106 protein-coding genes (2 of these 106 cut by a window edge) are annotated in these 115343 nt (G+C 56.4%); 59 read left to right on the top strand and 47 right to left on the bottom strand.

Features of this window, described 5'->3' with window-relative positions; all coding sequences use genetic code 11:
- Positions 1-276, bottom strand: the 5' portion of a protein-coding gene (locus tag HMJ29_RS02755) for a YDG/SRA domain-containing protein (RefSeq protein ID WP_171590051.1). The gene continues 177 nt to the left of window position 1, outside the view; 276 of the gene's 453 nt are visible here — the first part of the coding sequence; it begins with the start codon at positions 274-276; the stop codon falls past the left edge of the window.
- Between the two features lie 387 nt (positions 277-663).
- On the opposite strand from HMJ29_RS02755, the gene kaiC reads away from it, so the two are divergent.
- From kaiC to HMJ29_RS02735, 4 genes are all read left to right on the top strand, one after another.
- Complete coding sequence (gene kaiC / locus HMJ29_RS02750; protein ID WP_171590050.1) at positions 664-2346, top strand: circadian clock protein KaiC; 1683 nt, start codon at positions 664-666, stop codon at positions 2344-2346.
- A gap of 69 nt (positions 2347-2415) precedes the next feature.
- On the top strand, positions 2416-2739 hold the full coding sequence (locus tag HMJ29_RS02745; RefSeq protein WP_253805664.1) for a circadian clock KaiB family protein: 324 nt from the start codon (positions 2416-2418) through the stop codon (positions 2737-2739).
- Positions 2729-3067, top strand: coding sequence for a circadian clock KaiB family protein (locus HMJ29_RS02740; protein ID WP_171590049.1), 339 nt, complete (start codon positions 2729-2731; stop codon positions 3065-3067). Before HMJ29_RS02745 ends, HMJ29_RS02740 begins: the two co-directional genes overlap by 11 nt.
- A 2-nt stretch (positions 3068-3069) precedes the next feature.
- Positions 3070-4788 (top strand): ATP-binding protein, encoded by a 1719-nt coding sequence (locus tag HMJ29_RS02735; protein WP_171590048.1) that lies wholly within the window; start codon positions 3070-3072, stop codon positions 4786-4788.
- A 68-nt stretch (positions 4789-4856) separates the two neighbouring features.
- Here HMJ29_RS02735 and HMJ29_RS02730 read toward each other — a convergent pair whose 3' ends face one another.
- Positions 4857-6089 (bottom strand): M16 family metallopeptidase, encoded by a 1233-nt coding sequence (locus HMJ29_RS02730; RefSeq protein WP_171590047.1) that lies wholly within the window; start codon positions 6087-6089, stop codon positions 4857-4859.
- A gap of 137 nt (positions 6090-6226) precedes the next feature.
- The gene (locus HMJ29_RS02725; protein WP_171590046.1) at positions 6227-7255 is read right to left on the bottom strand and encodes a glycosyltransferase family 9 protein; all 1029 of its coding nucleotides are present in this window, start codon (positions 7253-7255) and stop codon (positions 6227-6229) included.
- 154 nt (positions 7256-7409) lie between these two features.
- On the opposite strand from HMJ29_RS02725, the gene HMJ29_RS02720 reads away from it, so the two are divergent.
- Positions 7410-8705 carry an aminopeptidase P N-terminal domain-containing protein gene (locus HMJ29_RS02720; protein ID WP_171590045.1) on the top strand — a complete coding sequence of 432 codons (1296 nt, stop codon included), beginning with the start codon at positions 7410-7412 and terminating at the stop codon, positions 8703-8705.
- Between the two features lie 586 nt (positions 8706-9291).
- The gene (locus HMJ29_RS20585; RefSeq protein WP_171590044.1) at positions 9292-10758 is read left to right on the top strand and encodes an OmpA family protein; all 1467 of its coding nucleotides are present in this window, start codon (positions 9292-9294) and stop codon (positions 10756-10758) included.
- Positions 10759-11264: 506 nt separating this feature from the next.
- Here the strand turns inward: HMJ29_RS20585 and HMJ29_RS02710 are convergent.
- The 4 genes from HMJ29_RS02710 to HMJ29_RS02695 all read right to left on the bottom strand — a co-directional run bounded on the left by HMJ29_RS02710 (position 11265) and on the right by HMJ29_RS02695 (position 14620).
- Positions 11265-11825: a DUF4252 domain-containing protein gene (locus HMJ29_RS02710; RefSeq protein WP_171590043.1), complete on the bottom strand. Its 561-nt coding sequence runs from the start codon at positions 11823-11825 to the stop codon at positions 11265-11267.
- A 67-nt stretch (positions 11826-11892) separates the two neighbouring features.
- Entirely contained in the window at positions 11893-13473 is a 1581-nt protein-coding gene (locus HMJ29_RS02705; RefSeq protein ID WP_171590042.1) for a hypothetical protein, read from the bottom strand.
- 183 nt (positions 13474-13656) lie between these two features.
- Positions 13657-14064 (bottom strand): EVE domain-containing protein, encoded by a 408-nt coding sequence (locus HMJ29_RS02700; protein ID WP_171590041.1) that lies wholly within the window; start codon positions 14062-14064, stop codon positions 13657-13659.
- A 160-nt stretch (positions 14065-14224) separates the two neighbouring features.
- The gene (locus HMJ29_RS02695; RefSeq protein WP_171590040.1) at positions 14225-14620 is read right to left on the bottom strand and encodes a hypothetical protein; all 396 of its coding nucleotides are present in this window, start codon (positions 14618-14620) and stop codon (positions 14225-14227) included.
- Between the two features lie 124 nt (positions 14621-14744).
- Here HMJ29_RS02695 and HMJ29_RS02690 point away from each other — a divergent pair, with 124 nt between their 5' ends.
- The 4 genes from HMJ29_RS02690 to HMJ29_RS02675 all read left to right on the top strand — a co-directional run bounded on the left by HMJ29_RS02690 (position 14745) and on the right by HMJ29_RS02675 (position 18630).
- A complete protein-coding gene (locus HMJ29_RS02690) occupies positions 14745-16583 on the top strand; it encodes a DNA polymerase/3'-5' exonuclease PolX (protein WP_244678726.1) in 1839 nt (612 codons plus the stop codon).
- Positions 16584-16694: 111 nt separating this feature from the next.
- On the top strand, positions 16695-17759 hold the full coding sequence (locus HMJ29_RS02685; protein ID WP_171590039.1) for a glycosyltransferase family 9 protein: 1065 nt from the start codon (positions 16695-16697) through the stop codon (positions 17757-17759).
- A gap of 130 nt (positions 17760-17889) precedes the next feature.
- Positions 17890-18336, top strand: coding sequence for an OsmC family protein (locus HMJ29_RS02680; protein ID WP_171590038.1), 447 nt, complete (start codon positions 17890-17892; stop codon positions 18334-18336).
- Between the two features lie 27 nt (positions 18337-18363).
- A complete protein-coding gene (locus HMJ29_RS02675) occupies positions 18364-18630 on the top strand; it encodes a UBP-type zinc finger domain-containing protein (RefSeq protein WP_171590037.1) in 267 nt (88 codons plus the stop codon).
- A 150-nt stretch (positions 18631-18780) separates the two neighbouring features.
- Here the strand turns inward: HMJ29_RS02675 and serS are convergent, their stop codons facing one another.
- Positions 18781-20055, bottom strand: a complete 1275-nt coding sequence (gene serS, locus HMJ29_RS02670) for a serine--tRNA ligase (protein WP_171590036.1) — start codon at positions 20053-20055, stop codon at positions 18781-18783.
- A gap of 694 nt (positions 20056-20749) precedes the next feature.
- On the opposite strand from serS, the gene rho reads away from it, so the two are divergent.
- On the top strand, positions 20750-22969 hold the full coding sequence (gene rho, locus HMJ29_RS02665; protein WP_171590035.1) for a transcription termination factor Rho: 2220 nt from the start codon (positions 20750-20752) through the stop codon (positions 22967-22969).
- Between the two features lie 90 nt (positions 22970-23059).
- Here rho and HMJ29_RS02660 read toward each other — a convergent pair whose 3' ends face one another.
- A complete protein-coding gene (locus tag HMJ29_RS02660; RefSeq protein WP_171590034.1) occupies positions 23060-25357 on the bottom strand; it encodes a T9SS type A sorting domain-containing protein in 2298 nt (765 codons plus the stop codon).
- 997 nt (positions 25358-26354) lie between these two features.
- Between HMJ29_RS02660 and HMJ29_RS02655 the strand changes: the two genes are divergently transcribed.
- On the top strand, positions 26355-27014 hold the full coding sequence (locus tag HMJ29_RS02655; protein ID WP_171590033.1) for a DsbA family protein: 660 nt from the start codon (positions 26355-26357) through the stop codon (positions 27012-27014).
- Positions 27015-27056: 42 nt separating this feature from the next.
- Here the strand turns inward: HMJ29_RS02655 and HMJ29_RS02650 are convergent, their stop codons facing one another.
- From HMJ29_RS02650 to HMJ29_RS02635, 4 genes are all read right to left on the bottom strand, one after another.
- Positions 27057-27677, bottom strand: coding sequence for a hypothetical protein (locus HMJ29_RS02650; RefSeq protein ID WP_171590032.1), 621 nt, complete (start codon positions 27675-27677; stop codon positions 27057-27059).
- Positions 27678-27773: 96 nt separating this feature from the next.
- Entirely contained in the window at positions 27774-28655 is an 882-nt protein-coding gene (locus tag HMJ29_RS02645) for a UbiA family prenyltransferase (RefSeq protein ID WP_171590031.1), read from the bottom strand.
- Positions 28656-28724: 69 nt separating this feature from the next.
- The gene (locus tag HMJ29_RS02640; RefSeq protein ID WP_171590030.1) at positions 28725-29519 is read right to left on the bottom strand and encodes a class I SAM-dependent methyltransferase; all 795 of its coding nucleotides are present in this window, start codon (positions 29517-29519) and stop codon (positions 28725-28727) included.
- Positions 29520-29564: 45 nt separating this feature from the next.
- Entirely contained in the window at positions 29565-29771 is a 207-nt protein-coding gene (locus HMJ29_RS02635; RefSeq protein ID WP_171590029.1) for a hypothetical protein, read from the bottom strand.
- Positions 29772-30056: 285 nt separating this feature from the next.
- Between HMJ29_RS02635 and HMJ29_RS02630 the strand changes: the two genes are divergently transcribed.
- From HMJ29_RS02630 to HMJ29_RS02600, 7 genes are all read left to right on the top strand, one after another.
- Positions 30057-30719 (top strand): hypothetical protein, encoded by a 663-nt coding sequence (locus HMJ29_RS02630; protein ID WP_244678724.1) that lies wholly within the window; start codon positions 30057-30059, stop codon positions 30717-30719.
- A gap of 67 nt (positions 30720-30786) precedes the next feature.
- Positions 30787-31086 carry a winged helix-turn-helix domain-containing protein gene (locus HMJ29_RS02625; RefSeq protein WP_171590028.1) on the top strand — a complete coding sequence of 100 codons (300 nt, stop codon included), beginning with the start codon at positions 30787-30789 and terminating at the stop codon, positions 31084-31086.
- A 53-nt stretch (positions 31087-31139) separates the two neighbouring features.
- Positions 31140-32783, top strand: coding sequence for a DUF4153 domain-containing protein (locus HMJ29_RS02620; RefSeq protein WP_171590027.1), 1644 nt, complete (start codon positions 31140-31142; stop codon positions 32781-32783).
- Positions 32784-32837: 54 nt separating this feature from the next.
- Positions 32838-33083, top strand: a complete 246-nt coding sequence (locus tag HMJ29_RS02615) for a hypothetical protein (RefSeq protein WP_171590026.1) — start codon at positions 32838-32840, stop codon at positions 33081-33083.
- On the top strand, positions 33080-33460 hold the full coding sequence (locus tag HMJ29_RS02610; RefSeq protein WP_171590025.1) for a hypothetical protein: 381 nt from the start codon (positions 33080-33082) through the stop codon (positions 33458-33460). Before HMJ29_RS02615 ends, HMJ29_RS02610 begins: the two co-directional genes overlap by 4 nt.
- Before the next feature lie 460 nt (positions 33461-33920).
- Complete coding sequence (locus HMJ29_RS02605; RefSeq protein ID WP_171590024.1) at positions 33921-34307, top strand: hypothetical protein; 387 nt, start codon at positions 33921-33923, stop codon at positions 34305-34307.
- Between the two features lie 349 nt (positions 34308-34656).
- Complete coding sequence (locus HMJ29_RS02600) at positions 34657-36894, top strand: transglycosylase domain-containing protein (RefSeq protein WP_244678722.1); 2238 nt, start codon at positions 34657-34659, stop codon at positions 36892-36894.
- 78 nt (positions 36895-36972) lie between these two features.
- On the opposite strand, the gene HMJ29_RS02595 is transcribed toward HMJ29_RS02600, so the two are convergent.
- The 3 genes from HMJ29_RS02595 to HMJ29_RS02585 form a co-directional block, all read right to left on the bottom strand.
- A complete protein-coding gene (locus tag HMJ29_RS02595; RefSeq protein ID WP_171590023.1) occupies positions 36973-37884 on the bottom strand; it encodes a TIGR01777 family oxidoreductase in 912 nt (303 codons plus the stop codon).
- Between the two features lie 140 nt (positions 37885-38024).
- Entirely contained in the window at positions 38025-38705 is a 681-nt protein-coding gene (gene folE / locus HMJ29_RS02590; protein WP_171590022.1) for a GTP cyclohydrolase I FolE, read from the bottom strand.
- Positions 38698-39105, bottom strand: coding sequence for a 6-pyruvoyl trahydropterin synthase family protein (locus HMJ29_RS02585; protein WP_171590021.1), 408 nt, complete (start codon positions 39103-39105; stop codon positions 38698-38700). The genes folE and HMJ29_RS02585 overlap by 8 nt, the downstream gene beginning before the upstream one ends.
- Positions 39106-39389: 284 nt before the next feature.
- On the opposite strand from HMJ29_RS02585, the gene HMJ29_RS02580 reads away from it, so the two are divergent.
- Positions 39390-40100, top strand: coding sequence for a DNA repair ATPase (locus HMJ29_RS02580; RefSeq protein WP_171590020.1), 711 nt, complete (start codon positions 39390-39392; stop codon positions 40098-40100).
- A gap of 96 nt (positions 40101-40196) precedes the next feature.
- Here the strand turns inward: HMJ29_RS02580 and HMJ29_RS02575 are convergent, their stop codons facing one another.
- Together HMJ29_RS02575 and HMJ29_RS02570 are read right to left on the bottom strand one after the other, a co-directional pair.
- Complete coding sequence (locus HMJ29_RS02575; protein WP_171590019.1) at positions 40197-40805, bottom strand: inorganic diphosphatase; 609 nt, start codon at positions 40803-40805, stop codon at positions 40197-40199.
- Positions 40806-40922: 117 nt separating this feature from the next.
- A complete protein-coding gene (locus tag HMJ29_RS02570) occupies positions 40923-43916 on the bottom strand; it encodes a M1 family metallopeptidase (protein WP_171590018.1) in 2994 nt (997 codons plus the stop codon).
- Positions 43917-44063: 147 nt separating this feature from the next.
- Here HMJ29_RS02570 and HMJ29_RS02565 point away from each other — a divergent pair, with 147 nt between their 5' ends.
- Positions 44064-44483, top strand: coding sequence for a hypothetical protein (locus HMJ29_RS02565; RefSeq protein WP_171590017.1), 420 nt, complete (start codon positions 44064-44066; stop codon positions 44481-44483).
- 173 nt (positions 44484-44656) lie between these two features.
- Here the strand turns inward: HMJ29_RS02565 and rplS are convergent, their stop codons facing one another.
- The 8 genes from rplS to HMJ29_RS02525 all read right to left on the bottom strand — a co-directional run bounded on the left by rplS (position 44657) and on the right by HMJ29_RS02525 (position 53185).
- On the bottom strand, positions 44657-45037 hold the full coding sequence (rplS, locus tag HMJ29_RS02560; RefSeq protein ID WP_171590016.1) for a 50S ribosomal protein L19: 381 nt from the start codon (positions 45035-45037) through the stop codon (positions 44657-44659).
- 180 nt (positions 45038-45217) lie between these two features.
- Positions 45218-45895, bottom strand: a complete 678-nt coding sequence (gene trmD / locus HMJ29_RS02555) for a tRNA (guanosine(37)-N1)-methyltransferase TrmD (protein ID WP_171590015.1) — start codon at positions 45893-45895, stop codon at positions 45218-45220.
- Positions 45896-45907: 12 nt separating this feature from the next.
- On the bottom strand, positions 45908-46483 hold the full coding sequence (gene rimM, locus HMJ29_RS02550; protein ID WP_171590014.1) for a ribosome maturation factor RimM: 576 nt from the start codon (positions 46481-46483) through the stop codon (positions 45908-45910).
- A 116-nt stretch (positions 46484-46599) separates the two neighbouring features.
- The gene (locus HMJ29_RS02545) at positions 46600-47148 is read right to left on the bottom strand and encodes a 30S ribosomal protein S16 (protein WP_171590013.1); all 549 of its coding nucleotides are present in this window, start codon (positions 47146-47148) and stop codon (positions 46600-46602) included.
- A 261-nt stretch (positions 47149-47409) separates the two neighbouring features.
- Complete coding sequence (locus HMJ29_RS02540) at positions 47410-48183, bottom strand: acyl-CoA desaturase (RefSeq protein ID WP_171590012.1); 774 nt, start codon at positions 48181-48183, stop codon at positions 47410-47412.
- A gap of 309 nt (positions 48184-48492) precedes the next feature.
- Positions 48493-49200, bottom strand: a complete 708-nt coding sequence (locus HMJ29_RS02535) for an RluA family pseudouridine synthase (RefSeq protein WP_171590011.1) — start codon at positions 49198-49200, stop codon at positions 48493-48495.
- Between the two features lie 99 nt (positions 49201-49299).
- The gene (gene panB / locus HMJ29_RS02530) at positions 49300-50115 is read right to left on the bottom strand and encodes a 3-methyl-2-oxobutanoate hydroxymethyltransferase (protein ID WP_171590010.1); all 816 of its coding nucleotides are present in this window, start codon (positions 50113-50115) and stop codon (positions 49300-49302) included.
- Positions 50116-50407: 292 nt separating this feature from the next.
- A complete protein-coding gene (locus tag HMJ29_RS02525; RefSeq protein WP_171590009.1) occupies positions 50408-53185 on the bottom strand; it encodes a putative LPS assembly protein LptD in 2778 nt (925 codons plus the stop codon).
- 156 nt (positions 53186-53341) lie between these two features.
- Between HMJ29_RS02525 and HMJ29_RS02520 the strand changes: the two genes are divergently transcribed.
- The 11 genes from HMJ29_RS02520 to HMJ29_RS02470 all read left to right on the top strand — a co-directional run bounded on the left by HMJ29_RS02520 (position 53342) and on the right by HMJ29_RS02470 (position 64104).
- The gene (locus HMJ29_RS02520) at positions 53342-54148 is read left to right on the top strand and encodes an N-acetylmuramoyl-L-alanine amidase family protein (RefSeq protein ID WP_410779994.1); all 807 of its coding nucleotides are present in this window, start codon (positions 53342-53344) and stop codon (positions 54146-54148) included.
- A 66-nt stretch (positions 54149-54214) separates the two neighbouring features.
- Positions 54215-55219: an MlaD family protein gene (locus tag HMJ29_RS02515; protein WP_171590008.1), complete on the top strand. Its 1005-nt coding sequence runs from the start codon at positions 54215-54217 to the stop codon at positions 55217-55219.
- A gap of 222 nt (positions 55220-55441) precedes the next feature.
- Positions 55442-57070 carry an acyl-CoA carboxylase subunit beta gene (locus HMJ29_RS02510; protein WP_171590007.1) on the top strand — a complete coding sequence of 543 codons (1629 nt, stop codon included), beginning with the start codon at positions 55442-55444 and terminating at the stop codon, positions 57068-57070.
- Positions 57071-57090: 20 nt separating this feature from the next.
- Complete coding sequence (locus HMJ29_RS02505; protein ID WP_171590006.1) at positions 57091-57411, top strand: hypothetical protein; 321 nt, start codon at positions 57091-57093, stop codon at positions 57409-57411.
- A complete protein-coding gene (locus tag HMJ29_RS02500) occupies positions 57408-57977 on the top strand; it encodes an ATPase (RefSeq protein ID WP_171590005.1) in 570 nt (189 codons plus the stop codon). Before HMJ29_RS02505 ends, HMJ29_RS02500 begins: the two co-directional genes overlap by 4 nt.
- The gene (locus tag HMJ29_RS02495) at positions 57974-58156 is read left to right on the top strand and encodes a hypothetical protein (RefSeq protein ID WP_171590004.1); all 183 of its coding nucleotides are present in this window, start codon (positions 57974-57976) and stop codon (positions 58154-58156) included. The genes HMJ29_RS02500 and HMJ29_RS02495 overlap by 4 nt, the downstream gene beginning before the upstream one ends.
- A 147-nt stretch (positions 58157-58303) precedes the next feature.
- On the top strand, positions 58304-59611 hold the full coding sequence (locus tag HMJ29_RS02490) for a hypothetical protein (RefSeq protein WP_171590003.1): 1308 nt from the start codon (positions 58304-58306) through the stop codon (positions 59609-59611).
- Between the two features lie 333 nt (positions 59612-59944).
- A complete protein-coding gene (locus HMJ29_RS02485; RefSeq protein WP_171590002.1) occupies positions 59945-60412 on the top strand; it encodes a hypothetical protein in 468 nt (155 codons plus the stop codon).
- 74 nt (positions 60413-60486) lie between these two features.
- Complete coding sequence (locus HMJ29_RS02480; RefSeq protein WP_171590001.1) at positions 60487-61056, top strand: DUF1572 domain-containing protein; 570 nt, start codon at positions 60487-60489, stop codon at positions 61054-61056.
- Positions 61057-61285: 229 nt separating this feature from the next.
- The gene (poxB, locus tag HMJ29_RS02475; protein ID WP_171590000.1) at positions 61286-63013 is read left to right on the top strand and encodes a ubiquinone-dependent pyruvate dehydrogenase; all 1728 of its coding nucleotides are present in this window, start codon (positions 61286-61288) and stop codon (positions 63011-63013) included.
- 221 nt (positions 63014-63234) lie between these two features.
- The gene (locus tag HMJ29_RS02470) at positions 63235-64104 is read left to right on the top strand and encodes a transglutaminase-like domain-containing protein (protein WP_171593231.1); all 870 of its coding nucleotides are present in this window, start codon (positions 63235-63237) and stop codon (positions 64102-64104) included.
- 94 nt (positions 64105-64198) lie between these two features.
- On the opposite strand, the gene HMJ29_RS02465 is transcribed toward HMJ29_RS02470, so the two are convergent.
- Entirely contained in the window at positions 64199-64810 is a 612-nt protein-coding gene (locus tag HMJ29_RS02465) for a redoxin domain-containing protein (RefSeq protein ID WP_171589999.1), read from the bottom strand.
- A 91-nt stretch (positions 64811-64901) separates the two neighbouring features.
- The gene (locus HMJ29_RS02460) at positions 64902-65561 is read right to left on the bottom strand and encodes a 4'-phosphopantetheinyl transferase superfamily protein (protein ID WP_171589998.1); all 660 of its coding nucleotides are present in this window, start codon (positions 65559-65561) and stop codon (positions 64902-64904) included.
- Between the two features lie 138 nt (positions 65562-65699).
- Here HMJ29_RS02460 and HMJ29_RS02455 point away from each other — a divergent pair, with 138 nt between their 5' ends.
- The 10 genes from HMJ29_RS02455 to HMJ29_RS02410 all read left to right on the top strand — a co-directional run bounded on the left by HMJ29_RS02455 (position 65700) and on the right by HMJ29_RS02410 (position 78485).
- Positions 65700-66626 carry a WD40 repeat domain-containing protein gene (locus tag HMJ29_RS02455; protein WP_253805663.1) on the top strand — a complete coding sequence of 309 codons (927 nt, stop codon included), beginning with the start codon at positions 65700-65702 and terminating at the stop codon, positions 66624-66626.
- Between the two features lie 120 nt (positions 66627-66746).
- A complete protein-coding gene (locus HMJ29_RS02450) occupies positions 66747-67784 on the top strand; it encodes a DivIVA domain-containing protein (RefSeq protein ID WP_171589997.1) in 1038 nt (345 codons plus the stop codon).
- A gap of 147 nt (positions 67785-67931) precedes the next feature.
- Positions 67932-68291, top strand: coding sequence for a dihydroneopterin aldolase (folB, locus tag HMJ29_RS02445; protein WP_171589996.1), 360 nt, complete (start codon positions 67932-67934; stop codon positions 68289-68291).
- A 532-nt stretch (positions 68292-68823) separates the two neighbouring features.
- Positions 68824-69360 (top strand): RNA polymerase sigma factor, encoded by a 537-nt coding sequence (locus HMJ29_RS02440; RefSeq protein WP_171589995.1) that lies wholly within the window; start codon positions 68824-68826, stop codon positions 69358-69360.
- 18 nt (positions 69361-69378) lie between these two features.
- Entirely contained in the window at positions 69379-70242 is an 864-nt protein-coding gene (locus HMJ29_RS02435; protein WP_171589994.1) for a HEAT repeat domain-containing protein, read from the top strand.
- 92 nt (positions 70243-70334) lie between these two features.
- The gene (locus tag HMJ29_RS02430; RefSeq protein ID WP_171589993.1) at positions 70335-71114 is read left to right on the top strand and encodes a DUF4097 family beta strand repeat-containing protein; all 780 of its coding nucleotides are present in this window, start codon (positions 70335-70337) and stop codon (positions 71112-71114) included.
- Positions 71115-71162: 48 nt separating this feature from the next.
- On the top strand, positions 71163-71882 hold the full coding sequence (locus HMJ29_RS02425) for a DUF4097 family beta strand repeat-containing protein (protein WP_171589992.1): 720 nt from the start codon (positions 71163-71165) through the stop codon (positions 71880-71882).
- 467 nt (positions 71883-72349) lie between these two features.
- The gene (locus HMJ29_RS02420) at positions 72350-72769 is read left to right on the top strand and encodes a BlaI/MecI/CopY family transcriptional regulator (RefSeq protein ID WP_171589991.1); all 420 of its coding nucleotides are present in this window, start codon (positions 72350-72352) and stop codon (positions 72767-72769) included.
- Positions 72766-75651: a M56 family metallopeptidase gene (locus HMJ29_RS02415; RefSeq protein WP_171589990.1), complete on the top strand. Its 2886-nt coding sequence runs from the start codon at positions 72766-72768 to the stop codon at positions 75649-75651. The genes HMJ29_RS02420 and HMJ29_RS02415 overlap by 4 nt, the downstream gene beginning before the upstream one ends.
- A gap of 245 nt (positions 75652-75896) precedes the next feature.
- Entirely contained in the window at positions 75897-78485 is a 2589-nt protein-coding gene (locus HMJ29_RS02410) for a DUF5916 domain-containing protein (protein ID WP_171589989.1), read from the top strand.
- 45 nt (positions 78486-78530) lie between these two features.
- Here the strand turns inward: HMJ29_RS02410 and meaB are convergent, their stop codons facing one another.
- Positions 78531-79508, bottom strand: a complete 978-nt coding sequence (meaB, locus tag HMJ29_RS02405; RefSeq protein WP_171589988.1) for a methylmalonyl Co-A mutase-associated GTPase MeaB — start codon at positions 79506-79508, stop codon at positions 78531-78533.
- 140 nt (positions 79509-79648) lie between these two features.
- On the opposite strand from meaB, the gene HMJ29_RS02400 reads away from it, so the two are divergent.
- Positions 79649-81049, top strand: coding sequence for a DUF5723 family protein (locus tag HMJ29_RS02400; protein ID WP_171589987.1), 1401 nt, complete (start codon positions 79649-79651; stop codon positions 81047-81049).
- 258 nt (positions 81050-81307) lie between these two features.
- Here HMJ29_RS02400 and HMJ29_RS02395 read toward each other — a convergent pair whose 3' ends face one another.
- The 3 genes from HMJ29_RS02395 to HMJ29_RS02385 all read right to left on the bottom strand — a co-directional run bounded on the left by HMJ29_RS02395 (position 81308) and on the right by HMJ29_RS02385 (position 83945).
- The gene (locus HMJ29_RS02395) at positions 81308-82399 is read right to left on the bottom strand and encodes a YncE family protein (RefSeq protein WP_171589986.1); all 1092 of its coding nucleotides are present in this window, start codon (positions 82397-82399) and stop codon (positions 81308-81310) included.
- 189 nt (positions 82400-82588) lie between these two features.
- Entirely contained in the window at positions 82589-83143 is a 555-nt protein-coding gene (locus HMJ29_RS02390; protein WP_171589985.1) for an NUDIX hydrolase, read from the bottom strand.
- A gap of 58 nt (positions 83144-83201) precedes the next feature.
- Entirely contained in the window at positions 83202-83945 is a 744-nt protein-coding gene (locus HMJ29_RS02385; RefSeq protein WP_171589984.1) for a L,D-transpeptidase family protein, read from the bottom strand.
- 342 nt (positions 83946-84287) lie between these two features.
- Here HMJ29_RS02385 and HMJ29_RS02380 point away from each other — a divergent pair, with 342 nt between their 5' ends.
- From HMJ29_RS02380 to HMJ29_RS02360, 5 genes are all read left to right on the top strand, one after another.
- Positions 84288-85280 (top strand): alpha/beta hydrolase, encoded by a 993-nt coding sequence (locus tag HMJ29_RS02380; RefSeq protein WP_171589983.1) that lies wholly within the window; start codon positions 84288-84290, stop codon positions 85278-85280.
- A gap of 35 nt (positions 85281-85315) precedes the next feature.
- The gene (locus tag HMJ29_RS02375; RefSeq protein WP_171589982.1) at positions 85316-85756 is read left to right on the top strand and encodes a DUF4174 domain-containing protein; all 441 of its coding nucleotides are present in this window, start codon (positions 85316-85318) and stop codon (positions 85754-85756) included.
- A 73-nt stretch (positions 85757-85829) separates the two neighbouring features.
- Positions 85830-86999: an NAD(P)/FAD-dependent oxidoreductase gene (locus HMJ29_RS02370; protein ID WP_171589981.1), complete on the top strand. Its 1170-nt coding sequence runs from the start codon at positions 85830-85832 to the stop codon at positions 86997-86999.
- 163 nt (positions 87000-87162) lie between these two features.
- Positions 87163-87447 carry a hypothetical protein gene (locus HMJ29_RS02365; protein ID WP_171589980.1) on the top strand — a complete coding sequence of 95 codons (285 nt, stop codon included), beginning with the start codon at positions 87163-87165 and terminating at the stop codon, positions 87445-87447.
- A gap of 135 nt (positions 87448-87582) precedes the next feature.
- Positions 87583-88554 (top strand): YitT family protein, encoded by a 972-nt coding sequence (locus tag HMJ29_RS02360; RefSeq protein WP_171589979.1) that lies wholly within the window; start codon positions 87583-87585, stop codon positions 88552-88554.
- Between the two features lie 98 nt (positions 88555-88652).
- On the opposite strand, the gene HMJ29_RS02355 is transcribed toward HMJ29_RS02360, so the two are convergent.
- The gene (locus HMJ29_RS02355) at positions 88653-89444 is read right to left on the bottom strand and encodes an SDR family NAD(P)-dependent oxidoreductase (protein ID WP_171589978.1); all 792 of its coding nucleotides are present in this window, start codon (positions 89442-89444) and stop codon (positions 88653-88655) included.
- A 173-nt stretch (positions 89445-89617) separates the two neighbouring features.
- On the bottom strand, positions 89618-90466 hold the full coding sequence (locus HMJ29_RS02350; RefSeq protein WP_171589977.1) for a DUF2490 domain-containing protein: 849 nt from the start codon (positions 90464-90466) through the stop codon (positions 89618-89620).
- 391 nt (positions 90467-90857) lie between these two features.
- On the opposite strand from HMJ29_RS02350, the gene HMJ29_RS02345 reads away from it, so the two are divergent.
- From HMJ29_RS02345 to HMJ29_RS02335, 3 genes are all read left to right on the top strand, one after another.
- A complete protein-coding gene (locus tag HMJ29_RS02345) occupies positions 90858-93233 on the top strand; it encodes a SulP family inorganic anion transporter (protein ID WP_171589976.1) in 2376 nt (791 codons plus the stop codon).
- A 292-nt stretch (positions 93234-93525) separates the two neighbouring features.
- Positions 93526-94029 (top strand): ankyrin repeat domain-containing protein, encoded by a 504-nt coding sequence (locus tag HMJ29_RS02340; RefSeq protein WP_171589975.1) that lies wholly within the window; start codon positions 93526-93528, stop codon positions 94027-94029.
- An 89-nt stretch (positions 94030-94118) separates the two neighbouring features.
- Positions 94119-94529, top strand: a complete 411-nt coding sequence (locus HMJ29_RS02335) for a DoxX family protein (RefSeq protein WP_171589974.1) — start codon at positions 94119-94121, stop codon at positions 94527-94529.
- A gap of 61 nt (positions 94530-94590) precedes the next feature.
- On the opposite strand, the gene HMJ29_RS02330 is transcribed toward HMJ29_RS02335, so the two are convergent.
- The gene (locus HMJ29_RS02330; protein WP_171589973.1) at positions 94591-95298 is read right to left on the bottom strand and encodes a hypothetical protein; all 708 of its coding nucleotides are present in this window, start codon (positions 95296-95298) and stop codon (positions 94591-94593) included.
- A 219-nt stretch (positions 95299-95517) separates the two neighbouring features.
- On the opposite strand from HMJ29_RS02330, the gene HMJ29_RS02325 reads away from it, so the two are divergent.
- Positions 95518-96561 carry an SDR family oxidoreductase gene (locus tag HMJ29_RS02325; RefSeq protein WP_171589972.1) on the top strand — a complete coding sequence of 348 codons (1044 nt, stop codon included), beginning with the start codon at positions 95518-95520 and terminating at the stop codon, positions 96559-96561.
- A 109-nt stretch (positions 96562-96670) separates the two neighbouring features.
- Here the strand turns inward: HMJ29_RS02325 and HMJ29_RS02320 are convergent, their stop codons facing one another.
- The 3 genes from HMJ29_RS02320 to HMJ29_RS02310 all read right to left on the bottom strand — a co-directional run bounded on the left by HMJ29_RS02320 (position 96671) and on the right by HMJ29_RS02310 (position 98563).
- The gene (locus HMJ29_RS02320; protein ID WP_171589971.1) at positions 96671-96970 is read right to left on the bottom strand and encodes a hypothetical protein; all 300 of its coding nucleotides are present in this window, start codon (positions 96968-96970) and stop codon (positions 96671-96673) included.
- Between the two features lie 186 nt (positions 96971-97156).
- Positions 97157-97549 carry a YybH family protein gene (locus tag HMJ29_RS02315; RefSeq protein ID WP_171589970.1) on the bottom strand — a complete coding sequence of 131 codons (393 nt, stop codon included), beginning with the start codon at positions 97547-97549 and terminating at the stop codon, positions 97157-97159.
- A gap of 279 nt (positions 97550-97828) precedes the next feature.
- Positions 97829-98563, bottom strand: coding sequence for a metal-dependent hydrolase (locus tag HMJ29_RS02310; protein WP_171589969.1), 735 nt, complete (start codon positions 98561-98563; stop codon positions 97829-97831).
- 387 nt (positions 98564-98950) lie between these two features.
- Between HMJ29_RS02310 and HMJ29_RS02305 the strand changes: the two genes are divergently transcribed.
- Both HMJ29_RS02305 and HMJ29_RS02300 read left to right on the top strand, forming a co-directional pair.
- Positions 98951-99112, top strand: a complete 162-nt coding sequence (locus tag HMJ29_RS02305) for a hypothetical protein (RefSeq protein ID WP_171589968.1) — start codon at positions 98951-98953, stop codon at positions 99110-99112.
- A 71-nt stretch (positions 99113-99183) separates the two neighbouring features.
- Positions 99184-100776 carry an ABC-F family ATP-binding cassette domain-containing protein gene (locus HMJ29_RS02300; RefSeq protein ID WP_171589967.1) on the top strand — a complete coding sequence of 531 codons (1593 nt, stop codon included), beginning with the start codon at positions 99184-99186 and terminating at the stop codon, positions 100774-100776.
- Between the two features lie 75 nt (positions 100777-100851).
- Here HMJ29_RS02300 and HMJ29_RS02295 read toward each other — a convergent pair whose 3' ends face one another.
- A complete protein-coding gene (locus HMJ29_RS02295) occupies positions 100852-101190 on the bottom strand; it encodes a winged helix-turn-helix transcriptional regulator (RefSeq protein ID WP_171589966.1) in 339 nt (112 codons plus the stop codon).
- A gap of 146 nt (positions 101191-101336) precedes the next feature.
- Between HMJ29_RS02295 and HMJ29_RS02290 the strand changes: the two genes are divergently transcribed.
- Positions 101337-102104: an MBL fold metallo-hydrolase gene (locus HMJ29_RS02290; RefSeq protein WP_171589965.1), complete on the top strand. Its 768-nt coding sequence runs from the start codon at positions 101337-101339 to the stop codon at positions 102102-102104.
- A gap of 184 nt (positions 102105-102288) precedes the next feature.
- On the opposite strand, the gene HMJ29_RS02285 is transcribed toward HMJ29_RS02290, so the two are convergent.
- From HMJ29_RS02285 to HMJ29_RS02260, 6 genes are all read right to left on the bottom strand, one after another.
- Positions 102289-103731, bottom strand: a complete 1443-nt coding sequence (locus tag HMJ29_RS02285) for a Gfo/Idh/MocA family protein (RefSeq protein WP_171589964.1) — start codon at positions 103729-103731, stop codon at positions 102289-102291.
- A gap of 264 nt (positions 103732-103995) precedes the next feature.
- Positions 103996-104436, bottom strand: a complete 441-nt coding sequence (locus HMJ29_RS02280; protein WP_171589963.1) for a hypothetical protein — start codon at positions 104434-104436, stop codon at positions 103996-103998.
- A gap of 36 nt (positions 104437-104472) precedes the next feature.
- The gene (locus tag HMJ29_RS02275; RefSeq protein WP_171589962.1) at positions 104473-104934 is read right to left on the bottom strand and encodes a DUF6414 family protein; all 462 of its coding nucleotides are present in this window, start codon (positions 104932-104934) and stop codon (positions 104473-104475) included.
- A 22-nt stretch (positions 104935-104956) separates the two neighbouring features.
- Complete coding sequence (locus HMJ29_RS02270) at positions 104957-105442, bottom strand: DUF6414 family protein (protein WP_171589961.1); 486 nt, start codon at positions 105440-105442, stop codon at positions 104957-104959.
- Positions 105443-106035: 593 nt separating this feature from the next.
- Positions 106036-108156 (bottom strand): methylmalonyl-CoA mutase, encoded by a 2121-nt coding sequence (scpA, locus tag HMJ29_RS02265; protein WP_171589960.1) that lies wholly within the window; start codon positions 108154-108156, stop codon positions 106036-106038.
- A gap of 161 nt (positions 108157-108317) precedes the next feature.
- Positions 108318-110096: a methylmalonyl-CoA mutase family protein gene (locus HMJ29_RS02260; protein ID WP_171589959.1), complete on the bottom strand. Its 1779-nt coding sequence runs from the start codon at positions 110094-110096 to the stop codon at positions 108318-108320.
- A gap of 380 nt (positions 110097-110476) precedes the next feature.
- Between HMJ29_RS02260 and HMJ29_RS02255 the strand changes: the two genes are divergently transcribed.
- The 3 genes from HMJ29_RS02255 to dnaA all read left to right on the top strand — a co-directional run bounded on the left by HMJ29_RS02255 (position 110477) and on the right by dnaA (position 113883).
- On the top strand, positions 110477-111232 hold the full coding sequence (locus HMJ29_RS02255; RefSeq protein ID WP_171589958.1) for a 5'-nucleotidase C-terminal domain-containing protein: 756 nt from the start codon (positions 110477-110479) through the stop codon (positions 111230-111232).
- A gap of 88 nt (positions 111233-111320) precedes the next feature.
- Complete coding sequence (locus HMJ29_RS02250; RefSeq protein ID WP_171589957.1) at positions 111321-112247, top strand: bifunctional metallophosphatase/5'-nucleotidase; 927 nt, start codon at positions 111321-111323, stop codon at positions 112245-112247.
- A 142-nt stretch (positions 112248-112389) separates the two neighbouring features.
- Positions 112390-113883, top strand: coding sequence for a chromosomal replication initiator protein DnaA (gene dnaA, locus HMJ29_RS02245; protein ID WP_171589956.1), 1494 nt, complete (start codon positions 112390-112392; stop codon positions 113881-113883).
- Between the two features lie 153 nt (positions 113884-114036).
- On the opposite strand, the gene HMJ29_RS02240 is transcribed toward dnaA, so the two are convergent.
- Together HMJ29_RS02240 and HMJ29_RS02235 are read right to left on the bottom strand one after the other, a co-directional pair.
- Complete coding sequence (locus tag HMJ29_RS02240) at positions 114037-114525, bottom strand: hypothetical protein (protein ID WP_171589955.1); 489 nt, start codon at positions 114523-114525, stop codon at positions 114037-114039.
- Between the two features lie 134 nt (positions 114526-114659).
- Complete coding sequence (locus tag HMJ29_RS02235) at positions 114660-115088, bottom strand: OsmC family peroxiredoxin (RefSeq protein WP_171589954.1); 429 nt, start codon at positions 115086-115088, stop codon at positions 114660-114662.
- A gap of 175 nt (positions 115089-115263) precedes the next feature.
- On the opposite strand from HMJ29_RS02235, the gene HMJ29_RS02230 reads away from it, so the two are divergent.
- Positions 115264-115343, top strand: the beginning of a protein-coding gene (locus HMJ29_RS02230) for a GH3 auxin-responsive promoter family protein (protein WP_171589953.1). 1423 nt of this gene lie beyond the right edge of the window; the window shows 80 of its 1503 coding nt (coding positions 1-80); its start codon is at positions 115264-115266; its stop codon lies beyond the right edge, outside the window.

The raw sequence follows: 115343 nt of genomic DNA, 5'->3' as shown, positions 1-115343 counted from the left end.
AAGTGCTTGGTTTTTAGGGTTTAGCTCTTGGTCACTGACCTGATGACCGGTTTTAGGGTCGCGGCCGCCGTGGCCAGCATATGTCAGCTCGTTTTCCGCAAACACATCATCTTCATACTGGTCGGCCAGCACTATAGAGTCGGCCCCTTCTGCGGCGGTGCCACTAATACCGGCCCGGGTTGGCCGGTGCACGCCGGCTTGGCTTAGTGCCAAGCGGTTAGGAAATGTATCGCCGGGCTGGTAGTAGCTAATGTGACCGAAAATGCGAAGCGACATAATAACATGTGTGGGGAAAAGCTGCCAACTGGCCTACACAAAATGTAGGCCGTCAGCCAGGGGTAAAACCAAGCCGGTGGTGCACCAGACCAGTATCCAGGGCCGCCCTCAGACTGGCGAGCAAAACAATACAAACGAAAAAGGGTACTTTTAGCTTTTAAGCATGCGCACACTCTAGCGCAACGCACTCCAGGCAAGCGGAAAATCAGCCGCTTGCCCATTGCAATGCCTTGCTATCCAGGTTGTTTGGCTGTGGCCTTCCAGCCGGTTGGAGCCTGCCATACTCTGGCTTCTTCTACCCGTTAGTTTTTGCTCAAAACGGGCTGCGGTCCATTTTATTCACTGCCGGGAGCCCCGCTTACCTAGTGGTGCTCAAAATTTCTATTCATGCTACATCATAACGCCCCTGCTCCCGTCAGCCTGCCGCAACTGCCTAAAGCGCCTACCGGAATAGATGGGCTCGATGAGATTACGGAAGGAGGCCTCCCTAAAGGGCGCCCAACGCTGGTGTGCGGCAGCGCAGGCTGTGGCAAAACACTCATGGGAGTGGAGTTTCTGGTGCGCGGCATTCTGGAGTACGATGAGCCGGGAGTGCTTATGGCCTTCGAGGAAACTGCCGAGGAGCTTACGGCCAACGTTACCTCATTGGGGTTTGACCTGAATGGTCTGCAGGCCGCCGGCAAGCTCCGCATCGACCACGTGCACATTGACCGCTCCGAGATTGAGGAAACGGGCGAGTATGATCTGGAAGGCCTGTTTATCCGGCTTGGCTACGCCATTGACTCCATCGGGGCCAAGCGGGTGGTGCTGGATACCATCGAGTCGTTGTTTTCGGGCTTTCCCAATCAGGCCGTGCTGCGTTCTGAAATTCGGCGCCTGTTCCGCTGGCTCAAAGACAAGGGTGTAACCACCGTTATTACGGCGGAGCGGGGAGAAGGCTCCTTAACCCGGCAGGGCTTGGAAGAATACGTTTCTGACTGCGTGATTCTGCTGGATAACCGCGTCATCGACCAGATTACTACCCGTCGCCTGCGCATTGTGAAGTACCGCGGCAGCACCCACGGCACCAATGAGTACCCCTACCTGATTACCACGGAAGGCATTTCAGTGCTGCCCGTAACTTCTCTGCTGCTTAATCATGAAGTCTCGAATGAGCTAGTGTCAACGGGCGTGCCCGCGCTGGATGAGATGTTTGGGCTAAAGGGTTTTTACAAAGGCAGTAGCATATTGGTAACCGGTACAGCCGGCACAGCCAAAACCACACTGGCGGCGGGCTTCGCCAACGAAGTTTGCCGAACGGGGGGCACCTGCTTGTTCTTTGCCTTTGAGGAGTCGCCGCAGCAGCTGGTGCGCAACATGAACTCGGTGGGTATTGAGCTCACGCCCTGGCTTGAGAATGGCCAGCTGCTGATTGAAGCCTCGCGGCCCACCCTCAATGGCTTAGAAAAACATTTGGTGAGCATTCACAAGCAAGTGAGCATTCACAAGCCTGATGCGGTAATCATTGATCCTATCAGCAATCTGATTACGGTAGGCAATATTGCGGAGGTGCGCAGCATGCTTACTCGTCTCATCGATTTTCTGAAGGTGAATAATATCACGGCGCTATTTACCTCCCTGCTTAGCGGCAGCAGCCAGCGCCAGGAGATGACGGAAGAAGGCGTTTCATCGCTGGTTGATACCTGGATCAGTGTGCGCGACTTGGAGGGCATTGGGGAGCGAAACCGTGGTATCAGTATTCTGAAGGCGCGCGGAATGGCGCACTCCAACCAAGTGCGGGAGTTTATCGTTACCAGTAACGGTATCCAACTCCTGGATGTGGTAATCGGGCCGGAAGGTATCGTGACCGGGGCTAGCCGCCTCACCCAGCAACTGCAACAACAGGCCCAGGCGCGGGCCGTGCGCCAGGAGCAGGAGCGCAAAGATCGGGAACTGGCCCGCAAGCGCCTCGTGCTGGAAGCTACCATTGCTAATCTGCGCACTGAGTTTGAATCAGTGGAAGAGGAGCTACGGCAAATCAGTCACGAAGAACAAACCCGACAGTTGAAAAACAGCATTGGCAAGCCCTAACTGGCCGGTGCTGCTGAAGGTGAGCAAACTACTCCTTCGGCCGATCAATAGGCTACTTTTTATTACGGCATGAAGACTGACGTTGCCACCACGGCACCTACAATGGAAGAAGAAACATGGGAACTGCGCCTATACGTAGCGGGCCAGACCACCAAGTCGGTGACGGCGCTGGCCAACCTGAAAAAGTACTGCGAAGAATACCTGAAAGGGCGGTACCAACTAGAGGTAATTGACCTGCTCCAGCACCCGCAGCTGGCGGCCGGCGACCAGATACTGGCCATTCCTACGCTGGTGCGGAAAGTGCCCGTGCCCATCCGGAAGATTATTGGCGACTTATCTAATCAGGAGCGGGTGCTGGTAGGACTGGATATCCGGGTGGTTGATGGTAAATAATCCCCTGGGAACTGCGCCCGAAAGCGAGGATAACCCTCCGGCCGAGTATGTGCTGCATCTGTATATTACAGGGGCAACACCTAACTCTACCCGGGCGGTGCGCAACATTAAAGCGCTTTGTGAGCGGCACCTGCAGGGGCGCTACGAGTTGCTAATTATTGATATGTATCAACAGCCTGACTTGGCCAAGCGTGAGCAAATTATTGCCGCGCCTACACTGGTGAAAAAGTTGCCTTTACCGTTGCGCCGACTCATCGGCGACCTATCGGAGGAGAAAAAGGTATTAGCCGCACTGGGGTTGCCTGACGTGCCTCTGAGCAATAGCTAGTCATGAAGGAGATACCTGCTGATACGTACGCTGAACTGCTTCGGAAAAATGAAGAGTTGCGCTGGCAGCTGGAAGAAGCTGAAGAGCTGATTTTGGCTATCCGGACGGGCGCTGTAGATGCACTGGCGGTACACGGTGCCGACGGACCACAAATATTCACCTTGCATGGCGCCGACCAGGGCTACCGTACCCTGATTGAGCAAATGAATGAGGGAGCCCTGCTACTCAGTCAGGATGCCACCGTGCTATATTGTAATGCCTGTCTGGCCGGCTGGCTGCAGTATGCCCTGGAAGAAGTTATGGGCAGCTCCGTCGCGGCCTTTATTCCGTTGGCATTCCATGGCTACTGGCGTGAGCTGCTGGCGCAGGGCTGGGCGGGCAAAAGCCGAGGTGAGATGCCCCTGCAAACCCGGGACCTATCTCTGCGGCCTTTCTCCGTGTCAATGAACCGACTGTTGTTCAATGATACTCCTGTACTGGCAGTGATTATAACCGACCTCTCGGCCCAGCAAAAGATACAGGACATTCAGGCGCTGGTGACAGAGCAGAATGCCGTTATCAACCGCAAAAATGAGGAGTTAGAGTGGCAAACGGCGGCCCGGCAAGCCGTAGAGCAGGCCGCGGCCGAAGCTCGCCGCATGCTGGAAGGCATCCCACAGATTGCCTGGACCGCCAGCGCAGAAGGCAAAAACACATACCTCAACCGGCGCTGGTTTGACTATGTGGGCCAATATGAACCCCGAGATTGGCCAGATCCGTTGCTACAGAGCATTCATCCAGAAGATGTAGAGGCCGCCACAACCAGCTGGCTGAAGTCGTTGGCTACGGCAGATGCGCTGGAAGTAGAATGCCGTCTGCGCAACCAGCACGGAGAGTACCGTTGGATGCTGGGTAGGGCACTGCCCTCCCGTAACAGTCAGGGCGAAATTATCCAGTGGATTGGCACCTACACCGACATTCACGAGCAGAAGCTGGCAATGGAGCGTGTAGATCAGGCCCAGCGGGAGCTGCAGGAATACAACGCCCAACTAACCCGCGTCAATGTTGATCTGGATAATTTTATTTACACGGCTTCACACGATCTGAAGGCCCCTATCAACAATATTGAGGGGCTATTGTACGCGCTGCTTTCGGAGTTGCCCTCTGGCAGCACCAATATGCAGCAGGTGCAGCCCATCCTGGATATGATGCAAGACTCCGTGGACCGTTTTAAGCGTACCATTGAGCACCTCACAGAAGTCACAAAGCTGCAGAAGGAGAACGATCAGCCGGCCACGCTGGTGGCACTAGGGCAGGTAATAAAAGATGTTTGCCTTGACCTGGCCCCACTTTTTCAGGAGGCTGAAGCGGTGCTGGAAATTGACGTGGAAGAATGCTCTACCATTTCGTTCGCCGAGAAGAACCTGCGCTCCGTGGTGTACAATCTGCTCAGTAATGCGCTCAAATACCATGCTCCTAACCGAAAAGGCCGGGTAAGTATCCGTTGCCACGAAGCAGGAGACTACGTGCTGCTGCAAGTACAAGACAACGGCCTGGGCCTAGATGTCACGAAGAGTCATCGGCTTTTCAATATGTTTCAGCGCTTTCATGACCACGTGGAAGGCAGCGGCATAGGTCTTTACATGGTCAAGAAAATACTGGAAAACGCTGGGGGCCGTATTGAGGTAGAAAGTGAGCTGGGAGTTGGCTCCACCTTTAGCGCCTATTTCCGGCGGCGCTAATACAAAACGGGGGAGCCATTGCCAAGCAATAGCTCCCCCGCTCCGGAGTACTAAGCGGAATGCCAGGCCTATTCAGGCACGTATTGCAGAATGCTGAGCTGGTCTTCGCACAGCACCTCGTTGGCCAGTTCCAGCAGTTCAGAGGCCGTAATCTGCCGCACCCGGTCAAAAATTTCGTTGATGGACTCTACGCGGCCCAGATCGAGGGTGCTCTTGCCCAAGAGTTGCATGAGGCCGCCATTGCTTTCCTCGGCCATGGCCAGCTGCCCCATGAGCTGCTCCTTGGAGGTGTGCAGCTGAGCCGTGCCCAATGACTGCTCCCGCAGGCGCTTGAGTTCCTTTTGCACCAGAGAAATAGTGCGGTTTACCTGCTTCTTCTCCGTACCAAAGTAAATCCCGAACAAGCCGGTATCGGTGTAGGGTGAGTAGCTGGAGTCAATAGTATACACGAGGCCGTACTTTTCGCGCACGGCCAGATTAAGGCGGGAGTTCATGCCGGGGCCACCAAGCAGGTTGTTCAGCAGAAAGAACGGGATGCGGCGCTCGTCCTCTAGTGAGTAGGCTAGCCCACCAATTAGGCAATGAGCCTGAGAAATGGGCTTGCGCTCTACCCGCTCTACGCGGTTATAGGCCCCAAACGGCAGACGGGGGCGGGCGCCCAGCCGGGCGGGCAGTGGCGCCAGGTATTTATTGGCCAGGCGCTTCACTTCCGAAAACGGCAGGTTGCTCACGGTGCTGAACACCAGCCGGTCGGTGCGCACGTTTTCGCCGAGAAACCTGAAAAAGTCCTCCTGCTGGAAGCTGCTCACGCTTTCGCGCGTGCCCAGAATGTTGTGGCCTAGCGAGTGGTTACCGAATACCACAGCGTCGAAGTCATCGATGATGGCATCCTCGGGGGCATCTTGGTACATAGACATCTCCTCCAGAATTACGCCGCGCTCCTTCTCAATCTCCTTTTCGGGGAACACGGAGTGAAACGTAAGGTCGGTGAGGAGCTCCATGGCCCGCTCAAAATGGGTGCTGAGCAGCGAGGCGTAGAAGCAGATTTTTTCTTTGGTAGTATACGCATTCAGCTCGCCACCCACCGTTTCGAGGCGGTTGAGAATGTGAAAGCTCTTGCGCTTCTCAGTGCCCTTGAATGCCATGTGCTCCCAGAAGTGAGCCAAGCCTTGCTGGGCTGGTTTCTCATCGCGGGAGCCAATGTCAAGCAAAAAGCCGCAGTGCGCGACTTTGGTGTGTGGAACAGTTTTATGCAGAACCCGGATGCCGTTGGGCAACTCGTACAGGTCGTAATCAGACATTAGGTAGGGTCTTGGAAACTTTGGGTCTTAGGGACTTGGGCTTTTCACTAGGCGTCCCGGCCCAGTATAACCGTATAGCCCCGAGAGTGGTTGCAAAAGTACAGGAACGGTAACGGAGTAAAGTGGCCTAGGCCACTTTACTCCGTTGGTGCCTCCCTTTCGGCTAGCACGGCCAGCAGCTGTTGCGTGTGTATGCCGTGGGCGCAGCGGAAGTGGCCTAGCGGGCATTGGCGGTAGCCATGCAGGCCGCAGGGCTGGCAAGCCAGTTCCTCCGGAATCATCACAATTCTGGAGAACGGGCTCAGCGGGCCAAAGCCAAATGCCGGCACCGTAGAGCAATACACCGCACATACCGGCGCACCCACCGCTGAGCAGAGGTGCATGGGCGCTGAGTCGTTGACGTAGTTAAGCGTGGCCCCGCGCATAAGCGCCGCCGAGGCCAGCAACGACAGCTTACCCGCCAAATTAACGGTGTTGGGTCGGCCACTGGCTTGCAGCAGGCTCTCGCAGGCTTCTACATCAGGCGGGCCACCGAGTAAGTAGACGGTGTAGGAAGAGGGCAGGGCTGCCAGCAGCTTCAACCACTGCTCCTCCGGGAACTGCTTGGTAAACCATACCGAAGTGGGCGCAATGCACAGGTACTGGCCTACGGCGGCGAAGGGCGCGGCGGCCGCTTCATCCTGAGCGGTAGGGAAGAGGTGGGGGGCAATAGCTGGCCCATCATACGCTGGGTTGAGCAGATGCAGATTGCGGGTTACCTCGTGTACGCCATCACCAATAACGTGCGGCGCCGTGCGGGTAAAGCCCCGGGCAAAGGGGTTTTTATCAAATCCAACGCGCTCTGGCGCACCCGAAAAGGCCGTCAGGAGGCCGGTGCTGGCAAAGCGTTGCAGCGTTACTACGCGGCCGTAGCCCGTGCGCCGTATCTGCTGCAGCAGGTGCCAGAGGCCCCGGTACTTCTCCTTTTTCTTGTCCCAGATTAGTACGTGACGCACGTAGGGGTGGCCCTTTAGCAAACCTTCATTGCCTTTGCGCACTAGAAAGTCAACGGGCGTATTGGGCTCGGTACGGTGCAGGTACTCCAGCAGCGCCGTGGCCAGAATCACATCACCAATAAAGGCGGTTTGAATGAGCAGGATGGCGGAGCGGTTGGCAGAGTCAGGCATAGGGCAAGGGCAACTAGCAAAGGTACCGCACTAGCCGCCGTTTGCCAACAGCAGAAGATAGGCCAAGCCACTGCGCCAAAGCCGCGCGGAACTGCCTAACTTGCCCCGGCCGCTTCGGCGGTTTCCGTTTGTGCCACCTTACCCGCTTCCGCCCATGCGCTACGGCTCTATTTCGCCTGATCTGTTTATTGAGAACCGCCGCCGCTTCACCCAGCAGCTGCCGCCGGCTTCCCTGGCCATCTTCCACTCCAACGACATCATGCCGACGAATGCCGACGGCACAATGCCCTTCCGCCAAAACAACGACCTGTTCTACCTCTCCGGCGTAGATCAGGAGGAGAGCATTCTGGTAATTTTTCCTGATGCCGTGCTGCCCCAGTACCGCGAAATCCTGTTCCTGAAGGAAACCAGTGAGCATATATTGATCTGGGAAGGCTACAAGCTCACTAAGGAGCAGGCCCGCGAGCAAACCGGCGTGCGCACCATCATGTGGCTCGATTCGTTTAAGTCGGTGCTGCCAGCTCTGATGAATGAGGCCGAAAACGTATTCCTCAACGCTAATGAGCACATTCGCTCAGTGGTTGAGGTAGAAACCCGCGACGCCCGCTTTATCAAGTGGATCAGAGAGGCCTACCCGCTGCACACCTACCGCCGCGCCGCGCCCATTATGCACCACCTGCGCGCCATCAAGAGCGATGAGGAAATCCGGCTGATGCGCCGCGCCGCCGACATCACCGAGAAAGCCTTTCGCCGCTTGCTGGGCTTTGTGAAGCCCGGCGTGATGGAATATGAGATTGAGGCCGAACTCTACCACGAGTTTCTGCGCAATGCTTCCCGCGGCCCTGCCTACGGCAGCATCATTGCCAGCGGTGCCAATGCCTGCATTCTGCACTACGTCAGCAACGACCGTGAGTGCCAGGATGGTGATGTGCTGCTGATGGACTTTGGAGCTGAGTACGCCAACTATGCCGCCGACCTTTCGCGTTCTATTCCCGTGAATGGCACGTTTACCAAGCGCCAGCGCGATGTGTATGAGGCTGTTTTACGGGTGATGAAGTTTGCCACCTCGCAGCTTGTAGCGGGCAACAGCATTGAGGCCTACCACGCCGCGGTGGGTCGCTCCATGGAGCAAGAGCTTATTAAGCTGGATTTGCTCAACGAACAGGATGTAAAAAACCAGGATCCTGCGGCTCCGCTCTACAAGAAGTACTTTATGCACGGCACCAGCCACTATCTGGGCCTCGATGTGCATGATGTGGGCGCTAAGTACCGCGTGTTTGAGCCCGGCATGGTATACACCTGCGAACCGGGTATCTACATTCGGGAAGAAGGCCTGGGAATCCGGCTGGAGAACGACATCCTCATCACGCCTACCGGCAATGATGACCTGATGAAAAATATACCACTCGAAGCTGATGATATTGAGCGCCTGATGCGAGAGACGCGGTAGCAGCTTCTCGCCCATTAAAAAAAGAGGGTGGCCTAGTAATTGGGCCACCCTCTTTTTTTGGTTGCCGCCTCCGGTTTTACCAGCCATTAACAACCAAGCTAAGCTGAAGCGTACAGGTGTCAACTAGTAATTAAATAATCCAGAAATGGAACTTACTTAGAAATGAACCGCGGAGTGAGAGCAAAATCTGGTGCCTCTGGCTGTATTACAATTGCTCTTGAAGTAATAACACTGCTATACCTGAAAAATGGCCTTAGATCTATATGTTGACTTACTCATATGCCAAGTAAACAGGAAGGTTGATGTGGTTTTTTAACTTTTTTTAGCTTAGTCATTTAAATCAGCTTAGTGAGTATAATACAATTTATGAGGCAAGCTAATAAAGGGTGTAAATAATGTATATAGTGAATATAAAGGGCTTTTGCAGTTGGACTTAGGCTAGCTTGAGACGCTGCCTGAATGGTTTTCCGGAGCTCTGGATACAACTTTATTCGTTGGAGAAAGTATAGGCAGCTTAGCTGGGGTCGTGCTGTTCACCGGGCACTGGATTCTGGCTGTACTATTTTCTTCACCTAATTTCGCCCATATGAGACACCTTTTAGCAACCACAACGGCCCTGGGTCTGTCGCTTCTGGCGGCTGCCCCGAGGGCGCAGGCGCAGTCGTCAGACCGCAAAACGGCCATCAGCCTTACCGGTAATGCTTTCCAGTACAAAGGCAGCTTCGGCTCCGATTATTGGAAGTGGAAAAGCAACGAATACGGTCCCGGCATCTCCATTAACCGCTACCTCACCGATGGTCTTGACCTGATGTTGAGCGGTAACTATGTTGAGTTTGCCAAAACTGCTCCTGCGGGCAACCCATACTTCGGCAGCAACTTTGCCACCAACGTAGTAAACGTAAACCTAGGCCTGAAACTGAAGCTCTTCAAAGAGGAGTCGTTCGTGCGGCCTTACCTGCTGGCTGCCCCTGGCTTTACCTACACTAGCCGCGAGGGCACCATCAACCGTAACACCCAGGCCATCCGTACCGACGAAGATAAGACGTACTTCGATCTGTTCGGAGCCGCTGGTCTGAACTTCCGCCTCGGTGATGCTGTGAGCCTGTTTGTGCAAACTGGCCAGCATTTCCCGCTGGGCGCCAACATTGATGGTGAGCCTAACCGCGACGACAACAAGATTGATGACCGTTTCCTGCAGCACACGGTAGGCCTCACCTTTGCCCTCGGCAAAGCCAAAGACACTGATGGTGACGGCGTCTCTGACCGCAAAGACAAATGCCCCGACACGCCCGCTGGCGTAGCCGTGGATGAAACCGGTTGCCCCCTCGACGGCGACAAGGATGGTGTTCCAGATTACCAGGATCAGTGCCCCACCGAAGCTGGTACGGCTGCTATGCAAGGCTGCCCCGACCGCGACAACGATGGTGTAGCTGACAAAGACGACCAATGCCCTGACCAGGCTGGTACCGCTGCTCTGCGCGGCTGCCCAGATGCTGATGGCGACGGTGTAGCTGACAAAGACGACAAGTGCCCCGACACGCCTGCTGGCACGCAAGTAGATGCTAGCGGCTGCCCCTTGGTAGTTGACGCTGATGGTGATGGTGTTCCAGACAACGTTGATAAGTGCCCCGATACTCCTCGTGGTGCCCGCGTAGACGCCAATGGTTGCCCCATGGAAATTGATCCGGCTATCAAGAAGCTCGAGCAACCCATCCGCTTCGAGACCAACAGCACCGTGATCAAGCGCACTTCGTACCCAGCTCTGAACAAAATGATTCAGGCGCTGAAAGACCACCCAGAGTACAGCATCCGGGTAGTAGGCCACGCCGACTCACGCGGTACCGATGAGTACAACCAGGGTCTGTCGGAGCGCCGGGCTGGCTCGGTGAAGCGCTACTTCACTGGCAAGCAGGTTGACCCCGCTCGCATTGTAACTGAAGGTCGTGGTGAGTCGGAGCCAGCTGCTCCAAACACTTCGGCTAAGAACATGGCGCAGAACCGTCGGGTTGAATTCCACTTTGAGTTCTTCATCCCGAATGCTCCCCAGCCCTAACCGGCAGGAGTAGCAGGTAAGTAAAAAGCGGCGTACCGAAAGGTGCGCCGCTTTTTTCATTGTGTGGTTTCAAGTAGATGTTTGTAAGTAACTCGTATTTCTAGGCCACTTGGCTGCGGCCCAAAACTGCCAGTATATGCCTGTGGCTAATTTCCTGTTGAGCTATCAGCCTAAACACTGCTCGAGCAGGAACCTGCGCTACTGAAGACGGGCTGCGCTTAGCTATGCAGTATTGGCTCTTGTTAGTTAGGCCAGTAGCGGTAGTTGACTTAGCGTACACGCAGCCATGTGCCAAACGCCAGTGTTAGGGATTGTGGCTCCTTGCGGAGTGGATTTCTCCGTACTAACTTCTCTCTGTGGTCACTATCCACATACCCTAGGCCAGTACTGGTGTGCCTTCTGCTACATCTTGGCAGGCATAAGCCAGGCTACCGCAAAATATGCGCAACTAAAAAAGGCTGCCCCACTGGTGGGGCAGCCTTTTTTAATGTGGCAATAAGTATAAACTACCGTGCTATTTCTCCGGCCACGCTAGGGAGGAATTTCTTGATTCGGTTGAACTGTTCCTGGGTAAAGTTGCCTCCCACTGAAAGCAGCATAAACGAGTCGGGGGCGCCCTGCACGTTGCCGGTAGCCACAAACTCGGTTATCCGGTCACCTTGCTGGCGAGTGGCGTAGCGCAGCACAGTGGTGCGGTCAGTAGTATCCAAGGGGAGTGGGGTGTAGCGCTCATTAGCCAGCAGGCCATCTACTTCTTTAATTAGGCCTTGTGCTACCAGGTTGCGGGCACTGTTGGTGGTGGGCGCAAACGTGAGCACCTTAGCGCTCCTGATAGAGCTTAGGGCCTGCGTGAGCTCATTGTCGCCGCCTAGCTTCCCCAGCCGGCCTAAAATCAGGCGGGTAGTAAGCCCCGCCGACCAGTCGGTGGTTTTGAAGCCCGGGCGGTTTTCATACTTGCTGAAGAATTGGGCTACAGTACGGGCTGGCTGGCCCGGCCCACCGGCCCGGCACCCTGCTAGCAGGAGCAAGGCCAGAACCGTAAGGAAGGAGAGGGTACGAAGTTTCATCGGCTGCAAAGGAATAAGATGTGCCCCTGACATACGCAGTTGCGGGCGTCCTGTTCTGAGCTGATGCCTAATCAAATGCTATGCTGTTCACAAAAAACACGTTTCTGGTGGTAAACCCCGAAGACCGGATGCGCTGATAGCCGTAGGCCAGGAACTTGCTGCCGTGCCACGCCACCAGCTCTGAGTTGGAGGTATCCAGCGCTTTTTCTGGTTTAGCCTCCGCGCTGGTGCGCAGAATTGTTTCTAAGTCATTGGATGAGGCCGTTGCCTGATCTATAATCTTGTAGCGCAGCTTGTCTTCGTAGAGGTAGCTAAGCACCAAGCGCTTGCCATCAGGCATAGGACGCACCTGCACAGTTTCGGCCAGTTCGCCGGTTTCCACATCCTTCAACAGGAAAGAATTGTCCCACAGTAAGTTGCCATGCCGGTCAAAGGCGCAGACCAGGGCGTGGGTAAACCGGTAGCCATCTATATTGCGGTTGCTACGGTTATAACGGTCGTAGTTGGTGGGCCCATAGAGCGGATTATACATGGGCATGTAGGCCGCAGCATTGTAATAGGTACCGTAGCCGTACTGGTAGCGCGGGTAGTATACCTCCGCCACCAGCACATAGCCGCCCTGAAACGGAATCATGTCGTGCATGAGCAGGCGGTAGCGCAGCCGCTGCTGGCGGGAGCTAGCCCGCAGCCGCTGGCTCCGCTGGCGCAAGCGCTCCACTCGCGCCGGGTTCATAAAGTCAAAGAAATGCTTGAAGTTGAGGAAATCATAGAAGCGCAGGGAGCGGCGCTGACCGGTTTCCGTTATACCCGCCGTTAAATCGGCGGCAAATAATCCCTGCGAATAGCGGGAGTCGCGGAGCGTATACGTGCCTGCTAGCAGGCGCGCAGCGCTGTCGCCGGGGCTGAGTTGAGCCGAGATAAGGCCTCGCTCGCTTTCAGCCTGCACAAACTCAGAGCGCAGCAGCTGCCCCTGATCAGAGAGCTGCTTTACCTGCAAGCGCGACTTAAACCCGTTAGACTCACTTAAAATAAACTCGGCTCGCTTGGTAACGGAGTCAGCCAGGAACGTGAGGGTGGCCGGGAGCGGCTCATACACGGAGGGCAGAAACTTGAACTGCGCGGTATGCAAATCCAGGAGCAGAATAGTCAGGTGCTGCTCTAGGCCTACTGTTACAAAGAGGTTGCCGCCCAGGGCTTTCATGTTGTGCACGTACCGGGTCAGCTTTGTGTCAAACTCGCCTTTGCCCAACTCCCCGGTGCGGGTATCATAAGCGGCCACCCAGAGCTTGCCCGGCGTGGAGGAAGTAAACAGCGCATACACATCGGAACCCTCCGCACAAATCTGGCTGAACTGGTATTCGCGCGGTACCTCCAGTTCTTGCTTGCGCCCTGGCTGCAGCAGATGGTTGTACTGCTGCAAGAAGAACTCTGACTTGGAAGACAGGGGTATATCCTTCTCCACCAATAGCACCAGGCTGCTGTCTTCGGGAATTGGCTGCAGGTGCACATCACTGTTATAGGCTTCCAGCGGAAGCTCTAAGCGCACGGGCTGCTGTGGCGTAATGGGAGCGGCGGGAGTTTGGGCACGAGCCGGCCCCAGCAAGCAGCTCAGCAGCAGCAGCAAAAGGGCTGAATACGCGTGTTTCATAGGAAAGAATATACGTAAACCAAGCGGAGCCAGGACTACTAGTAAGATACGATGAACTAGTGGCATTGTCACGGTAGCTGCCGGATACTTGATGGCTAACCAACACATATTCCATACGGGGAGTGCATAAAAAAGCGGCTGCCTTATGGGGCAGCCGCTAAAAAAGTGTTTATCAGCGTTTGCTTAGGCACTCAGCTCTAAGATAACATCAAATTCTTCGGCCCGCAGAGGCATTACAGACAGGCGTGACTGGCGTAAGAGGCCTATCTGGCTCAGGCGCTGATCTTGTTTGATTTGCGCCAGCGAAACGGGTTGGGCCAAAGGCTCTTGCGGCTTCAGGTGCACGGCTACCCAGCCACTGCCTGCCTCAGCGGTGGCATCGGGGGCAGCGGCGGCAGCCACTGCTGCCACACCCACTACTTCCTTGTCGCTGACGCTGTGGTAGTACAGGACTAGGTCGCCGGGTTGCATCTGCTGCAGGAAATTACGTGCCTGGTAGTTACGCACGCCGGTCCAGTCGGTGCCGCCGTCGCGGTTAAAATCGGCCCAGGAGTAGGCCGCAGGTTCAGATTTTACAAGCCAATAGTTCATGGCCTGCAAGCTACAAAAGATGGCGCGTGACTCCTCCACCGTATCTACTGCTCACGTCCGTCTCGGAGGCTGCAGTAAAGCGTACTGAGCGCACTACACAGTACGGCGCAAAAAAGGCCTCCTTATTAAGAGGCCTTGAAGGGGATAAGTGCTGCACCCGTTACAGGTCTTTGCGGCGTACTTTCAGCACATCGTTCTCCAACGATACCACCTCCAGCAGATAATCAGGGTCTTTTTTGTCGTCGAGCGAAATCCGGAGGGTATGGTCATTTTCCGCTGTCCAGCGGCCTTTACGGCCTTCTATGCCATCAGTGGGAGCAATATCAAACTGGGTAAACAGACCATTGTGGTCGAAGGAAAAGCCCGTGCGGCCCCGGGAGGGAGGAAAGGCGTAAGTATTGGGCCGGTATACGCGCACATCGCCCTGGTCTTCCTCGTGGGCATGCAGCCAAGTACGTTCAAGTTGTTGCAGTTTCATGGCCGCGGTGGCGTCGGGTTTGCAGGTGGCGGCCAGCAGGAGCACGCTCAGGCAGGCTAACAATGTGAACAGACGCATAAGAAATGGGGGTTAAGCAGATGGCAAGTACTGACTGCGGTGTACACTGCAGATAACGGTAAAAAAGCCAATTGCGTTAAACAAGGAAGGCGCCACCAAATATCGGGGCAGCTTAGCCGCAAACATGAGCAGCTCAGCCGAGCCGCCAATCTACGACTTTGCCCCGTACATTTGCCCCGCCCTCATCTTTCCGCCCTCTTATCCTTTTGCCGTGGACAACCGCGCCCTTATCCGTGCCTTCCGTCTGGCTGCTCAGCTCCTGGAGCTGCACGACGAAAATCCGTTTAAAATCCGGGCCTACGAAGGCACCGCCAGTGCCCTGGAGGCCTTGGGCTTTCCGGTATCTGATGTAGAGCGCACTGGCCTGCCCGACCGCACTGGGCTAAGCAAAACTGCCGCCGCCCGCGTAGCCGAAATGCTTGATACCGGTACGTTTGAAGAGCTCACGCGCCTGCTAAGCATTACGCCCCCCGGCGTGGTAGAGCTACTGCAGGTAAAAGGCATTGGCCCCAAGAAAATACGGGCGCTGTGGAAGGAGCTGGGCGTGGAAAGCCCCGAGCAACTGCGTGAGGCCGCTGAGAATGACGAGGTCAGTAAACTGAAAGGTTTTGGGAAGAAAACCCAGGAGACCATTCTGGCGGCGCTGGAGTTTTCCAGCCAGAGCCAGGGCAAACTGCTATATCCGCAGGCCGAAGAATTGGCCGAAGATTTGGCCAACCACCTGCGGGAAGCTCTCCAAACGGAGCAGGTAAGTATAGGAGGCGAAGTACGCCGCCGCCTGGAAATTGTGGAAACTGTTACGCTGGTGGCTGCTACCACCCAACCCACCCACGCCCATGAGCTGCTTGATAAGCTGCAGGGCATCACACCCGACCCGTACCGCAGCGGGCCCTATGCCTGGCGCGGCACGGCAACTCCTTCCGGAGTGAAAGTAGAGGTGCTGCTGGTAGCGCCCCCTGACTTTACCAATCAGCTCTTTTTGCACTCAGCCGCCGAGGCGCACCTATCAGAGGGGTTAGCTGAGGTGCCGCCCGGCCGGCCCGCCACGCTCCGCCAGCTGCTGAAGAAGGAGCGGTTTGAGCAGGAAACGGATATTTACCAAAAGGCTGGCCTACAATACGTAGAGCCCGAGCTGCGCGAAGGGTTAGGCGAGTTAGCCCTGGCCCAGGCTCAAAAGCTACCTCGCTTACTAGAGAATGAGGATTTGCGGGGCTCTGTGCACAACCATAGCACCTACTCTGATGGCAGCCACAGCCTGCGCGAAATGGCCACCTTCCTGCGCGACCAGGGCTACGAGTATCTGGGCATCTGCGACCATTCACAGGCGGCCCACTACGCCAACGGCCTCACGCCGGAGCGGGTGCGCCAGCAGCAGCGCGAGGTAGATGAGCTAAACCAGGAGCTGGCGCCCTTCCGGATCTTTAAAGGCATTGAGTCTGATATTCTCAGCGACGGCTCCCTGGACTACACACCCACCGTGCTGGATACCTTTGATTTTGTGGTGGCCTCCGTGCACAGCAACCTGCGCATGGATGAGCGCAAGGCCACTACCCGGGTGCTGCGGGCCATTGAAAACCCGTATACCACCATGCTAGGCCACCCTACCGGCCGGCTACTCCTGCGGCGCGAGGGCTACCCCCTCGACCATAAGGCCGTGATTGATGCCTGCGCCCAGCACAACGTCATCATCGAAATCAACGCTAACCCCTGGCGCCTTGACCTGGACTGGCGCTGGGTGCACTATGCCCTAGACAAAGGAGTAATGCTCAGCATCAACCCCGATGCTCACCACACCAACGGCTACGCCGATATGCGCTACGGGGTGTTTATGGGCCGCAAAGGCGGTTTAACCAAGGAAATGACGTTCAACGCTAAATCGGTGGCGGAAGCGGCGGAGTACTTTGCCCAGCGCAAAGCCGCCATCAAGCCCCCGCTAGAGTTCAAAGACTCGTTGTTCGGGTAAGCGGTTGACTGCTGGCTGTTGGTTGCTGCTTGAGCCTTGAGTTGTTCCTAAAGAACATCATGGCTCAAGCAGCAACCAACAGCCAGCAGTCAACGAGCAGCAAATCAGCATATGAAAATACTTGTTCTGCGCTTTTCTTCCATTGGTGATATCGTCCTGACGACGCCGGTACTCCGTGGCCTAAAGCAGCAGGTGCCGGGCGCAGAGGTGCACGTGGCCACCAAACCGGCCTACCGCGGGCTTATTGAGCCCAACCCGTACGTGGCGAAGGGCCACTACCTCACGGGTGGCCTACAGGAGTTGGTGGCGGAGCTAAAGGCTGAGAAGTTTGATGTTGTAATAGACCTGCATAACAACCTGCGCACCTCGCTCATTAAACTGCAGCTGGGCGTGAAGTCATCGAGTTTTGATAAGCTGAATCTGCGAAAGTGGCTTTTGGTGAACTGGAAGGTTGACACAATGCCCCGCCTGCATATTGTAGACCGGTATTTGGCCGCCGCCGCCCCCCTGGGCGTGAAAAGCGACGGGCAAGGCCTAGATTACTTCATCCCAGCCGAGGACGAAGTAGACCCCGCAATCTTGCCGCCGGGCTTTCAAAAGGGATATGTGGCTTTTGCTATTGGGGCACAGCACGCCACCAAACGCTTACCCGTAGAGCGGATAATTGAATTATGCGGGCTTTTGCGCCAGCCAGTGGTATTATTGGGTGGGCCCGAGGATGAAAGCACCGGCCACGTTATTGAGCTGGCGTTTGACAATGAGGTGGCCATTTCGCCGCCGACCCCAGGCCGCATTCCTGAAAGCCCGTATTATTTCCCTTCGTTGGGCGGCGGAGAAGCACCGGCTCGAACGATAATCTACAATGCTTGCGGTAAATTCACCCTGAATCAGTCAGCCTCATTGGTGCGGCAGGCTAGCTTTGTGGTAAGCCACGATACTGGCCTCATGCATATTGCCGCGGCTTTCCGCAAGGAAATCTATAGTGTGTGGGGAAACACCGTACCAGAGTTTGGCATGTACCCGTACCGCACCGAGTTTCGGGTGCTGGAGGTAAAAGGGCTGAGCTGCCGGCCGTGCTCCAAGATTGGGTACGAGAAATGCCCCCAAGGTCATTTCCGCTGCATGCGCGATATTAAGTTTGATCTGGACCTGCCTCCGGCGCACGATGGCCGCTAGGCCAGGTTTTGCGTACAGCTCAACAGTAAACCAGGTGGGTAGCGAAAAGCGCGCAAAACTGCTACCTTATGAGTGTATACGGCCAATTAGCCGGAACTGTAATCTTGCCCCAGTGGCCTAGAAAGTAGCTATGCTTGAGAAAACCGAGAAGAAAGTAGTAGTACGCGTAGGGGCTGAGGCGCTGCTAGCTGATGTACAGGCCGGAGTGCATACTTTTTTCATAGATGAGCCAGTGGCCGTAGGTGGCCTAGACCGCGGCCCCACGCCCTATGATATGTTGCTCTCCGCCTTGGGGTCGTGCACGGCCATTACGCTGCGTCTCTACGCCAACCAGAAAAAATGGCCTCTGGAAGCCATTGAGGTACATCTCAGCCACGAGCGGGTGCACCGCCAAGACTGTGATAAGTGCGAGTCGCCGGGCGAAACCCTGGAGGAAGTACACAAGGAGCTGCGCCTGCTAGGGCCACTTACCCCCGAGCAATTGCAGCGCCTGCATCTTATTGCCGACAAATGCCCCGTACAGAAGGCTCTTACCAGTGGCTCCTTCCGGGTACTTACCACAGTAGTAAACTCTTAATAGCTGTTTTCAAAGCAACCTACGCATATGGCTATTTGCTCTCACTTGCAATCTGTTGAAACCTTATTGCCAGCTCCCGCCGAGCACGTCTGCCCCGAGTGCGTAGCCCAGGGCGATACGTGGGTGCATCTGCGCGTTTGCCAAACTTGCGGGCACGTTGGCTGCTGCAACTCCTCTAAGAATAAGCACGCAACGCGCCATTTCAAGGCTACTGAGCACCCCGTAGTGACATCGGCCGAGCCCGGTGAGCAGTGGGCCTGGTGCTATATAGATGAGCAAATGGCCGAATATTAGCAGTAGGCCACTCTTACGTATGAACCGGCTTGGGTTTATGCTGTAAGTGCAGCAAGAGTGAAAGTGTATATTTACGCCTATACAACAAAGGCCTCCGTACTAGGTACGGAGGCCTTCGTTTAGCTCTGAGACTGGCCTAGGCCAGTCTGGTTATGCTATTTTATCAAATCCGCAGTAAGCGTGTAGCGCTTTCGGCAGGTGAATACCCTCTGGGGTTTGGTTGTTTTCTAGCAGCGCCGCTACAATACGCGGTAGAGCCAGCGCGGAACCGTTAAGTGTGTGCAGGAGTTGCGTTTTGCCGTTCTCGGCGCGGTAGCGCAGCTTCAGGCGATTAGCCTGGTAAGTTTCAAAGTTAGAGCACGACGATACCTCCAGCCAGCGACCCTGCGCGGCGCTCCATACTTCCAGGTCGTAAGTGAGGGCTGAAGTGAAGCCCATGTCGCCGCCGCAGAGGCGCAGCACGCGGTAGGGGAGCTCTAGCTTCTGCAACAAGCCCTCAATGTGGCCTAGCATTTCTTCCAGCTGCGTGTAGCTCTGATCGGGGTGAGTAATCTGCACAATCTCCACCTTATCAAACTGGTGCAGGCGGTTGAGGCCGCGCACATCGGCGCCCCAGCTGCCGGCCTCGCGGCGGAAGCACGGCGTATAACCCGCATTGCGGATGGGCAAACGCTCCGTACCTATAATCTCGTCGCGGTAGAGGTTGGTGATAGGCACCTCCGCCGTCGGAATCAGATACAGGTTGTCCTGAGCATCGTGGTACATCTGGCCCTCTTTGTCGGGGAGCTGGCCCGTGCCATACCCGGAAGCCTCATTCACCAGGATAGGAGGCTGCACCTCGTCGTATCCGGCGTTGCGGGCCTCATCGAGGAAAAAGTTGATAAGGGCCCGCTGCAGGCGGGCACCCTGCTTTTTATACACGGGGAAGCCAGCGCCAGTAATCTTGTTGCCCAGCTCAAAGTCGATGATATCATACTTTTTGATGAGCTCCCAGTGGGGGAGAGCATCGGCAGCAAGCTGAGGCTGCTGGCCTACCTCGCGCACCACCTCATTATCCTGGGCGCTCCTGCCTTCGGGTACACTGCTGTGCGGCAGGTTGGGCAGCTTGTAGAGCGTTTGTTGCAGGGCAAACTCCACTTGGGTCAGCTCATCGGCATGCGCTTTGGTTTGCAGCTTGAGCTCCGCCGTACGCTGCTTCAGGGTTTCTGCCCCTGCTTTGTCGCCGGATTTCATCAGGCCACCAATTTGGCGAGCTAGGTCGTTGGCCTCGGCTTGGGCCGAATCGTGCTCCGTTTGTAGTTGGCGGCGGCGCTGGTCTAGCTCCAGAATAGCCTGTACATCGGCCTCAGCGGTTTTATAATGCTTCTTGGCCAGGCCGGCCAGCACCGCATCAGTGTGCTCTTTCAGTACGGAAACTTGCAGCATAATGGCAGAAAACGCGATTTTAGATAAGGCAAAAGTAGGAAGATGATTCGCAGCTGCTGCACAATTTGTAGATTAACCCACTCGTAGGCCACCTAGGCCAGGTATGTACTCGCAGGAAAACAGCTGGTTGCATCATCCTACATCAGAAAGCCGACGGTTAATCAAGTCAGAAAATAAATGTCAGGGTCCTGTCTAAAGCACTATAAAGAAATTTAAAAACCTGAAATGCCACCTGTGCCTAGGGTTTATACAGAAAAGGTGAGATGAACTTTGTTTGAAAATCAAGGTGTTAGCCTAATAATTACTTGAGTTAAGCAGAGCAAGCCAATTGTGTAAATAGGTGAATGCAGAACCCTGTTGCTACTTGGTTTTAATCCGGTTCACCAGGATTCGTCCAATTACAAAGCTGATAGGAATTTAGGGAGTAAAATTCCCGTATCCGATTTGGCAGTTCATCCGTATTAAGCTAACATTGCGTTAGCAAGCCGGCAGCTGATACCGGACCCGCAGTTAGTATATTCTCTCGCGTACGGTCCGGTTTTGCTTTAGCGCCACCCCGCTACTACCCCTCCGTATTCGTTCCCGAATCCTGTTGAATGCGCACCGCTCTGCGGTTGCCCTTGTGTCCGGAATGGCCTGTGCTGCCTCCCATTTGGCTTTGTGCCCCGCCTGATTTTTTCGCCCAGCTTCTTATATGTACACTATCGAAGAGTTGAAGGACCGTCTGCTGTCCGAGTTAAAGGAAATTGCAGAAGAGCTAAGTGTCGGCAACTTCAAAAAACTCAGCAAGCAGGATCTTATCTATAAGATTCTTGATCAACAAGCTATTACGCCGCCGGATAAGCTCCCCAAAAAAGTAAAGCCAGCGGCTAGTAAGGCCAAGGTGAACAGCCCGGCTGAGACTCCTGCCGAGGAAGTAGCGGTTGCTGAAGCCGCGCCAGCCCCTCGTCCGGCCCGGACAGCACGTCCGGCTCGCCCCGCCGCTAAAGCGGCTGCTCCGGCTCCTGAGTCAGTAAGCTCAGAGCCTGCGGCCCCAGTAGAAGCACCCGCCGTAGAAGCTCCGGTTGCGGCAGCTCCCGCTCCTGTAGTAGCAGCAGAGCCAAGCGAAACGCCCGAATCTACAGTAGCTGTTGAAGCGCCTGCCACTGAGGCCACTGAGACTGCGCCGGATGGTACTGAGCGGCCTATCAAAATTTATCAGCGCCCAGAGCGTCGGCAGCGGACTGATCGTAATGGTCGGCCCATGCAGCCTGCTGCCAATGGCGCTGCCATAACAGCCGAGTACGCTCAGCCTGAAGCATTGGTAGCGGATGCTCCAGCCGCTCCGGCGCCTGCCGAGCAAGAGGCGCCAACTGCCCCAGTTGCTCCTGCTGTGCCTCAAAGCTTGCCCCGTGAGCTGCGGCCCATAGATCCAACGGCTCCGGCACCGCTACGTGATGGTCGGGATCAGCGCTTCAATCGGGATGGTCGGGAGCCTCGTGATTTCCGCGAAAACCGTCAGGAGGGTGGTCAGGGTGGTCGGGAGCCCCGTCAGGATGGCCGCGCCGATCAGCCCCGGGAGTTCCGTAACGATGCCCCTCGTGCCCTGCGCGACGGTACGCCTCGTCCTGATGGACGGGAAGGCCGTGAGCAGCGTCGCGAGGAGCGGTACGCCGCTCGCGAGCAACAGCGTCAGCAGCGGTTAGCGGAGCGTTTGGAGCAGCGCCAAGGTCAGGGAGAACCCCGCCAAGGCCTAGAGCAGCGTCAGAACGGCGAAGCCCGCCAGAACTCAGAGCAGCGCCCGGCCCGTCAGGAGTTTGATATTGTAATTCCTGGTGATGGCACTCTGGAAATGATGCCTGATGGTGGGTATGGTTTCCTGCGTAGTCCCTTTTACAATTACCTGGCTTCTCCCGACGATATTTATGTATCGCCGCAGCAGGTAAAGCAGTTTGGCTTAAAGGCCGGTGACACGGTAAAATGCACTATCCGGCCGCCGCGCGAAGGGGAAAAGTACTTTGCTTTGGTAGGAGTGGAGGGCATTAATGGTCGCTCGGTTGATGAAGCCCGCGACCGTATTCCTTTCAACAACCTCACGCCGCTGTTTGCTGAAGAGCGCCTGAAGCTTACTACTAAGTCGGCGCAGTACAGCACGCGTATTCTGGACCTGTTTGCCCCAATTGGTAAGGGGCAGCGGGGCCTGATTGTAGCCCAGCCTAAAACGGGTAAAACGGTGCTGCTTCAGGAAATAGCAAATGCTATTTCAGAGAACCACCCCGAGGTGTACCTGATGATTCTGCTCATCGACGAACGCCCGGAAGAAGTGACGGACATGGCTCGTTCGGTAAAGGCTGAAGTTCTCAGCTCAACCTTCGACGAAACCGCTGACCGCCACGTGAAGATTGCCACTATTGCCATGGAGAAGGCCAAGCGCCTCGTGGAGTGTGGTCACGATGTGGTTATCCTGCTCGACTCGATTACACGTCTAGCGCGGGCTTACAACACGGTGCAGCCGGCTTCCGGCAAGATCCTCTCGGGTGGTGTAGATGCCAACGCGCTGCATAAGCCTAAGCGTTTCTTTGGTGCGGCTCGTAACGTAGAAGATGGCGGCTCCCTGACCATCATTGCTACCGCTCTGATTGAGACGGGCTCTAAGATGGACGAGGTAATCTTTGAGGAATTCAAAGGCACCGGTAACATGGAATTGCAGCTCGACCGTAAACTGGCCAACAAGCGCATTTTCCCAGCTATTGATGTACCCGCATCCGGTACCCGCCGCGAAGACCTGCTCATGAGCAAAGACGAGCTTAACCGCATTTGGGTGTTGCGCAAGTTCATGTCGGACATGACGGCCTCCGAAGCAATGGAGTTCCTGAAGGACCGCATGAAAGGCACCCGTGATAACGAGGAGTTCCTGATGGCCATGAACGGCTAAGCAAGTATCTGAACTGAATACCTCTAGGTCACAAAAAAGCCCGCTCTATTACAGAGCGGGCTTTTTTGTGACCTAGAGGTAAAACCAGAATTATTGCTTTACGAAGCGCTGTACGTTATGCTTGTCAGAAGAAATAAGTTCTAGGAAATACACGCCCATTGGTACATGCTGGATGTCAACGGTAGAGCCGCCAACCGCTTGTCCTGTGGCTACGTTCTGGCCCGTAGCATTGTAGATACGGTATTTAACCATGCCACTCACCGCCGGTAACGTAACCTGGCTGTTAGTGGGGTTAGGGTAGAATGATGCTTCAATCTTATCAGTACCAGCAACAGCCACCACAGATGAGTACGACTCCGTTCCGTCAGTATCTACCTGACGTAGGCGGTAGTAAGCAGTAGCTGCCAGTGGGCTACGGTCGGTGAAGCTATACGCAGCGCCCATACTAGTAGTACCGTTGCCTTGTACCTTGCCAATAGAGGTAAATACTTTGCTATCGGAGCTACGCTGAACCTCGAAGTAAGCATTGTTTTTCTCTGTTGCAGTAGCCCACTTTACGTACACATTTTGTGACTGACGTGAGGCCGTGAAGCTAGCGAGAGTAACAGGCAGAGGGTTATTGCCCTGGGCATAGCTGAGTGTGCTGGCTAACACAAAATCTCCCAGGGTGCTGAAAGGTTGAGTTGAAACAACAGATCCCGTTGCGTAGGGAGTAGCTGGTGCAGTAAAAGTCGTATTTCCTTCTACACTTACCCAAGCAGCCCCGTTGCCTTGAGCAATGCGCAAAGCGCTGGCATTATCTGCCCGGTCATCTGGCCCAAAGCTCAGTGTTACTCTAGCGTTGTTGAAAGTGGCCCCAGCCCCGGCTGAAAGAGTGAAATAGCGTATCTGAGATACCCGTTTAATGCTGTTTGTGGTTGAGGCAGGGAAGGCTCGGGAAGCAGGAGCGCCTTCAAACTGCTGAGCGGTATACGAACCGATAGAAGGCTGGGTAGGAGAAAAGGTCAGGGGGCGGTAAACAGGTGTTGTATTATTCCTAATTGCGCCAATAGGGTATACAATGTTAGGTTGTCCGGTAGTAGTAGCATTAGTTGAACGAGTGAGGGGACCATTCACAAAGCTCGTAGCACTGCCGCCAGTTAATAGAGCGTCAGAGGTAGTACTAACATTAAAAGGCACTGTAATACCATTGCTGAGAGTAGTCAGAATACCACTAGTTAGCGTAAGTCCTGCTACAGTGACCGTTTTTAACAAACTTACTCCCGTGTTGGACCCTGCTGTATTGTTGACTACAAGTCTTGCGTTTGGCCCAAAGGTTAAAGTGCCAGAACCTGTACCAGTGCCAATTCCTCCAACTGATTGAGCAGATGTGCCATTAAATGTAATATTGGCTGCACTAGCCGGAGTAAAATTTAATATTCCTGCGGTTGGAGTGGCATTGCTGTTAACAAACACATTGCCACCAATAGTGGTGCTAAGAGAGTTCAGGTTGGCCGTAACCCCAGTGACTGTAAGGTCATTTAGAATTGTCATATTGCTGCCTGCTACAGTAGCGGCCGCGAGTAGTTGGAGGTTACCATACTGTTGACCTACTGAAGAAAATACGCCACCTGAGTACCTGTATGTGCTGCCATTTCTAAACACAGCAACTGGATTTGTACCAGTACCGAAGGCATCGTTGCCCGTTAAGTGTTGGAATGTTGAGCCGGCATTGAAAACTACTGAGCCTGCAGTGCTTGATACATCAGAGTTAGTATTGTTATTGCCAGTAGGTATCGAAGCGGTGGTACCAAAAGGATGACCAATAATATTTTGAGCAATAATAGTTGCGTTATTCTGTACCTGAATAGCATTGGCACTAGCGGCAATAAGGCGTTGGGCTAATGGCGAGCCGTTAGTGTTACCATTAAGATTTACGGTGCCTTCTATTAGCCCGGTAGAACCAGGCGCTAATGAAATGGTGATGTATCTGTTGGTGGTAGATGCGGAAGAAGAATAGTTGATAGTAGACCCTGCAGAAATAATGAAATCATCACCGGCCGCAGGGTTATTAATAGATAGTGTGCCAGAACCATTTCCAGTGGAAGGGGCTTCCAGGGTGAGAGTTACATTATTAATTAATCTGAGCTGCCCAATTGTTTCATTGTTAAAATCTACAAGGGCAGCCTGAGTAGGAGAAGTTAAACCATCAAAAATCAGTATGTCGGTGGCGGCCGGTGTACTCCTAATCAAGCCTGCCTGGGGGGAGACCGACAGCCAGTTGGAAGCCACAGTCCAGCCGTTGGCGCTACTACCATTGCCAACCCCACCTACCCAACGGTACGTAGTTTGAGCAAAACTCTGAGTAGTCATTCCTGCTATGAAAGCTATGCAGAATACTATTTTCACAGTCTGCAAGAGCGCTCTACGTGCACGAGGTGTCAATTTCAGCATATGTACGGGGAAAACTGGTTTTTTTTATAACTCTACAGAAGAGACATCAAATATAGCTCAACATTATAAGACTCTTAATTAGTTAAGTGATATTATTCAATAATAATATTAAATCCTATGTATGATTATCAGGCGATATTTTGAACAGGTGCACCGTCTAATATGCTCGTTGATGCAGAGTTGTAAGTGCGTCCGGTGCACGGCTAGCGAGCGACTAAAGGAGCAGGACTTGTGGACCAGTATGGTACAGCGCTGGCGCAGGGAACAGTTGTCGGCCTCGTGATGCCCGTGTGGCCACTGCCGTTCGGATAAGGTCGATGGGCGGTGAGTGGTACCACCTGCCGGTATGCCTTCCACTCATCGGTAAATTACCAGGTGCCGGTGCAATACAGCTTGGGCAAGACCTGCCAGAGCCATTGCGCGGTTACCGTCCCGCGTGTGCAGAGCACCCAGACCAGATACGCCGCGTGTACCGCTCTACTACCAGCCAGAACCAGAATTTACGCAGCTTAGATCTCACGGGCTTGCACATGCCATTTAACCTCAGTACTCGGGGGCAAGCCAATAGGCGACTGGTTTTGGGCTGTGTCAGTACTTTTCTTGCCAGTTGTGCTACCGTATATGTCAGGCAAACAACAGCCCAGTGCGATACCCGTTCCACCAGCAACTTCTCTACTTGTGCACAACGAACCGCTCAGGCCGGACCAACTGGCTGCACATAACTCTGGCAGATGTGAACGGTAAACTGATGCTTACGTTTGCCATGGCTACTGCCATTTTTGCGGAGGAAAGGGCTGCTACAGTGCCCACAGCAGAGAGTGGTCTTGAGCATACCACCAAATATGTTGCTTAAACCACGGTCATAATTATAAATAAAACGCAATAAGGTATGCTCAACTCATTAGTAAGGCATACTTTTGATTAGTTACGACACACGAAGGCTGTGCTGCCCATGATTACACAAAATCTGCCCGAGCTCCTTTATATCTCCGATGCGTACTGTGCCTGGTGCTACGGCATGAGCCCCGTCGTTCAGCGGGTGGCACGTGAGTTTGCGGGGCGCATTACCATTGGGGTGCTCAGTGGCGGAATGATTAAGCACGACGATGTTGGTCCTATCGGAGAAGTGTGGGAAGATATTGCAGGAACTCTACAACAGGTGGAACAGGTAACGGGTGTGCGGTTTGGAGAGGCATATAAACTGCTAGGCCAGGCCGGTACGTATGTGCAAGACTCTGAGCCCCCGGCTCGGGCAGTGCACGCGTTTCGGCAGCTTGATCCGGAGGGTAGAGCAGTGGCTTTTGGGCGCGATATTCAACTGGCTCTGTTTGAGCGGGGCCAAGACTTGAATGTGGTAGCCACCTATGAGGCTCTGTTGGGGCCCTATGGAGTAAGGGCAGAGGACTTCCGCCGGGTATTTGAGCAGCCCGCAACCGCAGCTGCGGTAGAGCAGGAATTTTTGGCCGTAGGTAGAATTGGCGTGCAGGGATTCCCAACAAGTATTTTGCGGATAGGCTCGCAGGGGTATGTGCTTAGCCGTGGTTACCAGCCATACGAAGTGTTTGTGCAAGGGCTGGAGCAAGCCTTGCAGCAGGCAACAGAAGAGGCCTAGCTATTGCCATCAGCCCAGCAGGGCCCGACGAAAACTGGGTGGCTATTGCACCCGAACTACCTGCTTGCGCAACGGTGACCAGGCAATTACCCGATGGTCTTCTTTGCCTACCAAGTAGTGGAAGCCAAGCGCATCAGGGCGGCGGCGAAGGTCGGTCCAGGCGGCTTGGTCTGCTAGGTCCGGCTGGTACGTAGCGGCGGCAGGAATGGCGGGGCGCTGGAAATTCTTTTCCGCGAAGAACTCATCCATGCGGCGGCGTACATACGCTTCGCGCTCTGCCTGGGTGGCGGTAGCGTCCTTCATCTCATATACCAGGGCGGCTTCTAAATCTGGGGCAGTAAGCTCTTCCCGGAAGATAACCTGGCCGCTGGCCGTAGTAATAGTAAACGTAGCCTCGCTGCTGAGGAGATTAGGGCCACGAAGTGCAAGGGTAAAAACGTCGGGGGTAGCTGGGGCGGAGAAGGTATGCCGCTTGCGGACCACCTTTAAGGTGTCGGCCTGAGCATTAACTACTGCCGGACGGGCGGTATCCAATGGCTCTGCGGTAGTACCGGAGGCAGACTCAGGAACCGATGAAGCAGAGGCCGCAGTTTGCTCAGCTTGCTCAGCAGGTGAGGAGCAAGCCGCTACAAGCGGTAACAGACAAAGAAGGGTGCGCCGCATAGCAGACTCAGATAAATGGTTTGGGCTGAATATAGCGTTCTACGCGTAAAGCTGCGCATGAGGCTACGAGCCCGCCCCTATACCCCAAGGAGTGGCCTAGAGCCAGTGGCGCAGCAACATCACCACGAAGGCCGCACTCAGGCACACCGACGAAACCTGGTTCATGCGCATGGTGCGCTCAAAGTTAGCGTTGGTGGGTGACTGCCACACCGCCCTGGCCCAGCTCAGAAATAAAACCACTACCGGACCAGTAGCAGCCAGGAAAATCAGCAGGTCTGGGACCTCCTGCCGCCAGAGGTAGGCCAGGGCCAAAACCGCCGCGCCGGTTAGCAAGCCCAGGCCCGCAAACACAAACGTGCCTCTAATGCCTAGGCGCAAGCTCAGGGTCTGGTCGCCGCGGCGGGCATCTTCGTTATGCTGGTATACTTGCGTAAGAGGGTAGGAGCCGCACAGAAACAGGCTGCTGACTAAGGCTACTACTAAGTTCTGAGGGGCCAGAATCTCGGCTGAGCTGGCATTTACGCCTATCTGCGTCATAAGAAATGTGTAGGCGCCCTGAAATACTACCACTACCAGGGTGCTGAGCAGCGGGTATTTTTTCAGCCGAATGCCTTCAAAGCTATAGGCTTTCGAAACCAGGAGATACCCCGCTACTAGAGCTCCAAACCACGGGTTCAGGAGCAAGCCTCCCAGCACAGCCAGCGCATCAAACAACCAAACTAAGTGCAGGAGCTCCGGCGAAACTTTAGGGGGGTGCTTCAGGCCACCAATGCTTTCCTCGTCGCGGTCGTAGTAACTGTTGTAGCCGTTAGACGCCGGGTAGGCCAGTAGGTGCAGAATCACAAACACGCCCGCGGCCCGACTGATGCTAAAGGGCTCACGCAGGGCACTCAGGCCGAACCAGAACACTGGCATCAGATACACAGAAAACGGAATGCGCAGCAAAGGCAGCGCGCGGCGGTAGGCAACAAAAGGCATGGGCAGACGCTGCTGTGGGGAGGGGAGGCGCGGGAGCAGGTTCCGACGGCGAGAGCCGCAAGCTACGGCTTACGGCGTATTATCCCGCGGAACACCTACCAGATAGGTTACCTGCGGGCCCCACCAGTGGCGCACTTTGCCGGCTTGCCAGGTGAAGGTGGCAGTAGGATCGGCGCGGTGAGCAAGGGCCAGGAGCTGCTCTGGCGGGTACATGCGCAGAATAGATACGCAGCCGTCCCAGATGGTAAACAGCGGAATGAGCGGCACCAGGTAAGTAAAAAACAGCCGGCTCCACCGGAAGGGCCTGATAAAAGGAGTGATGAGCAATTGGGCCACAGGCAGCACCGTGAGAGCCAGCCCAATTTCAGCCCAGTGTTTGCCGGCTCCTTCAAACACCCCAATACCCGCGCGTTGGCGCACGGCATCAGCCAAGATGGCCTCTGCCATAGGCGGCGGGAAGTGGTGAAAGGCTGAAAAAACCGTGCGGAAGCCGCCTAGACCAGCGGGTACCGCTGTGGCATCAACGGCGGTAGGCTCAAAGCTCAGGCCTAGTGTGCGGGTGGCCAGTAGTTGCCAAGCCGCTGGTTGCGGGTATAGATCAGTGAGGCAGATGCGGGCCTGGGGGAGGCCTACGTTCTGCAAGGAGCGCAGTACGCCCTCGGTGCCACCCCCGGCGCCGGCACCCAGCTCCAGAATCTGCGGCTGCTTAGTTTGCTGCAAGGCAGCACGCAGGAGCGGTACAATGGGTTGGTAGGTGCCCAGCGCCGAAATCATGAAACGCAGGTAATCCATCATGCCCGCCCGAATTACACGCGGAAACCAGGGCAGGTCTTCAAACTCAAATAGCTGGAGGCGAACTTTCACCCGCCTAAGTACGGAGAAAACCTCTGCCGGGCTATTTCGTTAGGGCTAGGCCACAGTAGGCCGAGCCGCGGGGCCATAGAGCCACAGCACCGTTAGAACAGCGGAGCCCAGGTAGGGCAACGACATTTCTAGCAAGGCCATCAGCGAGTGTATCGGCAGTAAGAGCAGGAGCAAGTAGTTGGCCACCAGAAAAAATAGGCCTATGCCCAGCAGTGCCATCGTCCACCGAGACCAGTCAGAACAGCGGGTCATAACGGCGAGGATATATCTGCTATTATGGGCTGGGCAATTGCTGCTCCCTATGACGGGAAAGCCAGAAGTACTTTGTCAGGCGTTCTGGTATAGTGAGTATTGCTTTCCTGACAAACTGAATAAGACATAGCACAGGTCAGGAAACAAAGTGCCGAACAATAATTATGTACTTACACCTCGTACTCAAAAGGTGTGACTGCAGAGAGGATAGATAAAAATTGTGTACTCATATACTTGTAAAGCCGAATAAGTTTACTTGCTTTGCAATACAAAGTGCTTTTAGCCATGATGCAGTCCGCCACCGATCCGCTTGCCCAGCTTACCGAGATTCGCGCCATTATGGAGCGTTCCTCCCGCTTCATTTCACTGAGCGGCCTCTCCGGAGTAGGGGCGGGCGTGGTAGCGCTGGCGGGGGCCGGCCTAGGCCACTTATTTTTGCTGCAATGGTTTCCGAGCAGTGAGTACGGTACCATGGGCTACCTGCGGCTGCTGCAAAGCACGGAGGCAGAGCGGATGCTGGTGCTGCCGTATTTGTTGGGCTTTGCCTTGGGTATGATTGCGGTGGCGCTAGTGGTGGCTACATTCTTTACGGTGCGGCGCGCCCGGCGGGCCGGGTTGCCGGTGTGGAGTGCACTGGGCCGGCGCCTAGCACTTAGCCTGGCTATTCCGCTGATTGCTGGCGGGTTGTTTTGCCTAGCGCTGTATGTGCGCGGGGCCGTAAGCTTGGTTGTACCGGGCCTGCTCACGTTCTATGGCCTGGCGCTGCTCAACGGCAGCAAGTACACGCTCGATGAAATTCGCTGGCTTGGTCTCACTGAAATAGTGCTTGGTTTAGTTGCCGTGTTGCTCCCTGGCTTTGGGTTGGCGTTCTTTGCGCTCGGTTTCGGGTTTGGGCATATTCTCTACGGCTTGCTCATGTACAACCGCTACGAGCGGAAACAGGCCTAGCTGCCCGCCTTCTGATTTACCTCATTTCTTCGGCCTTGCGCCGTTTGCTCCCCCAGGAATTCTGCCTGTGAAACATGTTATCCATACGCTTAATAAAGCTTTTGACAACCGCGTGCGGTTGGGCGTAATGGCTGTGCTCATGGCTAACGAAACGGTGAGCTTCAATGAGCTGAAAGAGGCGCTTGACCTAACCGATGGAAACTTGGCCAGCCACGTTTCGGCCCTGGAAAAAGCTGGGTATGTGGCCGTCAGTAAGCAGTTTGTGGGAAAGAAGCCCAACACCACCTATTCAGCCTCAGTTGAAGGGAAACAAGCATTTCAGAACCACTTAACGGCCCTCGAAAAATTGCTGCGCCCTAGCGGGTAAATTTTTTTGCCTTTATACTTTGTAACGCAAAGTTCTTTTAAATAATAAAAATTATGGCCACAGTAACTTCCCTGGCTGCTCCAGGGCCCAGACCACAAGCGCACCGCGCCAAACCTCTTGCCCTTAGCACCCTACAGAAGCTGATGTTGCCGCTGGGGGCTATTGCTTTTGATATCTTATTCTGGAATCAGGAAGTGGGGTTAAACCTGAGCTTGTACACCCTCCTGATAACAGTAGTCACGTTGCTAGGCCTGCCGCGCCACGCAGCGCAATGGCACTCGGTGGGGTTTTGGGCCATGCTGTTGGGTACGGTGCTAAGCTCGGGGCTGGTGGTATGGCTTGGCTCGGGTACGGCGCGGCTAGCGTGTGTGGCGTCGCTGGTGCTGTTGCTGGGTTACCGCAACCAGCCGTTGCTGCGGCAGGTGGCCTACGCACTGCTCACGGCACTAGGAAGTGTTACGCTGGCTTTGCCTGGGCTACTGCCTTACCTGCATCTGCCAAACGGTGGCTCAGCGGGCTGGGCGCGCACTCGCTTTTATAGCCGGGTGCTGTTGCTGCCGCTTGTGGTGCTGGGTGTATTCCACGTGTTATTTTCGTTGGGCAGCCCGCAGTATGCGGAGCTGAGCAGCCAGCTTTTTGCTACGCTAGAGGAGTGGCTAGGCCAGTTATTGGCTGGTATATCAATACCGCATCTGCTGTTTTTCGTGTTGGGGTTGCTGCTTACTGCAGGCGCCATCGTCAGTGTGCCCTACCATTTCTTTCTCGACCAGGAATCTCGCTTCGGGGAATTTGTGCGGCGGCAGCGCGACCGGGTGGCTTCCCTGGCCGTGCGGCGCCCCGACTTTGGCCTCAAGAAATTCCGCACCCTTGACCTGCGCAAAGAGTACCTGGCCGCGCTGGCCGTGTTTGGGCTGGTGAACGTTTTGCTGCTGGTAGTCAATGCGCTGGATGTTCGTCTGCTGTGGTTTGGCTTTACGCCCCGCCCTGGCTTCGACCTCACCCAATTTGTGCACGAGGGTACGTACGTGCTCATCCTGAGTATTCTGGTGGCCATGGGCATTGTGCTGTGGTTTTTCCGCCGCAACCTCAACTTCTACCAGCAAGGCCTACCCACCTTGCGCTGGGGCGCTACCATCTGGGTGTTACAGAATATAGTGCTAGTGGTTTCGGTGGGCCTGCGCAACTACTACTACATTTTGCACACCGGGCTAGCCTACAAGCGCATTGGCGTGTATGGGTTTTTACTGCTGACCTTATTTGGGCTGGGCACCGTGCTGCTCAAGATATGGCAGCGGCGCTCGGCCTTTTCTTTGGTGCGCCTGAATGGCTGGGCTGCCTATGCCGTGCTGCTACTGCTGGCGGCCGGCAACTGGGAGGTCTGGATTACGCGCTATAACCTGCAGCCCCGCTTCAAAGAGCTTGACTTGGGCTTCCTGCTGAACATGCCCGAGCGGATGCTGCCTGAGCTAGCTGCCCGCGAGGCCGTGCTGAATGGCATGACGCGCATTGTGGTGCTTGATGGCGCTGGGCGCAGCGAAACCCAGTTTACGCCCGCCGAGGCACACCGGCTGGTGAGGCAGCGCCTGGAGCGCTGGAAAGCAGCCTACCCACGCTACCACACCTGGCAAAGCTGGACCTACGCCGAAGCGCAAGCTTACCAGCAATTGTACGGGTCATCTACTACCGTGGCTCCTTAAGCCAGTGGTAAGATTCTGAATCGGTCCTGTATTTCCACTCTTCAACTTGTTGTTATGACGCTTCTTCCCATGCTGCTGACCGTAGGCGGGGGGCTGTTATGTGCTGCCTGCGTGGGTAGCCTGGCCTACCTGCTAAGCTGGCGCGAACTGGCCGCCACGCCTCCGGAGCGGGCCCGCCGCCTCTACTTAGGCGTACTGCCGGGCGCCAGCGTATTGCTAGGCCTCCTACTCTGGACCTTACTGCACGTAATGCTGCTGTGGGCTCCGGGAACTACGCCTACGGTGGCGGTTGCGCCATGAGCCGGGTTGCCCCCTCACCGCCGGTCCCGCGCGTGTCGGCTGGCCGAAGCTTATCGGTGCTTATTTTGGCACTGGCCGTGCTCTGGCTGTGGAGCCAGTTTCCGGCGTGGTATGCCAGCGGCTACAACAATGCCTTAGCTGCACAGCAACTGCAGCTTTTGTGGTTTCAGCCCTGGCTGGTAGGCTTGTTAGTGGTAATTACAAATGTGGGCACCTTGCACTGGGCCACGTTGCCGCTGGCTTTGCCTAGCTCGCCGGGTAGCCTCCTCGATGCTCCGCAATGGCAGCACGACGTAGTGTTCTGGTCGTGCGTGTGTTTTCATATAGGGAGCACTGCCGCCTTAATACGACTTGCCGCTATGTGGCTACACTCATGAGGCAGCACGTTTCCGGGCCATCCGACCCTATCAGGCGCCTCTTTCAGTTTGGGCTAAACACGGTGCTGCCCGCTGCCCCGGCTGGCATGTGGTGGGCAATAGGCCTAGGACTGTTTAGCCTCCTGAACCTGCTATTACAGCAGGAGGTATGGCCGCACACGCCTCATATTGAACACTGGTTTGAGCTCTTGGGCCTTCTCTGCTTAGTGATACTGCCCTGGCAAATTGGGCGTACTGCAAGCCGGGTGGCCAATTCCTTACCTGATTTATTCTGGCAGTTCTGCTGGCGCTTAGCCGCATGGAGTGCCTATGCGGCTGGTGCGGTGTTGCTGATTCCCGCAGGTATTGGCTTGGTCTGGCTGATAATCACCAAGCTAGCGGTCTAGCACACAGCACGGTTAGCATTGCCGGTTTAAGCTTTAAAACCAGGTGCCTTTTACCTCTCTATTAAGAAAGTAATATGTACTCTTCTGAATCTATTGCAGCTGCTGAGCAGTCCGACGTAGCTATTAAGCTTGCCGGGGCTCAGCAAATCAAGGATATTACCACTATCGTGTTCATGAATCTTATGCTGCTGGTACCCATTGCGTGGCCGGGGCTGGTGTTGTTTGGCTTTCGGTGGGCGTTGTTGAAAAAGGCAACTTCCAGTGCAAGGGCCGCCGTGTTGTGGAGTTGCACCTTTGTGCATGAAGTACTGTGCTTTATACTATTTGCTTCCAGTTCTGCTTCAGACGAGACTATTGGCTTATTACCCAATTACTATTACGCCTGGGGGTATGCTATTGGTATCGGGTTGAGCGCAATAGCGTTGCTGGAGCTGATGTACCGCAGCTCCGCCGCAAAATAGTAACGCCCTGCTATGACGCGGAAGTAGTACCCAGCGGAGGAAGTCTAGCAGTTATCTAACACTGAGTGGCCTACGACAGCTAACGAATCGAACTGGCCCAAATCTAACACGGCTAAAACGGGGGGCACTTCATCTGCCAGCCGCGCCTAACTGGTATATTTGCGCCTTAGTTGCCGGGCCATAGTGCCCTGTTCGCCTCAACGCGCCCTGAATGTCCGCACCAGACTCTCCAAATATAACTTCTGCTACCCCGCCCAAACGGAAATGGCCTAACATCCTTTCCCGTACTATTTGGGGCTTTTTTGTGGTCGGGCTCGGCATATTCCTGCTGTACCCCATCCTGGTCAGCATGAACTTTCTGTTCTTGTTTGGCAAGTCGCCGAGCCTGGAAGAGCTGGAAAACCCCAAGGTGGAGCAGCCCTCAGAAGTGTACACCGCCGACGGTGTGCTGATGGGCCGCTACTTCCGCGAGAACCGCTCGCCGGTACCACTCAATGAGATGTCGCCCTGGCTGACCAAGGCTCTCATCGCTACTGAAGATGTGCGCTACTACGAGCACTCCGGCATCGACCCCACCGCTATTGCCCGGGCAGTAGTGGGCGTAGTGCGGGGCGGCAGCGGCGGCGGCTCTACCATCACGCAGCAGCTGGCTAAAAACCTCTACCGCACCCGGCGCGAGGAAAACACGGGTGGCCTAGGCCACATTCCGGGAATCAGCACCATTATCAGCAAGACCAAGGAGTGGCTAACCAGCGTGGAACTGGAGCGCCGCTATACCAAGGAAGAAATTCTGCGGCTCTACCTCAATACCGTTGACTATGGCTCCAGCTCCTTCGGCATCAAAGTAGCCGCCAAAACCTTCTTCAGCACCTCGCCCGACAGCCTGCAGCCTGAACAGGCGGCCATGCTCATAGGGGCCGTAAATGCCCCCACGGCTTATAACGCCCGCTTCCACCCCGAGGCGGCTATGCGCCGCCGCAACCTCGTGCTCACGCGTATGGGGCAGGCCGGTTTCCTGACGTCTGCGCAGGTGCAGGAGTACCAGGCCCGCCCGCTAGGCCTCCGCTATCAGGTAGAAAAGCATGTAGACGGCCCCGAGAATTATTTCCGCGGGGCTATCAGCCAGCAGGTAGCCGCCTGGTGCAAAAAGAATGGCTACGACATGTACCGCGACGGCCTGAAAATTTATACCACCCTCGACTCGCGCATGCAAACGTATGCTGAAGAGGCGGTGCATGAGCGCATGAAAGCCCTGCAGCGGCAGTTTGACAACTTCTGGCGCAACCGGGGGCAAAATCCCTGGGTAGATGAGAAGGGCAATGAAATTCCCGACTTCATTGAAACCCAGATTAAGCGCACCGAGCAGTACAAGGAGCTGGCTGAGCGCTACAAAGGCCGCCCAGAGCTGCTGGAGGAGGCCCTGCACCGCAAGCGCAAAATTGCGGTCTTCACCTGGAAGGGGGATGGGGTGGATTCGCTGAACTTGTCCTTACTTGATTCGCTGGCTTATTACAAGCACTTCCTGCACGCCGGCATGATGACCATGGACCCCTTCACGGGCCATATTAAAGCGTGGGTGGGTGGCCTAGACTACAAGTTTTTCCAGTACGACCACGTGAAGCAGGGCAAGCGCCAGGCGGGCTCTACCTTCAAGCCGTTTGTGTACCTCACGGCCCTAGACAATGGCTATACTCCCTGCGACCGAATCCGGGACCAGCGCGTGACCATTAAATACGTGGAAAACGGGGAGCCCATGGAGTGGCAGCCCGACAACGTAACCCGCGAGTACACGGGCATAAACATGACCCTGCGCCATGCCATGGCTCGCTCAGTAAACTCCGTTACGGCCCAGCTAACTGAAAAAGTAGGCTGGGATAATGTGGCCAAGTATGCGCACAAAGTGGGCATAAGGAGTAACCTGCTGGCCGTACCCAGCATAGGCCTAGGCTCTGGCGGCGACGTGAGCGTGTACGAAATGGTAAACGCCTACAGCACCTTCGTAAACCAGGGCTTCCGGCCCGAACCCATGCTCATCACCCGCATTGAGGACCAGAACGGCAACGTGATTAAGCAGTTTGACCCGCAGCAAAAGCGGGTGCTTCCTACCGAAACGGCCTGGCTGATGGTATATATGCTGCGCGGCGGCATGGAAGAGCCCGGCGGTACCTCCCAGGCTCTCTGGGACTATGAGTTGTGGAAGAAGAACAATCAGATTGGCGGTAAAACCGGCACCACCAGCAACTACTCCGATGGCTGGTACATGGGTATTACCAAGGATCTGGTTACGGGCGTGTGGGTAGGTGGTGAAGACCGCAGTATTCACTTCCAGGGCTCACAGCAGGGAGAAGGGGGCCGTATGGCTCTGCCCATTTTTGGTAAGTACATGGAGAAGGTTTACCAAGACCCAGAGCTGGGCATTACCATGGGCCCGTTTCCGCAACCCACCGTCAAAATCAACAAGAAGTACAACTGCGTAACCGAGGCGCCCCCCCGTCGGCAACGCGTAGAAGCCGTTGATACTATTGTAGTAGATAACCTGCTGGAGAATCTGAATAACGGCACAATATCAGTGCCTGATAGCCTGTAGCAAAACAGGTGTTGGCCAACAAAAAAGCCCCGGCCTGTATTTGCAGGCCGGGGCTTTCACTTAGTAGCTAATGCCAGTTTAGTCTTCGTTGTAAAAAGACTCTAGCGCAGGCTTTAGCTCCGGATACTCAAATTTAAAGCCCTGGTGGAGAACCCGGTCTGCACTAACGCGTTGGGAAGCCAGCACAATCTCGCTCATTTCTCCCATTACCAGCTTCAACCCAAACTCCGGAACCTTTGGCAGTACCAGCGGGCGGTGCAGAACTTCGGCCAGAGTTTTGGTGAACTCCTGGTTGGTCACCGGAGCCGGCGAAACAGCATTGTACGTGCCTTCCCACGTGGGCTCTTCCAAAGCCTGTATAAACAAGCGGCATAAATCGTCCAGGTGAATCCAGGACATGTACTGCCGGCCTGATCCCAGGGGAGCCCCAGCCATCATTTTTACTACGCGGGCCAGTGGTACCAACGCCCCGCCTTCCGGGCTCAGCACAATGCCAATCCGGAAAATAGCCGTTCTGATACCGCCTTCAGCCACGCTGTGCGCGGCACCTTCCCACTGCTGGCAGACTTCCGCCAGAAAATCATTCGAGGCAGGTGGCGTCTGCTCATTCACCACGCGGTCGTCCTGGTCGCCGTAAATGCCAATTGCCGAGGCCGAAATAAAAGCCTGCACATGGTGGTGGCCCTTGGCCATTTCCCGAGCTATGAGCTTTGTGCCAGCCAGGCGGCTGGATAGAATTTCGCGCTTGCGCTCATTCGTCCATTTGCCATCCGACACGCTGCTGCCTGCCAGATTAATAATATAATCGGCGTAGGTAACGGCAGCTTCATCAATAACACCCGCCTGAGGGTCCCAGCGGAAGCCACGGTAACGGGAGGTACTCGGATGACGGCTCAAAAGAGCTACTTCGTAACCGGCGTCAATCAGCATCTCGGCCAAGCGAGTACCTATTAGGCCAGTGCCACCAGTAATTAGAACTTTGCGGGACATTCGGAGGGTGTTGCCAGGAGGAAGCGCCAGGTTCAGATGGGGTTGCCCTGGCGGTGGAGTTGGAGTACGGATATGCAAGCTAACAGGCAACCGGTAACTCGCAACAGAATACTTAGTGCCAGTTCAACAGGTTGTTGAGCTTACTTACCTATCAGCCGCAGAAATTCCTGCCGCAACGCGCTGTCAGTGCTGAAAGCGCCGCTGTATTCTGCCGTGAGCGTGCCACTACTGGTATCATTCACGCCCCGGCTCATAACGCATAAGTGGTCAGCCTCAATCAAAACGGCTACATCTTCAGTACGCAATGCCTGTTTGAGCTCCTCTGCAATCTGGCGAGTCAGACGCTCCTGCACCTGGGGGCGCCGCGCGTAGTACTGCACCACCCGGTTAAGCTTACTCAACCCCACTACATGCTCGCCGGGTAGGTAGGCCACATGCGCCTTCCCAATGATGGGAACAAAGTGGTGCTCACAGCACGAAAACAGCGTAATGTCGCGCTCTACCAGCAGGTTTTGGTACTGGTAGCGGTTTTCAAAGAGTTTTACCTCGGGGCGGTGTTCGGGGTTGAGCCCCTTGAACCACTCTTGCACGTACATCTTAGCAACACGTTTGGGCGTCCCGTTCAGACTATCGTCGGACAGGTCGAGGCCCAGCACTTCCATGATCTCACGGAAATGACCGGCAATAGCCGTAATTTTTGCCTCATCACTGAGGGTAAAAGCATCAGAGCGGAGGGGAGTACGGAGCGACTGGGTCAGGTGACCATCGGCCGCCGGGGCTGCGCCGTCCGCAGCGGAAGCCGCGGGCACTAGGTTATCCATGGTATTCTACAAAATTGCGTTCGGTCTCGTACAGCGTGACCGATAGGCCTAGATGCGCCGCAACGTGGGGGCGCAACTTATTCCATATCACGACGGCGATATTTTCGGCCGTAGGGTTGAGGTGGCGGAATTCTTCCGTGTCAAGGTTGAGATTCCGATGATCAAAGATATCCAGAATCTCCCTCTTCATGAGGTCACTGAGCTGCTTCATGTCATATACATACCCAGTGTCAGGATTGATGGGCCCCGTAAGGCGGACAATCAGTTCATAGTTATGGCCGTGGTAATGAGGGTTGTTGCACTTCCCAAATACGCGCTGATTTTGCTCATCGCTCCAAGCTAGGTTGTGCAAACGGTGCGCAGCATTGAAGTGTTCCTTACGGCAGACGGTTACTTGCATAGTCGAGGTGAAACCAGGCCAGGGTAATTTTGTTTGTACTCTCCAAAGAAGAAAAAGCAGCTTATCAGTTTAGAAATGTACCGTGTATAGGTACATATATATGTTGTTTTGGTAGTTAAATAATACTGTGTATGAATTATTCAACAAAAATGCCACTTCTTAAAAAAAATCAATCCGGGGTATGCAAAGTTGGCTGTCAGACTATTTAAATTTGATGAGTCGGATTCCTGTATTCAAGCCGAATTAACCTGTAAATCATTTCTTCTCAACTCATTCCATTCCATATGAAAAGAGGCGTACTCCTTTCTTTACTGCTGGTATTTGTACTATCAGTAACCAGCTTCGCGCAAAAGTCGCCGGTTGACGAGACGGACATGGCTATCAAGGGCATTCCGCGCAAAGGCCAGCGTGTTTCTGTGCAGCTTGACAGCAAACGCGTAGAAGATTCTTGGAAAAAGAAACTCGACACGGAGTTTGGTGGCAAAGTAAAAGTTGACAAAGGTATCTATACCATGGATGGTGTAGTTATCGAGGCCATTGCTAAAACCCCGGTTCGCGTAATCAGCAAGGTTGATGCCGTACCAACGGGTACTACCGTATGGTGGTCAATTGACCTGGGCAATGCTTACCTGAGCAAAGATGCTACTCCCGTGCAGTGGAAAGCAGCCGAAGGATACCTGAAGGATTTCGCTCGGATGCTCTACCGCGAAGACTTGGCTATTCAGGTGGCAGAAGCTGAAAAAGGTCTGGTATCGTCGCAGAACAACCACATGGCTGTAATTGCCAAGGCTGACGCCATCAAGAAGGACATTGAGAAGAATAAAGCCAAGAAGGCTGAAATTCAGCAGCAGTTGGCTCAGAACGCCGCTGAATTGCTGCAGTACAACAACATGGTGGACATGAACCTGAAAGAGCAGGAAGCCGCCCGCGCCGACATTGTGAACATGCGCGTGGCTCTGGAAGCTGTGAAGGAGCGCATGAACAAGATCGAGTAGTCGTACTCACTCTCTCCCAGCAAGGCCCGGTTGATGTAGTCAACCGGGCCTTTTTCTGTATTGGGTATTTGTGTTGGGTATTTTAGGGTAGGAGAGTTACTGCAATTGCGCCTTTATTTGCTGCTCTGCGTATTTCTCGTCTTTCCAGCCTGCAATTCGCACGGCGTCAGATGGGTTGCGGTGCTGGAACCACAGGCCTAGCGCCTGCCGAACGGCTGGGTAGCGCCGCATCAGCGTAGCCCAGTCGGCCACATCAGGCAAAATGCGCTGCCCTGGTCGGGCGGGTACCGCCAGAATAGTTTGCTCCATGGTGCCATCTACATCCAGCAATACTACCCCAATAGGTATCACCTCCAGAATAGTACCTGCGGGCTCACTCTCGGCTAGTACCAGCGCTTGCAGAGGCTGCTCAGCCAGCACGGAGGCCGACGCACTAGCGCGGGTGCCCGGAATGAAGCCATAGTTGCCAGGAAACGGCAAAAACTCCACTACACGCTCTATTCCGGCTTGCTGGCTGGGCTTAAACTCGTGTGCTGCCGGATCATAGTACTGCTCGTGGTTGGTACCTGCTGGCACTTCAACTACCACTTGCAATAGCCGCCGCTCCTTCGAGTAGGTTGGCAAATCGGCATAATCGGTACGGCAACCGGCTACTAACCCCAGGCTGCTGACAAGCACTCCGAAAATCAAACCAGAAGCACGCATAGAAGTGAGACCTAAGGAAACCAAAAATTTCGGGCCGGGAAGCCCCAGCCTGCTTCTAGGCCAGTAGCTTCCCGGCCCGGAATGCCAAGTAACTTAAAAATCCGACAGGCTGATAACCTACTGCGCTAGCTGCTCATCCAGCAAACGGAAAGGGTTGAGCTGCTCGAGGTGCAATACAAAGCGGATACGATCAGTGAAGTCTTTGCGGCTGCTGGGTAACTCATCTTGGTACTGAGAGCCTGCTACTGGCAGGTAAAGCCGGAATACATTCTTAAAGAGCGGCAGCACTAGGCCTGCATCGTAATACAGGCGCTGAGCACCCCGCGATTCGTACAGCGTTTGGAACTCCTTGGTAGCGCCAAAGTCTGCGAACACGGCTAATCTGGTCACCGGCAAATCAGCCTCCAGGTTTAAAGTGCTTAGCCAGCGCTGGCTGTTGGCTTGTAGGCCACTCGTGGTGGGCACAAAGCTTTTGAAGGCACCATCGCGGTCATCGGTTTGGTGCACTTGCGCGGTGAAGGCATCCGAAATCTGCTGACGATCCAGGAAAGCAGTTTGCCGGCGGTAATCGGGGCTACCGCTCAGGCCCATGTAATAATCGGTGAAGTTGGATGACTGCAGGAACCGACCCCCAAACAAGCGGGCCCGCACCTGTTTTTTCGCCGAGTAATACCGTTGGTAAGTGGCAGTAGCTCGCAGCAGAGTAGCTTCGCTCGAAGGGATGTCTTCGGCCTGCGAAGGAATGAAGTGGTTAAGCTCAACGTGCGCCGACCAGCCTTGGAGGGCATTCTCCTGATGCACCCGGTAGTCCAGTGACTGAATGCTGCTGGTACGGTGCAGGTCCTCATCCTTAATGTAGGAGAGTGTGCCTTTCAACGAGTGCTGAGGCTGGTTGAAGGCGGAGTGGGGGAGAATGAACGTAATGCTCGGCTCCAGCTTGCGGTAACGCTCAAAGCGCTGCACTAACACCCCCGTTACAAGCTGCCGGACGTTCTTTTGCGGCAGCACATTCAGGCTGATATTGCCAATACCATTCAACTCATTCCGGTTGAAGCTGTACATGGGCATGGCCAGAAAGTTGAGCTTTTTGGGCGCAATGAGGTTATTGTAAAAGGCGGCCCCCAGCATAAACTTATCAGAGGTATTGGCGCCAAATACCGGTAACCAGTTAATGGTATTTCGGTCCCAGCGCTCTACGCTGGCCAACGGCCGAATGTGCAGTGGCTCCCAGGTGCGGAATGAGCCAGTCAGGTTGATGTGGTCGTCGCGGCGGTTTAGCTCAGGGGTGAGGTAGCCGGGGTCAACTACCACGGCGGCTACTCCCTCACGGCGGAAGTTGAGCTGCACCTCATCGTTCTCGTCATCCTTAACGCTACCAAATACGGGCGTCCAGTGGGTTTCCAGTACTTTGCCTTGAGCATCGAGCGTTGCTACGGGCACTGCGAAGGGTGCGCCTCCATCATTGCGCACCAGCACTTTCACCTGCTGGTCCTGCACCAGAATATCAGAGAGCGTAGCATCGTAGTGTACCTGGTTGGTGAGCATGCTCTTGAAAAACCAATCCAGTTTCTGGCCGCTCACTTCCTCAAATACGACCTCCATATCCTCAGGATAGGGATGACGGAACTGCCAGCGCTGATAGTAGGCCTGCATAGCGGCATCAAACTTCTCCTGACTCAGGTAGCCTGCCAGGTACTTGAGCAGCGAGGCCGTTTTACCATACACAATAAGCCCATAGTTCAGTTTGCCATACGCTGCCGATGTAGGGCCACTCACAGGCTGGTCGAGGCCGCGGCTGGCCACGGCTTGATAAGGTATCTGGTTAAGTGCGGCAGCCTCTAGGCCATCTACGTCTAGAGTTTTAGCCAGCCCCGGCGACTTTACCAGAAAATCGAACTGCCCGGCTGTGGGGTTGTCGCGCTCGGCCACCCGGTTCTCCACGTAGGAGTTCACGCCTTCATCCATCCAGGGGAAGTCACGCTCATTAGAAGCCAGAATGCCATAAAACCAGTTGTGGCCTACTTCGTGTACAATTGCAGAGGGCATGGTAACCGTTACCATCGGGTATTCCATACCCGAGCCTGCGTTAAGGGCCCCGTCAACGGCCGTAGCGGAAGCATAGGGGTACTCACCCACCCATTTCGAGTAGTAGGTGAGGGCATCGTTAACGTCCTGCAGGCCTTTTATCCACTTCTCAGCGTCTTTATTAGTGAACATGACCCAAGAGGTCACCGAGCGACCCGACGGTAGCGTGACGCCGCTCTTTAGCACATTGAAGCGCTTATCGGCAAACCAGGCAAAATCGTGTACGCGGTCCTGCACGTAGCGCAGGGTTTTGGTTTCTGGAGCTGAAGCCGGGAAACTGGCATCATCGCCAAAGTCCTTCTGAGTCTTTTTTAAGGCTGTAGCCGCTGCCAGTTGATCCAGGCGAGCCTGCTCCTCGGGGTTTTGCAGTACGCCGGTGGCACCCACTATATAATTGGCCGGCAGCGTAATGCGCACATCAAAAGTGCCAAATTCAGAATAGAACTCCCCTTGATCAAGGTAAGGCATCTGATGCCAGCCTTTCCGGTCGAATACCGCTGGCTTCGGGTACCACTGGGTAATCTGATAGCTCTGATCAACGTGCCCGAACCGGGAGAAAGAATCCGGAATTTTTACCCGAAAGGGGGTGGTAATAGTAGCACTAGCCCCCGGCGCAAGTGGCCTAGGCAACACAAGCTTCGCTATATCGGGGTTGTTGGGGTCATACTCCAGCTTGGCAGCTGCGCCGTCTACTTTGAAGTCAAGGCCATCAATGAAGCCCCGCTGCTCAGCTTTGGCAAACTGAAATTTGCGGCTGCCATTGCGCAACTGCTGCTTAGCAAAGGCAGAAGTATTGTCGCGGTAGGCATTCGGCCACAAGTGAAACCAGATATAGGAGAGGGAACCCGGTGAGTGGTTGACATAGGTTAACTCTTCCTGGCCCGTTAACACGTGCTGCTTGTCGTCGAGAGCAACGTCTATGGAATAGTTGGTTTCCTGCTGCCAGGTGGCAGGAACTGGCCTAGATTGCCCCAGAGCACATAGCGGAAATAGCGCCAGCCAAGCACCGGATAAAAATTTTCTCATACAGAAGGATAAAGGAACAGGAGCGGGTGATAAAACGAAAGTACGGTCCTGCCGTCGGATAGCCACGTCATAACCTTTGCTAACCTCTTCCGTTTGCTTTTGTATTCCCTTCCTCAACTTCGCCTAAAGGCCTAACTCATTACCTCTATGTCCTTTCACAAGCAACCCAAAGACGACACCCAGCATCAAAATCATTTGGATGGCGCCGTAAAAATACTGTCCAGCGACCTACAGGAAGAGGCAGACCGCGCTGGTCTTGATAACCACTTTCAGCGCTGGATTGAAGATTTGAAAGATGTTAATAATCCGGAGCTGCACCAAATTGTAACCGACCTACAAGCTCTGAAAGCACACTTTGGGGGCGGTACCATTGATAAAAACGTAGTATCGCAGCTGCTTAGCCGCTTAGGTGCTAACACAAGCAAAGCGGCCGTATTCGCTGATAACCCCAACACCGCCGAGCGAGTGGCTAACCTGGGGGAAGCCCTGAGTGCCGCGGCTAAGCAGGTGCAATCACCGCAAACCAGTGCCGACCAAGATCTAAGCCAAGACTCTGCCAGCCGCTAACCAGCCAAGTAAGAATAACTCAACAGAATGCCCCCACGCCAGACTGGTAGTGTGCCAGGCGGTGGGGCGTTCTGCTAGGCCAGAGTAGTGGCCTAGAGGATTAACCAGTAAATGCAGAAAAGCCGGCTCCTATTTCAGGAGCCGGCTTTTCATATTCTGAAGCTAAGAGCAACTTAAGCAGTTACTTTCTCGGCGATGTTCAGGCGACGCTCTTTGATGCGAGCAGCTTTGCCCGACAGGCCACGCAGGTAGAACAGACGAGCACGACGTACTTTACCACGACGGATTACTTCGATCTTGTCGATGTTAGGCGACAGGAGAGGGAAGATACGCTCGGTACCGATCTGGTTAGAGATTTTACGAACGGTGAAAGTTTCGCCGTTTGAGTTAGAGTTTTTGCGCTGGATAACTACACCCTGGAACTGCTGAATGCGCTCCTTGTTGCCCTCACGGATTTTCACGTGAACATTGATGGTGTCACCGGCGGCAAATTTGGGGAAGCTGGCGCGGCGCTCCTGGGATTCCTGCTGAATAAAATCGAGTAATACGCTCATGGCTGGAAAAACTGTGAAGGACGGCCGCGCCGTCCGAGGTTTCTGTTAAAGAGGCGCAAATATAGCGCTCTATTTTTAAATTGTGAAATGGTGAGATAGTGAAATTGCGAGTTAGTAGTTCTGGCTGCGGCACTTACGGAAGCAGAACAGCAGAGCGTACATTTTTACAACTTCTCAATTTCACTCTTGTAATAAGTCCGGCCGCCGTTGGCGGGTCCGTTCCACTGCCTGGTCATGACGCCAGACATCAATTTTAGGCGTGTTGCCAGAGAGTAGTATCTCCGGTACCCCATGACCGCGCCACTCGGCGGGCCGGGTGTACACGGGCGGCGAGAGGAGGTTGTCCTGAAACGAGTCGCTCAGGGCCGACTCTTCGTTGCCGAGCACGCCGGGTAATAACCGCACAACGGCATCTACCAAGATAGCTGCTCCCAATTCACCTCCGCTCAGTACGTAGTCACCTACACTGATTTCGTGGGTGATGTAAGCCTGCCGAATGCGTTCGTCAACCCCTTTATAGTGTCCGCAGAGCAGCAGGAGGTTACCCGCTAATGACAGCCGATTTACGAGCGGCTGACGAAGGGTTTCCCCGTCAGGAGTCAGGTAAATGATGGCGTCGTAGGAACGCTGGGCCAGTAGCTCATCGAAACAAGCAGCAATGGGCTCCACGCGTAGTACCATACCGGCACCACCCCCAAATACGTAATCGTCAATCTGGCCGTGCTTATTGATAGCGTAACGGCGCAGATCGTGCAGATGAATTTCGGCCAGGCCTTTATCCTGAGCGCGCTTCACAATGGAATGCGCAAAAGGGCTGACCAGCAAATCCGGCTGGCACGTGACAATGTCAATCCGCATAGTGGGAGAGGCCTACTCTTCGTCTAGGGGTTCATCCTGTTCCCGCGAGCCAGGCGACAAGTACACATCAAGCAAGCCTTCTGGCATGCTCACGTACAACTTGCGTTCCTGCTCATCAGCGCGCGAGACCAAGGCATCTACCACCGGAATCAGCACTTCCTTTCCTTGATAGCGCATGGCCAGCAGGTCTTGCTGCGGCAGCTCATAGAAGGTTTCTACGGTGCCCAGCGCGCCCAGCTGCTCATCTACTACGGTGTAGCCGATGACATCATGGAAATAGAATTGATCTTCCTCTAACTCGGGCAGTTCCGCCAAGGGGCGCCACAGCTTCGCATTACGGAGCGGTTCGGCGTCTTCTATGCGGTCAATGCCCTTGAGCTTGAATAGAACCCGGTTTTCAGCCTGTGGCTGCACCTTCTCCACCTCATAGGCCACTAGCTTGCCAGGGGCCGAAGGCAACTCGAGTAAAACAGACTTGAGCTTGCGGTATTCGTCGAGGTCGTCCACATCGAAGAAAGCCACCACGAAGCCTTTAAGGCCGTGCGGCTTCCCAAGGGAACCGAGTTGGTAGCAGTCGTCGAGCGTCATGGCAGAACAGTGAGGAGAGGAAACGTGAGAAGGTGATGAGGTTGGATAAGAAGCGTAGTGGCAATAGCCAGCAGCACCTCTTATTACCTCATCACCCTCATACGTATACGCTAGAACTAAGCGCCGGCTTCCTCCGTGGTCTCAGCCGAAGCTTCAGCCGTTTCGGTAGCGTCGCCTTCAGCAGCAGGAGCAGTAGCAGCCAGAGCAGCAGCTTGCTTCTGACGCTGAGCCTCAGCGCGAGCTTCTTTCACTTTAGTTTCAGCAGCCAGAGCGGCTTTGCGAGCCTCATCTTTAGCGCTGCCGATGTTGGTACGCTTGCCTTCGATCTTAGCGTCTTTCTGCTCTTTCCACTCGGTGAAGCGCTGGTCAGCAGTGTCCTGCGTGATAGCACCTTTGATTACACCAAGCTGCAGGTGCTTACGGTAGAGCACACCACGGTAAGAGAGCATAGCACGCACCGTATCGGTGGGCTGGGCGCCTTTCATGATCCAGTCAAACGCCTTGTCGCCATCGAAGTTGATGGTAGCAGGATTAGTCTGGGGGTTGTAGGTGCCGATTTTCTCGATGAAGCGGCCGTCGCGGGGCGAGCGGGAGTCAGCAACAACGATGTCGAATTGAGCGGCCTTTTTGCGGCCGCGACGGGCGAGGCGGATTTTAACTGCCATAAACCGGGTTGGTTAAGCGACGCATCTCGTGCGTCTGATTGAAAGTGAGGCGCAAAGGTAGGGAAAAGTCTGGTAGAAAGGAACGCCAGAGAAATGATTCCCGGAGAAACCCAGTCTTTGCTGAATCAGCCTGCTACAAAGTGCTGAGGAGCAACTGATGCCAAGCGGCGCTGCCGGCTCGCTTTACCAGCAGCGCCACGGGCAAAATAAAAAGGGCTGCTCCAGAAATGAAGCAGCCCTTTTAGTAGGTGCTAACTGAGGCTAGGCCGCCATTTTTTTTGCAGGCTTGGGCTTAGCGGGAGCTTGTACTTTACGCTTGATCTTTACAACTCCTACTTTATCCATGCCCCAAATGAACATGTAGGTAGGGTCAAACTCCCACCATTTCACCCCGAAGTTAACGCGCATGGGCAGCTTGTGGTGGTTGTTCTGGAACAGCTCCCCGAAGGCGAGGAAATCCAGCGCCAGCGTGTTTTTGGAGTGGTCGTGGTTGTCAAAATTCTGGTAGCCATACTTGTGGCCGCCCCAGTTCACAATAGCACCGTGGATCGGGCCCATCAGGAAGTGGATGGGCAACAGCAGAAACTGCCACCAGGCCGTAGCAAACTGCACGTAGAACAGCACGTAGAACGTGCCCCAACCCAGGCGGGAGTACCACTTGTCGCCGAAGTTCTCAATGGCGGTCCACTCTGGGTAGTCGCCCTCAAACCGTTCCGCCAGCTCATAACGGTGGTTCAGCACATCGTTGTAGATATTCTTCGTCTTCCACATCATCGAAAACGCATTCGATGAGAAAAGAGGAGAGTGGGGGTCCAGCTCCGTATCAGAGTAGGCGTGGTGCATGCGGTGCAGCAGCGCATATGCCCGCGGCGACAGGAACGATGAGCCCTGACAGATGTACGTGAACAGGAAGAAGAACTTCTCCCAAAACTTGTTCATTGTGAACATCTTGTGAGCCGCATAGCGGTGCAGGTAGAAGGTCTGCGTGAAGAGCGACAAATAATAGTGCGCTACGAAGAAAACGAGTATCGCCATGGGCCGAAAAAGAGATGAATCGAGGGTAGAAGCGGCTAATCCTCAGTTCGCAAAAGCTCGAAAGCTAAGGATAAGTTCAGCGGCTGTTTTGTAAAACTACTGCCAGGGTACTGCAGACTGCAATTTCCCTATATAAAAGGCCAAAATATTGTTCAGCATTGAGCAGCTGGCCAACTATACGTCGCAAAAAAACAGCCGCTGGCAGAAGCCGCAAGCTGGTTGCAGGAGGGAAGTGGCCTAGCAACTCTCTCCCGGAGCAAACCATACTTGCCGGCGTTATGCTAACGGCTGCTGGCTGTTAATTAGGGCTTAATAGTAGGCTTTGGCGGCCTCCCAGTGCGCAATGTCGGGTACGGGGGCCTCAAAGCACATAGCTTCTTTCGTGACGGGGTGCTGCAACTCTAGCCGGCGGGCGTGCAGGGCAATGCTTACATCGGGCAGGGGAGCCAGGAAACCATACTTCACATCGCCCACAATAGGGGTGCCTAGGCCAGTGCTGAGCTGCACGCGAATCTGGTGGGGGCGGCCCGTGATAGGGTTTACTTGTATCAGCCAGCGGTTGCCCGCCTGGCCTAGCACGGTATAATCCAGGTCTGACTTGAGGCCCTGGCCGTGGCGCTCAGAGTAGGCCTTGGTGGTGTTCCGGATGGGGTCCTTCACTAGCCAATGAGTAAGGTGGCCACTCGTGGGGTCAGGGCATTTGCCCGTAAGCGCCCAATAGGTTTTGTGCACCTTGTTGTCGCGAAACATCTCATTGAGCCGGCTCAGGGCTTTGCTGGTTTTGGCCAGCGCTACCACCCCGCTCACGGGGCGGTCGAGGCGGTGAGCTACCCCTACAAAGGCAGCCCCGGGCTTCTTGTACTTGAAACGCAGGTATTCTTCTGCTTTAGCAGAGAGGGGCTCATCGCCGGTGGCATCGCCCTGCACAAGCAGGCCGGCGGGCTTATTGATGATGAGCAAATGGTTGTCTTCGAACAGAATTTCTTTCCGTTCCGACCACAGATTCGGACGATTCACTAGCTGGTAATGAGCAATGAAGAATGAGCAATGAGCAGTAGCCGGGTGGCCTATATCAATGGCAATTGTTTATTGCTCACTGATAAATGCTCATAGGTATTAATACGCCTCGTCAGGGGTAGGGAAGTCGCGGCCCTTCACGTCCTGTATGTAGCGCTGCACGGCATCGTGCATCACGTCGCCTAGGTCAGCGTAGCGCCGCAGAAAGCGCGGCTTAAACTCTTTGGTAATGCCCAGCATATCGTGCACAACCAGTACCTGTCCATCCACGTCGGGGCCGGCGCCAATACCAATTACGGGAATTGTGAGCTTTTCAGCCACCTGCTTGGCTAAGGAGGAGGGAATTTTCTCAAGCACCAATGCAAAGCACCCAATTTCCTGCAGTAGCAGCGCATCTTCAATGAGCTTCTGCGCCTCGGCCTCCTCTTTGGCGCGCACAGTGTAGGTGCCAAACTTATAAATGCTCTGTGGCGTAAGGCCCAAGTGACCCATTACCGGGATGCCCGCCGTGAGAATACGGGTAATGCTGTCTTTAATCTCGGCGCCGCCCTCCAGCTTAATGCCGTGCCCACCCGACTCCTTCATGATGCGGATAGCGGAGCGCAGGGCTTCGGAAGAATTGCCCTGGTAAGAGCCAAAGGGCATATCAACCACCACAAAGGCCCGCTTCACAGCCCGCACCACCGACTGCGCGTGGTAGATCATCTGGTCGAGGGTGATGGGCAGCGTGGTTTCGTGGCCCGCCATGACGTTGGAAGCGGAGTCGCCAACCAGCAGAACGTCGATGCCGGCACCGTCCAGAATCTGTGCCATCGAGAAGTCGTAGGCCGTGAGCATGGAAATTTTCTCGCCGCGCTGCTTCATGGCCAGCAATTGGTGCGTGGTCACGAGCTTGACTTCTTTGTGCTGAGACATAACAGGAAGAGGGTCTTAGAGGCTGAAGGAGTAAGGAAATGCGCTAACTCACCCGAAGGCAAACGGCGGCCCAAATCTGCAGAAATTTTCTGCAACCCACGGCTAAAGGCCCGTACATCCGTTGAGCTTACCCCAGGTAATTCTGGCCTTAGGGTGCTGCTCGGCTGGCGTAGTAAGCCACCGCCCCCACCAATAAACCAGCGAAGTAGTTACAGCAAGCCTCACATGCAGGCCTAGCTTTTGGGCGCAACTGTAGGCCAGGTACCAGCCAGCCGAAAGCAGAACGGGGTGCTTAGTAGTTCAGGAACGTGCGGTTGCGGCTCAGCTTTAAGCTTTGAAGCAGCGCCGACTTAGCCGCAATGGTGATAAAGTAACCGCGGGTAGGCCCAAACGGGCGCCAATTGCCATTAATCTGCCAGCAGTGCAGATCCTTGAACACATCAAGTGAGGTAAAAGCGGGGTTCTTATTAACGAAGTCGTAGTTGGTGCTAAACCCAAACCGCAGAGTTTCCGTCAGCTTCACCGAGCCGTTCAGGTTGAGGCTCACTGCCGTGTAGGGCGATTTGCGCGGCCGGTACAGCAGCCCAGGCAAAGGGCCCTGGTTGGCATACGTAGCCGTGAGGTTGGTGCTGAGGTCCCAGGGAATCTCAAAGTCTACGTAGTCTTCGTAGGGGTCGATGCGCGTAGGTGAGCCCAGAATGGGGTCATTGGCGGGGGCTACTGGTCGTGTAATCACCGACTTACGGTCGCCGGTGCTGGGGTTGAACTGGTAGCTGATAGTGAGGTTAGCCGAAGATAAGCGCGCCAGCTTCTTCTTCTGCTGCTCCCACAGATACTTGTTGAGCAGGCGGCCCGTAGAGTCTTGCTGGTAGAAGACGAAGTTGCTGTTTATCAGCAGGTTCAGTTTGCGAGCAATCTGCGTACGGAACACAATGCCCAATGGGCTCAGGTTAAAGGCCGTATCGGCAAAGTTGTAGCCAATATTGAAGTCCAAGCCATCTATCAGGCTAACCTTGTTGAACGGAGTAGTGCCGGTGGTGTCATTGCTGTTGCGCACTTTCATCTCCACGGAGTTCTGCAGAGAGAAATTCAGGGCACTTACTTTGGTAGTAGTTGGCACGCCAAACAGAAACCCGTTGTAGTTCGGAAGCAGCTGGGCGCTATTGTAGGCCCGGCCGGTGGCAGGGTCAATCAGGTCGCCGAGAGAAGTGTAGGTGAAAGCGCCACCCGTAATTCGATTATCCGGTGAAAACTGGTAGCTCAGGCTGGGGGAAACTTTATGGCGGAGGGCCTGAATCTTGTGCGTGCCCTTGCGCACGATAGTGCCATAAAAGTTGGTGCTGAGGTTGGCCCCGTAAGAGGCACTGTTGAGGCGGTTAAAGCCGGCAGTAGTATCAATTCGGACGGCCCTGGCTACGTTGTTATAACTGTAGTTCAGCTTTTTGAAGTACCAGACCTCATTATAATTAACACTGGGGTTGAAGTTGAAGTGCTTCAGCAGCGTGTAGTTGCCAAGCGTAATCTGAAACTGGTGCTGGATGCCATTCTGAGAGTTGCGCAGCAGTTTGCCGAAGTTGCTGAATTCAAAAGGGATGACAGCCGTTTCGCGCGATCCGCCCAACACGGGAACAGATCCACTATTAAGCAGCGTCTGAGGAACGGAGTTGGTAATGCGGTTCTGGCCTATCAGCGTGTAGGCCACTGCCAGCTGTTCATAAAACCGGCCGCGGGGCTCCAGGCCTACCAGATCGTAGAGGTACTGCCGGGCCACACCTACCGTTACATCTGGCAGCGTAAAGTTCATGGTGCCAGTTTGCGTATTCTGCGATTGGCTGAGCTGCAGCGCGTAGTTGATAGGAGAGTTACGGATCTGCTTTGAGTAAGAGATAGTAGAGGAGAAGGCAGACTGCAGATAGTTGCGGACGTTATAAGAGTTTTGCCGGTAATAGTTGTTGCTGCTGATATTCACGTTGGCCGAAAAACGGCCCCCGTTGGGCCTTGCTACGGGGCTGTGGGTCCAGGCTAACGCGTAGTTTTTAGAAGACTTGGGTACATTATAGCCGGGGTTGGTATTGGCATCGGTGGAGCCAAGAATTTGGGCTGTGGGCTGCGAGCTATAATTAAAGGAAAGCAGGCCGCTGAACCGGTAGCGGGTAATGTACTGCATCTCGGCTGTGCCCCGCCAGCCTCCAAAACGGTCGGCGTTGCCAGAATAGATATCACCGGTGAGGCGTACGCCGATGTGGTCGTTAGCGGCCCAGTAGTAGCCGCCGTTGCGCAGGAAGAAGCCCCGGTCGGCGGCCTGACCGAACGTAGGAATCAGCAGGCCCGAGGCGCGCTTGTTGCTTTTAGGGGTGGGGAAGTAGCCAAACAGGAAGCCCAGCGGCGTAGGGATGTCGCCGATAACCAGGTTGAACGGCCCGGTTATAACTTGCTCACCCGGAATCACCTTCATCCTGGAGGCGTTGATGTAAAAGTGCGGGTCTTCGAGGTTACAGGTAGTGTAGCGGCCCCGCAACCCAAACAGCTCGTTCCGGTCGTTTTTCTTGATGGTCTCGGCGTGGATATAACCCTCGCCCATGTTCGTGACTACATCCGTAATGCGGCCGCGCTTGGTTTTGGTGTTGTAGTCGATGCGGTTGGCCTGGTAGGTACTGCCGCCATCCTTAAACACGGGCCGGTCGAGCAATTTGCCAGTTGAGTCCTTGCGGCCTTCGGCCGTTACTATGTTGGTGCTGTAATCTACCGTGATGCGGGCCGACTGGATGTTCATGTCGCCGTAGTCCACATTGGCCTTATCGTAGAGAATAGCCCGCTTGTTCTGCACCTCAAACCGAATGGAGTCTTTGGCCTTGTATTTCACGGTAGTTTCCACGGCACCCTTGCGGCCGCCAGCCGCCACGCGTAAGGAATCCGGAGAGCCCGTTACCAGGCCTAGCGTGTCGGGGCGGACGGGAGCGTTGGGCTGAGGGGCGTTGATTACGCGGGGAGCCGGGCGTACATCGGCAGGCACGCTGGTAGTGCGGGGGCGCTGCTGAGCCAGACCAGGCTGAGCCGCAGCAAGGCTCAACAGTAGAGGTAGTAAAAGCAGCAGGGGCCGTGCCCACCGGCCCGGCGCGTCTAAAATCAAATGAAACACAGGCGCTAGCGGGGCCACGTAGTTTTTATCGTTTATTTTGTGGCGGTTTGCAAAGGTAGCGGGTAGCTACCCCAACTAACGAACTCCGTGCGGAATATTGTAGCTCTCAGCGCGGCGGGCCTGTTATTTTTCGCCGGCTCGTCGCGGGCTGTTGTGCCGGATGCTCCGGTGCCGGCCCCAACTAAATACCATTTGCGCACCGTTGTGCTTGACGCCGGCCATGGCGGCAAGGACAGGGGGTGCGCCGGCGTGAAAGCCCGGGAGGCAGATGTCGCCCTCAAAATTATTCTGGCCCTAGGCCACCAGATTGAGCAGGAAATGCCCGATGTGAAGGTGGTGTACACCCGTAAGACCGACGTGTTTGTGGAACTCGCCGATCGGGCCGGTATTGCCAATAAGCACAATGCTGATCTGTTTATTTCCGTCCATTGCAATGCCTCCTCCCCGGCGGCTAACGGTACCGAGGTCTGGACGATGGGTCCACACAAAACTGATGCTAACCTGTCGGTGGCCAAGCGGGAAAACGCTGTTATTTTGCAGGAAGACAATTATAAAGAGCGCTATAACGGCTTCGACCCCACCTCGCCCCAGAGCCATATTCTGTTCTCACTCTACCAAAGCGCGCACATTGTAAACAGCATTCGGTTTGCGCAAAAGGTAGATAAGCAACTGCGTACTACGGTAGGGCGGCCCTCGCGAGGAGTAAAGCAGGCGGGCTTTTTGGTGCTCTGGAAATCAACTATGCCCTCGGTATTAATTGAGTCCGGCTTCTTGACTAACCGTAGCGAAGAACAGTATTTGAACGATAAAGCGGGGCAAACGTATATAGCCGCAGGCATCTACCGCGCCTTCCGCGACTACAAAAACGAACTGGAGGCGATGAATGGCGAATAGCTCTAGGGCCTGTTCGTTTATTCGGTTTGTACCTCTCCGCTACTCTCTCACTTTACTCTGGCCCCTGTGTCGAAAGAAATAAAAGTGGCCCTGTTGGGCATCGTCGCCATTGCCTTATTGGTTTTGGGTTTTAACTTTCTGAAGGGCAGTAACTTGCTTTCTTCTGATAGAACGTATTATGCCAAGTATGATAACGTGGATGGGTTAACCATCGGTAATCCGGTTATTCTGAACGGTATCAAAGTGGGGCAGGTAAAGGAAATGAGCCTGATACCGGAAGAAGGTAACCGTGTGAAGGTAGCCGTAGAGCTCCAAAAGGGCGTTACTGTCGGCGACTCAACCGTGGCCAGCTTGAGCGGTTCGCTGCTGGGTTCTAAAACTATTACGCTGTTCTTGGGCAAAAACACCAAGGTGTATGATGGGGGTGAGGAGCTCCGCTCATATACGGTAGCCAGCATTACGGATGCTTTCCAGGCCAAAGCCTTGCCCGTGCTGGGCACCGTTGATTCAACCCTGATTAAAGTAAATGGCTTCCTAAACAAAGATGCCAAAGTAAGCCTGCAAGCCACTCTGCAAAACGCGCAGGGCAGCACCGAAGCCCTGAAAAACTTGCTGCTGATGAATCAGCGCAACATCAATCAGATTACCACCAACATGGCCCGCCTGACCGCTGACCTGAATAAGACCAGCGTGAAGTTTGATCGGATAGCCAGCAACTTTGCCGTGCTCAGCGACTCCTTGAAGAACGCTCCGGTAGGCCCGGCCATGCGCAAGCTGAATGCTACCATGACGGAAGCCCAGAGCACCATGACCACCCTGAACCGTTCACTCACAGATCAGAAAGGCTCACTGGGCAAGCTCATCAACGACACGCTGCTCTATAATAACCTCAATGCCACTGCCGCCAGCACCAATACCCTGCTGACCGACTTTCAGGCAAACCCCAAGCGCTACGTACACTTCTCAGTGTTTGGCGGTGGTAAGGATAAGACTAAAAAGGAGGTAGAAACCACCGTTACCCGCCCCAATGGCACTACCGTTGAGACGGAAGCCAAGACGACGGTGAAATAAGCTGGCTAGGCCAGTTGCACATTCTCCTTACCTTTGAAATCCGCCCCACCCAGGCGGATTTCTTGCGTCTAGCCAAAGGCGAAATGGTGAATTTGTGAAATGGTGAATGAGACATGCGATTGGCCTAGGCCACTCAAATGGCACGATTCGATCATGAGAACAGCAAATTCACTATTTCACAAATTCACTACTTCACCACCACCCACCCACGCTTCCCACCCAATGAATCTCGAATTCAACAAGAACGAAGACAGCATTAAGCAACTGAATTTCCAGCTCCAGCAGCGGCTCAAGCGCGTACAGCTGGGCGGCGGCGAAAAACGCATTGCGGCTCATAAGAGCAAAGGCAAGCTGACTGCCCGTGAGCGGATTGACTACCTGCTCGATAAGGATGCTGAAACCATTGAGATTGGCGCCTTCGCCGGTGAGGGCATGTACCAGGAGGAAGGCGGCTGCCCCAGCGGCGGCGTAGTGGTAGTTATTGGCTGGGTACAGGGCCGCCAGTGCGTGGTAGTAGCCAACGATGCCACCGTGAAGGCCGGCGCCTGGTTCCCGATTACGGCCAAGAAGAACCTGCGGGCCCAGGAAATCAGCATCGAAAACAAGCTGCCCATCATTTACCTCGTCGACTCAGCGGGGGTGTACCTGCCTATGCAGGACGAGATTTTCCCGGATAAGGAGCACTTCGGCCGCATCTTCCGCAACAATGCCGTGATGAGCAGCATGGGCATCGTGCAGCTAGCCGCCATCATGGGTCCGTGCGTGGCAGGTGGGGCTTATCTCCCGATTATGTCCGATGAGGCGATGATTGTGGATGGCACCGGCTCGGTATTCCTGGCGGGTTCTTATTTGGTAAAGTCGGCCATTGGGGAGAGCATTGACAACGAAACGCTGGGCGGGGCCACTACCCACTCCGAAATTTCGGGCGTGACGGACTACAAGTTTGCCAACGACGAGGAGTGCCTTGACCACATCCGCAACATCTTCGATAAGCTGGGCGGCCAGGCTACGGCGGGCTTCTCGCGCAAAGCCTCCGTGGCGCCTAAGGAGAACCCGCAGGAAATTCTAGGCCTGTTGCCCTCCGACCGCGCCAAGCCCTACGATATGATGGACATCATCAACCGTTTGGTCGATAACTCGGAGTTTGAGCCTTATAAAGACCTGTACGGCCAGACCCTGATATGTGGCCTAGCGCGCATTGATGGCTGGGCCGTGGGCATTGTGGCCAACCAGCGCAAAATTGTGAAGACCAAGAAGGGCGCCATGCAGATGGGTGGCGTTATCTATTCTGACTCGGCCGACAAAGCCGCACGCTTCATCATGAATTGCAACCAGAAGAAGATTCCGCTGGTGTTTCTGCACGATGTGTCGGGCTTCATGGTGGGCTCGCAGAGTGAGCACGGCGGCATCATCAAGGACGGGGCGAAGATGGTAAATGCCATGGCTAACTCGGTGGTGCCAAAGTTCTCGGTGGTTATTGGTAACAGCTACGGCGCCGGCAACTACGCCATGTGCGGCAAGGCCTACGACCCGCGCCTCATCGTGGCCTGGCCTACAGCCCAGCTGGCCGTAATGAGTGGCGCCGCCGCCGCTAACACCCTCCTGCAGATTCAGGTAGCCTCCCTGAAAGCCAAGGGCGAGGAAATCACGCCCGAAGCCGAGAAGGAGCTGCTAGACCGCATCAAAGCCCGTTATGACGAGCAACTCTCGCCGTACTACGCCGCCGCCCGCCTCTGGGTAGACGCTATTATTGACCCGCTGGATACCCGCAAGATTATCTCGCAGGGCATCAGCATGGCCAACCACGCGCCGATTGAGAAGGCGTACAACGTGGGCGTGATTCAGGTATGATTATAATTAACTAGCTCCCGATGTATAAGGACCTCAATAAACAGCAAGCTGCACTACACAACTTAATGAGTGATATCTCAGAAGAGGTGTGGTGTGCAGGCTGGATGGACGGTCTGGAATATGCTTTGTGGCATATTATGCTTCACGGCCCGGCAAAATACGGTTGGGAGCGTATTGGTGAGCAAACCATTCAACAACTGCGTAACCTGTCACAAGAGGCAGGGTGCTGGATAGTGTATAATGATGTGACTTTGGAAACAGCAGTTCCATTATCTGAGTGGGAGAAAATGTTCCAATCAGCTAACCTGAATGACTACTTGATGGTGTATAAGGAAGGATGAAAAACCTCTACCTCCTTGCGGGCTGCAACGGCGCGGGCAAAACTACTGCTGCCTATGCGTTACTGCCAAATCTGCTGGAATGCCGGGAGTTCGTGAATGCTGATGAAATTGCGCGCGGCCTCTCACCGTTTCAGCCGGAAACAGTAAGTGTGCAGGCTGGGCGGCTGATGCTGACGAGACTGCAGGAACTGCTGGCGGCCGGCGAAACCTTCGCGCTGGAAACCACCTTGGCTACGCGGCATTATCTGGCGTTTATCAAACGAGCGCAGGCACACGGGTACACCGTGCATCTGTTCTTTTTCTGGCTTAGCACGCCTGAAGCCGCCGTGCAGCGGGTACGAATTCGGGTGCGGGAAGGTGGGCACAACATCCCGGAAGACGTTATCAAAAGGCGATACGAACTGGGGTTGCAGTACTTCTTCTCTTTGTATCAATCGGTCGTCAATAAGTGGGCTTTTATCGACAACTCAGCTGGTAAGCCTCGTCGTATAGCACAAGGCATAACTGGCACGACAACCGTTCAAGATTCAGTAATTTGGCAATCCTTAAGTGGCCACTACTCATGAGTAAACTAGATCAGGCGCCCTACACTAGCGAGCAGCTGCAAACTGCCTTGGATAACGCCTACGATAATATGCTCGCCTTTAAGCGCTACAAGCAAACGCCAGTAGTAATTGTGCGCGACGGGCAGGTGGTGGAAGTATCACCAGACGAGGTGTCGGCAGACGAGCAGAAAGCGGCTTAAGCAGCATTCATTGTTAGCAGCGGCCCGCCAGTACCACCCGGTACGGCGGGCCGCTGTTGCTTATCGAAATCGGTGTTATTCGGTTTTCTAGCTATATTTTGCCCTGCTACTAGCTATCCAATACATCTTACCCTTGCTTCTATCCAGATGAAGAAACTACTATGCCTACTGCTGCTCGCTGCCACTGCACAAACAGCTCTAGGCCAGTCTGCAACGAAGCAAAAAGTATTTACCGAGGATATTGACCGTTTTTGGGTGGCCTACGACAGCATTCAGTCCACGACGGACCGCACCAAGCAACTGGCCTACATTAACAATCTGTACATCAAGCCGGGCACCGAAGGACTGACAGCGTTTATGGGTGCGCGCGACTACACAGCGGAGCTGTGGGTAGACCTGATCAACAAGCTGCCGAAGTATTGGGCGTCTATCCGGCCGAATACGCTGGTAGTGAAATCCAAAACCAAGGATATTGAGAAGAGCATCCGGCAGTTTAAGCGGCTGTACCCGGAGTTGCGGGAGGCCAGCATGTACTTCACGATTGGTGGGTTGCGCTCGGGTGGTACAGTAGATAGGAGCAAGGTGCTTATTGGGACAGAAATAGCCACTGGGAATGCGCAAACGGATGTATCAGAATTCAAAAACCAATGGCTACCTAGCGTATTCAAGGAGCAGTCCATGGATAATATTGTTCCGCTAAATGTACACGAGTACGTGCACACGCAGCAACATGGGGGCGATGCCAACCTGCTAGGCCAGTCGTTGAAGGAGGGCGCCTGCGACTTTATAACCGAGCTGATTATGCGCAAGCCCATGCAGGGCACTTACTTCACCTATGGAGTAGCGCACGAAAAGGAATTGCGGGAAGCATTCAAGCAGGAGATGTTTACCTCGTATTATGCCCATTGGCTGTATAATGGCTCTACCGCCAGCACTACCGCCGACTTAGGGTATTTCATGGGCTATGCCATCAACAAGGCCTACTATGCGCAGGCCAAGAACAAGCGGCAGGCAGTAAAGGAAATTATCGAGCTGGAATATGCTAACCCGGAAGCCGTAGAGCGGTTCGTGAAGCAGTCGGGCTACTACCCGGAGGGCTGGGACAAAGCAGAGTTGCTGGCCGCTTTTACCGCTCATCAGCCGGTAGTGGTGGGTACCATGCCCGCCACCAATGGCACCGCTGAGCTCGACGCCAGCGACCGGACACTGGTGATTCACTTCGACAGGGAAATGGGGGAGGGGATGTCGTTTAGTCCTGGGCCTCGCGGTAAGGAATACTTCCCACTGAAAAAGCCAGTAGGCTTTTCTGCCGACCGTAAGTCCTTCACCTTAGAGATAGAGCTGCAACCCCACCATGAGTATGAGTTCGTGGTGACGGTAATGCCGCGCGGCTTTATATCTAAAGACGGCTACCTGCTGCGGCAGGACTATCCTATTCGGTTCAAGACGAAGTAGGAGGTACCATTCATGACGTTACATCCAAATTAATGGCTCGTTCATATCGCCGCACTCCTGTATTTGGGGTCACAACTGCCGATTCGGAAAAGGAGAATAAGCAACGTGCCAATCGAGTACTTAGGCGCAAAGTGCGCCAAGGCCGAATCTACCTAACATTGCGTGAGGTTAGCAACGTGTTGTCCTTTGATAAAGACGGTAAAACTTATCAGCCGTTTGCGTCGCCAGTGTCAATGAGAAAGTAAGGCCTGTTTGCATGGTAGGCCACTTCAATAACGCACGCATGACCGCTAGGCCACGTACCTTTGCGGCCCACCTCAACACCGCCTCACCGTGACCGACCCGAATACCGCCGCTTTTGACAAGGCCCGCACCGGCCTCTGGACTAGCCTGCAAAAGCACCTGACGGCCGTGTACGGGGCCGAGAAAACCTTCCTGGCTGCCACGGCTTTCGTGGAGGCGTTTCCGTTTGCCTTGCACGCGGCCAGTGAGGAGCAGCAGGCCAAGTATGCCGTTGCCCGCAGTGGCCTACGCGACCTGTACACCGACGAAACCGCGCAGCTCGACACGCTGGTAAAAGCCATCCGGACCAAAGGCTACTCCGAGGATCAAAAGAAGCAACTCTACCTGCTGATTTTGGGCTACATGGATATTGCCGCTTCGGTATTTGAGCTGCTGATAACCCACGTGCCCAGCAAGCAGCCCGAAGACGAAGAGCTGGCCGCCACGGTGGCTAAGTTTGAGCGAGTACGGAAGTTTGCCCGGCTGAATGTGAAGGGCATTTCTGGGTTGCTGGGCTAGCAGAAAGCAGGGCTGGAATCAGTGAGAAAAGCCTGGTATCTTCCGGTGAAGCTAACCGCGTAACCCTCTTCACCATGACCGCCGACTACCTCACCAGCGTCCGGAAGCAGTTCGAGTACTACAAGCAGCTCGGGGAGAAAACCTTCGCCCAGCTCCCCGATGAGGCCTTGTTTTGGCAGTACAACGCCGAAAGCAACAGCATCGCCACCATTGTAAAGCACCTGTGGGGCAATATGCTCTCCCGCTGGACGGATTTTCTGACCACCGACGGCGAAAAGGAGTGGCGCCAGCGCGAAGCAGAGTTTGAAAACGACATCCAAAGCCGGGAAGAGCTTTTAGCCAAGTGGGAGCAGGGGTGGCAGTGCCTATTGGCCGCGCTGGATTCCGTAACGCCCAACAACTACCACCAAACGGTATACATCCGCAACCAGGGCCATTCCATCACGGAGGCCATCAACCGCCAGCTCGCCCACTACCCGTACCACATCGGGCAAATTGTGTTCATCGGGAAGATGGTGCGTAACGGGGAGTGGCAGTCGTTATCGATACCGCGCGGCAACTCCCAGGCCTACAACACCGAGAAGTTTGCCCAACCTGCGCACAAAGCACATTTCACGGATGAGTACCTGAAACCTCAGGCCTAACCCTAACCACACGCACCGGCAGACGCTAGGCCACTCTAGGCAATTGATGAGAATTAAATAGCACATCATTCCGAGCCTGCGCTCGGAATGATGTGCTGTTACTGACTACTTAGTATAGGCTAAGCATTTCGTCTGTTTCCGCAAGTAGCAACTGGAACGAACCGCTGTTTGGGTCGCCCGCTTACCCTAAACCGCCGTATAGCCCCACTGGACTTAACCTCCGAAAGCTATGGCGAAGAAAACCGTCTCGGAAATAATAGTAGATACCCTGATTGCGGCCGGCGTAAAGCGCGTGTACGGCGTGGTGGGCGACTCCCTCAATGGCATCACCGATGAGATTCGGGCGCGGGAGGGCATTGAATGGATTCATGTGCGCAATGAAGAGGCCGGGGCTTTTGCCGCCGGGGCCGAGGCCCACGTAACGGGCACCCTGGCCGTATGCGCGGGCAGCTGTGGCCCCGGCAACACCCACCTGCTAAACGGCCTCTACGACTGCCACCGCAGCCGCGTGCCGGTGCTGGCCATTGCCGCCCAAATCCCAAGCGTTGAAATCGGAACCCAGTATTTTCAGGAAACGCACCCCGAGAACACCTTCAAGGAATGTAGTGCCTATTGTGAGTTGATAGGCCACCCCGACCAAACCGTGCGCACCACAGAAGTAGCCATCCAAACGGCCCTAACCCAGCGCGGCGTAGCGGTACTAGTAGTGCCCGGCGACATTAGCCACCAGAAAACAGAAGCCCCCGAACCTCGCCTACCCGTACTACGCAGTCGGGCCACGCTGGTGCCTACTATTGAGGACCTACGTGCCGCCGCCGACCTGCTGAACACCTGTAGTAAGGTAACTATTATGGCTGGGGCTGGCTGCGCTGGTGCCCACGCTGAGCTGCTCCAGGTAGCTGAGGCACTGGGGGCGCCCATCGTACATGCCCTGCGCGGGAAAGAGTATGTAGAGCCCAACAACCCCTACGATGTGGGCATGAGTGGCCTACTAGGCTTTACCTCCGGCTATGAAGCCCTGATGGATGCCGATGCCATGCTTATGCTCGGCACTGACTTCCCCTACACTCAATTCTTGCCTCAAGAAGCCCGCAATGTGCAAGTTGATGTGCGGGGCGAGCATATTGGTCGTCGCGCCAGGGTAGAAGTAGGCCTGGTGGGCGATGTAGCCGCCACCATTCAGGCCCTACTGCCGCTCCTTAACCATAAGCAAGACCGCCGCCACCTGGAAAAAGCCCTGGAAAATTACCGTGCGGCTCGCCAAGACCTGGACGAGCTGGCCAGCGGTGAGCCCGGCGACATCAGCATGCACCCGCAATACGTGGCGCGTTTGCTGAATGAGCAAGCCGCCGAAGACGCTATTTTCACCTGCGATGTGGGCACCCCTACCATTTGGGCGGCACGCTACCTGCGCTTTAACGGGCAGCGCCGCCTCATTGGCTCCTTCAACCACGGCAGTATGGCCAATGCCATGCCCCAGGCCTTGGGGGCGCAACTGGCCTACCCCGGTCGGCAGGTTATTGCACTGGCCGGCGACGGAGGCTTTGCCATGCTTATGGGCGAGCTACTGACCCTGAAGCAGCTCAAAACGCCCGTAAAAGTGGTCGTTTTCAATAACAACAGCCTGGGGTTTGTGGAGCTGGAAATGAAAGCGGCAGGTATTCTGGAATACGGCACTGAGCTGGAAAACCCCAACTTCGCGGCCCTGGCCGAAGCCGCCGGGGTGCGCGGCATCAGGGTGTCTGACCCTGCTGATTTGCCCGCTGCCATTACCGAAATGCTGGCTCACCCTGGCCCCGTAATTTTGGATGCGGTGGTGAAGCGCACAGAGCTGTCTATGCCGCCTACCATCGACGCCAGCCAAGTAAAGGGCTTCAGCCTCTACACGCTCAAGGCCATTATGAATGGGCGGGGAGATGAGGTGCTGGAAATGGCCAAAACCAATTTATTGCGGTAGTAGCCACTGCTCAGCTTCCTACTCCTGGTATAGAACGCCCAGGCCAGTATACATAGCTGGCCTGGGCATTTCGGGAAATATAGTATCTGGCTGATTGAACATTCTAACGCCTGCCAGATGTTAATTCCTGGCAACTAGCCGTGGTGAAACCGCGTCGGTTGCGTTTATTTGCCCTTCTCGTATGCCGGGCGGCCCGCGCCGCCGACCCGCAGCTCAGCTCCATGACGAATAAAGAAATTAAAGCCCTCATCTCCCTGCTCGACGATCCGGAAATTGCTCCGCAGATTCAGGAGAAAATCCAGACGCTGGGGGAAAGCATTATTCCCTTCCTCGAAGAGTCGTGGGAGGAAACCTTGGATACTCAGCAGCAGCAGCGGCTTGAAGATCTGATACATCACCTGCAGTTTGATGGCCTGCAGCAGCGCCTGCGCGTGTGGCGCGATTCCGGCGGCGAGAACCTGCTGGAAGGCATGTGGCTTCTGAACTCCTATCAGTATCCCGACGCCGACTTCCAGGTGCTGAACCGCGCTATTGAGCAGCTCCGCTTTGAGGTCTGGACGCTCCTGCAACCCGAAATGCACCCCGCCGACCAGGTGCAGACCCTGAACCACGTGCTGTTCCGGGCGCATAAGTTCGCGGCCAACACCCAGAACTTCCATTCGCCGGCCAACTCCATGTTGCACCTGGTGCTGGAAACCCGGCGCGGGAACCCTCTTACGCTGTGCGTGATTTACCTGCTGGTGGCCCAGCGCCTCAAGCTGCCCGTGTTCGGCGTAAATCTGCCCAACCTATTCGTACTGACTTACCGCCCCGATAGCCCCATAGTGGAGCCTTTCTACATTAACTGCTACAACCGCGGGCTGGTGTTGTCGCGCACCGATATCGAGCACTACATTGGGCAGCTTAACCTCACACCCAATGAGATTTTCTTTGAGCCCTGCTCGCACATCGACATTGTGCGGCGAGCACTGCGCAACCTGCAGCTAAGCTTTGAGAAGTTGCAGGAGCCCGCAAAAGCAGCCGAAGTAGGCCAACTCCTGGCCATTCTCACCGACTCACCCAACACGGATGCCGCGCCCGATGAAGAATAGTAGCTTTGTGAGCTATTGACACAAAAAAGCCTCCTGCATTACACAGAAGGCTTTTTTGCTTTTATACGTGGGCTAATCTGAAGATATGACTGGCCTAGTTCAGTTTGATCAGGCAGCCTGCGGCACGTTTATCGGCCACCCCGGCGGGGCGCCCGGCCAAGATGTTGTCGAGGGCCTGCTGCAGGTAGCGCTCCTTCACGTAGCTTTCCACCTGCGCGTTATCGTCAATGGCTCCTTTGTAGCGCACGGCAAAACCGTCGCCTACGGGTTGCAGCAAAATGGCTTCGGGCGTTTTGGTGGCACCCAGCATGGCGCTTACTTTCTGGCCTTCATCCAGTAGAAGTGGGATGTCGGCGCCGCCCGTCGTCTTGATTTTTAGCTTTTCAGCATCAGTGCCATCGGCGCTGGCTTCCAGGTTGATGGGCGTATCAATGAACAGGAACTCCACCCCCCGGCCACTGTAACCCGAAGCGAGGGTGCTCAGGCGGTTTTGGTAGAGACGCGAAAACGCGCAGTTCGGGTTCACAAATACCACCACTACTGCTTTCTTACCGGCATAGCTCTTGAGGGATACCTCTGTGTTGGCGCCGTTCTTGAGGCTGAAATCAGACACCGAACGGCTGCTCTGGGCCCGAGCCACACTTACGGCTACGGTACAAAACAGCAGGGCTGCAGCGGTTATAATGGAAATTCGACGAAGAGACATGCAGGGAAGGTGAGGTTGTGAAGGAGTGAGGCTGTGAACTTGATGGGTGGGCGGCGCTTGCTGGGCAAGGTGTACTTGGTAGGCCAGTTACTCACCACTTCACAAATTCACTGAGAGCGTAAGTTAGGACGTAATCAGGATGTAAGCGCTGGTAGTGGATCTGGTGTTGGCTGCGAGAGTTTTCGAGGAGCAGGTGTCCCGTCAACACACCGGCCTCTCGCAGCCCAAACGGGTCGAGCAATAGCTGCTCTTTGAACACCAGGCCCCGGCGGCTGTGCAGCTTGTAAAGCGTCTCCTTGGCACTCCAGTAGAGACTGTATTTAACTGCATCGTCGCCGGCGTCGGCCCGTTCGGTTTCCGATAGAAACCGGGGAGCCAACTGTTGCGCTTTGGTTCTTACTAGTTCAATATCTGTGCCAACCGCCCCACGTGGGTCTAATAATACGGCCACCCACTCGCCAGAATGTGAAATAGATAGGCCTAGGCCAGGCAGCTCCGCAAAGTAGGGTCGGCCGTTGGGGTCGTTGTGCAAAGTGGCGGGAGTATCATTTACTTCTTGCAGGAGCTGGTGCGCGAGTACCCGCCCCGCTAGCCACTGCCGGGCGCGTAGTTCGTCGCGGCCATCGGGGTAGCGGGCGAGGTAGTGAGGTTGCGCCGGGAGCAGGTCCCACAGGTCCGGTACAGACTCAGTGAGCTGCCAGAGGCCTAGCACGGCCGTTTGCGAAACCGGAGTGATGGAGTAAAGTGGCAACTTGAGGTGATGAAGTGACGAGGTGATAAGGTGAAAGGGTAAAGGTAAGGCTGTCCTGTGGGAGCTTCGTGCTACTGGCAACCACGGGCGTACCTTTGTCACCTCTTCACCCCATCACCTTATTACTTCAGCAACACCTTGTCTTCTATCCACCGCCCCCAAGTCCAGAAATTAGCCTCGCTTACCGGGCACCGCGACTGCGTGTACGCGCTGGCCGGTACGCCGGGCCAGGAAGTGTTTTACTCCGCCGGGGCTGATGGTATGGTAGCCGCTTGGAGCGCCGACGAGCCTGAGCGCGACGGTGAGTTGGTGGCGAAAGTGGAGAATAGTGTGTACGCTTTGTTGCATTTGCCCGAGCGGCAGTTGCTGCTGCTCGGCCACAACTTTCAGGGCCTGCAGGCCATTGATTTGCAGGAGAAAAAACTGGCCTATGCCACCGCCCTGCCCCCCGCCGCCATTTTTGATATGGTGTACTCCGAGGCTCGGCAGCGTCTTTACCTCGCCCTCGGTGATGGTACGCTGGCAGTACTGCGGGCCCCTGACTTCAAAGTAGAACAGTTGCTCAAACTATCCGACAAGAGCCTGCGCTGCCTGGCCCTGCACGAGGAGCGTGGGGAGCTGGCTGTGGGCGGCTCCGATTGGCTGGTGCGGATAGTGGCTGCCGACTCACTGCGGGTGAAGCAGGTGCTGGAAGGCGCTACCAACTCAGTGTTTACTCTGGCCTACGCGCCCGATGGCCGCACCCTGTTCACGGCCGGGCGAGATGCTCATCTGCGCACCTGGGATGTGGCTGCTGGCTACCAACCGGCGGCCAGCGTGGTGGCCCATATGTTCACCATCAACCACGTGGCTTTCTCGCCCGATGGGCAGTACTTCGTCACCTGCAGCATGGACAAAAGCATCAAGCTCTGGGACGCGGCTACGCTCACGCTGTTGCGGGTGCTCGACCGGGCCCGCCATGCTGGCCACGGCACCTCCGTAAACAAGTTATTTTGGCCGGGAAGGCAGAATAGGCTAGTTTCGTGTAGCGACGACCGCAGCCTCGCGGTCTGGGAGCTTTCGTAAAAAGAAGCAGGAGCTAGAAGGCAGGAGCCCGAAGAAGGAGAAAATTGCGCAAGTGTTTCTTTGGTTTCAGCCCGCTTCCTCCAGCTATCTGCGGGCTCCTGGCTACTAGCTCCTGACACCATGAAAATTACCGCTCTCGATATCCGGCAAAAGACCTTTGAAAAAGCCTTCCGGGGCCTAGATAAGGATGAAGTACAAGCCTTTTTGCTCACGCTTTCTCAGCAATGGGAGCGGATGGGCGACGAAAACCGGGACTTGCGCCTGAAGCTGGAACACGCGACGCACGAGGTCAGCAAAATGCGGGAAGTGGAAACCAGCCTCTACCGCACTCTAAAAACGGCCGAAGACACCGGCAACAGTATCACGGAGCAGGCCCAGCGCGACGCCCAGCTGCGCATACGGGAAGCGCAGTTGCAGGCTGAGCAGCTGTTGAACGATGCGCGCCAGAAGGCCCGCACCGTGGTAGATGACGCTTACCAGCAGGCTGAGCGCGCCATCACTGATATGCAGAAGGAGGTGAATGGCCTGGGCCAGGAGTGCCAGCGCCTGGAGAACGTGCTGGAAGGCCTGGTGGGTGACCTGCACCGCTTGGCTTCTGACGCCCTCGATAAAGTAGAAAAAGCCAAAGCTCGACCCAAAGCCAGCACCGCCGCCATCCTTTCCCGTGCAGCTAGCGTAAAAGTGAATCGTTCGCAACCCGCCGACGACTCACCTAAACAAGACGCTGCCATGCATACTACTCTTTCCTCTACCTCCTCTGTTGCTGCCGTGGCCGGCGGTACGGCCGCTTCGTTCGGTGGTTCAGCGGCAGTAGCCGAGCCCCGGCCCGTAGTGGCCCAGCCCGGCGCCTACAACCCCAAGCCCGGCCAGCAGCCCGACCCCGGCGCCCCCGCGCAAACGCCCGGCCCCGAAATTGACCGCCCCGGAGCGCCCCGCGAGAACCCTGGCATTTCGCCCGCCCCCCACGTTGACCCAATAGCGCCCTCGCAAGTACCCGACCCAATGGCACCGCAGGTTGACCCCATTGCTCCCGATATTCAGCCCGTGACGCCTAATCACCCCGAAATTGCGCAGCCGTCGCCGGCCACGCACCCCGGCCAGCCTGGCATGGCTGCCGCTGCTACGCTGAGCGAGAAGTCTTTCTTTGACGAAATCTAGCATTAGCAACACGCGAGTATACTTTGCTCTGCGTCACTTGCTCCTCACGAAGCCTGCCTTTCCGGTAGGCTTCGTTGTTTTGTAGCCGGGAAGAACAACCAGCCAGCCACTACCGCTTCTCAAATTCACACTTCACAAATTCACCACATGGGTCAGATTGCACTGGAAGGAATGGAGTTTTTTGCTTTTCACGGGTACTATGATGAAGAGCAAAAAATCGGCAATAAGTACGGGGTTGACTTATACATCGACACTGACCTGCACGCCGCCGGAGCTTCCGACAAGCTGCACGAAACCGTAAACTACGAGGTGCTCTACCGCGTGGTAACGGAAGAGATGCTGGCTCCGGCGCGCTTACTGGAGCACCTAGGCCACCGCGTGATGGACCGGGTACTAGAGGAGTTTCCTTACATCGAGGGAGTACGCGTCAGCGTTTCGAAATTCAACCCGCCGCTGGGCGGCATCTGCCACCGCGCCCGCGTAACGCTGGAGCGGCGGCGGGCCTAGGCTTTGTAGGCGGCAACTGGCGACTGAGGGTTTTGCACCCCGTAAGAGCGTCATGCTAAGCGGAGGCGCAGCCGCAGTCGAAGCAACTCTACCGCTGACTAACTACCTGGCCCAGGCCTCTGCCACAAAGCGGTAGAGCTGCTTCGACTTCGCGGACGCCAGATCAAACATGACGTTATTTGCTTACTGGCGATACTCCGGATCAGTTGAGGAGGACAATCTGCTCAAGTCATCTTACAAAAAGCACTTCCTACTGACGCAGAAAGTACCTTATCACGCGGTACCAACTGGCCTAGCGCCTCGTGCTGACGGATAACATCTTTTGCTGCACTCAGCATGATATGCTTTTGTAGAGATTCTGATTGATTATAGCTGACGTAAGCGCAGCAACCAACAGCGGCTCCGTGGTGCATGGCACTGCGGAGCCGCTGCTGGTTTCAGAGGAGTTGAAAAATATTTTCCTACCTCTGTAACGAATGGCATATAGGCCAGTACTCCTCATAACTCTCCCGCAAATAGCTCTTCCTACCCCGTGCAAAGCCCCAGCGACGAAACCCTGATGGAGCAAGTCCGTGACAACGACCTCGACCAGCTATCCACGCTGTTTGAGCGCTATCAAGGACTACTGTTTGGCTTTCTGCTGCGGCTGACCAATGACCGGGACACCGCTCAGGATTTGGTGCAGAATGTGTTTTTGCGCATCCTGAAGTACCGCACCAGCTACCAGTCAACCCACCCGTTTAAGGCGTGGATTTACCAGCTGGCCCGCAACGTGTACGCCGACCACTGGAAAAAGCACCACGTGCCCGCCGGCGACCTGGAAGTGGCGGAGCGGACGCCTACCCTGCGCCGCGCCGCAATGGCCGGCGTAGCGGCCACCTACGAGGGCCAGGACGTGCAGGAAGCCTTAGCCCTGCTGCCCTCGGCGCAGCGCGAAATACTGGTGCTGCACCGCTTCCAGGGCTTCGATTACGCCGAGATAGGAGAGATGCTGGGCTGCTCAGAAGGAGCGGCCCGCGTGAAAGCGCACCGGGCCCTGGAGGCCCTGCGTAAAATTTACTTCAGCTGATTTCTGGACTATTTAGTCATGTTTACAAACGAAAATCATTCGCCTCTCTCGCCTGACTGCTCCTACCTGGAGCCGTTACTGGTAGACTATGCGGCCCGCACCCTGCCTCCCGCCGAGCGGGCCCAGGTAGCGGCCCACCTCGCCCAGTGCCCGGCGTGCCAGGAGAAGGCTACCCAATACAGCACCCTGCTCACGGCCCTCGACGATTTACCGCCCGTATTACCGCCCATGGGCCTGCGCGACGACTTCCAGGCCATGCTGGCGGCAGAAAAAGCGAAGTTGCCCACTGCTAGCCTGCCTAAGGCGCATGAAGCAAACGTGGTGCCCCTGCACCCAACCACTGGCACTGCTGCCGCCTCCACTACTGTAATGTGGCTGCGTATTGCGGCCAGTATAGCCCTGCTGGCAGTAGGTACGGTGTTTGGGTTGCTGCTGCGCCAGCCAGCCGCTCCGGAAATGGCCGCTGCTACACCTGCTACTGATGCCCAGCACCTAGCAGCACAGCTCACGGCGGCTACTCAGCAGCCAGCTACGGCCAGCCACCGCATTCAGCTGGTGAGCGATGCTTCTGGCAGCTCCCGCCCCGGCGACCCTACCGTGCTGGTGCTCATTAATACCCTCAACGCCGACCCCAACCCCAACGTGCGCCTGGCCGCCGCCGAAGCACTCTACCGTCTGCGGGCCGATTCATTAGTTGCCCCCGCCCTAATTCAGGCCCTGCCCGTGCAAACCGACCCCAACGTACAGATTACGCTCATTGAGCTGCTCGTGAAGCTGCGCAACAAGCAGGCTGTGCCCCAACTCAAACGCCTCTCCCAGCGTCCCGACGCGCTGCCGGCCGTGCGCGACCAGGCTCGCCAGGGCATCAACATCCTGATTTAACTTCTTCTTTTCTCTGATTGGATAGTGGTTTGACTACTGGAGTCCGCGGCTTCTGCAGGTCTTACTGAGCCTATCTGCAACTGATTCTTCTTATGAAAAAGCATAGATTTCTTCTCTTCTTCAGCCTGCTGTTAGCTGGCTCTGCCGCCAAAGCGCAGGAATACCGCACCAAACTCAGCGGCAACGACCGCAAAGTGGTCATCGAAATGCAGCACGGCAGTGAAGTGACCGTGGAAGGCTACGAGGGCGATGAGCTAATCATTAAAGGCGACAGAGCCGAAGAACCCCCTAAGCGGGCGGAAGGCTTGAAGGCTGTGTACAACTCGGCCGTAGATAATACCCGTATGGGCCTGGCCGTGACCAAGGAGGCTAACACAGTGCGCATTGTAAAGGCCTCGCGGCAAGATGGGCACTATACCATTCGGGTGCCTCGCTCGGCCGATGTAGTATACCGGGAAATGCAGTGGGGGGGCGGCAGTGTAGTGCTGCAGAACCTTCAGGGCAAGCTGGAAGTGATGATGAAAAGCTCCGATGCCAAGCTGCTGAACGTGGCCGGCCCCGTGGTAGCCAACAGCACCAGTGGCGACATTACGGTGCGCTACAACTCCTTGGGTAATGGCCCCAGCGCCATCACCAACATTAGCGGCGCCATTGATGTGGCTCTGCCCACGGCCACCAAGGCCACGCTTATGATGCGTACCATCTCGGGAGAGGTATACACCGATTTTGATATCTCCTTGCCCAAACCCGCCAACAGTACCGGCCTGACCCAGATTGGGGGGCAGACGCTCAATGGCGCCATCAATGGGGGCGGCACTTCTATCTCGCTGAAAAATGTGAGCGGCGACGTGTACGTGCGCAAAGCCAAATAACCAATTCGTAGTCAGAGTCTATTCTTTCACTTCTCCACTACCTATCCCATGTTTCGTTTCATATTGTTGCTGTCGGTCCTGCTGGGGCTGAGCAGCCAGGGCGCTTACGCCCAAAAAGTACTCGAACAGAAGGCCTCCCTAAGCTCAGGGCAACGCCTGAACCTGGAGCTAAAACACGCCACGGTTATCAAAATTCATCCGGCCAGCGGCTCCGAGATGGTGCTGCGTGCCACCGTCACGGTCAACGGTGGGCAGCTGAATGAGGCCATAACGCTTACTTCCAATAAGGCTTCTGATGGCCTCACTATTGCCTCAGTGCTGGATGAAAAACTGGTGCAAACCAGCCAGGTAGCCAACTGCCCCGATGGTGAGGGTACCACCCGCTGGGGTGGCAACTGGAACAATGGCAAATCGGGCGGCGGAGGCATTTGCCTACGCATGGAGGTAGATGTGGCCGTACCTGCCGGCGTAGCGGTGCGCGTAAACACCATCAGCGGCAACATTGAAGTAAATGGCCTAACGGCCCCGCTTGATGTAAAATCCATTAGCGGCTTTGTGGATGTAAGCTGGCCCCCAAAGCAAGGCGCTGATGTAGCCTTCAAAACCATAACTGGCGAGGTGTACACCGATCAGGATATTGCTTTCGTCAACCGCAAAGATAACCCCATTGTAGGGTACCAGGTGCGGGGTACCATGGGAGGCAGCGGCGGCCCCACCGTACGGCTGGAGTCTGTGAGCGGGGATGTGTATTTCCGCCAGCGTAAGTAAAGCTCAGCGCCTAAAGACGGCCAGCCGAAGCGGTACGCTTCCACACCTGAGTAAGTGCTTTCTCCTGCCAGGTTATTTGTAGCCGCTATTACACGTGTTGAGTGGAGCCTGGCTGGAAGGCAAAAGCACAGAAGCACCAACGCTCATTGGGGAGTTGCCGGACCATATAGACAGAGAACTTACTCGTCTATATGGTCTGGCTGCCGGCTGCTAAAGGGAGCAGTGGGGTGCGCTCAGACTTATAGGGTTGGGCCGGCGCAGTTGAGTTTCTAGGTAGCTATGGGGTTAGTAGGGCGGTGGTCCGTACGCACAGCTAGGTGATTTACGAGGGGTATCTAGGTGGTAAATAGAAGGATAGAAGCGGATTGTAATATTGTACGAAATAAATCGTAGATTATACTTGCATGTACGAGAAGCTTCGTATATGTTTGGTGTACGAACTACTTCGTAGGATAAACTATTCTCGCATGAACAAGTCACCTGCTCCTAAACCTACTGAATCTGAACTGGAAATTCTGCAGGTGCTTTGGCAACACGGCCCCAGCACTGTTCGGTTTGTAAATGATGAGCTCAGCAAAAAGCGTGATGTAGGCTACACTACTACGCTGAAGCTGCTGCAGCTAATGCTGGAAAAAGTCCTGGTTTTCCGCGACGACGAGAGCAAGACCCACATTTATCGGGCTGCCGTGCGCGAGGAGGAAACTCAGGGCCTGCTGCTCGACCGCTTCGTGGAATCGGCCTTTGGCGGCTCGGCCATGAAGCTGGTGATGCAGGCCCTGGGCAACCGCCACACCTCGCAGGAAGAACTCCAGCAAATCCGGCGCCTGCTCAACGACATCGAGATTAAGAACGACACCACCCCACCCTCAACCGACGAAGCCCTATGAACTGGCTCGAACAACTTTTGCCGCCCGCGCTCATCCGCGCCTTGGGCTGGACGTTAGTGCACTCGTTGTGGCAGGGTGCTGTGGTAGCGCTGGCCCTGGCGGGGCTCCTGCTGCTCTTGCAGCGGCACCGCGCCGCGGTGCGCTACAACACGGCCGCAGCCTCTTTGGTGGCCTTGCTGGTCTTGGCCGCCATTACGTTTGGGCGGTATTATGCTGCCGCTCGCACGGAGGTGCAAAAAGCCTCAGCCGTATCAGCCGTAACTACTGAAACCATGTTGCCAGCGGCGCCCGCCGTGGCCGCTGAGCAGCCAGCGGTAAGCGCGGCTCCCGCCAGCACGGCAGTAGCTGCGGTGGCCGACGTGGCCCCGGCAGCAGCTCCGGCCCCCACCGGCCTGCAGGCGTGGCTTACCTATTTTGACCAGAACCTGCCCGTATTGGTGGCCGCCTGGCTGCTAGGCCTATTGGCCATGACCCTGCGCCTGTTGGGCGGACTGGCCTACGTGCAGCGCCTGCGGCGCTACCGGGTACAGCCCCTCGCTGCAGAGTGGCAGGAGCGGCTGAGCACCCTGGCTGGCCGGGCCGGTTTGCAGCAGCCCATTGAGTTGCTGGAGTCGGCGCTGGTGCGGGTGCCCGTGGTGGTAGGCCACCTGCGGCCCGTGGTGTTGCTGCCGCTGGGTACGGTTACCGGCCTGAGCCAGACGTATCTGGAGGCCATCTTGGCCCACGAACTGGCCCACGTAGCGCGCCGCGACTACCTGGTAAACCTAGTGCAGTCGGTAGCCGAAACCTTATTTTTCTACCATCCGGCGGTATGGTTCCTGACCGCATGCCTGCGCACTGAGCGCGAAAACTGCTGCGACGACATGGCCACTGCCATGGTGGGCGGCAACCCGCTCACAGTAGCCCGCGCTTTGGCAGCCCTGGCTGAGCTAAGCGCCGTGCCCGCCACCCCAGCGCAGCTGGCGCTGTCGGCGCTGGGGCCCGATGGTTCCGTGCTGGGCCGTATTAAACGGCTGGTGCAAGGCCGCACGGCACCTACCTTTACAGAAGGTTTTATGGCTGCCTGCGTGGTGTTGGGTGGTATGGTGCTCCTAACCTCGGCCGTAGCCATGGCCGATCCTAGGCCAGTGGGGACCGATGGGAAAGAAGGCGGCGCCCTAAGCAAGCTGCCCTTCCTGCTGGCAGAACCTGATACCACCCTGATAACAGCCACCGAGCAGGAACTCGTAGATGTTGAGGCGGTCGAAATGCCCGACGTGCCGGAAATACAGGACGCAGCCGATCTGGCGTCCTCGTGGCAGGATAACGGAGATAAGGATAAAAAGCGCCGTAAGCGCTCCAAGCAGGTAGTGGTGGTGCAGGAAGGTGCCCGCCGCCCCGGCACCATCGTTATTGAAAAAGACAAGAAAGGCCGCCTGACGGATCTGTACGTGAACGGACGGCGCGTTGAAACGGCTTCCGCCAATAAGAAGAGCAAGCAGAAAGGGCAGGAGGTAGAGGTAATTCGGGTGGCGCCAAATGGCCAGGTATGGAGCAATGCTACTCCCGGCTTTGATTTCCGCTTCAACGACAACTTCTCCCGTGTATTTACGGTGCCCGGGGGTGGAATGAGCGAGGCCGATCTGAACCGCTTGCGTTGGCAGGCACAGCCGGGTGCGGCTCAGCTCTGGCGCGTAACCCCCGAGCTGAGAGGCAGAGCCTTCGCTATTGACCGCCGTGAGCTGGAGCGCAACACGCGCCGCGCATTGGCCCAGGCTGAGCAAAACCTGCGTGAAGCCCAACTCAATACCACCTCAGAGGAGGAGCGGGACCGGCTGGAAAGTGCCCTGGAGGAACTCCACGACCAGCGCGAGGAAATGGAAAACCGCCTGCGCGAAAGGGTTGATGAGCGTCGGGAGTTTGAAGAGCTTAAAGGCCTCAATGGCAATTTAAGAGTGCTAAGCGGCAATGCGCTGCGGTTAGAGGACAGCGAAGCCACCCGGCGCGTAGCCGATGTGGCCCGCCGCGAAAGTGAGCTGGCTCGCCGCGAGGGCGACAAAGCCCGTCGGGAAAGCGACATAGCCCGCCGGATCAGTGAGCTGGCGCGCCGGCGCGAAGTGGCTGCCAAGCAAAAGAACCAGAAGGAGGTAACCCGCCTGGGCCAGGAGATAACCACCCTGGAGCGGCAGCTGGCCACGGCTCACCGCGAAACGGAGGCGGCCCACCGCGAGACCGAAGCGGCTCACCGTGAAACGGAACGGGTAGAACGCGATACAAACCTGCGGGGCAGCATCCGGCAGAGCAGCAACGCCCGCAGCGGCGGTGATGAAGCGGTGCGCCGGGAGCTGCTCAAAGATGGCCTGATTGAAGACGACGGCAACTTCCAGTTCAAGCTCAATAGCACGGAGCTGGTGGTAAATGGCAAAAAGCAGTCGGCGGCTATGCACACGAAATATCTGCGCCTGGTAGAAGCGCAAACGGGTAACAAGCTCGCCAAGGGTTCTTACAACATTACCCGTAATACGAACAGCAATAGCAGCACTTCCTACAACGACATGCCTGCTCCGCCTAGGCCACCCCGGGCACCGCGACCAATGGTTCCGCCGGTGCCCCCCGTGCCGGCCGCCCCCGCCGCACCAGGCGTTCCTGCTCCGCCAGCGCCCCCAGCGCCCCCCCGCCTCGATTCCGACGAAATTCGGACGGAACTGCGCAAGGATGGGCTGCTGGGCGCCAGCGAGAAGGGCTTCCAGTTACAGCTAAACGACGACGGATTAACCGTGAATGGTAAGAAGCAGTCTGAGGCCCTGGCCGACAAGTATCGGCAAATGCTTGACGTGCCAAACCCCAATGACACCAAAGGCGGCAAGGCCCGCCGCAACATCCAGATCAGTGTGAGTGAATAGTAGCCTGGATCTTCCTGAATCGGCCGCCGCTGCAACGGCGGCCGATTTTTATTATGAAGTTTTTGTGAACAGGCAACTGTTGGGCCTGCTCAAGCATCTATTGCCACATCCTGCCCGAGCTATATATCGGCGCTGCCACCTCGTCCTGACCTGGCCTAGGCCACTCCGTCGGGTGTGTTTATCTCCCATTACCAGTTCGCTTGTTCCACTTCTCCTCCCACCTACACGCCGTGAAATGCTTCTGTATGTTTCTGCTGGTTTGCCTGGCTCTGGCAACCGGCACGAGCTATGCACAAACAGCTGAAACGGCCGCCCAGGCTGCCGTTCCCGCCCCCAAACGCCAGCTGCAGGCCTTGCGCATCACTGAAACTATTAAGCTGGATGGCCAGCTGGATGAGCCCATCTGGCAGCAGGCTCCCATTGCCACCGACTTCATTCAGAACCGGCCCAACCCCGGCCCTCACGAAAAGCACCCCACTGAGGTGCGCGTGCTCTATGACGATGCCAACCTCTACGTGGGCGCCATCATGCACGACGTATCGCAGGACTCCATTATGCGCGAGCTGAGCGCCCGCGACGACATTGGCAACTCCGACTTCTTCGGTGTTTTCCTGGATACGTACCACGACCAGCTGAACGGCTACAGCTTTATTGTAAGCACGGGCGGAGTGCAGGTAGATTCGCGCTACTCGCCGGCTGGCGGCGAAGATGGCAACTGGAACGCCGTGTGGGACTCGCGCACCGCCATGCGCGGCACCGACTGGATCTGCGAAATCCGGATTCCGTACTCCGCCATTCGTTTCAGCAAAGCCACCGAGCAGGTGTGGGGCCTGAACTTCATGCGCCAGCGCAAGCGCGACAACCAGGCCTTCTTCTGGAACGAGGTGAAACCCGCCGTAGATGGCTTTGTAAACCAATGGGGTGAGCTGCGGGGCCTGCGTGATATTACGCCGCCGCTGCGCCTCTCGCTCACGCCCTACGTTTCCAGCTATGTAAACCACTATCCCTACCAGGAGCAGGGCACCCGCAACACCAGCACCAGCTTCAATGGCGGCGCCGACGTGAAGTGGGGCATCAACGAAAGCTTTACCCTGGATGCTACGCTGGTACCCGACTTTGGGCAGGTGCAGAGCGATAACCAGGTGCTTAACCTCTCGCCGTTTGAGGTGCAGTTTCAGGAAAACCGCCAGTTCTTCACCGAAGGCACCGAGCTGTTCAACAAGGGCAACCTGTTCTACTCCCGCCGGGTGGGGGCCACGCCCATTGGGTTTGATAACGTAAGCAGTCAGCTGCGCCAAGGCGAGCCGGGCCTTGATGGGCAGCGTAGGCCCGGTGAAGCCGTGGTGAGCAACCCCGGCGTTACCCGCTTGCTCAACGCCACCAAGGTATCGGGCCGCACCAAGAATGGTTTGGGCATTGGGGTGTTCAATGCGCTCAGCAATGATGTGTACGCCACCGTGCGCGACTCCGTGGACGGCAGCCGCCGCGAGGTGCTTACCCAACCCTTCAGCAACTACAGCATTATGGTGCTGGACCAAAGCCTGAAGAACAACTCCTACGTTTCGCTCATCAACACCAACGTTACGCGCTGGGGCAGCACCTATGATGCCAACGTGACGGGTGGCCTGTTCCGCTTCGCCAACAAAAAAAACAGCTACGCCGTGGATGGCCGCGTGGTATACTCGCGGCGGCGTGGCAATGTGTTTGGCTCAGAAGAGCAGATTGATGACCAGGATGGCTACAAATACCAGATTGGGGTCAGCAAGATCAGCGGCAACTTTACCTGGGGCCTAAACCACGGTATTGAGTCAGACAAGTACAACCCCAATGACCTGGGCATCCTGTTCGGCAACAACAACATCAGCCAGGGGCTGTACGCCAGTTACAACAAGTATAAGCCGTTTTGGAAGGTAAATAACCTCAATACCTTCTTCAACCTGAATCACTCCCTGTTGTATAAGCCCACCCGCTACCAGGATGCCAACGTGTCGGCGGGCTTCAACACCACGTTCACCAAAAGCTTCATGACGGTGGGGGCAAACTTCGACGCCAACCCCGTTACGCACGATTACTACGAGCCCCGCCAGTACCCGCTGGGCGACTACTACGTGCGGGTGCCGGTGAATGCCAACCTGGGCGGCTTTATCTCCTCTGATTACCGCAAGAAGCTCGCGCTGGATGTAAACGCGGGTGTGCGCTGGTACGATACCGACGACCGCCTGGAACGCGCCCGGCCGCGCCGCATGGGCTACGGCTGGAACATCTCACCGCGCTACCGCGTCAGCAACCAGCTCAACTTCCGCTATAGCCTCGACTGGAACCTGCGCCAAAACCAGGTAGGCTACGTGAATGGTGGCCTAGACACGAGCCTGCCCGATGATGCGGAGTTCCGGAAAAACTACGCCACGGATGTGCTACTGGGCCGCCGCCGAGTGCTTACGGTCACGAACACGCTGTCGGGGGCATACACCTTCAACAACCGCATGTCGCTCACCATCCGCACGCGGCACTACACCAGCACCGTAAGCTACGCCGACTTTGCCCGCCTCGGCAAGAACGGCCAGGAAACCCTGGTTGATTACCGCCGCAACCGCGACAATACCTTCAATGCCTTCAACGTGGACGCCGTGTACTCGTGGTGGTTTGCACCGGGCTCTCAGGTAAGCATTGTGTGGAAGAATGCCAGCTCCTCTTTTCTGGAGGCCAACGAAGCCACCCCGCTTTACTTCGATAACCTGAACAACACCATCAATACCCCGCACAATAACAACGTTTCCATCAAAGTCCTCTATTACCTCGACTACCTGATGATAAAGCGGAAGCTGGCCAGCTAGGCCAGTAGGCTGCGTACCGCGAAACGGATTTTCGCGGTACGCAGCCTACTGGCCTAGCAGCTCCTCGGCGGCCCCGAATGCCGACTTGCGGCCATTCATTACCTGCTCTCTGATTTCGGGGAGGCGGGCGGCAATATCGGGGCGGGCGTAGAAGCGGGTTTCCAGGGTTTCGCGGATGGTTTCGTGGAGCCAGTGCAGGTTTTGCTCCTGGCGGCGGCGCTGGAAGTAGCCGCTCTCCTGCGTTTGCTGCACGTACTGCTCCACCAGCTGCCACACGGCCGGCACGCCTGCCCCCGTTACCGCCGAAGAAACCGTGACCACGGGGCTCCACTGCGAGGGCGCCAGCGGAAACAGGTGCAGGGCATTCTGGTACTCCACGCGGGCCCGGCGGGCGGCCTGCTCGTTGCCACCATCGGCTTTGGTGATGGTGACGGCATCGGCCATTTCCATGATGCCTTTCTTGATGCCCTGCAGCTCGTCGCCGGCGCCAGCCAGCATCAGCAGCAGGAAGAAATCGACCATGCCGTGCACGGCGGTTTCGCTCTGGCCTACACCCACGGTTTCCACAAATATCACGTTGTGGCCGGCGGCTTCGCAGAGTACCAGGGCCTCGCGGGTGCTGCGCGTGACGCCCCCGAGGCTGCGGCCGGCGGGAGAGGGCCGGATGTAGGCCTGCGGATGCGCGGCCAGCTGGTTCATGCGCGTTTTGTCGCCGAGAATGCTGCCGCCGCTGCGCTGCGAGGAGGGGTCAACGGCCAGCACGGCCAGGCGGTGGCCTAGCTCTCGCACCAGATGCAGGCCTAGCGCCTCAATAAACGTGCTTTTGCCCACGCCCGGCACGCCCGTAATACCCACCCGCACCGAGCGGCCCGCGTAGGGCAGCACCGCATCAAGCACTTGCTGAGCCAGGGCCTGGTCGGAGGGCAGGGTGCTTTCCACCAGCGTAATGGCCCGGCTCAGCAGCACGCGGTTGCCGGCTAAAATGCCATCGGTGTACTCAGAAACGGAGAAGCGTTTTGCCAAAGCGGAAAAGAAATGTGCCGGAAGCTTCGTTAGCTTTGAAGCGGTTACCGGTACCTACGTAAAGTAGGCCGGCAGTGGCCTACAGGCCTAGCCCAGGTATCGGCCCCAAACTAACGAAGCTTCGGCCACAATTCCGTCTTATGAAACCCACTCGTCTTTCCCTGATGCTGGGGCTGGCCCTTAGCGTGCCCACCGCTCTGCACGCCCAAAACGAGCTTAGCAACTTCACGGCTACCGGCCGCGGCGGCGTGGCCACCACCTTTGCCACCGATTATCAGGCCATTGGTATTAACCCCGCCAACCTGGGCCGGGTGGGAGGTGCTACGTTCTCGTTTACGCTGGGTGAGGTGGGCGCCGGCGTGGGCTCTCAGTCGCTCACGCGCCAGCAGCTGCGCAAGTTCATCTACAACACTAAAGACCAACTGCCGCAAACCGACCGGCTGGAGCTGGCGCGGGCGTTTACCTCCGACAATGCCCTGAACCTAAACGCCGATGCCACCACGCTGGGGCTCTCAGTGCAGCTGCCCGTAATTGGCGGCATTGCTATCAGCAACCGCATCCGGACGGCGGGGCACGTGGCCCTGAACAAGAATGCGGCCGAGCTGCTGTTTCTGGGCCGCGAGGCACCGGTGTATACCTCAGTGGGGGCGGGGGGCACGGTGCCGCTGGTATCAGAAGCCCTGGCCGGCACCGACCTGCAATTTTCCCTGCTCAACGAGTTCAACCTGGCCTGGGGCACCCGGCTGATTGATCTGCCCCTGTTCCAGCTCTCGGCCGGGGCGGGTTACCGGTACATCCAGGGGCTGGGCATTGTGGATATTCAAGTGGAGCCCGGCAACTTACAGGCCTACAGCTCCATGTCGCCGCTGTTTGATATTAACTACGGCTCTGTTGCCGCTAATCCTAACTTTAATCTGCGCAACGGCAGTGGCCTTAAGCCTGTGGGCACTGGCCACGGCTTCGACCTGGGCCTGGCCGCCGAAGCTGGCAAAGCCCTCCGGCTGGGTATAGCCATTACCGACATTGGGCACATGGATTGGGAAGGCAACCTGGTTACGGCCAACGACCAGCCCCTCAAGCGCCTTAACTCCAGTGGCGTTGGAACTTATAACTTCATCAAAGAAGCCACTCAGATATTCGCGGCCGGCACCGATAGTCTATTCGATTACCAGGCCAGCCAAACCCGTCGTGCCGATTTGCCCACTAAGCTGCGCGCCGGCGCCGGGCTGCGCATCAGCGAGTACTTTGAGGCTGGCCTTGATGTAACGCTGCCCCTGAACAACGTGGCCGGTAACCTCCCCGCCACCTTCGTGGGTGCCGGCCTCGACTACAAGCCCGTGCACTGGCTGCGCCTAAGCAGCGGCCTGACCGGCGGAGCCGGCTACGGCCTCAGCGTGCCACTGGGCTTCACGCTCACTACCTCCGCCTACGAGGCCGGCATCAGTACCCGCGACGTGGTAGGCCTGGTAGCCTCTAAAAACCCTTACCTCTCAGTAGCCGCCGGCTTCCTCCGCTTCAAGTTCGGTGGCCAGTCGCAGTAGTGGTGAAATGGTGAAGTTGTGAGGCGCGGGTGGCCTAGACAGGTTGTCATTGCCAGGATGAAGGACGAAGTAATCTTCTCTGGTCCCAGGCAGCACTTGTGATGAAACCGAAAAGCCCTTACTTCCAGCGCGGAGGCAAGGGCTTTTTCATGTATAAACGGTTCGTGCAACGAAGAAGGAAGGATTGCTTCGCTCCGCTCGCAACGACGGGACGCTGTAAGCCGCTAGGTCACCTCACCACTTCACCATTTTACCGCGTCACCGCGGTTCGGTGATGAAGTTGGGGAGGCCTAGCTTGCTGCGACGCCCCCCAAGTTTGAGGCCGTTATCGAGGTAGGTGGCTTTATCGGAGTTGGGGTTCTGGATAATGCCGAGGTAAGGGTTGTCTTCGCGGGCCACGTAGATGTTGCCATCGGGGGCGCGCTGCAGGGAGCCTACTTTCCGATTCGCCGACTTGCCAACTACTGTGGCCTTGCCGGTTTTGAGGTCGAACTGGAAGATCTGGGCCTCGCCGCCGCCTTCGCCGTTGCTGGAGCCGTAAAGCTTGCTGCCATCGGGCGAGAACTCCACGCCGTAGGCCTCGGGGTAGGGCGCAAAGGACTTCGCGTTGCTTACTTTGCCGGTGTTGCGGTCAAAGTCGAAGACTTCGTATTTGTTGGCCTCGCGCCACAGCGCCACGGCCAGCTTCTTACCATCGGGCGAGAACTTCATGGCGCCAATGGCATTGCGGCCGGGGCCGGCGTGCATAGAGCCTACATTACTCAGAATAGGTTTGCCCTGTACCCCATCGGCTGTTACCAGGAAGGTTACAAAAGCGTTGGAATTCCAGCGGTGCGCCACAATCCAGACGTCGCGGCCGTTTTGGTGGCGCACGGCCGCCAGCTTCTCGGCCACGGGCGTAATCAGGAGGGCATTGGCCCGGGGCACGTCGCCGAGGCCATTGTCGCGGGTCATGTCTACGGTGGAATAGCGCAGGCCATTGCCGTTGCCCTGGGCCGCTACCGTGAACACGTAGAACACGTTGCCGCTGCCGGGGTCGGGCACAATAAGCGCACTCTGGGTGCTGGAGTTGGAGCCCATCAGCTTTTTGCCATTGGGCATTACCTGGTGCTGGCGGTTGAACACAAATTCGCCGTTGGTATAAAACAGCAGCTGCCCCTGCTGATTGGTAGCCACCGCCGAGCCTTCATAGGTGGTCATTTTGCTGGTGAGCAGCGGGGTGGGCGCGCCGCCATCGGCTGGGAAGCTCAACCCAGCTTGCTGGCCAAACAGCCAGATAGACTGCTCCCGTTGGGCAAAGGAAGCCAGGGCCGGCAACAGCAAAAGCAACAAAAGCGAAAGTCGTCTCATCGAGAAGGTGTTGAATACGCAACGTGCATTAGGTACGCAACCTATAACGCAATTTCGTGCCAGATTTGGGTGGTAGGGCAGTGAGGTAATAGGGGAAGAAAGAAGCTGCCCCAGGCTTCTACACCGTCATGCCGGGCTTTTACCCTTTCCCATTCCACTTCATCACGCCATTTCCTCATCATTAAGTAATCATACCTCCCATTCTCCGGCGAGCAGTCTGGGAATAAGCGGCCGGATGATGTTGTAGCTGGCACCCCAGAGCTTGTAGGCGCCAATATGGTAAAACGGCACGCGCCGCGCGCTGGGCCAGCCGGGGAGCTGCCATTCTTCCTCGGTGTGGTTGGCCTCGTTGGTGAGGTGGGGCAGCGGAATCTCCAGCACTTCATCAATCTCGTGGGTTTGCCATTCCCACACCTCGGGCCTGCGAATACGGCCCAGAAATGGGGCAATGCAAAAGCCCGAGAGCACTGGTACGGTGGGCAGGGCCGCGAGTACCTCCACATTGCCGGGCAGCAAGCTCACTTCTTCGTGCGCCTCCCGCAGGGCTGTAGCCTCTAATGTGGCATCTTCGGGGTCGCGCTTGCCGCCGGGGAAAGCCAACTGCCCGCCATGCACGCCAAAAGCCGCCCGGCGTACCATCACAATCTGCAAGTGCCCGGCGGCATCCCGAAATACCGGTACCAGTACTGCCGACTCGCGTAAGTTTTTGGGAAGTGGAACGTCGGAAATTGATGGAATAGACATAGGTGCAAGGTACAGTGCCAGTCCTGAAACAGGCCTGGGCCACCTGGCAAGAACCTGTTTACTGCACCGTGTAGGTGCCGCGCTCAGTTACCGTTACGTTGGGCAGCTGGTGATGGTCGGCGAAGTACTGGTAGCCGGGGGCCAACTCTTGCCAGAAGCGCACGTGCGGATTGCCAAGGCGGTGGGCGAGGTTGCCGGCAGTAAGCTCAAACGGGAAAATGTGCACCGGAATAGCTGTTTGTCCGGCGGTACGGGCCTCTACGGCCAGCACGTACAGCTCCCGAATGCCCGCATCGGTGATGGGCAAGCAGCCGATGGTAACGTCGGAGCCGTGAATGAAAATGTCTTTGCCCGGATCTTCCAGGCCACTGCGCACCAGGTCAGCGGCGTTGGGGTAGTCAAGGCCCAATGACAGGTGGTACTGGCTGATGGGGTTGAAGCGGTTGATGTAGTAGAAACCCTCGGGCACCTGCCCATCGTGGAGGCGGCGCTTGGGCCCAAGCGTGCCCGAGGTGCCGGCCAGCCGAAACGTGCGCAGCAGCTGATACTCGCCCTCGCCCTGGTTGCGGCCCCACGCCTCTACCCGCCGCTCTACCTTCAGCGCCCGAATAAACAGCTCCAGCCGTTCCGCATCAAGGTGGTGCTCCCGCAAAACAGCCTGCATATTGCTCCCCACAACCGCGTAAGCATCCCGCACGCGGGGGTAACGAAGCTGGTCTTGCCGGAAGGCTGGGTCAGTAGGAACTGAGGAGGGGAGGTAACAGGCCGTGAAGAGGGAAACGGCCCAAAGCAACAGACGCATGAGAAAATACTAGTGGCCTACAGTCGCGCAGCTGGCGCTTATAATTCTCCTAATAGCTCAACGGAACCAGGTACTGCAAAAGTACAAGCGGGACTATATTCAGTAGCAGAATTATTTGTGGAAATCAGGAAGCTGATTTTCCTTCTTATCTGGTGCCGTGAGCTGCATAATGTTCCGGTTTAGGCCTGCTTACCAACCGCTATTTACCTGCCGGTGGCTTCCCGCCTAAATACATCTTATCTGGCGAGCCGGGGTAGATAAAAAAGCATGGGCCTAGCGGTGGCCCAAACGGTACTTTATATTCAGCTATACCACTTAGCCGGCTACCTGCGTATGGCTAGTATGTTGCAGTCAGAAGTACCCGCTCCCGCCACTTATTCACAGTACGTGCCCGATATCCTTGGTGAGGGATTCGAGCAGCTTACCATTACCCCCGCCGACTCGCCCGATTACGAAGGGGACGTGTTCAGTACCTTGGTCCGGTACCAGGCCGCGGCACCCACCACCCGCGCCGTGCTCTATGTGCACGGCTTCAACGACTACTTTTTTCAGCGTGAGCTAGCCCAGAACTACGGCGCGCACCAGTTCAACTTTTACGCCCTCGATTTGCGCAAATACGGCCGCTCTATCCGGCCTCATCAGCGCCCCAACAACGTCCGCGACCTGCGCGAATACTTCCACGACCTGCACGCGGCGCTTGCTCGGCTTCGGGAAGAAGGCAACACCACCATTGTGCTGAGTGGCCACTCCACCGGCGGGCTCATTACGTCTCTGTATGTGAGGGAGCACCAAGAGCAGGCTGGCATTGCTGCCCTGGTGCTCAATAGTCCTTTTCTGGAGATGCACCAGCCCTGGCTGCTGCGGAAAATTGGTATTCCATTGATGAGAAGGGTAGGCGCCCGGTGGCCTGATTTGCAGCTAAAGACCGCTCTTTCAGCTGTGTACGGAGAAAGCCTGCACCGCTCTTACCGGGGAGAGTGGGACTACAACCTGGAGTGGAAGCCTAACCAGGTATTTGGCATGAATGCGGGCTGGCTCCGGGCTATTCGGTGGGGGCACGCGCAAATCCGGCGGAGCCTGAATATTAAGGTGCCCGTACTGGTGCTGCATTCTGATAGAACGGCCCGGCGCGGGCATCCGGAAGATGTGTTTGAAACTGATGTAGTCCTCAACGTAGCCCATATCCGGGAGCTTTCTCCCTGGTTGGGGTCTCGGGTAACCGAGCACGCCGTGGAAGGCGCTATTCACGATGTGTTTCTGTCACGGGAGAAGGTGCGCACTGAGGCCTACCGCGTACTCTTTGAATGGCTGGGGCGGGTGCTGCCAGCTGCCTAAGCAGCCCTGCCTGCGCTGGCCACGTATGCAGGAGCATGAAATGTTCTGCTTTCCTGCTCCTGACTGCTGCGGTGTTGTGCGCCGCGGTGGCGCTGGCCCAAACCACCCCTGAGCCGTTGGCCACTTGGCTCCCCAAGCAGCGCTGGCAGCGCCGCGTGGTGTTGCTGTGCGCTCCAAGCAGCAGCAGCTCCGCGCTACTGGTCCAGCAGCAGCGCTTTGCCTCAGCGGCGGCCGCCATGCAGGAGCACGACTTAGTAGTACGGGAGGTGCTAACTGAGCAGCTTTCGGCGGCTGATATGCACTACCTAACCAAAAAGCTTGGGGTAAAATCCAGTGGTTTTACACTTTTGCTTATCGGAAAAGATGGGGGTGTGAAGCGGCGCGAAACCCAGGCCATTACAGCTGAGTCGCTTTTTCAGACCATTGATGTAATGCCCATGCGCCGCAGTGAGGCCCGAACCACTAAGCGGCCCTAGGCCACTACATGTACGGCTGCTATGAGGCAGGCTGAAGCTGAGCATTACCTTTGGCGCCTGTAACTCTGCGCGCGTGTCTGTTTCTGAACCTATTACCTACGATGTGCTTCTGGTAGGCGCCGGCCCAGCGGGTACGGCCTGTGCCCTGGCCCTGCGCACTAGTGGCCTACGGGTTGCGCTGGTAGATAAGGCCCGGTTTCCGCGCGACAAAATCTGCGGCGACGCCATTCCTAGTCCTACCCTCAAAGCACTGGCGCGGCTCAACCCGACCTATGCCGCCGAGCTACGCACCCTCACGGCTCCGCACCGCGCCGAGGTAGCCCATAGCCGGTTAGTAGCACCAAGTGGGGCGGAGGTAAGCATCAGCTGGAAAGCACCCGCCTTCAATAGCCCGCGCCTGCACTTCGATGATGCCCTGCTACAGCTCGTGCGCCGCCATACCAGCACCGAGGTGCTGGAAAACTGGCCTGTGCAGGCCGTAGAAGCCACATCAGAGCACGTTACTCTGCGCTCCAGCCAGCCAGAGCTGGCCCCCCTCAGAGGTCGGCTGGTCATTGGCTGCGATGGGGCTCACTCAGTGGTGGGCCGCCAGCTGGCACCCTGGCCTCTCAACCGGGCCCGTCATTGTGCCGCCGTGCGCGCCTACTATACCGGCGTGCAGCAGGCCCCCGAAACCACCAGCGACTTCTTTTTTCTGCGCCGCCACCTGGCTGGCTATTGTTGGGTGTTTCCGGTGGGCAACGGGGTGTATAACGTGGGCTTCGGGATGCTCTCGGCTGATATAGCCCGCAACCAGGTTGACCTGAAGCAGGTCCTGCGGCAACTGCTGGCCGAGCACCCGGGCCTGGCGCCCCGCTTCCGGGAGGCCCGGCTGCTGGGGGAGGTAAGGGGCTTTGGCCTGCCGCTGGGCGGTTCTGCCAGGCCACTTACCGGTTGCCGCGCCCTGCTCTGCGGCGATGCCGCCGCCCTCATTGACCCCATGCAGGGCCACGGCATTGATAAAGCAGTGCAGAGCGGCATTCTGGCGGCAGAGCACACCATGCGCTGCTTTCAACAGAACGATTTTGGGCCTGCTAGTTTGCACCACTACCAAGAAGAAGTTGAGCACCGTATTGGCCGGGCCCTAGGCCACCGCTACCGCCTGATGCGGCTGCTGGCTGCCCGGCCCTGGCTGGTGGATGCAGTGTTGAGCCTAGCCAGGGTACCCTGGGTGAAGCGAGTATTCGTGAAAGCCATCGGCTAACAAAAGGTTAACTTTGTGGAGCTCAACTCGTTTCTACAGGGCTGGCCTGTGGCCGGCCAGCTCCCTCTCCTTGCTAACCCGCTCTCCTATATCACTTTTGTGGCGCCTGGCGCTCCTGCTGGTCTGCTGGCTGGGGGGCTTCGCCTGCCTGAGTCCTTCGGGAGTGCCTACGCAAGAGTTACAGCAGCTGCAGCCTGGTCATCAGGCCACCGAGCCGGGCTTCCGGTTGGTAGCGGCAGCTATGCTAGAGCAAGCGGCGGTGCTGCCGGCCGTGCCGCAAGCGCCAGCCGTGGGGCTTTACACAGCCTTGCCACCTGCCCTGTTGCTTTGGAGCGGCCACGCCTGGCCATCGGCCGTGGGGGTATTGCCGGCTGTGCGGCCCTGTGCCCTGCCTGATTTATGTAGGGTGCGCCTCCTGCTGACGGCGGTGGCGCCCAATGCGCCCTAACTGGCCTAGCGTATCTCTGGGTTTGCTGTGGCACCACTAGGCAGCTTGATTGCCACGCCGCCTTAGTGCCTGCCAGTTAGCACTAGTGCGCTGTGTTATACAGCGGCGTTTCCTATTTATGGCCAAATCACGCGTATGTTTTTTCAGCAAATGTTGCTTGAGCGCAACAAAAGAGCCGCCCTTGAGGGGGCACCTCGTCCTGTAGGGCCACTGCCCGAGTTCCCTGTTGATGCGCTGGGTGCCGCCCGCCGGCGTATGCGGCGGGGCCTGCTGCAGGCAGGCTTTATTGTAACAGGTATATTTTCAGCTGCCTTGGGTCTCAAGGGGTTCTTGCTGCCCAATGAGTTTATTGACGGCGGTGTTACGGGTATTTCCCTGCTTACTAATCAGTTGACGGGCCTGTCCTTGTCGGCGCTGATAGTAGTTATCAATATCCCATTCATCATAATGGGCTATTACCAGCTAGGCAAAGGGTTTGCCTTGCGCACGTTGGCCGCCATTCTGGGGCTGGCGTTGGTGCTGCTGGTAATTTCCTTCCCGGTTATTGCCACCGATAAGCTGTTAATTGCCGTGTTTGGGGGCTTCTTCCTGGGGGCCGGCATTGGCCTCACGGTTCGCGGCGGGGCCGTGCTCGACGGGACTGAAATTCTGGCCGTGTATATCAGCAAGAAAACACCCCTGAGTGTGGGCGATATTGTGCTGGTGATAAACGTGTTCATCTTCATAGTGGCCGCCATGCTGCTCTCCGTCAACACGGCCCTCTATTCCATCCTGGCCTACCTGTCGGCGGCTAAAACCATGGATTTTATTATTGAGGGCATTGAGGAGTACACGGGCGTCACCATCATCTCCCAGCACTCCGATAAAATCAGGCTGATGATAACTGAGAAGCTGGGCCGCGGTGCTACCATTTACATGGGCAAGCGCGGCTTCGGCAGCCACGGCGACCAGCTGGAGTCACTCGACATCATTTTCACGCTGGTTACCCGCCTAGAAGTAGGCCGGCTCACCGATGAAATAGACCGCCTCGATCCGCAGGCATTTGTAGTGATGAGCAGCGTGCGTGATACCAAAGGCGGCCTGGTAAAGCGGCGCCCTTTGCACTAGTATACCCTGCATAGCCGGAGCGTTGCTCCACAGTAAAGCCCCGCTGCCCTCTCAACTTCTGAGAGCTCAGCGGGGCTTTACTGTGCCAATAAACAGGCCTAGCCAATGCTCCGGATAACGCCACCATCAACGCGCACGGAGGCGCCGTTGGTAGCCGAGGCCAGCGGACTGGAGAGGTAGACTACCATGTTGGCTACTTCCTCGGTGGTAGCAAAGCGCTGCAGCAGCGAAGAGGGACGAGCATCCCGGAAGAACTCGTGCTCAGCTTCCTTCGGGGTTTTGCCCTCGGCGGCCATTTTGCCAATAAACTCCTGCACTCCCTCAGAGGCGGTAGGGCCCGGCAGCACGGAGTTTACCGTAACGCTAGTGCCCTTGGTAAGCTCCGCCAGGCCCCGCGCCACGGCCAGCTGCGCCGTTTTGGTTGTGCCGTAATGAATCATCTCCTCCGGTATCTGCAGCCCCGATTCGCTGGAGATAAAGATGATGCGGCCCCAGTCGTTGGCCAACATCTGCGGGAAGTAGTGGCGCGAGAGACGCACGCCGCTCATCACATTTACCTCAAAAAAGTGGAGCCACTCTTCATCAGGAATCTCAACAAATGGCTTGGGGTCGAAAATGCCCACGTTGTTCACCAGAATATCCACGGCGTTTACTTCGCGCAACAGGGCCGCTACCTCCTCGGGCTTACCAAAATCTACGGCTACGCCACGCACGTTGGCCTGCGGCACCGCCGCCTGAATTGCAGCGCGCGCTTCCTGAATGCGGCCTTCTGTGCGGCCAGTGATGATAACTTGAGCGCCTTCTGCGGCCAGGCCGCGCGCAATTGCCAGGCCAATGCCACCCGTAGAGCCTGTGATGAGGGCCACCTTGCCGGTCAGTTGTAAGTCCATAGTATGATGCTTTATAGGAAGTCGATTCTCTGTCTAACCCACAGAGTCTATTTTTGTCTTGGCTGTCATCTGGCGCTCTTCCTCGGTCAAGCAGGAGTATAGACTTAGCAACAGTATTTCCGCAAAGCCGGGCATAATCAGCGCCAATAGAGCGCTAGGCCACTAGGATAGCACTACCGTTCAGTAGCTGGCCGGAAATCGGGGTTGAAGTTGAGGCTGATCTGGAGGGTATGGTTTTGCTCGAATACCACGCCATCATCATGCTGCACGGTTTGGCGCAGGTAGCTGGTTTCTACCCCTAGGGCCTCCGTAATTTGATAGCCCAGGCCACCATAAAGGCGGTTTTGGTTGAACACGTTAGCCCCCACGTTGCGGCCGTAGCTGATAAAGATTTCATCGGAGGCCAGGGCGTACAGGGTGCCGGCTTCCAGCTTTGGGCCGGTGAGCGGAAACTGCAGCTGCAGGCGGTAGCGGGAGCGGTTCTGGAAGGCGTAGGCTGCCTCTCCGGGGTCCCGCAGCCAGCGCTGTTCCTGGGTGTAGCGGTGCGCAAGCGTGAGGCGCCCGAGCGTGTTCTCCAGCTCAGCCCGCACATAAACCCGGCGCTCATGGCTGCGGCCGGCATCAGGAAAGTCGCCGTAGGGCAGGGAGAGCAGGTACGCATACCCCCCCGAAACCAGCAGCTGCTCCGTAGCGTGGTAGTTGCCCCCAATGCGGTATAAGTACTGCTGCGGATCTTGCAGGCCGTTGGTACGGCGGTACTGAAACTCCGTGTGCAGCCCCCAGCGCTGACTCAGGCGGGCGTCGCTGAAATAGGTTAGCCAGGCGTTGTGGTTGCGGTCAGTGACACGCTCCGGCGGCGCCGTTTGCGCCAGGGCCTTGCCGCCGCATAGGCACCCCACCAGCCATACCCAACCCCAAAATCGCGAAGAAGTAACCACGCAGAGGCTAACGGAAAGTTGAGGCCAACGGATGCCGGGCGCCGTGTAGCGCCCGCAGTGGCCTAGAAGGTTATGGCGGCTCACGGCCCACTAACGGCCGGCCTTATTACCCAGCTTTAATGGCGTTATAATGAGGCTTTAATGTGATTGTAACGCGCATTTAATACTCTTATAAGATCCTTTTAATTGATGCTTAATGTTGCGCTTAGAGCACCATAATATCTTTGTGCGGTAGGTAATACCATGTGGTTTGAGACTTATTCTCACGCGTTTTTCCACTTTCAAAAAAAGCCTGATGTCGCCCGTCGAACCCTCCTGTACCCGGTAGTGACCTACTCAAGCAGGTTCTTCTGAGCCGGGCACTAAGCCCCATCTGGTAAGTAAGGCTCCTTCGCCACCTGCGCTTGTCCCGTGCTTTGCCAGGCCACTAATGGCCTGGCCTGGGTTTCTCTTGCCTGTAGTTATATAACCTCATATGAGTAAGCAGCTTAGTGTATCACGGTTTTTAGACTTTTCCTACTTTAAAAATGACTTACAGGGCGGCTTTGTCTCGTTTCTGGTAGCAGTGCCCCTGTGCCTGGGTATTGCACTGGCTTCGGGCGCGCCGCTATTTGCGGGCATTATTGCCGGAATAGTGGGCGGGCTGGTGGTAGGGGCGCTGAGCAAGTCGGCGCTAAGCATTTCGGGCCCCGAGGCCGGACTGATTCTGGTGGTAGTGAGTGCCCTGGAGTCGTTGGGTTCGTTTGGGGCGCTGCAGGTGGCACTGTGCGTGGCTGGGGTTATGCAGATTGTGCTGGGCATTGCCCGTGCCGGCGTTATCAGCAATTTCATTCCATCGGCCGTGATTAAGGGAATGCTGGCTGCAATCGGCATTATTCTGATCATGAAACAGCTGCCCCACCTGCTAGGCTACGATGCTGACGCGGCCGAAACATTGGCCCTGTTCCCCAAAACCGGCTCGACCATTACGGCTCTGCTTGAAACGGCGGTGCACCATATTCAGCCCACTGGCCTAGGTATTGCGGTGCTGGCCCTGGCAGTGCTGGTGCTCTGGGAGCAAGCTTTCATTAAGCAGCATCCGGTGCTTTCTAAGGTGCCGGGCGCCCTGATAGTAGTGGTGCTGGGCGTGGTGGTAAACCAGCTGGTGCAGGCATTTAACCCGGCCTTGGCCCTGCGCGGCACTCACTTGGTGCAGCTGCCCGTGGTAACCAGCGCCGCTGATTTTCGGAACCTGTTCACGCTACCTGATTTCAGCCAGCTCACCAACGGCAAAGTGTATCTGGCGGCCCTGTCTATTGCCCTGGTAGCCAGCCTGGAGGCACTACTGTCCATTGAAGCCACCGACGAGCTGGACCCGCTCAAGCGCAAAACGCCCACTAACTGGGAGCTAAAGGCCCAGGGCGCAGGCAACCTGGTAAGCGGCCTGATTGGTGGCCTACCCTTGACTTCCGTAATTGTGCGCAGCTCGGTGAGCCTGAATGCCGGTGCCCGCACCAAGCTGGCGGCCCTGCTGCACGGCACCTTCCTGCTGATTAGCGTGCTGCTGTTCCCGAAGCTGCTGAACATGGTGCCCTGGGCAGCCCTGGCCGCTATTCTCTTGGTAACCGGCTACAAGCTGGCGCGCGTGAGTGTATTTAAAGAACAGCTGCAAGGCGGCTTCACTGAGTTTGTGCCCTTCATAGTAACCATTGTGGCCATTCTGGCAACTGACTTGCTGGTGGGTATTGGCATTGGCGCGGCTGTGGGCATGTTCTTTATCCTGCGGGAAAGCTACCGCAACGCCCACTTCTTCGAGCATCATACCGTTGATGGGCGCGACAAAATCCGCATCAGCCTCGGCGAGCATGTATCGTTCCTCAACAAGGCCAGCATCCTGACCATCCTGAAGAACATTCCCGAAAACGCCACGCTGGAAATTGACGGTACCAACTCGGCTTTCATTGACCGCGACGTACTCAGCGCCATCGAGAACTTCCGCGATTCGGCCCGGCAGCGCAACATTCAGGTGGTATTTCTGCGCAAAGCCGACGACTACACCCAAAACCTGGCCGAGCAACGGCAGGTAAATGAGCAGGAGGCAGAGTTTGAAGCGTATTATAAGCTCTTTGATAACGACCGCAATTGGGTAGGCGAGAAGCTCCGGCATGCCCAGCATCCGGCTTCGGCACTGAGCACCGATGCCCCCAAGTTTCTGTTTATTGGCTGCTGTGACAGCAGAGTGCCGGCCAGTGAAATAATAGGCACGGCGCCCGGCGAGGTGTTTGTGCACCGCAACGTAGCCAACCTGGTGGTCAGCACTGATCTGAATTTGATGTCGGTGCTGGAGTACGCAGTGGAGGTGTTGGGCGTAGAGCACGTGGTGGTGTGCGGGCACTACGGCTGCGGCGGCGTGCGCGTAGCCATGGAAACCCAGGAGCCGGGCATGCTCACCAACTGGCTCAGCAACGTGCGTGAAGTAATGCAGCGCAACAGCCTTGAGCTAGAGGCCTTAGAGACTGACGAAGCCCGCTACCGCCGCCTGGTAGAGCTGAACGTTATTGAGCAGGTATATAACCTCTGCCAATCCAGCACGGTGCTACGGGCGCGGCAGCAGCAACAGCCCCTGCACATACACGGCTGGGTGTATGACTCACACGCCGGCCGCATTCAAGACCTGCGCGTAGATACCCGCCGCGACTTTGCTGAGTACGATACGGTGCTGCGCTACCACCTGCGCCCCGAAGGCCTTACCCGCCTCACTGGCACGCTGCACCAGCCCCCAGCCATTTACTCCATTTTCGCCCCCAATACGGGAGGCCCCATCATTGCCATTCCGCCCCTGCGCGGCGACGCTCCGCTGGGCACTCCATAAAACCACTTTTGAGGGGAAGTGTGCACAAGGTCGGGCTGGTAGTCTGGCCTTGTTGCGTAGTGGCCTAGGCCTGTTCCTGTAGGGGAATGTGCGTACAAGCCCTCTGGTGCCCCTTGGCATAGGGCGCCTGCGGTGGCCTAGGGGCCGGGGGTAAGTCAAAGAGCCGGGAGCAAAGGTTAGCTAATGGGCTGCTTTTCTTGGGTAGTATAAAACCAGTATCCGTTGTAGCAATCCATTTTCCGGCATCGTCGTAGTATGTACGAACTCATTTACCCCTTGTACTGCTGCTTTTATGGATTTTACCTCTGCCCGGCCCGAAGACCTACTGATTGATGCTGCCCGTAACGGCGACGTTGCCCACCTCCAGGAACTCCTGGCCCAGGGCCTCGATGTGAACCTGCAGAATGGCAAAGGCTTCACGCCCCTGATTGTGGCGGCATATGACGATCAGGTAGAAGCCACCCGAGTATTGCTAGAGGCCGGCGCCGACCCCAACGTGCAGGACGCTTCCGGCAATACGGCCCTCATGGGGGTTAGCTTCAAGGGCTACGCTGAAGTTGCGCGCCTCCTAATTGAGCACGGCGCCCAGTTGGACGTACAAAACGGTAACGGCGGCACGGCCCTCATGTTTGCTACATTGTTCGGCCGCAACAACATACTCCCGGTGCTACTGCAGGCGGGTGCCGACATCAACGTGCAGGACGTGCGCGGCCTCACCGCCCCCGACCTGGCCGTGCAGCAAGGCAACGCCGAAGCCCTGCGGATTTTCGATGAGCACTTCGGCCGGAAGTCCTAGGCCACTTCAACTGGCCATGCTGCCCACAGCGCGGCAGACTAAGCCAGTGAATTTATCTACTCAACCCCAACCCTTAGCTCAATACACCCATGGACCGCGGAAACCCGTACGCCTCGTATGCTTATGCCTTACTACGCATTGTGGTAGGCCTGCTCTTTGCCATGCATGGCAGCCAGAAACTGCTGGGCTTCCCCGGCGGCGATGGCAATACCGTAGAAATTGCCTCCCTGATGGGGGTAGCCGGGATTATTGAGCTAGTGGGTGGCCTCCTGATACTAGTCGGCTTCCTGACGCGCCCTGCCGCTTTCCTGGCCAGTGGCATGATGGCCGTAGCCTATTTCATGGCTCACGCGCCTCAGCATGCCCTGCCCATCGTGAATAAGGGCGAGTTGGCCGTGGTATTCTGCTTTGTGTTTCTCTACATCGCGGCCCAGGGCGCGGGCGTCTGGAGCATTGATAGCATGCTGCATCGGCGGAGCCCCGGCGCGGTGGGCATGTAGGCCTGCTCTACTCAAGAAATGCACAACGGCCGGACATTTGTCCGGCCGTTGTGCGTGTAGGCTACTTAGTCCAGGAGCGGTTATGGTCGAAGAGTAAAAAGCCCACCTGAACTATGTATTGAGTGGTGTTCTGCCGGAACGCGTACAGCTTGTTATCAAAGCGCAGCTGCCTGGTGTAGGGCGTGAGGCTGCCTTCGTAGCGTGCTCCCACATCAAAGCGCCACAGCTGCACCCCAATGCCCACCTGGCCCAGGAGCTGTACCCGCTCGGGGCTGGCATACAGGCTGTTGTATGCAGCAACCCAACTTTCCGTTGAAGAGCTTATTGCCTTTTCCCGCTCGTGTCGGGCTACTACCGGGCCAGCTACTACATAAAACTTTTCGGTGACATGGTATCCTGCCAGCGCCCCCACCTCCAGCCGACGAATCCAGGGAGCATAATAGAAGGTGCCTCTGGGGAACTGGACTTCATATTGATTGCCTAATACCTTGGTATACCCTACCTCTGGCTGCACAAAAAAGGTGCCTTGTCCTATTCCAACCCTGGCATACGCGCTGATTCGGTTGCCCGTATCGTCCTGCCGCGCATTATCGGTATAGGTAAGAATGGTGGTGCTACCCAGCGTGAGCTCTCGTTGCTTGGCCCAGGTCTGGTTGATGTTAAAGCTGCCTGCCACGCCTACTGCTTGCAGGTGCTGCGCTGTGGCGCTTTGCATAGTGGCTAGGCCACTCAGCAGCGCGCATGATAACAGAATAGACGTTTTGTGCATGGAAGAAGAATAGAGAGGAAAGAAGATAGACACAGGTATTGCTGGTAGGCGCTAGGCCACTCCGGCAATTATAGTTTACTTCCGTAATAAGCAAAAAACATAGCACAGTAGAGATATATCAGCCCCTGAAAGGGGAGCCAGCATACGACTTGATTTTACATGACCGGGTAGTTCAGCCTGACGTAAGGAGAGCTATGACCACCAATCTGAATCAACCCTATGAAACTCAAACCCCTGAATCAGCAGACCATTGTGATTACGGGTGCCACCAGTGGCATTGGCCTGGCCACTGCCCGCCTGGCGGCCGAGCGCGGCGCCAAACTGGTGCTAGCCGCCCGCAGCGAGGCCGACCTGCACCATGTAGGCGCTGAGCTCAGCCATAAGGGCGCCCAAGTGGTTACAGTGGCCGCCGACGTAGCCAGCGTAACAGACATTCAGCGGATTGCCACCACCGCGAAGGAGCGCTTCGGTGGCCTCGATACCTGGATTAATAATGCGGCTGCTTCCATCTGGGGCCGCCTGGAGGAGGTCAGTCACGAAGACAGCCACCGGATGTTCGAGACCAATTTTTGGGGAGTGGTATACGGCTCACTGGCCGCCGTGAAGCACCTCAAAAAGCGGGGTGGCGCGCTCATCAACCTGGGCAGCGTGGCATCGGATATTGCGTTTCCGCTGCAGGGCATGTACTCGGCCAGCAAGCACGCCATTAAGGGCTTCACCGATGCCCTACGCCAGGAGCTGGAAGAGGAAGGAGCCCCCATTTCTGTTACGCTCATTAAGCCATCGGCCATCAACACACCCTTTCCGCAGCACGCCCGCAACTACATGGATAAGGAGCCCAAGCTGCCCCCACCCGTGTATGAGCCTGAGGAAGTGGCCAATGCCATTGTGCATGCCGCCGAGCACCCCGAGCGCGACATTTACATTGGGGGCGGCGGAAAAATGTTCAGCACCATGAACAAGCACCTGCCCCGCGCCATGGACTTCCTCAACGAGAAAGTAAACATGAAGCTCCAGACCCGCGATGAGCCCCCACGTAACCCCGCCGGCTCCCTGCACGGCCCCTACGTGCGCGACGGCAAAGCGCACGGCACCCACCCGGGCTACGTTATGCAAAAAAGCCTGTACACCCGCGCCAGCCTGCACCCCGTCATCACGGGGGCCTTTGCCGCTCTGGCCGGAGGTATTCTGGTGGCGCTGCTATCGGGCAAAAACAGCAGTAGCAGCGAGCCAGCTGAGGAAAACGAAAGCGCCACTGCGTAAATAAGCCTTAGGCCACTGCTGGCTGACGCCCGTAGCAATGCATTGCCTACAAACCGGCCGGACCCCATAGGGTCCGGCCGGTTTGTGCGGGGGCAGTAGGGGCCTCAGGCTAGTTCCCCAGCGGCTGCCAGGGCTGCTCTACCACGGCGGCGGTATTCTTCGACAGGAAGTTGTTGTACAACTCCTCGGCGGGGCCCTGGCCTAGCAGCGGCTTGCCCTCACTGGGTAGCACCAGCAGGAGCGCGTTGGAGGCCAGGCCTAGCTCTTGAGTGAGTTGCTGCTGCAGGGCCTCGGGGTTATGCACGTAGGCCTCTTGTAGTTTCACCACGGTCAGGTGCTGGCCTTCGTGCTCAATATGAGCAAATACCCCCGCGGGGCCGGTGGAGAAATTATCCGTATCGTTCTGCATGGAGAAGGGTGTGAGTGGAGCTACCCTATACGAAAGTTGGTGGCCAACTGCTGGCTTTGCCTGAGCCAGTTCTGAACAAAGCAAAACCGACCCGCCGTAGGGCGAGCCGGTTTAGCATGCGGGGCCTGGCTGGGGCCAGTGAACCTGTTTTCTCAGCCGGGTGGTAGTTGTGTAAGCTGACCAGGGCTAGGCCCCCTGGCTGCTGTTCCAGATGTCGCGGTGGAGCTTCCAGTTGTTGCCCTCGTGCTTCCATACCACCATGTATTTGCCCTGGTCGAGCACCTGGTGATTCATGCCGTATAGGTGGTAATTGCCCATTTCAATGGCTGTATCTTCGTTGAGCTGCTCTACTTCCACGGAGCGCAGGTTGGCCTCTTTAATGCCCATTTGCATGGCACCCTGCCAAAACGCGGCAATGCCCTCGTGGCCCTGCACTGGCTCGCTACCCGTGGGCAGGAGCATGCCATCGGAAGTATAAAGACGCGCCATGCCTGCGCCGTCGCCCAGCCCGAAGGTCTTTTCAAAGGTTTTGTTGGCTTGCCGAATCTCGTCCATGATAGTTGTGGTCAATGCATCCATAGAATGGTGGGGTTGAGGGTGGTACAACAGTGACGTAAGACTACCTAGAAGGTACACTATTCACGTGAACCAAAGCACCAAGCAGACGAATTCTTTTCTGAGCCAACAACTCAGCGTGTGCAGGCGTGTGACCGCGCGCCTACCGGCCTGGCATATGTACCGGCCTACAGTTGCGTAGCGCAGAGTGTTATTGGTGCACAAAACTCCCCAGGCCTTGGGCCCGGTGGGTGCGGGTAGAAGGCCAAGCATAGCTACTCACACGCGCGTAGGCACACCTGCTTACCGTAGGCCAGTAAGCTCCAGCGTTTCGCCGGCTTGCAACGGGTGCACCGTTACGCCTGCGGCAGGGGAGAGGTGGGCGCGCAACTGCTCCGGCGTGCCTACCAACGAGGCAAACGTGCCGTAGTGAAACGGTACCACATGATGCACTCCCAGCAGCCCGGCCGCATACGCCGCCTCCCGCGGCCCCATGGTATACCGGTCGCCGATGGGCAGGATGGCTACGGTGGGCTGGTATAGGTCGGCCAGCAGGCGCATGTCGCCGAACAGGCCTGTGTCGCCGGCCGCGTAAAGCACCGTATTGTCGGAGAAGCGCAGCACATAGCCCACAGCCTCGTGCCGGAAACCAGTGCGGCCTCCGGGCAGATCTACATGGGCCGCGTGGTGCGCTACTGTCATGGTGAGGCGCAGGTCCAGCAGGTTAATGCTGCCACCCACATTCATGGCCTCGCACTGCTCCGGCGGCACACTCCGCTCAGTGAGGTAAAACCGGACTGGCGCGGGAGCTACCACTTTGGCCCCGGTGCGCGCCAAGAGAGCGGGCAATTCCGCATCGAAGTGGTCGTCGTGGCCGTGGGTGATAAGCACCAGGTCAGCCTGCTCGGGGTTGCGCAGCTCTTCCGGCACGAAGGGGTTGCCGGTTAGCCACGGGTCGAGGAGGAGTACGTGGCCCTCGGGAGTAGTAATGCGGAATGTGGAGTGGCCTAGGAGCTGAATTTGGGTAGGGCTGGGCATGCGGGTGGGGTAGCAGAAGTACGGCGCTAAGCTACTGGTTGCTGCGTCCTTCCCGGAGTAAGGACTTCGTAAAAGAAATTGGGAGCCCTATATTTGCAGCAGGTTATACCTTAACCGTACCCCAATGGAAATTACTGAGTAGAGATAATAATGGCGCCCCAGCCCCATTCTGTAGTGCACAGAATGGGGGCTCGGGCTGGAAACGTCCAGTTATCCGTCAGGCGGCTTTTGCCTGATCAACCTCAGTCTGCATGTAGTCCATTCGCTGGCCCCGCCCAATACCTCTTTCCTCCTGGCTCCTCTAGCTTAGCGGCCCGCTGGCTGCTACGCCGCTATGCATACTGCTGCGGTGCACTCTATTTTGGCCGGGCTCTGCCGGTGCATCCCATGCCCACGACGCACATGGTGGCGTTCGTATTCGCTCACAGTGTGCCGGCTCGCTTCCACGAAGTGCTGATAGAGCCTGCTGGTGAGGTAATGGGGTGTTTCAACCAAGCAATACGCGTGGCCCAGGCTACGCTGCCTGGGCCACTTCGCACCATTTCCTGATTGCTCGTGCGGCTGGCTACCTATGCCTGATTCACATTGGCATTATCACCCATCTTTTTACTGTTTTCTATATGAGTATTGTCGCTACTTCATTGGCCTATAGCCATCCTAATAAAGAAGTTCTGTTCCAAAACCTGCACTTCTCCGTGCCGAAAGGAGCCAAGGCCTCTCTGGTCGGAAACAACGGCGTCGGGAAATCAACCCTGCTGCAGCTGCTTGCCGGCCGGGTACCGCCCGCATCTGGGGAGGTGCTACTTGCCGAAAGGCCATACTACGTGCCACAGCACCTAGGCCAGTACGATGCCTATACCGTGGCCCAGGCAATGGGCGTAGCTGAGCAACTACAGGCCTTGCAGGCTATTCTGGCTGGTGAGGCCACGGCGGAAAATTTCAGCCGCCTCAACGAGGCCTGGGACCTGGAGGAGCGCGTACAGGCAGCCCTCTCGTTTTGGCACCTGCAGCACCTGGGCCTGTCGCAGCCCCTGCATGAGCTGAGCGGGGGCGAGAAAACCAAGGTGTTTCTGGCCGGTGCCCTGGTGCACGCGCCCGCCATCATCCTGCTCGATGAGCCCTCTAACCACCTCGATGCCGAAAGCCGCCAGCTGCTCCACGACTTTATCGGGCGCAGCAAGGCCACCATACTGGTAGTGAGCCACGACCGGGCCCTGCTGAATCTGGTGAATCTCACGCTTGAGCTGACCCCCACGGCAGTGGAAGTATATGGCGGGTGCTACTCGTTTTACCGGGAGCAGAAAGACGCCAGGCTAGCGGCCCTGCATGCTCAATTAGACGATAAAGAAAAGACCCTGCACCATGCCCAGCAAAAGGCCCGCGACGTGGCCGAGCAGCGCCATAAGCAGGAGGCGCGCGGCAAAGCGCAAGGCCTAAAGAAGGCCCTGCCCCGCATTGTGGCCGGTGGCCTCAAAAGCAAAGCCCAGCAAAGCTCCGCCAAACTCAAAGAAGCCCACGCCGATAAAATCAACGGCATTACCCAGGAGCTGCACCAGATCCGGGGGCAGCTGCAGGAGCACCAAATTCTGAAGATAGATCTGGCCAAATCAGACCTGCATCGGGGTAAAACGCTCATTGAGGCCCGGGCCATCAACTTCACCTACGGGCAGGAGCCGCTCTGGCAGAAACCCCTGTCGTTTCAGGTGCGCTCCGGAGATAGGATGCGCCTTGCCGGCCGCAATGGGGCCGGTAAGAGCACGCTGCTGAAGCTGATGACGGGTAGTCTGACACCCACAAATGGCAAAATCTTCGTGGCCGACTTCGAGTACTTCTACATCGACCAGGACTACTCTCTGCTGGACAATGGCCTGACGGTGTTTGAGCAAGTGCAGCACTTCAACTCCCGGGGGTTGCTAGAGCATGAGCTGAAAACGGTGCTGCACTACCAGCAGTTTCCGCGCGAAGCCTGGGACCGGCAATGCGCCGGCCTCAGCGGCGGCGAGAAGCTGAAGCTGCTGCTCTGCTGCCTCATCGTGCGCAACAACGCCCCCGATGTCCTCATCCTCGACGAGCCTACCAACAACCTCGATGTGCACAGCCAGGAGGTACTCACCGCCGCTATAAAAGACTTCGGCGGCTCCATTCTGCTCATTTCCCACGACCAGTATTTTGTCGAGGCCATCGGGGTAGACGTAACGCTGGAACTGGCCTAGCAAACCAGGCTCCCGCTGCCTAGGCCAGTTGGCATCCTGCTTCCCGTAATGCAGTAGTCGGGACTGCCGTGGTTATTAGGAAATCTGCACTGTGCCTTTGATGTGGGTTAGTGCCCACTGGTCTAGGCGGTGCAGGATGGGGGCCAGCTCGGCACCTTTGGGCGTGAGCTGGTAGGTGACCTCGGGCGGGAAGCCGTTGTGCACGGTGCGCTCCACAATGCCGGCGTCTTCCAGCTGGCGCAACTGCTCCAGCAGCACTTTTTTGGACACACGCGGAATAGCCCGCCATAGCTCCGTGAACCGCAACGAGCCGGCCGCCAGATGGAAAAAGATAATCGGCTTCCATTTGCCCGAGAGCAGACCCAGGGCCACTTTGGTGGCGCAAAATTCGACCTCGTGATAAGTGTGGCGCATACGCGGGAAACGAAAAAGTAACCAGGTAACCAGCGGGTAACCTTCTTGGGGTGGTGGCAAGGGCAAAGATACATTTGCCCCGTTGGGTAGCCGCTGCCGCTAAGGTTGCCGCACCCGGCCAAGATAGTAGGTAACCCGCTTCTCCTATGCAAGTTCAACTGATTCGTAACGCCACGCTGCTGCTGAAAGTGGCCGGCAAAACCCTGCTCATCGACCCCATGCTGGGGGCCCGTGCTCAGTACGACCCGCTTCCTATGGCTGGCAACAACCTGCGCTATCCGCTGGTTGACCTCCCTTTCCCAGCTGAGGAACTACCCCAGTTGGTGGCCTCTCTCGATGCGGTGCTGCTCACCCACCCCCACCCCGACCATTGGGACACCGTAGCCCAGCAGCTTCTGCCCAAAGAGTTGCCTGTCTTCTGCCAACCCGCCGACGAGGAAACCCTGCTAGGCCAGGGCTTCACCCAAGTGCGGCCCGTAGAAGGCCAACTCAACTGGGAAGGCATCCAGTTCTCCCGCACATCGGGCCAGCATGGCACCGGCGAAATTGGAAAACTGATGGGCACGGTTTCTGGCTTTGTAGTGGAGGCCGGGCAGCAGCGCCTCTACATTGCCGGCGACACCATCTGGTGCGACGATGTAACCCAGGCCCTCGACCAGTACCAACCCGATGCTATAATCCTTAATGCCGGCGCCGCCCGCTTCGCGCAGGGAGACCCCATCGTTATGACGGCCGCGGAGGTACTGCAAGTGGCCCAGCATGCCCCGCAGGCCCAGGTATATGCCGTGCACCTGGAAGCTGTGCCTCACGGCACCGAGAACCGGGCAACAACCCAAGCAGTAGCAGAGCAGGAAGGCCTGTCAAGCAGGGTGCACGTGCCCGCCGACGGCGAATGGATAACCATCCAGAAGTAAATACAGCCCCCCCGCAGGTTAGGGTATGTCAAATGCTGGCCTACGCCAGATCAGGCAGCTGTTCTGTTTGGCGCAGGCCACATGCTTGATGAAGAAAGGCTGCCGGCGCTTACAGAATATGCAGCGCCGGCAGCTCTTTTTTTTAACCGCAGATGATTTACCAAGCCCCACCGTGGCCTGCCGGCTACTGCCAGCCGGGCCGGTAGTCGCGCTTCACGAAGCGGTTCACCTCCTCAAAGTTGGTGACGCGGAGCTGCTGTGGGTCCCAAACCAGCTCAATGCCCCGGCCGGGGTAGTCGAAGCCGGGGCCGGTGGTTTTGGGCCGCCGCAGGTCATAGCCCCGAATGGCCAGATTCGCCATGAGCAGGGCTTCTGTTAACGGGCCCGCCGTTTCAAAGGGGGCACTGACGGTATGGTTGCCGTGCCCGGCTATGCAGGCTTCTACCCACTGCGCATAGTGGCCCTCGGCTCCGCCCGGCACGCGGGCCAGGGTAGGCTTAACCTTCACCTCCTGATTATGGGAAAGCGGCAGCAGGCGCGGATTGGCGGCGTAGGTGCTGGCCATCATCTTGCCCTTCTTGCCCACAAACAGAATGCCGTTGCCCCCGTCGCCAAACAGCTCATTGGGGCCCAGCTCCTCGGGCCGCTCCGGCTGAATGCCCCCGTCCATCCAGTGCACCGTAACTTCCTGCTTGTTCTTTTTGGTAGCAGGGAAGGTAAGCGTGACGTGGCTGGAGGGCGGGCAGCTCTCGGGGAAATAGCCGCGCTTAAACTCATCCACATACACGCTGCCCACGCTGGCCTGCACGGTGCTGGCGTATTGCAGGCCTAGCACCCGGAAGGGCGCTTCCAGCAGGTGGCAGCCCATGTCGCCGAGGGCGCCCGTGCCGTACTCCCACCAGCCGCGCCAGTTGAAGGGCACCAGCTTATCCACGTAGGGGCGGAAGGGTGCCGTGCCCAGCCACAGGTCCCAGTCCAGCTCCGGGGGCACGCTGGTAGCCCCAGTAGGCCAGGGAATGCCCTGGGGCCACACGGGGCGGTCGGTCCAGCAGTACACGGTGTGCACTTTCCCGATGAGGTTGGCATCGTACCACTCCTGCAGCTGCCGCACCCCGTCGCCGGAGGCACCCTGGTTGCCCATCTGCGTCACTACGGGGTAGCGCTTGGCGGCCTCGGTCAGGGCGCGGGCTTCGTAGAGGTCGTGGGTGAGGGGCTTCTGCACATACACGTGCTTGCCCAGCTGCATGGCGGCCAGCGTAACGGCCGCGTGGTTGTGGTCGGGCGTGGCCACCGACACAGCATCAAAGTTCTTGGATTCCTTATCGAGCAACTGCCGCCAGTCTTTGTAGTATTTGGCCTGCGGAAATGCCTGCCTGGACTTGGCTGCCCGCCGGTCGTCTACGTCGCAGAGGTAGCCGATGCGCACTTTTCCGGTTTTAGCAAAGGAGGCCAAGTCGCTTTCTCCCTTGCCACCTACTCCCACGCCGGCAATCACCAGTTGGTCGCTAGGGGCGGTGTAGCCCTTGCCACCCAGCACGAAGCGCGGCACAATCATGAACGTGGCCGCCGCGGCAGCACCTTGTTTGATAAACTCGCGCCGGGAGGGCAGGAGGGGAGTTTGGCTCATAGGAACTAGAGAATAACAGCGAAACAGAAACCAGCCGCCCTCCGGGCCCCTGGGTACGCTGGCCCACGGATATGCCTGGGCCCAAATAAAATAAGCGCCATAAGGTAGCAAAATCAGGTAGATGGCCTACCAGCTTGCTACCCATAAAAACGTCATGTCGAGCTTGTCGAGACATCTCGCGGGCTGACGCTGCTATATTCCTGCAACGGTGCACGCGAGATGTCTCGGCAAGCTCGACACGACGTTCTGTTAGCTATTCCGCTTCTATGGTATGCTAGAAACGTTCAGGGTAGTCAGGTCGGCCACCGAGCCGAGCAGCCAGGTTTTCTGGAGCAGCGCGGCAATGCGCTCCGGCAGTTCCGCCACCGTGAGCGGCTGGGCTGGCCTAGCCACCACGTAATACCGCGAATCGGCCCGCTCGTGGAGGCGCGCCTTGGCAAAGGAGAACAGGCCCCGCTGAGCATAGCGCGCCGCGCCGGGGTAGCTGCTCTCATCGGCTCCCACTTCCAGCTGCACCGCCTCCGCCGAACCGCCAGCCGGCCGCGTCAGGAAATACTGATGCAGCTCCAGCAGCGCCTCCTGAGAAGCCGCCACCGATTCGGGCAGTATCCCGCCGCCGGAAGCCACGTGCAGGATATAGCCGTTGCTATCCGTAGCAAACCAATCAATATCCGCGTCTTCTTGGTCTATTTCATTGATGCGCATACTTTTTAGTCAATATATTCTTTAGATGTATTGTATTTATAGTTGATAATATATAGCTATAGGATCAATGACAAATTCGTATCCTAGTCTGCCTGTTAAAGTAGCATCTATTCCAGTCATATGAGATATCATATTCATCATAGCTTCTCGCATTCCTGTTTTTTGATTAGGATCATTTATTTTGTCGTCTATAAACTGCAATACTTTTTCGTCGTTATTGCCTGATTGAGTGACAATTCCGAAGAGTGTCAATTCTTTTTCTGTTTCTCTTGAATATTTATGAATTAAAGTATTAATGTCTTCTTTTAGATAATTTCTATTTAGAGAAGCACTAAATAGCTTTTGCTCATAGACATCTGATAATACTATTTGAAACAATAGTTGATCTTTATACATTTCTTTTATAATGAACTCCAAGTGATGCATGTATTCATCATCAAGTGATGATCCTAGTCCTTCCAATAATTGAGTTGCCTTCTTATTGATAATATCTTGCAATAATGCTTTCTTGTTTCTGTCATTAACTGATTTTGATTGTGATATAGCCTGTTTTTTTTTCAGACTTTATATTTGCTCCTCCTTTGCTAATGTAATCAAGTCCGTAATGTAATAATTTGAAATAATGTATCAGTTCGTGTACAGCTTTGGTGTCGTTTAAGACTGATCGCCCTGTTATTTTTATAAATTTAGTTTTGTGTATATCTTGCTCAAAGCTAGATATGCTGTCATTATTTACATCTAATACCTCTTGATTTTCATATATTTTCGATTCAAAAATATTATAAGCATAATCATGCAGATACCTTTTTTCAGTATTTTTATAACTAGCGCTGATGATATCTGCCATTACTCTGCCACTAGCCATTGGTCCCTTCTGTGAAGTATCTTGCTCAGAACTGTTGCTTTCGGTTTTAAGAATAGATTCTGTTATGCCCTCAAATATTTGAGACGATATAGAATACATTTTGTATTCATCAAGATAAATAAAAGACTTAATGCTTTTCATTGTTTTTGTTTTTTATTGAAGGAAATTTCTTTCTATTTTCTAAAAAATCATTATAAAATTTATTTCTGGTATTTATTAATGACTTTATGCTTGTTATTATTATAAATAAACCTGTCAAAACACCTAGTGCAACGCCGAAATGCTCTAATTGATATATCATGACGCGCTCTTGTTAATTGTGTCAAGATGCTTGTATATAGAATAACTAAAAATTAGTGCTGATATGCATAAAAATATTAATACGCCTTTGATATTATTTGAATTAACTTCATTCTTATTGGTGAGTTCGTTCAGTGCAAGAGAAATGCCGTATAAAGATGAAAATACTATTATTAATAAAGTTGAGTATCCAATTTTTTGTTTCTTCCATATTTCGTCAACTAAGTTATTTCCATCAAGTTCATTGATATTACTTACGTTTAGCATTAGGCCAAATGCTGATAAATCTCCCTCGTTAAAGACAAAATCTGCATCCAATTTCTTAAAAAACAAGAAATAAAAAAATCTTAACACCAAAGGTATTATGCCTGTTGCTACAGTGTATATTATCCATCTGTTCTTATTCATTTGCTTAATATTTACATAAATATTGGTTACTCTCCTAGCTTCTCCAAGATCTCCTGCGCGGCTACGGCAATAACGGTTCCTGGGCCGTACACGCCAACTACGCCAGCGTTGTAGAGGAAATCGTAGTCCTGGGCGGGGATGACGCCGCCGGCAATGACGAGGATGTCTTCGCGGCCGAGCTGCCGGAGCTCCTCGATGAGCTGCGGAATCAGGGTTTTGTGGCCGGCGGCGAGGCTGCTCACGCCCACCACGTGCACGTCGTTCTCGGCGGCCTGGCGGGCTACTTCGTCGGGGGTTTGGAACAAGGGCGCAATATCCACGTCGAAGCCCACATCGGCGAAGGAGGTGGCAATAATCTTGGAGCCCCGGTCGTGGCCATCCTGGCCCATTTTGGCCACCATCATGCGGGGGCGGCGGCCTTCCTTGGCGGCAAAGTCGTCGGCGGCCTGGCGGGCCTTCGCGAATTCCTCGTCGTAGTTCATCTCGGCAGAATACACGCCCGAAATGGCGCGAATAGTGGCCTGGTGGCGGCCGTATACCTTCTCCAGGGCATCGGAAATTTCCCCTAGCGTAGCACGCAGGCGAGCCGCTTTCACGGCCAGGGCCAGCAGGTTCTCGTTGCCGGAGCGGGCCGCTTCCGTGAGGTCGTCCAGGGCCTGCTGCACGGCGGCGCCATCGCGCTCCGCCCGTATCTGGTTCAGGCGCGCAATCTGCGACTCGCGCACGGCGGCGTTGTCGATGTCGAGCACGTCAATCTTTTGCTCCTCGCTGGGGCGGTACTTGTTCACGCCCACCACTATTTCCTTGCCCGAGTCGATGCGGGCCTGCTTGCGGGCCGAGGCTTCCTCAATGCGCATCTTCGGCAGGCCAGTCTCAATGGCTTTGGCCATGCCGCCCAGCTCCTCCACTTCCTGAATCAGGGCCCAGGCTTTGTCGGCCAGCTCGTGGGTGAGGGTTTCCACGTAGTACGAGCCGCCCCAGGGGTCAACTACGCGGGTAATGTCGGTTTCGTGCTGGAGGTAGAGCTGGGTGTTGCGCGCAATGCGGGCCGAGAAGTCGGTGGGCAGGGCAATAGCCTCGTCGAGGGCGTTGGTGTGCAGACTCTGGGTGCCGCCCAGGGCCGCGGCCATGGCCTCAATGGCGGTGCGGGCCACGTTGTTGAAGGGGTCCTGCTCGGTGAGCGAGTAGCCCGAGGTCTGGCAGTGCGTGCGCAGGGCTAGGCTCTTGGGGTTCTGCGGATCAAACTGCTTGATGAGCTTGGCCCACAGCAGGCGGCCGGCGCGCATCTTGGCAATTTCCATGAAGTGGTTCATGCCAATGGCCCAGAAAAACGACAGGCGCGGGGCAAACTGATCAATGGTCATGCCCGCCGCGAGGCCGGCGCGCACGTACTCTAAACCGTCGGCGAGGGTGTAGGCCAGTTCAATATCGGCCGTGGCTCCGGCTTCCTGCATGTGGTAGCCCGAGATGCTGATGCTGTTGAACTTGGGCATGTGCTGCGCCGTGTAGCTGAAGATATCCGCAATGATGCGCATACTCGGCAGGGGCGGGTAGATGTAGGTGTTGCGCACCATGAACTCCTTCAGAATATCGTTCTGAATGGTTCCCGCCAGCTTCTCGGGTGTTACACCCTGCTCCTCGGCCGCCACAATGTAAAAGGCCAGCACCGGCAGCACCGCCCCGTTCATGGTCATGCTCACCGACATCTGATCCAGCGGAATCTGGTCGAAGAGAATCTTCATGTCCTCCACCGAGTCAATGGCCACGCCGGCCTTGCCCACGTCGCCCACCACGCGCGGGTGGTCGGAGTCGTACCCCCGGTGCGTCGCCAGGTCAAACGCCACCGAAAGTCCCTTCTGCCCGCCCGCCAGATTGCGGCGGTAGAAGGCGTTGGATTCCTCGGCCGTGCTGAAGCCCGCGTACTGCCGGATAGTCCAGGGGTTTTGCACGTACATGGTGGCGTAGGGCCCGCGCAGGTACGGCGCCTGCCCCGCCCCGAACCCGAGGTGGCCTAGGCCAGTCACATCCTGCGCCGTGTAGAAATTCTTGAGCGGAATCCCTTCGGGGGTGCTGGTTTGAGTGGGATTGATGGGCGGCGCGCTCAGCTTAGCGGCGTCGTAAGGTATTTGAGAGAAATCGGGTTTCATCTGGAGTCGGGTGGGTGTCTGTCATGCTTGATCTGGCGTCCGCTTGTCGAAGCATCTCTACCGCTGGCTAATCACTGGCCTAAGCCTCTGCAATGACGCAGTAGAGATGCTTGCCTGCGGCGACCTTCGGTTCGACTGCGCTCAGCATGACGGTGTTTTAGTTACTTCTTCCCCTGTAAGCGGGCCAATACGTCTTCGGTGCTGTAACCTTGTACAGTGAACTCCTGAAAGCCAAACACGCGGATAGCTTCCTGCATAGTGGGCAAATCAGCCGTCAGCAGAGCAGGCGGAATAAAATCAGGCTCATCAATGGGAATGTGATTGATGGCCCGAGCCAGGCGCCCGTATTGCTCAGGCGTGGCGTACATCAGAATGGCCTCTTCCGCCGAAGAAAACAGCAGCGAGAGAGTGCCTTCGGGGTGGGCATTGCGCAGCTCCGGGCGCTCCGTTTCCGGCAGCGTTAACAGAAACGACTCCAGAATGTGCTGGTTGGTGTGCGCCCCCAGTAGTACCACTGCCGAGCGTTTCTTCTTCCGCTCACGGCGGTCGAAGTGCATGGCCGTAGCCAGGCGCAGCACCTCCGTGGGGTAGGCAGCACGGGTGCTGTCAAACTCCCGGCTGCGCAACAGGCGCTTGGGGTTGTAGTCGAACTGCTCGTTGGGGTTCTGGAATTTGTTGGTACCCACTACTACCTGCTCGCCGTTGGCAATGCGCCGGAACTGCGCCTGAGCAGAAGCGTGCAGCTCCTGCAATACCAGGCCCGTAGCGCCCGGTAGGCCACCCTGCGCCTCAATTTTCTGGAACAACGTCCAGGCTTGGTGGGCCAGCTGGTCGGTGAGGGTTTCGAGGTAATAGGAGCCGGCCGCCGGGTCCTGCACCCGGTCGAGGTACGCTTCTTCGCGCAGTAGAATAGGCAGGTTACGGGCCAGGCGCTCCGAAAACTCATTCGGCTCATGAAACAGACTATCAAACTGGCCTACGCTCACGGCGGTGGCTCCGCCCAGCACGGCGCTCATGGCCTCAGTGGTCACGCGCAGCAGGTTGGTGTGCGGATCGAGGGTGGTCTGGCTCCAGGAAGAGGTACTGGCGAGGATGGGTAGCTGCTGCGCAACTTCAGCGGCTACACCGTAGGCTTGCAGCAGCGTGGCAAACAGGCGGCGCAGGGCGCGCAGCTTGGCAATTTCAAAGAAGTAGTTGGGGTTTACGCCTACGTGCAGGTGCAAGGCACGGGCTACAGTTTCTGCGGTAAGCGCCTCCTTGGGCAGCTCGCTCAGGTAAGTGGCAGCAGTGCTGAGCGCAAACGCAATTTGCTGTGTTACGGTGGCGCCGCGGTTGGCGTAATACGCGGAGTTGATGCCTACCATGTGCACTTCGGGCCACGCTTGGCAGGCCGCCAGCGCCGAGCGTAGCTCAGTCAGCTGGCCCGGTATATCAGGGGTGTGACAGGTGATGGGGTCAAGCACAAAAAAACCGCGCGGGGTAACCTGCAGCTCCTGCAACTGCTTCACCAGCTCGCCTAGGCCACTGCGCATGGAGTAGCCCACGTAGGTGCCGTCCAGCGGCAGCTTCTGCTGCAAATAATGCACATCAAAGGTTCCGGCATTCGAGAGCAGAAAGTGGGCGCCTTCAGCACCGCGCGCCAGCCCTTCAGCGGCCCGGTCAATGGCTTTATGGCCCCGGTCGTGAGCCGGCACGCTGTACGTAGGCACGTTGCGCCAGGTGGGCGCCGTGCGTACCAAGGGCGTGGGGGCTCCGCCAAGGGCCTGTAAAGCCTCCTGATGGTAAAAAGGCTCAACGGTGAAACCATCGGGCGTAAGCCAGGAGAGCGTAGCCGGGTCCTGGCCTTTCAGGTCGCGGCGAATGCGCTCCTGCCACTGCGTCGTAGTGACGGCTTCAAACTCAGAAAAAGAAACCGGGGCAGAGCGGGGGGTATCGGCCATAAGTTGGCGGGGTGGGGTGGTAAATCAGGCGAAGGAAAGCGGGCTAAAGATACCGTTTCGGGGTCATAAACGGGCAGCCGCTTTATTTAGATGATGTGGGGGTAAGTATCAGTTTAGGATCTTCAGCTTCCCGATTCACCCGCACGGTATTTGCCGTGCGGAGCTTGCCTGTAGCTGGCGTAGTTCTGCTGGGTGGGCTTAGCGCCTTCCGGATGGCCTAGGCTAGGTGCGCAGCCTCCGGATAACGCGCTGCTTCGCGGCCCACTAACTCACGGCCTCATTTTCAGCGTCACTTCTGGCCGGGCGCGTACCCGGGGCCGCGCAACTCCCGCGCGGGTGCTGTATCTTTGCGGTCCGCTTTCCATTTCCTCTCAGACCTGATGCACTTCCTTCGTTCTCGTGTAGCGGCCCTGGGCCTGCTAACGGCCGTGGCCCTGGCGCCTGCCTGCCAGCGCGCCACCTATCAGCCTAAGGCCCAGCTGGCACCCGTTACGGGCCTGCCCGTCGGTAAATCCATCCCCGACGACCCTACGGCCGCCGCCACCATTGAGCCCTATCGGCAGCGCGTAACTTCACAAATGACGGAAGTGATTGGTACGGCTCCCGTGGCCATCACGAAGAATAATGGCGAGTCGCCGCTCTCCAACTTCACCGCCGATATCCAGCGCATGCGGGCCAGCAAAGAAATTGGGCAGCCCGTTGACTTAGGGGTCATGTCGAATGGTGGCCTACGGGCACCCATCCCGGCGGGCCCCGTTACGGTAGGCTCTATTTTTGAGTTGATGCCGTTTGAGAATGAGCTGGTAGTGGTAGACGCGCCCGGCCCCGTGGTGCAGGAGCTGTTTAACTACGCTGCCAAAGCTAAAATGCCAATTTCGGGCGCTTTCTACACGGTTTCACCTGAAGGCAAGCCCGAGAATGTGCGCATCAACGGACAGCCGCTGGACCTGGCTCGCACGTACACCGTTGCCATATCCGACTACCTAGCCAGCGGTGGCGACAACATGGTATTCTTTAAGCCCATCAAGTTCCGGCACACCAATGTGCTGCTGCGGAGCGCCTTCATTGAGGCCATTCGGGAGCGGACCAAGCAGGGCTTGCCCATTGAGGCGAAATTAGAGGGCCGCGTGAAGTAAGTGCCGATGCCGGCAGAAGCAGGAGCTACCTTCTGCTCCAGCCGTTCATCAGTACATCAGCAAATCAGCATCTCAAGAAATCTATCCCGTGGATCGTCGCGAATTTCTGAAACATACTGGCCTGGGGGCCGCCAGCGTAGCCTTAATGGGCGTGAGCCTGCCCGCTGCTGCCGCCGATAACAAGGCTACCCGCCTTACTATTCTGCACACCAACGACATGCACTCCCGCATTGAGCCCTTCCCCGACAATGCGGCGCAATGGGCGGGCATGGGCGGCATGGCGCGCCGTGCTACCCTTATTGAGCAGGTACGCAAAGAGGAGCCCAACGTGCTGCTCCTGGATTCCGGCGACATCTGGCAGGGCACGCCCTACTTCAACTTCTTCATGGGCGAGGTAGAGTACAAGCTCATGTCGCAGATGAAGTACGATGCTAGCACCCTCGGCAACCACGACTTCGATAATGGCCTGGAGGGACTGCAGAAGCAGCTGCCCAACGCCACCTTCCCCTTCCTGATTGCCAACTACGATTTCTCGGCTACCCCGCTGGCGGGCAAGTTCAAACCCTACAAGGTGTTTGAGAAGCAGGGAATCCGGGTGGGAGTGTTTGGTATAGGCATTGAGCTGGCTGGCCTGGTAGCCGACAAAAACTTTGGCGACACGAAGTACCTCGACCCCATCACGGTGGCCAACGATATGGTGAAGCAACTCCGCGGCCCCGAGAAGTGCGACATGGTAATTTGCCTCTCGCACCTGGGCTACAAGTACCAAGGCCCCAAAATTGATGACTTTAAGTTGGCGGCCGGCGCCCCCGGTATTGACCTGATCTTGGGCGGGCATACCCATACCTTTCTTGAGAAGCCCGACGTTGTAGCCGGTGCAAACGGCCACCAGACCCTGATTAATCAGGTAGGCTGGTCGGGGATTAACCTCGGCCGTTTAGATTATTCTTTCGAGCGGGGTTCGCGCCGGCCGGCCGTAGCGGCTGCCTCGGTCATGCCTGTGCGAGAGGCGTAAAAAGCAAGAGGCAGGAGCGTTTTTTTGTCTCCTGACTTTTCCACATTTTTGTCTCCCTCTTGAAAAAACGGGCCTGTTTTTGGCGTACCGTTGTTTCCTGTTCTCCTCACCTTGCACCTGTTGCTGCTGCCCTATTTAATTGATGCTGAAGGATTGCCGAACCGTATGGGTCAACTGTCTTCGCGTCATCAAGGCAAACATTGGTGAGCAGAGCTTCAAGACGTGGTTCCAACCCATCGTCCCGGTACAGCTCCACAAGAATGTTTTAATCATTCAGGTCCCCAGCCAGTTTTTTTATGAATGGCTGGAGGAGCATTATGTGGATGTGCTTAAGAAAGCTATCTACCAGGAGCTGGGCCCCGAAGGCCGACTGGAATACTCTATTGTAGTAGACCAGGGCAACGCCCAAACCAAGCCGCGTACGCTCAACCTGCCCACCTCGCACAAGGCCGCTGGCCCGGCGCCGGTAGCTACGCCCGCGGCGGCCTTGGCCACGGGGCCCATGTCGTCGTCGGCGCGCAACGTGGCTGCTGCTGCAGCGCAACCAGCTCAGCCGGCTACGCTGCGCAACCCCTTTGAGGCCAGCAAAGCCATTGACCGGAACTACCTCAACTCCCAGCTCAACCACAGCTACACCTTCGAGAACTACATTGAGGGCGACTGTAACCGGTTGTCGCGCTCGGCGGGGCTGGCCGTGGCTAACAAGCCCGGCACCACTTCCTTTAACCCCCTGATGATTTACGGTGGGGTAGGGCTGGGCAAAACGCACTTGGTGCAGGCCATTGGCAACCACATCAAAGCCACCAACGCCGATAAGTTTGTGCTCTACGTTTCGGCGGAGAAGTTCACGAACCAGTTTATTGAGAGCCTGCGCTCCAACGCGGTGCAGGACTTCGCGAACTTCTACCTGCTGGTGGATATCCTGATTCTGGACGACGTGCAGTTCCTGTCGGGCAAGGATAAGACCCAGGAGATGTTCTTCCACATCTTCAACCACCTCCACCAGGCTGGCAAGCAAATCGTGATGACCTCTGATAGGCCACCCCGCGACCTGGTAGGCCTGGAGGACCGCTTGTTGTCGCGCTTTAAGTGGGGCCTGACCGCTGACCTGCAAAGCCCCGACTTTGAGACGCGCATGGCCATCATCCAGAACAAAATGCAGCAGGATGGCATCGACATCCCGCCGCAGGTGGTGGAGTACCTGGCGCACTCCGTAAACACCAACGTGCGGGAGCTGGAAGGCGTGTTGATTTCGCTGGTGGCGCAGTCGAGCCTCAACCGCCGCGAGATTGACCTAGAAATGGCTAAGCAGGCCCTCCGGCACATCATTGAGGAGGTAGAGGCCGAGGTGAACCTGGACTTCATTCAGAAAACCTGCGCTGAGTACTTTGGAGTGCCCCTGGATCTGCTGAAAGCTAAAACCCGCAAGAAGGAAGTAGTTACTGCTCGCCAAGTGGCCATGTACTTTGCCAAAGAGCACACCAGCCACTCCCTGAAAAGCATCGGGCACCACTTTGGCGGCCGCGACCACAGCACCGTCATCCACTCGGTACAAACGGTTTCCGACCTGATCGACTCCGACAAAAGCTTCCGCTCCACCATCCAGGAGCTTCGGAAGAAATTCGCGGGCAAATAGCTGAACTATAACTGTTAACCCGAACGAAATGAGGAATCTGAGCTAGCTGCTAGGCCACTTTCCAGATTCCTCACTTCGTTCAGCAGTACAATAAAAAGCCCGCTCCTAAACAGGAGCGGGCTTTTTATTGTACTGCTAATAGCTGTAGGCCACTTAGGCCGGTGCCTGAGTGTCGCGGAGAGGAATGTTATGCTTGCTGGCGAAGGTGCGAATTTGCTCGCGCAAGGCTCGCTTCCGCTTGGTGCCCTTTACCTGCCGCAGGCTCAGGGCATACGTACCGCCCTCTTTGAGTTGCACGCGCAGCTGTTGGGGTACCAGCTCCAGGGCCGAGATATCTTCAGCGGGAAATGCCTGCTTCGGGCGAAACAGCCCATCCTTGTGTACAATGTAGGCGGGCGTAAACTCCAGGTAGCTCTGCGTGCCAAACACGGGCGCATTGTGCACCAGCACATAGCCCACATAAATCAGGCTGAAGGCCAGAAATACATAGTGCAGGAAATGCAGGTCGTTCAGGCCGCTGTCAGTGAAAATCAGGGACAGGGTGTACGCAATCCAGAGAAAGCCAATGAACAGTTGACCCCAGAAGGGAATCCGGGAGTTATTGGCAGGCTGGAGACGAATTCGAGTAGAAGCTGGAGGCATAAAGGCGCAGTGATGTCGCTTGAGCCCGCAAAATAAGCGAATAGTTGCTGAACCGAAGGAACTCAGATACCACTACGTACGCTGAGCAAGCAAATTCAGATTGCTGAGCCTGCGCCTACGGCCGTTTAGGGCTGCTACTTCAGCGTGGCTGAGGCCAGCTCCATTTCTGGCACGGCGCTGAGTAGTTGCGAAATAGGGCAGTGCTCCTTCGCATTCTCGGCCTGCTTCTGAAACTCTTCCTGCGTGATACCTTCCACTTCGCCTTCCGTAGTCAGGCTGATCTTTACCACCTTCGGAATCTCCCCCGAAGTATCCAGCGTCACCTTCGACTCCGTCCGAATTTGCTTTACCTGCGCCCCGGCCTTAGTGAGCTGCCCGGTCAGGAACATGGTGTAGCAGCCGGCGTGGGCCGCGCCAATCAATTCTTCGGGGTTGGTGCCCTTCTGGCCCTCAAATCGAGCGCCTACTGAGTAGGGCGCTTGTACGGTGCCGCTTTGCGTAGAAATTTCGCCGCTGCCTTTAATGTCGCCGTTCCAAACGGCATTGCCACGTTGGTTTATCATAAGATCAAGTGAAGTTGTGAAAGTGAACTGGTGAGTTTGTTACGGGAGAAGCTGATGAAAGGATAAACTTAGGGTGATTCCGGGTAATTTGGTAGTAGTATACCTTTGGCTCACCCGCGAAGGCGAGTAAGCAGAAACCTTCACAACTTCGCACCTCCACAACCTCACCTTCGCCATGGGTCTTACATCTACTCTGAGTCGGCCGGTAGCCGCCTACATTGCCCGGCAGTACGCCCACTGGCAGCAAGACCCCGT

The sequence above is a fragment of the Hymenobacter taeanensis genome, assembly GCF_013137895.1.
Lineage (GTDB): Bacteria > Bacteroidota > Bacteroidia > Cytophagales > Hymenobacteraceae > Hymenobacter > Hymenobacter taeanensis.
The sequence above is the reverse complement of the archived record's forward strand: the minus strand, read 5'-3'. Positions and strand labels throughout refer to the sequence as shown.

Coding starts and splice junctions, on each gene's coding strand:
- kaiC (WP_171590050.1), top strand. CDS start 664: ATGCTACATCATAACGCCCCTGCTCCCGTCAGCCTGCCGCAACTGCCT.
- HMJ29_RS02745 (WP_253805664.1), top strand. CDS start 2,416: ATGAAGACTGACGTTGCCACCACGGCACCTACAATGGAAGAAGAAACA.
- HMJ29_RS02740 (WP_171590049.1), top strand. CDS start 2,729: ATGGTAAATAATCCCCTGGGAACTGCGCCCGAAAGCGAGGATAACCCT.
- HMJ29_RS02735 (WP_171590048.1), top strand. CDS start 3,070: ATGAAGGAGATACCTGCTGATACGTACGCTGAACTGCTTCGGAAAAAT.
- HMJ29_RS02730 (WP_171590047.1), bottom strand. CDS start 6,089: ATGTCTGATTACGACCTGTACGAGTTGCCCAACGGCATCCGGGTTCTG.
- HMJ29_RS02725 (WP_171590046.1), bottom strand. CDS start 7,255: ATGCCTGACTCTGCCAACCGCTCCGCCATCCTGCTCATTCAAACCGCC.
- HMJ29_RS02720 (WP_171590045.1), top strand. CDS start 7,410: ATGCGCTACGGCTCTATTTCGCCTGATCTGTTTATTGAGAACCGCCGC.
- HMJ29_RS20585 (WP_171590044.1), top strand. CDS start 9,292: ATGAGACACCTTTTAGCAACCACAACGGCCCTGGGTCTGTCGCTTCTG.
- HMJ29_RS02710 (WP_171590043.1), bottom strand. CDS start 11,825: ATGAAACTTCGTACCCTCTCCTTCCTTACGGTTCTGGCCTTGCTCCTG.
- HMJ29_RS02705 (WP_171590042.1), bottom strand. CDS start 13,473: ATGAAACACGCGTATTCAGCCCTTTTGCTGCTGCTGCTGAGCTGCTTG.
- HMJ29_RS02700 (WP_171590041.1), bottom strand. CDS start 14,064: ATGAACTATTGGCTTGTAAAATCTGAACCTGCGGCCTACTCCTGGGCC.
- HMJ29_RS02695 (WP_171590040.1), bottom strand. CDS start 14,620: ATGCGTCTGTTCACATTGTTAGCCTGCCTGAGCGTGCTCCTGCTGGCC.
- HMJ29_RS02690 (WP_244678726.1), top strand. CDS start 14,745: ATGAGCAGCTCAGCCGAGCCGCCAATCTACGACTTTGCCCCGTACATT.
- HMJ29_RS02685 (WP_171590039.1), top strand. CDS start 16,695: ATGAAAATACTTGTTCTGCGCTTTTCTTCCATTGGTGATATCGTCCTG.
- HMJ29_RS02680 (WP_171590038.1), top strand. CDS start 17,890: ATGCTTGAGAAAACCGAGAAGAAAGTAGTAGTACGCGTAGGGGCTGAG.
- HMJ29_RS02675 (WP_171590037.1), top strand. CDS start 18,364: ATGGCTATTTGCTCTCACTTGCAATCTGTTGAAACCTTATTGCCAGCT.
- serS (WP_171590036.1), bottom strand. CDS start 20,055: ATGCTGCAAGTTTCCGTACTGAAAGAGCACACTGATGCGGTGCTGGCC.
- rho (WP_171590035.1), top strand. CDS start 20,750: ATGTACACTATCGAAGAGTTGAAGGACCGTCTGCTGTCCGAGTTAAAG.
- HMJ29_RS02655 (WP_171590033.1), top strand. CDS start 26,355: ATGATTACACAAAATCTGCCCGAGCTCCTTTATATCTCCGATGCGTAC.
- HMJ29_RS02650 (WP_171590032.1), bottom strand. CDS start 27,677: ATGCGGCGCACCCTTCTTTGTCTGTTACCGCTTGTAGCGGCTTGCTCC.
- HMJ29_RS02645 (WP_171590031.1), bottom strand. CDS start 28,655: ATGCCTTTTGTTGCCTACCGCCGCGCGCTGCCTTTGCTGCGCATTCCG.
- HMJ29_RS02635 (WP_171590029.1), bottom strand. CDS start 29,771: ATGACCCGCTGTTCTGACTGGTCTCGGTGGACGATGGCACTGCTGGGC.
- HMJ29_RS02630 (WP_244678724.1), top strand. CDS start 30,057: ATGATGCAGTCCGCCACCGATCCGCTTGCCCAGCTTACCGAGATTCGC.
- HMJ29_RS02620 (WP_171590027.1), top strand. CDS start 31,140: ATGGCCACAGTAACTTCCCTGGCTGCTCCAGGGCCCAGACCACAAGCG.
- HMJ29_RS02615 (WP_171590026.1), top strand. CDS start 32,838: ATGACGCTTCTTCCCATGCTGCTGACCGTAGGCGGGGGGCTGTTATGT.
- HMJ29_RS02610 (WP_171590025.1), top strand. CDS start 33,080: ATGAGCCGGGTTGCCCCCTCACCGCCGGTCCCGCGCGTGTCGGCTGGC.
- HMJ29_RS02605 (WP_171590024.1), top strand. CDS start 33,921: ATGTACTCTTCTGAATCTATTGCAGCTGCTGAGCAGTCCGACGTAGCT.
- HMJ29_RS02600 (WP_244678722.1), top strand. CDS start 34,657: ATGAACTTTCTGTTCTTGTTTGGCAAGTCGCCGAGCCTGGAAGAGCTG.
- HMJ29_RS02595 (WP_171590023.1), bottom strand. CDS start 37,884: ATGTCCCGCAAAGTTCTAATTACTGGTGGCACTGGCCTAATAGGTACT.
- folE (WP_171590022.1), bottom strand. CDS start 38,705: ATGGATAACCTAGTGCCCGCGGCTTCCGCTGCGGACGGCGCAGCCCCG.
- HMJ29_RS02585 (WP_171590021.1), bottom strand. CDS start 39,105: ATGCAAGTAACCGTCTGCCGTAAGGAACACTTCAATGCTGCGCACCGT.
- HMJ29_RS02580 (WP_171590020.1), top strand. CDS start 39,390: ATGAAAAGAGGCGTACTCCTTTCTTTACTGCTGGTATTTGTACTATCA.
- HMJ29_RS02575 (WP_171590019.1), bottom strand. CDS start 40,805: ATGCGTGCTTCTGGTTTGATTTTCGGAGTGCTTGTCAGCAGCCTGGGG.
- HMJ29_RS02570 (WP_171590018.1), bottom strand. CDS start 43,916: ATGAGAAAATTTTTATCCGGTGCTTGGCTGGCGCTATTTCCGCTATGT.
- HMJ29_RS02565 (WP_171590017.1), top strand. CDS start 44,064: ATGTCCTTTCACAAGCAACCCAAAGACGACACCCAGCATCAAAATCAT.
- rplS (WP_171590016.1), bottom strand. CDS start 45,037: ATGAGCGTATTACTCGATTTTATTCAGCAGGAATCCCAGGAGCGCCGC.
- trmD (WP_171590015.1), bottom strand. CDS start 45,895: ATGCGGATTGACATTGTCACGTGCCAGCCGGATTTGCTGGTCAGCCCT.
- rimM (WP_171590014.1), bottom strand. CDS start 46,483: ATGACGCTCGACGACTGCTACCAACTCGGTTCCCTTGGGAAGCCGCAC.
- HMJ29_RS02545 (WP_171590013.1), bottom strand. CDS start 47,148: ATGGCAGTTAAAATCCGCCTCGCCCGTCGCGGCCGCAAAAAGGCCGCT.
- HMJ29_RS02540 (WP_171590012.1), bottom strand. CDS start 48,183: ATGGCGATACTCGTTTTCTTCGTAGCGCACTATTATTTGTCGCTCTTC.
- panB (WP_171590010.1), bottom strand. CDS start 50,115: ATGTCTCAGCACAAAGAAGTCAAGCTCGTGACCACGCACCAATTGCTG.
- HMJ29_RS02510 (WP_171590007.1), top strand. CDS start 55,442: ATGAATCTCGAATTCAACAAGAACGAAGACAGCATTAAGCAACTGAAT.
- HMJ29_RS02505 (WP_171590006.1), top strand. CDS start 57,091: ATGTATAAGGACCTCAATAAACAGCAAGCTGCACTACACAACTTAATG.
- HMJ29_RS02500 (WP_171590005.1), top strand. CDS start 57,408: ATGAAAAACCTCTACCTCCTTGCGGGCTGCAACGGCGCGGGCAAAACT.
- HMJ29_RS02495 (WP_171590004.1), top strand. CDS start 57,974: ATGAGTAAACTAGATCAGGCGCCCTACACTAGCGAGCAGCTGCAAACT.
- HMJ29_RS02490 (WP_171590003.1), top strand. CDS start 58,304: ATGAAGAAACTACTATGCCTACTGCTGCTCGCTGCCACTGCACAAACA.
- HMJ29_RS02480 (WP_171590001.1), top strand. CDS start 60,487: ATGACCGCCGACTACCTCACCAGCGTCCGGAAGCAGTTCGAGTACTAC.
- poxB (WP_171590000.1), top strand. CDS start 61,286: ATGGCGAAGAAAACCGTCTCGGAAATAATAGTAGATACCCTGATTGCG.
- HMJ29_RS02470 (WP_171593231.1), top strand. CDS start 63,235: ATGACGAATAAAGAAATTAAAGCCCTCATCTCCCTGCTCGACGATCCG.
- HMJ29_RS02465 (WP_171589999.1), bottom strand. CDS start 64,810: ATGTCTCTTCGTCGAATTTCCATTATAACCGCTGCAGCCCTGCTGTTT.
- HMJ29_RS02450 (WP_171589997.1), top strand. CDS start 66,747: ATGAAAATTACCGCTCTCGATATCCGGCAAAAGACCTTTGAAAAAGCC.
- folB (WP_171589996.1), top strand. CDS start 67,932: ATGGGTCAGATTGCACTGGAAGGAATGGAGTTTTTTGCTTTTCACGGG.
- HMJ29_RS02435 (WP_171589994.1), top strand. CDS start 69,379: ATGTTTACAAACGAAAATCATTCGCCTCTCTCGCCTGACTGCTCCTAC.
- HMJ29_RS02430 (WP_171589993.1), top strand. CDS start 70,335: ATGAAAAAGCATAGATTTCTTCTCTTCTTCAGCCTGCTGTTAGCTGGC.
- HMJ29_RS02425 (WP_171589992.1), top strand. CDS start 71,163: ATGTTTCGTTTCATATTGTTGCTGTCGGTCCTGCTGGGGCTGAGCAGC.
- HMJ29_RS02420 (WP_171589991.1), top strand. CDS start 72,350: ATGAACAAGTCACCTGCTCCTAAACCTACTGAATCTGAACTGGAAATT.
- HMJ29_RS02415 (WP_171589990.1), top strand. CDS start 72,766: ATGAACTGGCTCGAACAACTTTTGCCGCCCGCGCTCATCCGCGCCTTG.
- HMJ29_RS02410 (WP_171589989.1), top strand. CDS start 75,897: ATGTTTCTGCTGGTTTGCCTGGCTCTGGCAACCGGCACGAGCTATGCA.
- HMJ29_RS02400 (WP_171589987.1), top strand. CDS start 79,649: ATGAAACCCACTCGTCTTTCCCTGATGCTGGGGCTGGCCCTTAGCGTG.
- HMJ29_RS02395 (WP_171589986.1), bottom strand. CDS start 82,399: ATGAGACGACTTTCGCTTTTGTTGCTTTTGCTGTTGCCGGCCCTGGCT.
- HMJ29_RS02390 (WP_171589985.1), bottom strand. CDS start 83,143: ATGTCTATTCCATCAATTTCCGACGTTCCACTTCCCAAAAACTTACGC.
- HMJ29_RS02385 (WP_171589984.1), bottom strand. CDS start 83,945: ATGCGTCTGTTGCTTTGGGCCGTTTCCCTCTTCACGGCCTGTTACCTC.
- HMJ29_RS02380 (WP_171589983.1), top strand. CDS start 84,288: ATGTTGCAGTCAGAAGTACCCGCTCCCGCCACTTATTCACAGTACGTG.
- HMJ29_RS02375 (WP_171589982.1), top strand. CDS start 85,316: ATGAAATGTTCTGCTTTCCTGCTCCTGACTGCTGCGGTGTTGTGCGCC.
- HMJ29_RS02360 (WP_171589979.1), top strand. CDS start 87,583: ATGTTTTTTCAGCAAATGTTGCTTGAGCGCAACAAAAGAGCCGCCCTT.
- HMJ29_RS02355 (WP_171589978.1), bottom strand. CDS start 89,444: ATGGACTTACAACTGACCGGCAAGGTGGCCCTCATCACAGGCTCTACG.
- HMJ29_RS02345 (WP_171589976.1), top strand. CDS start 90,858: ATGAGTAAGCAGCTTAGTGTATCACGGTTTTTAGACTTTTCCTACTTT.
- HMJ29_RS02340 (WP_171589975.1), top strand. CDS start 93,526: ATGGATTTTACCTCTGCCCGGCCCGAAGACCTACTGATTGATGCTGCC.
- HMJ29_RS02335 (WP_171589974.1), top strand. CDS start 94,119: ATGGACCGCGGAAACCCGTACGCCTCGTATGCTTATGCCTTACTACGC.
- HMJ29_RS02330 (WP_171589973.1), bottom strand. CDS start 95,298: ATGCACAAAACGTCTATTCTGTTATCATGCGCGCTGCTGAGTGGCCTA.
- HMJ29_RS02325 (WP_171589972.1), top strand. CDS start 95,518: ATGAAACTCAAACCCCTGAATCAGCAGACCATTGTGATTACGGGTGCC.
- HMJ29_RS02320 (WP_171589971.1), bottom strand. CDS start 96,970: ATGCAGAACGATACGGATAATTTCTCCACCGGCCCCGCGGGGGTATTT.
- HMJ29_RS02315 (WP_171589970.1), bottom strand. CDS start 97,549: ATGGATGCATTGACCACAACTATCATGGACGAGATTCGGCAAGCCAAC.
- HMJ29_RS02310 (WP_171589969.1), bottom strand. CDS start 98,563: ATGCCCAGCCCTACCCAAATTCAGCTCCTAGGCCACTCCACATTCCGC.
- HMJ29_RS02305 (WP_171589968.1), top strand. CDS start 98,951: ATGCCCACGACGCACATGGTGGCGTTCGTATTCGCTCACAGTGTGCCG.
- HMJ29_RS02300 (WP_171589967.1), top strand. CDS start 99,184: ATGAGTATTGTCGCTACTTCATTGGCCTATAGCCATCCTAATAAAGAA.
- HMJ29_RS02295 (WP_171589966.1), bottom strand. CDS start 101,190: ATGCGCCACACTTATCACGAGGTCGAATTTTGCGCCACCAAAGTGGCC.
- HMJ29_RS02290 (WP_171589965.1), top strand. CDS start 101,337: ATGCAAGTTCAACTGATTCGTAACGCCACGCTGCTGCTGAAAGTGGCC.
- HMJ29_RS02285 (WP_171589964.1), bottom strand. CDS start 103,731: ATGAGCCAAACTCCCCTCCTGCCCTCCCGGCGCGAGTTTATCAAACAA.
- HMJ29_RS02280 (WP_171589963.1), bottom strand. CDS start 104,436: ATGCGCATCAATGAAATAGACCAAGAAGACGCGGATATTGATTGGTTT.
- HMJ29_RS02270 (WP_171589961.1), bottom strand. CDS start 105,442: ATGAAAAGCATTAAGTCTTTTATTTATCTTGATGAATACAAAATGTAT.
- scpA (WP_171589960.1), bottom strand. CDS start 108,156: ATGAAACCCGATTTCTCTCAAATACCTTACGACGCCGCTAAGCTGAGC.
- HMJ29_RS02260 (WP_171589959.1), bottom strand. CDS start 110,096: ATGGCCGATACCCCCCGCTCTGCCCCGGTTTCTTTTTCTGAGTTTGAA.
- HMJ29_RS02255 (WP_171589958.1), top strand. CDS start 110,477: ATGCACTTCCTTCGTTCTCGTGTAGCGGCCCTGGGCCTGCTAACGGCC.
- dnaA (WP_171589956.1), top strand. CDS start 112,390: ATGCTGAAGGATTGCCGAACCGTATGGGTCAACTGTCTTCGCGTCATC.
- HMJ29_RS02240 (WP_171589955.1), bottom strand. CDS start 114,525: ATGCCTCCAGCTTCTACTCGAATTCGTCTCCAGCCTGCCAATAACTCC.
- HMJ29_RS02235 (WP_171589954.1), bottom strand. CDS start 115,088: ATGATAAACCAACGTGGCAATGCCGTTTGGAACGGCGACATTAAAGGC.